Source organism: Mesorhizobium kamtschaticum, assembly GCF_056174585.1.
Genome location: NZ_CM149691.1, coordinates 3,184,509 through 3,296,305, shown reverse-complemented (window position 1 = coordinate 3,296,305; position 111,797 = coordinate 3,184,509). Strand labels below are relative to the sequence as shown.

106 protein-coding genes and 7 pseudogenes (2 of these 113 cut by a window edge) are annotated in these 111,797 nt (G+C 63.3%); 52 read left to right on the top strand and 61 right to left on the bottom strand.

Annotated elements, in window-relative coordinates; translation table 11 throughout:
- Nucleotides 1–763: pseudogene (dnaG, locus tag AC0V7N_RS16070) on the bottom strand (DNA primase) (it extends 1,174 nt beyond the left edge of the window).
- A gap of 140 nt (nt 764–903) precedes the next feature.
- On the bottom strand, nt 904–1,281 hold the full coding sequence (locus AC0V7N_RS16065; protein ID WP_475459132.1) for an RcnB family protein: 378 nt from the start codon (nt 1,279–1,281) through the stop codon (nt 904–906).
- Nucleotides 1,282–1,669: 388 nt separating this feature from the next.
- On the opposite strand from AC0V7N_RS16065, the gene AC0V7N_RS16060 reads away from it, so the two are divergent.
- Entirely contained in the window at nt 1,670–3,334 is a 1,665-nt protein-coding gene (locus AC0V7N_RS16060) for a Na/Pi cotransporter family protein (RefSeq protein ID WP_027044202.1), read from the top strand.
- 305 nt (nt 3,335–3,639) lie between these two features.
- A pseudogene (locus AC0V7N_RS16055) lies at nt 3,640–4,823 on the top strand (MFS transporter).
- Nucleotides 4,824–4,838: 15 nt separating this feature from the next.
- Here the strand turns inward: AC0V7N_RS16055 and AC0V7N_RS16050 are convergent.
- The gene (locus AC0V7N_RS16050) at nt 4,839–7,073 is read right to left on the bottom strand and encodes a heavy metal translocating P-type ATPase (RefSeq protein ID WP_475459126.1); all 2,235 of its coding nucleotides are present in this window, start codon (nt 7,071–7,073) and stop codon (nt 4,839–4,841) included.
- Nucleotides 7,074–7,182: 109 nt separating this feature from the next.
- Between AC0V7N_RS16050 and AC0V7N_RS16045 the strand changes: the two genes are divergently transcribed.
- A complete protein-coding gene (locus AC0V7N_RS16045; RefSeq protein WP_475459123.1) occupies nt 7,183–7,599 on the top strand; it encodes a MerR family transcriptional regulator in 417 nt (138 codons plus the stop codon).
- A gap of 32 nt (nt 7,600–7,631) precedes the next feature.
- Here the strand turns inward: AC0V7N_RS16045 and AC0V7N_RS16040 are convergent, their stop codons facing one another.
- The 3 genes and pseudogenes from AC0V7N_RS16040 to AC0V7N_RS16030 form a co-directional block, all read right to left on the bottom strand.
- Nucleotides 7,632–8,261: a LysE family translocator gene (locus AC0V7N_RS16040; protein ID WP_475459121.1), complete on the bottom strand. Its 630-nt coding sequence runs from the start codon at nt 8,259–8,261 to the stop codon at nt 7,632–7,634.
- Nucleotides 8,262–8,406: 145 nt separating this feature from the next.
- Nucleotides 8,407–8,965 (bottom strand): annotated as a pseudogene (locus AC0V7N_RS16035) (GNAT family N-acetyltransferase).
- Between the two features lie 52 nt (nt 8,966–9,017).
- Nucleotides 9,018–9,728 carry a DNA helicase gene (locus AC0V7N_RS16030; protein WP_475460351.1) on the bottom strand — a complete coding sequence of 237 codons (711 nt, stop codon included), beginning with the start codon at nt 9,726–9,728 and terminating at the stop codon, nt 9,018–9,020.
- 385 nt (nt 9,729–10,113) lie between these two features.
- On the opposite strand from AC0V7N_RS16030, the gene AC0V7N_RS16025 reads away from it, so the two are divergent.
- Complete coding sequence (locus tag AC0V7N_RS16025) at nt 10,114–11,106, top strand: hypothetical protein (protein WP_496627955.1); 993 nt, start codon at nt 10,114–10,116, stop codon at nt 11,104–11,106.
- A gap of 51 nt (nt 11,107–11,157) precedes the next feature.
- Here the strand turns inward: AC0V7N_RS16025 and AC0V7N_RS16020 are convergent, their stop codons facing one another.
- The gene (locus AC0V7N_RS16020; protein WP_475459119.1) at nt 11,158–11,949 is read right to left on the bottom strand and encodes an alpha/beta fold hydrolase; all 792 of its coding nucleotides are present in this window, start codon (nt 11,947–11,949) and stop codon (nt 11,158–11,160) included.
- Between the two features lie 100 nt (nt 11,950–12,049).
- On the opposite strand from AC0V7N_RS16020, the gene AC0V7N_RS16015 reads away from it, so the two are divergent.
- On the top strand, nt 12,050–13,015 hold the full coding sequence (locus AC0V7N_RS16015) for a LysR substrate-binding domain-containing protein (RefSeq protein WP_496627954.1): 966 nt from the start codon (nt 12,050–12,052) through the stop codon (nt 13,013–13,015).
- A 39-nt stretch (nt 13,016–13,054) separates the two neighbouring features.
- Here the strand turns inward: AC0V7N_RS16015 and AC0V7N_RS16010 are convergent, their stop codons facing one another.
- Nucleotides 13,055–13,624, bottom strand: a complete 570-nt coding sequence (locus AC0V7N_RS16010; RefSeq protein ID WP_475459116.1) for a DUF4336 domain-containing protein — start codon at nt 13,622–13,624, stop codon at nt 13,055–13,057.
- A 197-nt stretch (nt 13,625–13,821) separates the two neighbouring features.
- Here AC0V7N_RS16010 and AC0V7N_RS16005 point away from each other — a divergent pair, with 197 nt between their 5' ends.
- Nucleotides 13,822–14,418: a TetR/AcrR family transcriptional regulator gene (locus tag AC0V7N_RS16005; protein WP_475459114.1), complete on the top strand. Its 597-nt coding sequence runs from the start codon at nt 13,822–13,824 to the stop codon at nt 14,416–14,418.
- 36 nt (nt 14,419–14,454) lie between these two features.
- On the opposite strand, the gene AC0V7N_RS16000 is transcribed toward AC0V7N_RS16005, so the two are convergent.
- Complete coding sequence (locus AC0V7N_RS16000; RefSeq protein WP_475459111.1) at nt 14,455–14,904, bottom strand: GatB/YqeY domain-containing protein; 450 nt, start codon at nt 14,902–14,904, stop codon at nt 14,455–14,457.
- 267 nt (nt 14,905–15,171) lie between these two features.
- Here AC0V7N_RS16000 and carA point away from each other — a divergent pair, with 267 nt between their 5' ends.
- Nucleotides 15,172–16,377 carry a glutamine-hydrolyzing carbamoyl-phosphate synthase small subunit gene (carA, locus tag AC0V7N_RS15995; protein ID WP_475459109.1) on the top strand — a complete coding sequence of 402 codons (1,206 nt, stop codon included), beginning with the start codon at nt 15,172–15,174 and terminating at the stop codon, nt 16,375–16,377.
- A gap of 2 nt (nt 16,378–16,379) precedes the next feature.
- Here carA and AC0V7N_RS15990 read toward each other — a convergent pair whose 3' ends face one another.
- From AC0V7N_RS15990 to ypfJ, 3 genes are all read right to left on the bottom strand, one after another.
- A complete protein-coding gene (locus AC0V7N_RS15990) occupies nt 16,380–17,300 on the bottom strand; it encodes an aldo/keto reductase (protein WP_475459106.1) in 921 nt (306 codons plus the stop codon).
- A complete protein-coding gene (locus AC0V7N_RS15985) occupies nt 17,297–18,562 on the bottom strand; it encodes a TCR/Tet family MFS transporter (RefSeq protein WP_475459104.1) in 1,266 nt (421 codons plus the stop codon). Before AC0V7N_RS15985 ends, AC0V7N_RS15990 begins: the two co-directional genes overlap by 4 nt.
- A 153-nt stretch (nt 18,563–18,715) precedes the next feature.
- Complete coding sequence (gene ypfJ / locus AC0V7N_RS15980; RefSeq protein ID WP_475459102.1) at nt 18,716–19,642, bottom strand: KPN_02809 family neutral zinc metallopeptidase; 927 nt, start codon at nt 19,640–19,642, stop codon at nt 18,716–18,718.
- Between the two features lie 186 nt (nt 19,643–19,828).
- Between ypfJ and AC0V7N_RS15975 the strand changes: the two genes are divergently transcribed.
- Nucleotides 19,829–21,904, top strand: a complete 2,076-nt coding sequence (locus tag AC0V7N_RS15975; RefSeq protein ID WP_475459100.1) for a hypothetical protein — start codon at nt 19,829–19,831, stop codon at nt 21,902–21,904.
- Nucleotides 21,905–21,978: 74 nt separating this feature from the next.
- Here AC0V7N_RS15975 and AC0V7N_RS15970 read toward each other — a convergent pair whose 3' ends face one another.
- The 3 genes from AC0V7N_RS15970 to AC0V7N_RS15960 form a co-directional block, all read right to left on the bottom strand.
- Nucleotides 21,979–22,167, bottom strand: a complete 189-nt coding sequence (locus tag AC0V7N_RS15970) for a hypothetical protein (RefSeq protein ID WP_019860505.1) — start codon at nt 22,165–22,167, stop codon at nt 21,979–21,981.
- Nucleotides 22,168–22,354: 187 nt separating this feature from the next.
- A complete protein-coding gene (locus AC0V7N_RS15965) occupies nt 22,355–22,903 on the bottom strand; it encodes a hypothetical protein (protein WP_496627953.1) in 549 nt (182 codons plus the stop codon).
- A gap of 922 nt (nt 22,904–23,825) precedes the next feature.
- Complete coding sequence (locus tag AC0V7N_RS15960) at nt 23,826–24,212, bottom strand: DoxX family protein (RefSeq protein WP_475459097.1); 387 nt, start codon at nt 24,210–24,212, stop codon at nt 23,826–23,828.
- A 293-nt stretch (nt 24,213–24,505) separates the two neighbouring features.
- Here AC0V7N_RS15960 and AC0V7N_RS15955 point away from each other — a divergent pair, with 293 nt between their 5' ends.
- A complete protein-coding gene (locus AC0V7N_RS15955) occupies nt 24,506–24,805 on the top strand; it encodes a GlsB/YeaQ/YmgE family stress response membrane protein (RefSeq protein ID WP_258582052.1) in 300 nt (99 codons plus the stop codon).
- A gap of 96 nt (nt 24,806–24,901) precedes the next feature.
- Here the strand turns inward: AC0V7N_RS15955 and mntR are convergent, their stop codons facing one another.
- Entirely contained in the window at nt 24,902–25,354 is a 453-nt protein-coding gene (mntR, locus tag AC0V7N_RS15950) for a manganese-binding transcriptional regulator MntR (RefSeq protein ID WP_172225675.1), read from the bottom strand.
- Between the two features lie 232 nt (nt 25,355–25,586).
- Between mntR and AC0V7N_RS15945 the strand changes: the two are divergent.
- From AC0V7N_RS15945 to AC0V7N_RS15935, 3 genes and pseudogenes are all read left to right on the top strand, one after another.
- Nucleotides 25,587–26,950, top strand: a pseudogene (locus AC0V7N_RS15945) (Nramp family divalent metal transporter).
- Between the two features lie 54 nt (nt 26,951–27,004).
- Nucleotides 27,005–27,847: a protein-L-isoaspartate O-methyltransferase family protein gene (locus tag AC0V7N_RS15940; RefSeq protein ID WP_475459094.1), complete on the top strand. Its 843-nt coding sequence runs from the start codon at nt 27,005–27,007 to the stop codon at nt 27,845–27,847.
- A gap of 93 nt (nt 27,848–27,940) precedes the next feature.
- A complete protein-coding gene (locus AC0V7N_RS15935; protein ID WP_475459092.1) occupies nt 27,941–28,591 on the top strand; it encodes a dihydrofolate reductase family protein in 651 nt (216 codons plus the stop codon).
- A 233-nt stretch (nt 28,592–28,824) separates the two neighbouring features.
- Here AC0V7N_RS15935 and AC0V7N_RS15930 read toward each other — a convergent pair.
- Nucleotides 28,825–29,732: pseudogene (locus AC0V7N_RS15930) on the bottom strand (LysR family transcriptional regulator).
- A gap of 54 nt (nt 29,733–29,786) precedes the next feature.
- On the opposite strand from AC0V7N_RS15930, the gene AC0V7N_RS15925 reads away from it, so the two are divergent.
- Together AC0V7N_RS15925 and AC0V7N_RS15920 are read left to right on the top strand one after the other, a co-directional pair.
- Nucleotides 29,787–30,386, top strand: a complete 600-nt coding sequence (locus AC0V7N_RS15925) for a LysE family translocator (protein WP_475459088.1) — start codon at nt 29,787–29,789, stop codon at nt 30,384–30,386.
- Between the two features lie 401 nt (nt 30,387–30,787).
- Complete coding sequence (locus tag AC0V7N_RS15920) at nt 30,788–31,726, top strand: IS110 family RNA-guided transposase (RefSeq protein WP_475456790.1); 939 nt, start codon at nt 30,788–30,790, stop codon at nt 31,724–31,726.
- 60 nt (nt 31,727–31,786) lie between these two features.
- On the opposite strand, the gene AC0V7N_RS15915 is transcribed toward AC0V7N_RS15920, so the two are convergent.
- Nucleotides 31,787–32,581: an SDR family NAD(P)-dependent oxidoreductase gene (locus tag AC0V7N_RS15915; protein ID WP_496627952.1), complete on the bottom strand. Its 795-nt coding sequence runs from the start codon at nt 32,579–32,581 to the stop codon at nt 31,787–31,789.
- Between the two features lie 185 nt (nt 32,582–32,766).
- On the opposite strand from AC0V7N_RS15915, the gene AC0V7N_RS15910 reads away from it, so the two are divergent.
- Complete coding sequence (locus AC0V7N_RS15910; protein ID WP_475459084.1) at nt 32,767–33,231, top strand: MarR family winged helix-turn-helix transcriptional regulator; 465 nt, start codon at nt 32,767–32,769, stop codon at nt 33,229–33,231.
- A gap of 33 nt (nt 33,232–33,264) precedes the next feature.
- Here AC0V7N_RS15910 and AC0V7N_RS15905 read toward each other — a convergent pair whose 3' ends face one another.
- Nucleotides 33,265–34,443, bottom strand: a complete 1,179-nt coding sequence (locus AC0V7N_RS15905; RefSeq protein WP_475459081.1) for an MFS transporter — start codon at nt 34,441–34,443, stop codon at nt 33,265–33,267.
- A 206-nt stretch (nt 34,444–34,649) separates the two neighbouring features.
- Here AC0V7N_RS15905 and AC0V7N_RS15900 point away from each other — a divergent pair, with 206 nt between their 5' ends.
- The 4 genes from AC0V7N_RS15900 to carB all read left to right on the top strand — a co-directional run bounded on the left by AC0V7N_RS15900 (nt 34,650) and on the right by carB (nt 40,755).
- Nucleotides 34,650–35,006: an ArsR/SmtB family transcription factor gene (locus AC0V7N_RS15900; protein ID WP_475459078.1), complete on the top strand. Its 357-nt coding sequence runs from the start codon at nt 34,650–34,652 to the stop codon at nt 35,004–35,006.
- Nucleotides 35,007–35,063: 57 nt separating this feature from the next.
- Nucleotides 35,064–35,822 carry a metallophosphoesterase family protein gene (locus AC0V7N_RS15895; protein ID WP_496627951.1) on the top strand — a complete coding sequence of 253 codons (759 nt, stop codon included), beginning with the start codon at nt 35,064–35,066 and terminating at the stop codon, nt 35,820–35,822.
- Between the two features lie 178 nt (nt 35,823–36,000).
- Nucleotides 36,001–36,996 (top strand): SH3 domain-containing protein, encoded by a 996-nt coding sequence (locus AC0V7N_RS15890; RefSeq protein WP_475459073.1) that lies wholly within the window; start codon nt 36,001–36,003, stop codon nt 36,994–36,996.
- A 255-nt stretch (nt 36,997–37,251) separates the two neighbouring features.
- Nucleotides 37,252–40,755, top strand: a complete 3,504-nt coding sequence (carB, locus tag AC0V7N_RS15885) for a carbamoyl-phosphate synthase large subunit (RefSeq protein ID WP_496627950.1) — start codon at nt 37,252–37,254, stop codon at nt 40,753–40,755.
- Between the two features lie 83 nt (nt 40,756–40,838).
- Here carB and AC0V7N_RS15880 read toward each other — a convergent pair whose 3' ends face one another.
- From AC0V7N_RS15880 to AC0V7N_RS15855, 6 genes are all read right to left on the bottom strand, one after another.
- Complete coding sequence (locus AC0V7N_RS15880) at nt 40,839–42,707, bottom strand: hypothetical protein (RefSeq protein ID WP_475459070.1); 1,869 nt, start codon at nt 42,705–42,707, stop codon at nt 40,839–40,841.
- Nucleotides 42,704–43,219: an ABC-three component system middle component 2 gene (locus AC0V7N_RS15875; RefSeq protein WP_475459068.1), complete on the bottom strand. Its 516-nt coding sequence runs from the start codon at nt 43,217–43,219 to the stop codon at nt 42,704–42,706. Before AC0V7N_RS15875 ends, AC0V7N_RS15880 begins: the two co-directional genes overlap by 4 nt.
- On the bottom strand, nt 43,207–43,947 hold the full coding sequence (locus AC0V7N_RS15870; protein WP_496627949.1) for an ABC-three component system protein: 741 nt from the start codon (nt 43,945–43,947) through the stop codon (nt 43,207–43,209). Before AC0V7N_RS15870 ends, AC0V7N_RS15875 begins: the two co-directional genes overlap by 13 nt.
- Nucleotides 43,948–44,355: 408 nt before the next feature.
- A complete protein-coding gene (locus AC0V7N_RS15865) occupies nt 44,356–44,748 on the bottom strand; it encodes a Rid family hydrolase (protein WP_475459063.1) in 393 nt (130 codons plus the stop codon).
- Nucleotides 44,749–45,025: 277 nt separating this feature from the next.
- Nucleotides 45,026–45,490, bottom strand: a complete 465-nt coding sequence (locus AC0V7N_RS15860) for a cupin domain-containing protein (protein ID WP_475459061.1) — start codon at nt 45,488–45,490, stop codon at nt 45,026–45,028.
- A gap of 340 nt (nt 45,491–45,830) precedes the next feature.
- Nucleotides 45,831–46,568 (bottom strand): DUF899 family protein, encoded by a 738-nt coding sequence (locus AC0V7N_RS15855; RefSeq protein ID WP_475459059.1) that lies wholly within the window; start codon nt 46,566–46,568, stop codon nt 45,831–45,833.
- A gap of 178 nt (nt 46,569–46,746) precedes the next feature.
- Between AC0V7N_RS15855 and AC0V7N_RS15850 the strand changes: the two genes are divergently transcribed.
- The gene (locus AC0V7N_RS15850) at nt 46,747–47,085 is read left to right on the top strand and encodes a hypothetical protein (RefSeq protein WP_475459057.1); all 339 of its coding nucleotides are present in this window, start codon (nt 46,747–46,749) and stop codon (nt 47,083–47,085) included.
- A gap of 161 nt (nt 47,086–47,246) precedes the next feature.
- On the opposite strand, the gene AC0V7N_RS15845 is transcribed toward AC0V7N_RS15850, so the two are convergent.
- Together AC0V7N_RS15845 and AC0V7N_RS15840 are read right to left on the bottom strand one after the other, a co-directional pair.
- Complete coding sequence (locus tag AC0V7N_RS15845) at nt 47,247–47,735, bottom strand: GNAT family N-acetyltransferase (protein ID WP_475459055.1); 489 nt, start codon at nt 47,733–47,735, stop codon at nt 47,247–47,249.
- A gap of 5 nt (nt 47,736–47,740) precedes the next feature.
- Nucleotides 47,741–48,679, bottom strand: coding sequence for a transglycosylase SLT domain-containing protein (locus AC0V7N_RS15840; protein WP_475459053.1), 939 nt, complete (start codon nt 48,677–48,679; stop codon nt 47,741–47,743).
- Between the two features lie 180 nt (nt 48,680–48,859).
- On the opposite strand from AC0V7N_RS15840, the gene AC0V7N_RS15835 reads away from it, so the two are divergent.
- Nucleotides 48,860–49,429 (top strand): methylated-DNA--[protein]-cysteine S-methyltransferase, encoded by a 570-nt coding sequence (locus AC0V7N_RS15835; protein WP_475459051.1) that lies wholly within the window; start codon nt 48,860–48,862, stop codon nt 49,427–49,429.
- 36 nt (nt 49,430–49,465) lie between these two features.
- Here the strand turns inward: AC0V7N_RS15835 and AC0V7N_RS15830 are convergent, their stop codons facing one another.
- Nucleotides 49,466–49,792 (bottom strand): hypothetical protein, encoded by a 327-nt coding sequence (locus tag AC0V7N_RS15830; RefSeq protein WP_475459048.1) that lies wholly within the window; start codon nt 49,790–49,792, stop codon nt 49,466–49,468.
- A 276-nt stretch (nt 49,793–50,068) separates the two neighbouring features.
- On the opposite strand from AC0V7N_RS15830, the gene AC0V7N_RS15825 reads away from it, so the two are divergent.
- The gene (locus AC0V7N_RS15825) at nt 50,069–50,281 is read left to right on the top strand and encodes a cold-shock protein (RefSeq protein WP_010910991.1); all 213 of its coding nucleotides are present in this window, start codon (nt 50,069–50,071) and stop codon (nt 50,279–50,281) included.
- 250 nt (nt 50,282–50,531) lie between these two features.
- Complete coding sequence (locus AC0V7N_RS15820) at nt 50,532–50,732, top strand: hypothetical protein (protein ID WP_475459046.1); 201 nt, start codon at nt 50,532–50,534, stop codon at nt 50,730–50,732.
- 153 nt (nt 50,733–50,885) lie between these two features.
- On the opposite strand, the gene AC0V7N_RS15815 is transcribed toward AC0V7N_RS15820, so the two are convergent.
- From AC0V7N_RS15815 to AC0V7N_RS15805, 3 genes and pseudogenes are all read right to left on the bottom strand, one after another.
- Nucleotides 50,886–51,494 carry a glutathione S-transferase N-terminal domain-containing protein gene (locus tag AC0V7N_RS15815; protein WP_496627947.1) on the bottom strand — a complete coding sequence of 203 codons (609 nt, stop codon included), beginning with the start codon at nt 51,492–51,494 and terminating at the stop codon, nt 50,886–50,888.
- 112 nt (nt 51,495–51,606) lie between these two features.
- A pseudogene (locus AC0V7N_RS15810) lies at nt 51,607–52,447 on the bottom strand (EAL domain-containing protein); the annotation flags it as partial.
- Nucleotides 52,444–53,334 carry an EAL domain-containing protein gene (locus AC0V7N_RS15805; RefSeq protein WP_475459038.1) on the bottom strand — a complete coding sequence of 297 codons (891 nt, stop codon included), beginning with the start codon at nt 53,332–53,334 and terminating at the stop codon, nt 52,444–52,446. The pseudogene AC0V7N_RS15810 and the gene AC0V7N_RS15805, both read right to left, overlap by 4 nt.
- A 208-nt stretch (nt 53,335–53,542) precedes the next feature.
- Between AC0V7N_RS15805 and AC0V7N_RS15800 the strand changes: the two genes are divergently transcribed.
- Nucleotides 53,543–54,745, top strand: a complete 1,203-nt coding sequence (locus AC0V7N_RS15800; protein WP_475459036.1) for a pyridoxal phosphate-dependent aminotransferase — start codon at nt 53,543–53,545, stop codon at nt 54,743–54,745.
- A gap of 70 nt (nt 54,746–54,815) precedes the next feature.
- Here the strand turns inward: AC0V7N_RS15800 and AC0V7N_RS15795 are convergent, their stop codons facing one another.
- Nucleotides 54,816–56,333, bottom strand: a complete 1,518-nt coding sequence (locus tag AC0V7N_RS15795; protein ID WP_475459033.1) for an MFS transporter — start codon at nt 56,331–56,333, stop codon at nt 54,816–54,818.
- Nucleotides 56,334–56,506: 173 nt separating this feature from the next.
- On the opposite strand from AC0V7N_RS15795, the gene AC0V7N_RS15790 reads away from it, so the two are divergent.
- Nucleotides 56,507–57,112: a TetR family transcriptional regulator gene (locus tag AC0V7N_RS15790; protein WP_496627946.1), complete on the top strand. Its 606-nt coding sequence runs from the start codon at nt 56,507–56,509 to the stop codon at nt 57,110–57,112.
- Between the two features lie 3 nt (nt 57,113–57,115).
- Here AC0V7N_RS15790 and AC0V7N_RS15785 read toward each other — a convergent pair whose 3' ends face one another.
- The gene (locus AC0V7N_RS15785; RefSeq protein WP_475459028.1) at nt 57,116–57,511 is read right to left on the bottom strand and encodes a (R)-mandelonitrile lyase; all 396 of its coding nucleotides are present in this window, start codon (nt 57,509–57,511) and stop codon (nt 57,116–57,118) included.
- 249 nt (nt 57,512–57,760) lie between these two features.
- Here AC0V7N_RS15785 and AC0V7N_RS15780 point away from each other — a divergent pair, with 249 nt between their 5' ends.
- The 3 genes from AC0V7N_RS15780 to AC0V7N_RS15770 all read left to right on the top strand — a co-directional run bounded on the left by AC0V7N_RS15780 (nt 57,761) and on the right by AC0V7N_RS15770 (nt 62,769).
- Nucleotides 57,761–59,290, top strand: coding sequence for an EAL domain-containing protein (locus tag AC0V7N_RS15780; protein ID WP_496627945.1), 1,530 nt, complete (start codon nt 57,761–57,763; stop codon nt 59,288–59,290).
- A 200-nt stretch (nt 59,291–59,490) separates the two neighbouring features.
- A complete protein-coding gene (locus AC0V7N_RS15775; protein ID WP_475459022.1) occupies nt 59,491–61,542 on the top strand; it encodes an elongation factor G in 2,052 nt (683 codons plus the stop codon).
- Nucleotides 61,543–62,268: 726 nt separating this feature from the next.
- Nucleotides 62,269–62,769: a methyltransferase family protein gene (locus AC0V7N_RS15770; protein WP_475459019.1), complete on the top strand. Its 501-nt coding sequence runs from the start codon at nt 62,269–62,271 to the stop codon at nt 62,767–62,769.
- 35 nt (nt 62,770–62,804) lie between these two features.
- Here the strand turns inward: AC0V7N_RS15770 and AC0V7N_RS15765 are convergent, their stop codons facing one another.
- Nucleotides 62,805–63,701 carry a LysR family transcriptional regulator gene (locus AC0V7N_RS15765; protein ID WP_172225574.1) on the bottom strand — a complete coding sequence of 299 codons (897 nt, stop codon included), beginning with the start codon at nt 63,699–63,701 and terminating at the stop codon, nt 62,805–62,807.
- A 91-nt stretch (nt 63,702–63,792) separates the two neighbouring features.
- A complete protein-coding gene (gene trxB / locus AC0V7N_RS15760) occupies nt 63,793–64,767 on the bottom strand; it encodes a thioredoxin-disulfide reductase (RefSeq protein WP_475459016.1) in 975 nt (324 codons plus the stop codon).
- A 252-nt stretch (nt 64,768–65,019) separates the two neighbouring features.
- Between trxB and AC0V7N_RS15755 the strand changes: the two genes are divergently transcribed.
- Nucleotides 65,020–65,499 carry an Lrp/AsnC family transcriptional regulator gene (locus AC0V7N_RS15755; protein WP_019860544.1) on the top strand — a complete coding sequence of 160 codons (480 nt, stop codon included), beginning with the start codon at nt 65,020–65,022 and terminating at the stop codon, nt 65,497–65,499.
- 214 nt (nt 65,500–65,713) lie between these two features.
- Complete coding sequence (locus AC0V7N_RS15750; RefSeq protein WP_475459012.1) at nt 65,714–66,508, top strand: glycosyltransferase family 2 protein; 795 nt, start codon at nt 65,714–65,716, stop codon at nt 66,506–66,508.
- Nucleotides 66,509–66,523: 15 nt separating this feature from the next.
- Here AC0V7N_RS15750 and gmhB read toward each other — a convergent pair whose 3' ends face one another.
- The 4 genes from gmhB to AC0V7N_RS15730 form a co-directional block, all read right to left on the bottom strand.
- Nucleotides 66,524–67,177: a D-glycero-beta-D-manno-heptose 1,7-bisphosphate 7-phosphatase gene (gene gmhB, locus AC0V7N_RS15745; RefSeq protein WP_475459010.1), complete on the bottom strand. Its 654-nt coding sequence runs from the start codon at nt 67,175–67,177 to the stop codon at nt 66,524–66,526.
- On the bottom strand, nt 67,170–67,742 hold the full coding sequence (locus AC0V7N_RS15740; RefSeq protein ID WP_475459008.1) for a D-sedoheptulose-7-phosphate isomerase: 573 nt from the start codon (nt 67,740–67,742) through the stop codon (nt 67,170–67,172). The genes gmhB and AC0V7N_RS15740 overlap by 8 nt, the downstream gene beginning before the upstream one ends.
- A 7-nt stretch (nt 67,743–67,749) precedes the next feature.
- Nucleotides 67,750–69,240 carry a D-glycero-beta-D-manno-heptose-7-phosphate kinase gene (gene rfaE1, locus AC0V7N_RS15735; RefSeq protein WP_475459005.1) on the bottom strand — a complete coding sequence of 497 codons (1,491 nt, stop codon included), beginning with the start codon at nt 69,238–69,240 and terminating at the stop codon, nt 67,750–67,752.
- A 140-nt stretch (nt 69,241–69,380) separates the two neighbouring features.
- Nucleotides 69,381–70,013, bottom strand: a complete 633-nt coding sequence (locus AC0V7N_RS15730; RefSeq protein WP_475459003.1) for a LysE family translocator — start codon at nt 70,011–70,013, stop codon at nt 69,381–69,383.
- 409 nt (nt 70,014–70,422) lie between these two features.
- Between AC0V7N_RS15730 and rfaD the strand changes: the two genes are divergently transcribed.
- The 4 genes from rfaD to waaC are packed head-to-tail and all read left to right on the top strand — an operon-like array spanning nt 70,423 to nt 73,338.
- On the top strand, nt 70,423–71,373 hold the full coding sequence (gene rfaD / locus AC0V7N_RS15725; protein ID WP_475459000.1) for an ADP-glyceromanno-heptose 6-epimerase: 951 nt from the start codon (nt 70,423–70,425) through the stop codon (nt 71,371–71,373).
- A complete protein-coding gene (gene waaF / locus AC0V7N_RS15720) occupies nt 71,346–72,077 on the top strand; it encodes a lipopolysaccharide heptosyltransferase II (RefSeq protein WP_496627944.1) in 732 nt (243 codons plus the stop codon). The genes rfaD and waaF overlap by 28 nt, the downstream gene beginning before the upstream one ends.
- On the top strand, nt 72,056–72,352 hold the full coding sequence (locus tag AC0V7N_RS15715) for a glycosyltransferase family 9 protein (RefSeq protein ID WP_496628013.1): 297 nt from the start codon (nt 72,056–72,058) through the stop codon (nt 72,350–72,352). Before waaF ends, AC0V7N_RS15715 begins: the two co-directional genes overlap by 22 nt.
- Entirely contained in the window at nt 72,349–73,338 is a 990-nt protein-coding gene (gene waaC / locus AC0V7N_RS15710) for a lipopolysaccharide heptosyltransferase I (protein ID WP_475458995.1), read from the top strand. The genes AC0V7N_RS15715 and waaC overlap by 4 nt, the downstream gene beginning before the upstream one ends.
- A gap of 462 nt (nt 73,339–73,800) precedes the next feature.
- Here the strand turns inward: waaC and greA are convergent, their stop codons facing one another.
- A complete protein-coding gene (gene greA / locus AC0V7N_RS15705; protein ID WP_023767588.1) occupies nt 73,801–74,274 on the bottom strand; it encodes a transcription elongation factor GreA in 474 nt (157 codons plus the stop codon).
- A 253-nt stretch (nt 74,275–74,527) separates the two neighbouring features.
- Nucleotides 74,528–75,064 (bottom strand): tetratricopeptide repeat protein, encoded by a 537-nt coding sequence (locus AC0V7N_RS15700; protein WP_475458992.1) that lies wholly within the window; start codon nt 75,062–75,064, stop codon nt 74,528–74,530.
- Between the two features lie 172 nt (nt 75,065–75,236).
- On the opposite strand from AC0V7N_RS15700, the gene AC0V7N_RS15695 reads away from it, so the two are divergent.
- The 3 genes from AC0V7N_RS15695 to AC0V7N_RS15685 all read left to right on the top strand — a co-directional run bounded on the left by AC0V7N_RS15695 (nt 75,237) and on the right by AC0V7N_RS15685 (nt 77,952).
- On the top strand, nt 75,237–75,662 hold the full coding sequence (locus AC0V7N_RS15695) for a DUF3775 domain-containing protein (protein ID WP_027058602.1): 426 nt from the start codon (nt 75,237–75,239) through the stop codon (nt 75,660–75,662).
- Between the two features lie 698 nt (nt 75,663–76,360).
- Nucleotides 76,361–76,948, top strand: coding sequence for an extensin-like domain-containing protein (locus AC0V7N_RS15690; RefSeq protein ID WP_475458989.1), 588 nt, complete (start codon nt 76,361–76,363; stop codon nt 76,946–76,948).
- 197 nt (nt 76,949–77,145) lie between these two features.
- Entirely contained in the window at nt 77,146–77,952 is an 807-nt protein-coding gene (locus AC0V7N_RS15685) for an extensin-like domain-containing protein (protein ID WP_475458986.1), read from the top strand.
- Nucleotides 77,953–77,959: 7 nt separating this feature from the next.
- Here AC0V7N_RS15685 and AC0V7N_RS15680 read toward each other — a convergent pair whose 3' ends face one another.
- Nucleotides 77,960–78,679, bottom strand: coding sequence for a gamma-glutamylcyclotransferase (locus AC0V7N_RS15680; protein WP_475458984.1), 720 nt, complete (start codon nt 78,677–78,679; stop codon nt 77,960–77,962).
- Nucleotides 78,680–78,789: 110 nt separating this feature from the next.
- On the opposite strand from AC0V7N_RS15680, the gene AC0V7N_RS15675 reads away from it, so the two are divergent.
- Together AC0V7N_RS15675 and AC0V7N_RS15670 are read left to right on the top strand one after the other, a co-directional pair.
- A complete protein-coding gene (locus AC0V7N_RS15675) occupies nt 78,790–79,497 on the top strand; it encodes an LssY C-terminal domain-containing protein (protein ID WP_475458981.1) in 708 nt (235 codons plus the stop codon).
- Nucleotides 79,498–79,659: 162 nt separating this feature from the next.
- A complete protein-coding gene (locus AC0V7N_RS15670) occupies nt 79,660–80,970 on the top strand; it encodes a hemolysin family protein (protein ID WP_475458979.1) in 1,311 nt (436 codons plus the stop codon).
- An 18-nt stretch (nt 80,971–80,988) separates the two neighbouring features.
- On the opposite strand, the gene AC0V7N_RS15665 is transcribed toward AC0V7N_RS15670, so the two are convergent.
- The 4 genes from AC0V7N_RS15665 to AC0V7N_RS15650 form a co-directional block, all read right to left on the bottom strand.
- Nucleotides 80,989–82,308, bottom strand: a complete 1,320-nt coding sequence (locus AC0V7N_RS15665) for an HlyD family type I secretion periplasmic adaptor subunit (protein WP_475458976.1) — start codon at nt 82,306–82,308, stop codon at nt 80,989–80,991.
- A gap of 3 nt (nt 82,309–82,311) precedes the next feature.
- Nucleotides 82,312–84,066 carry a type I secretion system permease/ATPase gene (locus AC0V7N_RS15660; RefSeq protein ID WP_475458974.1) on the bottom strand — a complete coding sequence of 585 codons (1,755 nt, stop codon included), beginning with the start codon at nt 84,064–84,066 and terminating at the stop codon, nt 82,312–82,314.
- 35 nt (nt 84,067–84,101) lie between these two features.
- A complete protein-coding gene (gene eglC / locus AC0V7N_RS15655; protein ID WP_475460349.1) occupies nt 84,102–85,592 on the bottom strand; it encodes an endo-1,3-1,4-beta-glycanase EglC in 1,491 nt (496 codons plus the stop codon).
- A gap of 350 nt (nt 85,593–85,942) precedes the next feature.
- Nucleotides 85,943–86,857, bottom strand: a complete 915-nt coding sequence (locus AC0V7N_RS15650) for a DMT family transporter (RefSeq protein ID WP_475458971.1) — start codon at nt 86,855–86,857, stop codon at nt 85,943–85,945.
- A 197-nt stretch (nt 86,858–87,054) separates the two neighbouring features.
- Between AC0V7N_RS15650 and AC0V7N_RS15645 the strand changes: the two genes are divergently transcribed.
- The 3 genes and pseudogenes from AC0V7N_RS15645 (at nt 87,055) to AC0V7N_RS15635 (ending at nt 89,544) form a co-directional block, all read left to right on the top strand.
- A complete protein-coding gene (locus tag AC0V7N_RS15645) occupies nt 87,055–87,459 on the top strand; it encodes a YciI family protein (protein WP_475458969.1) in 405 nt (134 codons plus the stop codon).
- Nucleotides 87,456–88,696, top strand: a pseudogene (locus AC0V7N_RS15640) (RNA polymerase sigma factor). The gene AC0V7N_RS15645 and the pseudogene AC0V7N_RS15640 overlap by 4 nt, the downstream one beginning before the upstream one ends.
- A gap of 83 nt (nt 88,697–88,779) precedes the next feature.
- Entirely contained in the window at nt 88,780–89,544 is a 765-nt protein-coding gene (locus AC0V7N_RS15635) for a hypothetical protein (RefSeq protein ID WP_475458964.1), read from the top strand.
- Nucleotides 89,545–89,583: 39 nt separating this feature from the next.
- Here the strand turns inward: AC0V7N_RS15635 and AC0V7N_RS15630 are convergent, their stop codons facing one another.
- From AC0V7N_RS15630 to AC0V7N_RS15615, 4 genes are all read right to left on the bottom strand, one after another.
- On the bottom strand, nt 89,584–91,140 hold the full coding sequence (locus AC0V7N_RS15630) for a DHA2 family efflux MFS transporter permease subunit (RefSeq protein WP_475458962.1): 1,557 nt from the start codon (nt 91,138–91,140) through the stop codon (nt 89,584–89,586).
- A gap of 7 nt (nt 91,141–91,147) precedes the next feature.
- Nucleotides 91,148–92,251 carry an HlyD family secretion protein gene (locus AC0V7N_RS15625; protein WP_475458960.1) on the bottom strand — a complete coding sequence of 368 codons (1,104 nt, stop codon included), beginning with the start codon at nt 92,249–92,251 and terminating at the stop codon, nt 91,148–91,150.
- Nucleotides 92,248–92,802: a winged helix-turn-helix transcriptional regulator gene (locus AC0V7N_RS15620; protein WP_496627943.1), complete on the bottom strand. Its 555-nt coding sequence runs from the start codon at nt 92,800–92,802 to the stop codon at nt 92,248–92,250. Before AC0V7N_RS15620 ends, AC0V7N_RS15625 begins: the two co-directional genes overlap by 4 nt.
- A 174-nt stretch (nt 92,803–92,976) precedes the next feature.
- On the bottom strand, nt 92,977–93,957 hold the full coding sequence (locus AC0V7N_RS15615) for a quinone oxidoreductase family protein (protein ID WP_475458956.1): 981 nt from the start codon (nt 93,955–93,957) through the stop codon (nt 92,977–92,979).
- A 97-nt stretch (nt 93,958–94,054) separates the two neighbouring features.
- Here AC0V7N_RS15615 and AC0V7N_RS15610 point away from each other — a divergent pair, with 97 nt between their 5' ends.
- Both AC0V7N_RS15610 and AC0V7N_RS15605 read left to right on the top strand, forming a co-directional pair.
- Entirely contained in the window at nt 94,055–94,462 is a 408-nt protein-coding gene (locus tag AC0V7N_RS15610; RefSeq protein ID WP_475458954.1) for a winged helix-turn-helix transcriptional regulator, read from the top strand.
- Nucleotides 94,463–94,536: 74 nt separating this feature from the next.
- Nucleotides 94,537–95,346, top strand: a complete 810-nt coding sequence (locus AC0V7N_RS15605; RefSeq protein WP_475458951.1) for an MBL fold metallo-hydrolase — start codon at nt 94,537–94,539, stop codon at nt 95,344–95,346.
- Nucleotides 95,347–95,405: 59 nt separating this feature from the next.
- Here AC0V7N_RS15605 and AC0V7N_RS15600 read toward each other — a convergent pair whose 3' ends face one another.
- Complete coding sequence (locus AC0V7N_RS15600) at nt 95,406–96,011, bottom strand: NADPH-dependent FMN reductase (protein WP_475458949.1); 606 nt, start codon at nt 96,009–96,011, stop codon at nt 95,406–95,408.
- 91 nt (nt 96,012–96,102) lie between these two features.
- On the opposite strand from AC0V7N_RS15600, the gene AC0V7N_RS15595 reads away from it, so the two are divergent.
- Nucleotides 96,103–96,471: a winged helix-turn-helix transcriptional regulator gene (locus AC0V7N_RS15595; protein ID WP_475458946.1), complete on the top strand. Its 369-nt coding sequence runs from the start codon at nt 96,103–96,105 to the stop codon at nt 96,469–96,471.
- A gap of 169 nt (nt 96,472–96,640) precedes the next feature.
- On the opposite strand, the gene AC0V7N_RS15590 is transcribed toward AC0V7N_RS15595, so the two are convergent.
- From AC0V7N_RS15590 to AC0V7N_RS15580, 3 genes are all read right to left on the bottom strand, one after another.
- Nucleotides 96,641–96,844, bottom strand: coding sequence for a hypothetical protein (locus tag AC0V7N_RS15590; protein WP_475458944.1), 204 nt, complete (start codon nt 96,842–96,844; stop codon nt 96,641–96,643).
- Between the two features lie 132 nt (nt 96,845–96,976).
- Nucleotides 96,977–97,372, bottom strand: a complete 396-nt coding sequence (locus AC0V7N_RS15585; RefSeq protein WP_027044112.1) for an acyl-CoA thioesterase — start codon at nt 97,370–97,372, stop codon at nt 96,977–96,979.
- A 356-nt stretch (nt 97,373–97,728) separates the two neighbouring features.
- Nucleotides 97,729–98,670, bottom strand: coding sequence for a phosphoribosylaminoimidazolesuccinocarboxamide synthase (locus AC0V7N_RS15580; protein WP_475458941.1), 942 nt, complete (start codon nt 98,668–98,670; stop codon nt 97,729–97,731).
- Between the two features lie 205 nt (nt 98,671–98,875).
- On the opposite strand from AC0V7N_RS15580, the gene AC0V7N_RS15575 reads away from it, so the two are divergent.
- Genes AC0V7N_RS15575 through AC0V7N_RS15565 form a run of 3 tightly spaced genes read left to right on the top strand, consistent with a single transcriptional unit; the run spans nt 98,876 to nt 102,617 of the window.
- Nucleotides 98,876–100,492 (top strand): GMC family oxidoreductase, encoded by a 1,617-nt coding sequence (locus AC0V7N_RS15575; RefSeq protein ID WP_475458939.1) that lies wholly within the window; start codon nt 98,876–98,878, stop codon nt 100,490–100,492.
- Entirely contained in the window at nt 100,489–101,703 is a 1,215-nt protein-coding gene (locus AC0V7N_RS15570; protein ID WP_475458937.1) for a mandelate racemase/muconate lactonizing enzyme family protein, read from the top strand. The genes AC0V7N_RS15575 and AC0V7N_RS15570 overlap by 4 nt, the downstream gene beginning before the upstream one ends.
- Entirely contained in the window at nt 101,700–102,617 is a 918-nt protein-coding gene (locus tag AC0V7N_RS15565) for an NAD(P)-dependent oxidoreductase (protein ID WP_475458934.1), read from the top strand. Before AC0V7N_RS15570 ends, AC0V7N_RS15565 begins: the two co-directional genes overlap by 4 nt.
- Nucleotides 102,618–102,710: 93 nt before the next feature.
- Here the strand turns inward: AC0V7N_RS15565 and AC0V7N_RS15560 are convergent, their stop codons facing one another.
- Complete coding sequence (locus tag AC0V7N_RS15560; RefSeq protein ID WP_475460347.1) at nt 102,711–103,649, bottom strand: diacylglycerol/lipid kinase family protein; 939 nt, start codon at nt 103,647–103,649, stop codon at nt 102,711–102,713.
- 901 nt (nt 103,650–104,550) lie between these two features.
- On the opposite strand from AC0V7N_RS15560, the gene AC0V7N_RS15555 reads away from it, so the two are divergent.
- From AC0V7N_RS15555 to AC0V7N_RS15545, 3 genes are all read left to right on the top strand, one after another.
- Entirely contained in the window at nt 104,551–104,985 is a 435-nt protein-coding gene (locus tag AC0V7N_RS15555; protein WP_475458932.1) for a hypothetical protein, read from the top strand.
- Between the two features lie 6 nt (nt 104,986–104,991).
- Nucleotides 104,992–106,122 (top strand): hypothetical protein, encoded by a 1,131-nt coding sequence (locus AC0V7N_RS15550; RefSeq protein ID WP_475458930.1) that lies wholly within the window; start codon nt 104,992–104,994, stop codon nt 106,120–106,122.
- A 164-nt stretch (nt 106,123–106,286) separates the two neighbouring features.
- The gene (locus AC0V7N_RS15545; RefSeq protein WP_475458927.1) at nt 106,287–106,808 is read left to right on the top strand and encodes a hypothetical protein; all 522 of its coding nucleotides are present in this window, start codon (nt 106,287–106,289) and stop codon (nt 106,806–106,808) included.
- A gap of 3 nt (nt 106,809–106,811) precedes the next feature.
- Here the strand turns inward: AC0V7N_RS15545 and AC0V7N_RS15540 are convergent, their stop codons facing one another.
- The 3 genes from AC0V7N_RS15540 to AC0V7N_RS15530 form a co-directional block, all read right to left on the bottom strand.
- A complete protein-coding gene (locus AC0V7N_RS15540) occupies nt 106,812–107,435 on the bottom strand; it encodes a hypothetical protein (protein ID WP_475458925.1) in 624 nt (207 codons plus the stop codon).
- Between the two features lie 15 nt (nt 107,436–107,450).
- Entirely contained in the window at nt 107,451–109,073 is a 1,623-nt protein-coding gene (locus AC0V7N_RS15535) for an FAD-binding protein (protein WP_475458922.1), read from the bottom strand.
- 207 nt (nt 109,074–109,280) lie between these two features.
- Nucleotides 109,281–109,523 (bottom strand): DUF1344 domain-containing protein, encoded by a 243-nt coding sequence (locus AC0V7N_RS15530; protein ID WP_027030598.1) that lies wholly within the window; start codon nt 109,521–109,523, stop codon nt 109,281–109,283.
- Between the two features lie 236 nt (nt 109,524–109,759).
- Here AC0V7N_RS15530 and AC0V7N_RS15525 point away from each other — a divergent pair, with 236 nt between their 5' ends.
- Entirely contained in the window at nt 109,760–109,933 is a 174-nt protein-coding gene (locus tag AC0V7N_RS15525; protein ID WP_496627942.1) for a hypothetical protein, read from the top strand.
- Here the strand turns inward: AC0V7N_RS15525 and AC0V7N_RS15520 are convergent.
- The 3 genes from AC0V7N_RS15520 to AC0V7N_RS15510 all read right to left on the bottom strand — a co-directional run.
- The gene (locus AC0V7N_RS15520; protein WP_475460345.1) at nt 109,917–110,735 is read right to left on the bottom strand and encodes an IS3 family transposase; all 819 of its coding nucleotides are present in this window, start codon (nt 110,733–110,735) and stop codon (nt 109,917–109,919) included. The two genes, AC0V7N_RS15525 and AC0V7N_RS15520, sit on opposite strands and share 17 nt — an antisense overlap.
- A complete protein-coding gene (locus AC0V7N_RS15515; protein ID WP_475450480.1) occupies nt 110,714–111,064 on the bottom strand; it encodes a transposase in 351 nt (116 codons plus the stop codon). The genes AC0V7N_RS15520 and AC0V7N_RS15515 overlap by 22 nt, the downstream gene beginning before the upstream one ends.
- 171 nt (nt 111,065–111,235) lie before the next feature.
- A protein-coding gene (locus AC0V7N_RS15510; RefSeq protein ID WP_475451259.1) for an IS5 family transposase occupies nt 111,236–111,797 on the bottom strand; the annotation gives its coding sequence in 2 pieces (ribosomal slippage) (nt 111,236–111,688 and nt 111,691–111,797; 768 coding nt in all) (it continues 208 nt past the right edge of the window).

Here is a 111,797-nt window from a genome sequence, read left to right as displayed (position 1 = left end):
GGGCGCGGGCGAAATTGTAGAGCACATTGCCCTTGTGAAAGAGCTCGGTGTCGGGCGAGTTCATGTATTTGGCCAGCGCATCGGGAGCCAGCGCGCGTCCGCCAAAGGCAATGATCTTGCCGCGCGAATCCGGGATCGGGAACATGATGCGGTCGCGGAACCAGTCATAGGAGACCGGGATATCGTCGCCATGGCGCACCAGCCCGCACGCCTCGATATCGGCTTTCGGCACGCCCTTTGCCGCCAGATGCTCCTTCAGCGCATTGCGGCTGTCGGGCGCGAAGCCGAGCCGGAACGACTGCTGCGTCGCCGGCGTCAGCCCACGGTCCCTGAGATAGGCGCGGGCCTTCGCCCCTTCCGGTCCCTGCAGCCGTTCCTGGAAGAAGGCGGTCGCCATTTCCATGACGTCGGTCAGGCTGGCGCGTTCCTGCTCGCGCCGTTCCTCCCGCTCGTCGCGCACCGGCATCGGCACGCCGGCCATGTCGGCGATCTTCTCGACCGCCTCGGGAAAACTCAATCCTTCGAGTTCGGTGAGGAATTTGAAATGGTCGCCCGAGACCGAGCAGCCGAAACAGTGGTAACGCCCCTTCTTGTCCTCGCAATGGAAGGACGGGCTCTTCTCGCCATGGAACGGGCAACAGGCCCAATAGTCGCCTCGCGACGTATTGGTCTTCTTGCGATCCCACGCGACGCGCTGGCCGATGACCTGTGAAATCGGCACGCGGTCGCGGATCTCGTCGAGAAAGGCGGGCGGAAAGCGCATTGAGGGAACTCGTTTCCCCACCATATAAGCATGCCAGCGAAATCCGACGACCCCCAATACGGGCCATACCCGGTTTCCACAGGGCAAAAAGAAAGGCGGCCTTTGCGGGCCGCCCTGCCTTTTAGTCCAGCGCTGGATGCTTACTGCGCGGCAAGCGCGCCGAAGATGACGCCCGACAGGATGCCGACCAGCACATAGTCGTTGCCGACGCGGATCCATTCCTGGCCGCGGCCGGGACGATGCAGGCCGTAGCGGCCGTAGTCGCGCACCGGCTGATGCTGCCTCCAGCCGGAATATTTCTGACCATTGCGCCAGTTGTTCCGCTTCACGACGACCTTCTTCTCGAAGCGCTTCTGGATGACACGCTTCTTGACATCCCGGTGGGTGGGCTGCTGCCAGTCGACCTTGGTGTAATTCGACTGCGGCGCGACCGGCGCATTCATCGGCGCGGCCTGGCCGGTGAGCGACGTGGCGGCCAGCATCGAGACGGCGAGGACCGAAAGAACAATGCGTTTCATGAGAAGTCTCCTTGGTTGTCGATGCCAAAGGAGTAGCGGCCGGGGGATGAACCGAAACTGAACAGCAGCATTACAATTATGTAATGAAATCCTACGCTTATTCCTGAGATTTGAACATCATCGCAAAGTTGACAGTGGGACGGGCGGCAAGCGTCGTCGATCCGCGTTGGCGCAGTGGGACGGCAATGAACCCATTTGCACACCCGTCCATTTTCCGACACCCCCTGTCGCGCTGCGACGACCCCTTGAAATCGACAAGATTTTATTATTCGGCTAAACTATTCCAGTCATTATCGGTCACTGCCATGAACATGATTCGCATCCGCTTTTTCCCCCTTGCTCGCTGTGCTGTTCGCACCGCGCTGGCCTTGCGTTTGCAGGCAGCGAAATGAGCGGTTCCGTCGTTCTCCTGCATCTGGCCGGCGCCGTCGCGCTGATGCTGTTTGCCACCCGCATGGTGAAGACCGGCGTCGAACGCGCCTATGGTGATGTGCTGCGCCACAGGCTGCGCGCCACCATGCGCAATCCGATCATGGCCGTGCTGGCCGGCACCGGCCTCGCCATCGCGCTGCAGAGCTCCACCGCGGTCACCCTGCTGGTCGGCTCCTTCGCCGGTTCCGGCATCGTCTCGGGCGCCGCCGGCCAATTGGCCGTGCGCGGCGCCGAGATCGGCTCGGCGCTCGTGGTCAAGCTCTTGACCTTCGATCTCACGCTGCTGGTGCCGCTCTGCCTGATCACCGGCACGGTGATGTTCATGGCCACCGAGCGGCGCGACTGGCGCCAGACCGGCCGCATCCTGGTCGGCATCGGGCTTCTGATCCTGTCGCTGGAAATGATCGGCCAGGCCTCCGAGCCGCTGCGCAACAGCCAGCTCATGCCGGTCATCATCAATTACTTCTCCAGCGATTCCATCACCGCCTATCTGTTGGCGGCGCTGATCACCTGGCTGTTCCAGTCGAGCATCGCGGCGGTGCTGCTGATGGCGACACTCGCCGGCCGCGGCCTGATCAGCCCCGAGCTCGGCGTCGTCCTCATCCTCGGCGTCAATCTCGGCTCCTCGATCATCGCGCCGATGCTGACCCGCTCGGCCGGCCCCGCCGTGCGCGTCGTGCCGATCGGCAATCTCCTGATGCGCGGGCTTGGCTCGCTGATCATGCTGATCCTGTTCATGATTGTCCGTCCGCATGTCGGCTTCCTCGGCGCGACGGCGGCGGATCAGATCGTCAACGCCCACATCCTGTTCAACGTCATCATCCTGCTCGCCGGCCTGCCGCTGGCCGGCTTCGTCTACCGTGCCTCGGAAAAGATCGTGGCATTGGGCACCAAGCCGGAGCCGGCCGCCTCGCTCGACATTGTAGAGCTGTCCGCGCTCAACGAGAGCGCGCTCGACGTGCCGAGCCAGGCGCTGGGCAATGCAACGCGCGAGGTGGTGCGGGTCTGTGAAACCGTCGAGATCATGCTGAAGCGGATCATGGAACTCTACGAGAGCGCCGACGCCGACAAGATCAAGGCGCTGGCGGCCCTCGACGACCGTGTCGACCGCAAGCACGCGGCGATCAAACTCTATCTCGCCAAGCTCACCAAGAACCAGCTGACCGAGGACGAGGCCCTGCGCTGCCAGGAGCTGATCGGCGCCTGCATCAAGCTCGAGCAGGTCGGCGACATCATCGTTCGCAACATGCTGGTGCATGTGAAGAAGAAGTTCGAGCGCGGGCTGGAATTCACCGACGAGGGCTGGAGCGAATTGTGCGCCTTCCACAGCTCGGTGCTGGCCAATGCAAGGCTTGCCTTCAACGTGCTGGTCTCGCGCGACCCTGAAACGGCTCGCCAGCTGGTGCTGGAGAAGGACCAGTTGCGCGACCGCGAGAAGGAAACCAGCGCCAGCCACTTCCTGCGGCTGCGCGAAGGTACCGCCAAAAGCGTCGAAACCAGCTCGATCCACCTCGACACCATCCGTGACCTGAAGCAGATCAACTCGCTGCTGGCCTCGATGGCCTACCCGGTGCTCGAAGAGCGCGGCCTGCTGACCGGGTCGCGGTTGAAGGCGAGCTGACAAGCTGCCGATCTCCCCCCTCGTGGGGGAGATGTCCGGCAGGACAGAGGGGGGCGCCGTAGAGCGCCAACGTTGATACCCTTTTTAATTTTGTTGCCGTCGTCAGCTCCGGGCAGAAAGTTTGATAGGCTGGCGGGACAACGCCCCCCTCTGGCCTGCCGGCCATCTCCCCCACGAGGGGTGAGATTGGCGCTTCACCGCCTCGCCATCCACCATTCAAGAAAACCTAAACTCGCGACAATAATTTCTGGATTGCCCCCGCCGTCCATCCGTGGTTTGAGGCCGTTCCAGCCAAGGCTTTCCCCATGTCGCTTCCGCTCATTGCCCTGTTCATCGCTGCCTTCGCTTTCGGCACCACCGAATTCGTCATTGCCGGCGTGCTGCCACAAGTAGCTGAGGGTCTTGGCGTCTCGGTTCCCTCCGCCGGCTATCTCGTTTCCGGCTATGCCTGCGGCATCGCCATCGGCGGCCCGCTGCTGGCGCTCGCCACCAAATCCTTGCCGCGCAAGACCTTGCTGCTCGGCCTCGCCGTCGCCTTCACCATTGGCCAGGCGGCCTGTGCGCTGGCGCCCGATTTCACGTCCATGCTGTTTCTGCGCATTGCCGTTGCGGTGGCGCATGGCGCCTATTTCGGCGTTGCCATGGTGGTCGCCGTCGGCCTCGTTCCCGAAGACAAACGCGGCATGGCGGTGGCGGTCATCCTGTCCGGCCTCACCGTCTCCAACGTCATCGGCGTGCCGGCCGGCACCGCCATCGGCAACATCTGGGGCTGGCGCGCGACCTTCTGGGTGATGTGCGCGCTGGGCGTGGCTGCAACGCTCGCCATGGCTGCCCTTCTGCCGCGCACCACGGGATCATCCGCGAGGCATGTCGGCCTTGCGCGCGAAATCCGCGTCCTGGCGCGCCAGCAGGTCTGGACCTCGCTGATCCTGATGCTGATGCTGATGCTCGGCCAATTCTGCCTGTTCACCTACATCACGCCGACTTGCTGGAGGTCACCGGGCTCGACGAGAACCTGGTGCCCTGGGTGCTGCTGCTGAACGGCGTCGGCGCCACGCTTGGCGTCTTCCTTGGCGGCAAGCTGTCCGACTGGAAGCTGATGCCGTCGCTGATCACCATGCTTGGCCTACAGGCGGTGACGCTGGCGGTCATCTACGCCGTCAGTCCCTATCCCCTGCCGATGGTTGTCGCGATCGTCATCTGGGGCGGCCTCAACTTCGCCATCGGTACGCCGATACAGACCCGCATCCTGGCCTGGACGGCCGACGCCTCCAACCTCGCCTCCTCGCTGATCCCGTCCGGCTTCAACGTCGGCATCGCGCTGGCGGCGTCGCTGGGCGCCGCCATGCTCAATGCCGGCTACGGCTATCGCAGCCTGCCGGTGGTCGGTGCTATCGCGATGCTGGTCGCCGTGGTCGTGGCTGTCGTCTCCAACATCTGGGAAGGGCGCAGCAACGCCACGCCGCCCCTGACGGCACCCGCCGAGTAGCCCACGACAAAGCCCTCACCCGCGCCAGCGCAGCAGGCGCATGGCGTTCGCGGTGACCAGTACGGTGGCGCCGGTGTCGGCCAGGATCGCCGGCCACAGGCCGGTGATGCCCAAAATGGTGGTGACCAGGAACACCGCTTTCAGCCCCAGCGCCACGGTGATGTTCTGGCCGATATTGGCCATCACCGCCCGCGACAGCCGCACCATGCGGGCAACGTCCATGACGCGGCCATGCAGGATCGCCGCATCCGCCGTCTCAAGCGCCACATCGGTACCACCGCCCATGGCGATGCCGATGTCGGCGGCGGCCAGCGCCGGCGCGTCGTTGATGCCGTCGCCGACCTTGGCCACCTTGAACCCTTCGCGCTGCAATTCGCCGACGATGCGCTGCTTGTCCTGAGGCAGCAATTCCGCCCGCGCCTCGATGCCGAGCGAAGCGGCGATGGCCTCAGCTGTGCGGCGGTTGTCGCCGGTCAGCATCACCGTGCGGATGCCCTCTGCCTTGAGTGCCATGATGCCGGCCGCCGCATCCGGCCGCGGCTCGTCGCGCATGGCGATCAGCCCGGCCACCATGCCATCGGCCACCAGCACCGACACGGTCTTGCCCTGGCCGTTGAGACTGTCGACGGCAAGGCGTTGCGGTTGCGTCATCTCTGCACGCTCGCCCGCCGCCGGGCCGGAACCCAGGAAGACGGCGACGCCGCCGACGCTGCCCTCGACGCCCTTGCCGGAGATCGCCTTCGCCGCCAAGGCCGGCGGCACCGGCGCCTTGTCGGCCTTGGCCCTGTCCAGGATCGCCACCGCCAGCGGATGGCTGGAGCCCTGCTCGAGCGCCGCCGCCAGCGCCAGCACGCTGCGCTCATCGCGGCCATAGGCCACGATGTCGGTGACGACAGGTTTGCCCGCGGTCAGCGTGCCGGTCTTGTCGAAAGCCACCGCCGTGATCCGGCGAAAGCCCTCCAGCACCGCGCCGCCCTTCATCAGCAGGCCACGCCGCGCGCCGGTCGCCAGACCGGCAGCGATCGCGGCAGGCGTCGAGATGACCAGCGCGCAGGGGCAACCGATCAGCAGGATGGCCAGGCCCTTGTAGATCCATTCGTTCCAGTCGCCGCCGGCGACCAGCGGCGGCAGCAGCGCCACCAGCGCGCCGACCACCAGCACCCCGGGCGTATAGGTGCGCGAAAAGCGATCGATGAAGCGCTCGGTCGGCGCCTTGGCCTCCTGCGCCTCCTCCACCAGCCGCACGACGCGGGCGATGGTGTTGTCGGAGGCGGCCGCCGTCACCCTCACCTTGAGCACGCCATCGCTGTTGATCGTACCGGCGAAGACGGGCTCGCCAACGCTCTTGCGCTTCGGCGTGCTTTCGCCCGTCACCGGCGCCTCATCGATATCACCAGACCCTTCCACAATCTCGCCGTCGGCCGGGATGCGATCGCCCGGCCGCACCACGATGACATCGCCGACGCCGAGCTGTTCGGCGGGAACTTCAACCGTGCCGCCTGCCCGCTCGACCAGCGCTGTCTTCGGCACCAGATCGGCAAGCCCCTGGATGCTGGCCCGCGCACGGCCGGCGGCGACACCTTCCAGAAGTTCGCCGATCAGGAACAGCACCACAACGGCCGCCGCTTCTTCCGTGGCGCCGATCATCACGGCGCCAACAGCCGCGATGGTCATCAGCATCTCGATCGAGAACGGCGTGCCGGCCAGGGCCGCCATCAGCGCGCGCCGCGCGATCGGCACCAGACCGACCAGCAGTGCAGCCAGGAAGACCCAACGCTCAGCCGAAGGGAACAGATGGCCGATACCGTAAGCAGCGACAAGCGCCGCGGCACAAGCCAGCGTCAGCGCCGCGCGGCGGGTACGCCACCACGCCTGCCCTGGCTCGGCGTGGCTGTGGAGGTGAGATGACGCTGCGGACTCTCCGTCTCCATGATCATGGCCCGCGTGGTCCTGACCTTCATGATCATGCCCTTCGTGGTCATGATCGGCGTGGTCCTGCACCTTGGCTGCTGGCCCCTCGGCCTTGGCTTCCGCCCTGACGATGCCGTAGCCCAGCCGCCCCACGTGCCGCAGCACCTTGTCGTCATTGAGCGGGCCACCATGGCTGACGGTCATGCTGGCGCCGGTCACCGATACCGAGACGTCGGCGACGCCGTCGAGGCGACGCACCGCCGTATCGATCTTGGCCGCGCAGGAAGCGCAATCCATGCCGCCGATCTTGAACCGTGTCTGCTTTAGAGGAGCCGTCATCTCATCACCTGTCTGCTTCACCCGCGCGGCGCGCCGCCGCATGGGCCTTGAACCCTGATGTCAGGCACTGTAATTGCTCTAGTCACTAGAGCTTCAAGAGGCGAAATGCATGTTTTCGATCGGTGATCTCTCCCGCCGCACCGGGGTCAAGGTGCCGACCATCCGCTACTACGAGCAGATGGGCCTGGTCGCCGCGCCCGAGCGCTCGGAAGGCAACCAGCGCCGCTATTCCAGGCAGGAGCTGGAACGGCTGGCCTTCATCCGCCACGCCCGCGACCTCGGCTTCGCCGTCGAGGACATCCGCTCGCTGATCGAATTGAGCGGCCATCCCGAGCAGCCTTGCGGCCATGCCGACAAGATCGCGCAGGAGCAGCTGATCTCCGTGCGCGAAAAGATCGCCCAGCTGAAGCGGCTGGAAACCGAGCTGGAGCGCATCGCCTCCTGCTGCGACGGCAAGACGGTCGGCGACTGCTACGTCATCCGCGCATTGTCGGACCACGCGCTGTGTGCCGACGAGCACGGATGAGTAAGCCGTGAGGTGCGATAATTCCGACTGGCTCAGGCCCGCGAAAACAGCAGGCTGAGACCGGCAAAGCCGAAGAAGGCAGCCAGCACCCCTTCGATACCGCGTCGCGCCCGACGATACATGCGCACCATCGGTGGGGTCGAAAAGGCCAGGGCATAGCCGCAAAATATCGTCACGCTCAGCACCGCGCAGCCAGCCAGGATGAGAATGACATCTTGCCTGGAAGCCCCTGGGCCGAGCCCGAGCGTGACCAGGGCGATCCAGCCGAGAATGGATTTCGGATTGCTGAGATGCATCAGCAGGCCGCGCCTGTAGAGCGCAATGCCTGATACCGGGCGATCAACGAAGTGCCCAGCGTCACCATCCCTGGTCAGAGCGCCCTTGGCTGCCTTGACCGCCAGAAAGAGCAGATAGAGGCCACCCAGTATCTTCAGGACAATGAGAGCTTGCGCATAGCGCGTCAGCAAAGCGGAGATGCCGGTCGCGGCCATGAGCCCCCAGAAGACCGAGCCGGTGATGACGCCGGCGGCGAGCAGCAGGGCGGCATTGCGGCCCTGGTGCATCGCGGTTCCCATGATCCGCATGTTGCTCGGCCCGGGACTTGCCGCCGCAATGATGTAAGCGGTGTAGACGAGGAGCAGGTGATGCAGATCGACGGACACGAGGGGCCTTCGCAAGCTGGGTTGAGCCAAGGTGGGTCCTTGGTACGAAGTATTGATACTATTCCCTTCGCGGTTTCCGATAGGCGACAGACCGGGACGCGCTATGATCCAGCAAGCTTTCTTTCGAGCACATCAGGTGCAAGCCCTACAACTCGATCCGGAACCGCAAACTCTCCACTCCGCCATAGGCGGCGTCCTCGAAGAAGCGCTCGACCAGTCTGCCGCCATTGGCCAGGATCACCTTGTGCGACGCCGGATTGCCCGGCTTGGCGGTGACCTCGACATAGGGCAGGCCGACGGCCCTCGCCTCGTCCAGCATCAGCCGCAAGGCCTCGGTGGCGTAGCCGCGCCGCCGCTTCCATGGCACCACCGCATAGCCGATATGGCCAAGCACATGCGATGGCAGCATTGCCGTGCCCTTCTGCCAGCGAAAGCCGATCGAGCCCGATGCCTCGCCGTCCCAGATCCAGCGGCGGAACCCCGGCAGGCGCGGCACTTGTGTGCCGTCGGGCAAGGTGATCGGACAGCCCGCCGCTTCTGGGATCATCGAGGCTGGCCAGGAATGCCACCGGATTCTGCTCTATCGCCGCGAGCTGCTCGCGCGTCGCCTCAATCAGCCGCACATTGTCCGGCGACCAGCCGCGCTCGAGCGCCGCCTTGTAGGACGGCAGATGTTCAAGTGCTGGTTTGACGATCTCGACCACGATCCTTGCTCCATGCCAGGCCAAGCAGGCATAGCCTTGGCCACCGGAAGGCTCAAGCTGCCTGGAAGCGGACCTCGCCCTGGTTCAGGAAGCAGGCCTTGTTGAGCAGCGAAAGATCCAGCGGGTTCGGCAACCTGATGTCATTGATATCGGGAAACGGCTTGGTCGCGGGATCGTAGGACCGGTCGATCTGCGAGATGAACACCAGGATCACGCCGCTGTTGCGTGCAAAAACCTTCAGCGTGCGGACCTGATCCATCAGGGCCGGATTTTCCCGCTTCTGGTCGAGCAGCTGCAGATAATCGACGACCACTAGCGTACCGCGCGGCACCGATCCCAACCTTCTGACGATGTAATCGGCGCTGATGGCATCGGAAGTGTCGAACTCGAACAGTTCGTTGAACCGGCCCGGCTCGACCCCGATGGCATGAAACCGCTCCAGCACATCCCGTTGCGTATATTCCAGCGTGAAGAACACGCTGCGATGGCCTGATTTCATCGCTTCGACCGCGAGTTCGAGGCTCATCAGCGTCTTGCCGTGGCCGGGCCGCGCGCCGACAAGAACCAGATCACCCTGCGCCAGCTGCGCGAACAATTTGCTGGCGGGCGCCGTCTCGGAAAGCTTGGCCGCAAGCAGGCTCCAGCTGGCAAAACCTTCGCGAGCGGCAATACGGTCAAGCGCCTGGTGGAGCGGGATTTTCGCCTCGCGCGACAACAGCCTGGCTTGACGCTTCAGATGATAGACGGGCTGGGATAGCCTCATTGCAAAACCTCCTGGTGCGAGCCGTTTTCGCAACCCCTCCTTATGCCTGGTGCTCGAACAGTCGGTTCGGTGATGAGAACGCCCCGCATGAACGAATGCTTTCCCAGCGGAGGGAGGAGGCGTGGGCCACGCCAGAATCAGATGATAGCGCAATCCCCGTGGATCGAAAATCGGCCGATCGAAAATCACGCATGTCCACGGAGATATCAGCCGCAAACCTTGGACCAGCATCTGGATCTATCGGCGGTTTGCGCGCCGGCCCCGGTTCGCTTGAACTTGCAGGCGCGCTAAACAAGATGTGTTTCGCCGATCAGCGCGAGACATCTTATGATTGGCTGCGTGTGGCAACAAGGATTCGCATGGCTTCGGCAGGAGAATTGAACCGGTGCGGTTGAGATCTGTCCCTCTGGGTATTGTCGTCACCCTCAGCCTTCTCGTCATTGCCCTGACGGCGACGGTACGGTCCTTCGCCGCACCCTCGGCCATCCCGGCCTGGCTGCAGGCCCATGTCGGCGACAGTGACGGCCAGATCTCACAAGTGGTGCTGGAGCGGGCGCGCGCGCTTTACCTGAAAAAGGTGGCGCAAGGCGCCGTCAGGAACCCTTGCTATTTCGCCATGGATGCGACACGTCCCGGCGATCTCGGCAATGGCGTGCTCGGGCGCCGGTACTACGTTGTCTGCGAAGCCAGCCAGTCGTTTCGCGCTATCGCATCGGGTCACGGGGCCGGCAAGAACCTGAAAGGCACGGTCGATTTTTCAAACGGCAGGCGGTGCTCCAAGAATTTTGGCAATGCCATGGATTCGGAACTAACGGCTGGCGGGGTATACATGACCCGGGAGTCGAAAACCTCGTTCAAGGGTTTTTATCGCACCGGCGCCAAACGGGACGCGGCTTTCCTGCGCACCTTCATACAGTTCGACGGCGAAGGCGAAGCCGCCAATGCCAGGCAGCGCGTGATCGGCGGCCACGCGGCGCAGGTGCTGCGGGCCATGTGCATGCGCAAAAGCCCCAATAGCTCCTATGCCGACCATGATGGTCTGGTGCCGTTCGGCAAGCTGGTGGACTATGCCGGCGGCCGCAGCAATGGCTGCACCAGCTGGTCGCCGGCGGATGCCCAGCAGATCATCGCGATGGTCAAGGACAACCCGACGACGCTCTACATCTATCCGGAATCGCGCGACATCGCCGCCGTCGCGCAGGCGGCAAAGAGCCATTCGCCATCCGGCGCGGCACCCTACTGGAACGCGTCCTGCCTGAAGGAAATCGGCGCACCGAAATTCTGGCCGAAAAAAACCCTCGAGCCGATGATCGCCCAGTACAAGAAGGATCATCCGGCACCGCCAGCGCAGCCGCTGCCGATGTGCAAGGAGCCGTGAAGTCCGCTCGACCATACGGGGACAGCGGGCTCCACGGGATTGCGTGCCGGCTCAGCTCAGAAAATCGAGCACGGCCTTTATGAATTCGGCAGGGTACTCCACGTTCGACAGGTGAACTGCGGGCAGGACAACCAGCTTCGCGCCGGGCACCGCCGCTGCGATCAATTCACTATGGCTGGCCGCTGTCACCGTGTCATGCTCGCCGGCGATCACCAGCGTCGGCCGGTTGATCAGCGCTACAGTGCGGCGAAGATCGGCATCGCGCACCGCCGCGAACAGACCGGCAAGGCCATGCCGGTCGATCGTCATCAGCATGGCGCGGAAGTCCTCGATGACCGGTCCGTTGGCCGCCATCATCTGCGCGGGGAACCAGTTGTTGAGGAACACTTCGGCGGTTTCCGACATGTCCGGCGCCTGCCGGACAACGGCAATCCGCTCGTCGAAATAGCTTGCCGGCGAAAGATGGGACGAGGTGTTGCTCAGGATCAGCCGGTCGATCCGCTCGGGCGCGTGGATGCCGAGCCACTGCCCGACGAAACCGCCGAGCGACAGGCCGAGGAAATGCACGCGTCCGAGGCCGAGCGCATCGAGCAGCTCGATCACGTCGCGGCCAAGCCGGTCGAGCGAATAGGCGCCGACTGGCGCGCTTGACCCGCCATGGCCGCGAAAATCGTAGCGCAGAACACGGAAATGCCTGGACAGTTCGTCGACCTGCGCGTCCCACATATGCAGCGTGGTGCCGATGGAGTTCGACAGCACCAGCACCGGCTTTGCGGCATCGCCGTCGAAGCGGTAGGCGATGGGCGTGCCGTCGCCGACAGTCACGAAATTCAGCTCACTCATGATGAAATTCCTTCTGGAATGTTGAATGAGACAAAGCGTAGTCGCGGCGCGTTTTTGTTGATATTACAAAGATAAGACAATCTCTGTAGATAAAGCTGACATGGCCGAATTCACCTTGCACGATTTGCAGTGCTTCGATGCAGTGATCCGCACCGGCGGCTTTCAGCCGGCGGCGGCCCTGCTGCACCGCTCGCATCCGGCGGTGTTCGCCGCTATCGCCAAGCTCGAACGGCAACTCGACCTCGTCCTCCTGGATCGCGGCGGCTATCGCGTGCGTGGGACCGAGGCAGGGCTGTCATTCCACCGCCGCGCGCAATCGCTGCTGCGTGAGCTGGAAGGCCTGCGCGTCCATGCCGCCCAGCTCTCGATGGGCGAGGAAAGCGAAATCCATGTCGTAATCGGCGATCTCTGCCCTCGCCCGCAGGTTCTGGGCATGCTTGGCCGCTTCTTCGCCCAATGCCCGGGCACGCGCCTGCATCTGCATTTCGAGGCCGTCGGCGGCCCGTGGGAGCGCCTCTTCGATGACGAAGCCGATCTGATCCTGCACTGGGTCGACAAGGGCGATGCGCGGGTGGAATGGGTCGATCTGTGCAAGGTGCTCTTCGTTCCCGTGGTGGCGCCGGGCTTTCTGCCGGAACGCATCAAAGAGCCGGTCACGCCCGATCAGATGCAGGCACTCACCCAATGCGTCATGCGCGACAGCGCCCGCCATTCGCCACAACAAGACTATTCGCTGATCGAAGGCGCGCCGCAATGCCTGGTGGCCGACCAGGGCATGAAGAAGGAGATCATCCTGCAAGGCCTTGGCTGGGGCCACTTGCCCCGCTTCCTGATCGAGGAGGAGTTGCACGACGGACGCCTGCACTCCATTGCCGGCCGCCATCTGCCGGGCCGCACCGACGAGCTGGTGGTGGCGCGCCGCCGCGACCGGCCACACGGACCGGTCGCCAGCCGGTTATGGGATCATGTTCAGCAGGAAGCGCCTGCGTTGCGCCTCGCGCTCGAGCCTCGGAAGATTGCCTCCCAGGTTAAGAACCCACCAGCCAGCGGAAGGCGCGGCGAATGAAGGCCTGCCCCCCTTCGGTGATTGGTTCGCCATGTGCCATCAGGACCTTTTCAGCCGGCCATGCGAGCAACGCTGAATGGCCGCGCGGGCGGCGGCCCGGTCAGTAAAAGCGGCGCGGAATTTTCGTGGCACCGATGGCTCGGCGGCCACCATCAGGTCCAGCCGGGCAACCAGCGCCCGCCAGCCCTTGAACCATCCAGGGCGGAAATGCTGGATCAGATCGGTGAACAGCACTGTCCTGCTTTGGCGGTGAAAGAACACGATCTCGGTCGTGATCCTGTTGCCGCGCATGACGACCTGGTTGAGGTCGTCGGCCCAGTCCGCCACCGGCGTATCGCCGAGGTCGCCGTCGAAGCGGACATCCCTGCGGTTTTCGCGCAGGCCTGACGGCGCGTAGACCTTGGCGTCGGGATAGCCACGCTGCCAGTCACCAAGGAAAACATGGTGAAGCGAATTCGGCGGGATCAGGAAGCGCACCTGACCCAGGGTATCGACCTCGGCGCGAAGCGCGTCCGTGAGCTCGGTTGGCGACCAGATGAAGAGACCACTGCTGGACAGTCGGATGACGGCCATGCGCGTCGGATAGTGGAAGCCTGCGGCCGCCGTCACGGTCGGACCGTCCGCAATCCAGATGCCAGGGCCGAATTCTTTGAGAATACCAACCATTTTTGCACAGGCTTTCGATGGATCCGCTTGAATTCCGTCGCACCGCAGCCGACCGTTCCGGCAGCCAACCGGACTGGCTACGTTGTCGCTGATCGCGCGTATAATTTTACATATGTGTAAATTTACACTACGGTATAAAAATGACAACCCCTAAGCGCACCGAACGGTCGCGAAACCTCATCATCGACGCCGCCGACCTGGCGTTCCGGGAACTCGGCTTCGCCAACACCTCAATGGAAGAGATCGCGATCCGCGCGGGTCTGACCCGCAAGACGGTCTACAATCTGTTCAGTTCGAAAGAAGAGATTGCGCTGCGGCTCATCGCCAGCGTAGAGGCGGGCGACGCCGCCTACCGTGCCCGCATCGAGGCGAACGAAGACGTCTTCGTCCTGCTCGAAACCGTCTTTCTCGACAGCGCGCGCTGGTGCCTGGCCAATCCTTCGCTCGCCAGGCTGGCCCTCGCCCCCGCCGAGCGCCCTTCCCTGCAACCGCCACCCGACCGCCCCTCCTTCCAGCGTCTGGTGCGGGATCTGCTCGTGCTCGGCCAGCGGCAAGGTGCCATCCGCAGGGATGACGACGCCAATTTCATGGCGCTGGTCCTGCTCGGCATATATGGCCAGGCGATGCTTTCGGCGCTCTCGGGAGGAGCGTTCCGCGAGGACGAGATCAGGCACATCATCCGTATCGTCGTCGAGGGGATAGGCGAACGCTCGGCGGGCCGAAGTGGCGGCGGGTGACGGTCGCAATCTCCGGCCAGCGATAGGCAGCTATGCCTACTGCAGCAGGCCCTTGACGATGCCGCTTGCCTTGCCGAAATCCATCTGGCCGGCATATTTCTGCTTCAGCGCGGCGATCACCTTGCCCATGTCCTTCTGGCTGGCCGCACCGGTCTGAGCGATCGCTTCGCGTGCGGCAGCCGCAATGGCCGCATCGTCGAGCTGCGTCGGCAGGAAGCCGCGGATGATCTCCATCTCGCCGCGCTCCTGCGCCGCCAGTTCCGGGCGCTTGCCGTCCTCGAAGGCCTTGGCCGATTCCTCGCGCTGCTTCACCATCTTGGCCAGGATCTGCAGGATCTCCTCGTCGCTGGCGGGGTCCTTGGCCGAACCGCGATTGGCGATGTCGCGATCATGAATGGCAGCCTGGATCAACCGCAATGTCGGCAGCCGGTGCTTGTCCTGCGCCTTCATCGCGCTCTTCAGGGATTCGGCGATTTTCGCGCGCATGGTACTTTCTCCTTCGAACGGCGCGGACAATAACCGTGGCGAACTCGCAAAGCAAATCTCATCAAGCCACTGATATTGTTCAACGAAATAAAACATCGTGGTTTTGGCGCGGCATCATTGACCGCTCTGGCCCCTTCCCCTATGTACTCGGCCTTGCATAAGACAATGAATTGACGTGCGCGGGCTCGAGAGATCGTTGCCGTGCCGGAAGCTGCGCAGATGGCTCGCCGGGCCACTCGAAGCGCGCAGCCTGATAGGAGTGCCGCCATGGCCGAGATGACCGCCCCTTGGGCAACCGAAAAGCCGACCGCCCTTCTGGTGCTGGCCGACGGCACCGTCATCGAGGGTCGCGGCCTCGGCGCCACCGGCTCCGCCGTGGCCGAAGTTTGCTTCAACACCGCACTCACCGGCTACCAGGAAATCCTCACCGACCCGTCCTATGCCGGCCAGATCGTCACCTTCACCTTCCCGCATATCGGCAATATCGGCACCAATGGCGAGGACATCGAGGACCTCAACCCGGCCGCGCGGGCCGGCGCCGTCGGCGCTGTGTTCAAGGCCGATGTCACCAACCCATCCAATTACCGCGCCGCGGGTGGTCTCGACCAGTGGCTGAAGAAGCGCGGCATCGTTGCCCTGTCGGGCATCGACACCCGCGCGCTCACCGCACTGATCCGCGAAAAGGGTATGCCCAACGCCGTCATCGCGCATGCGCCCGACGGCGTCTTCGACCTTGACGATTTGAAGCAGCGCGCCGCCGCCTGGTCGGGCCTGATCGGGCTCGACCTCGCCAAGGAAGTCACCTCGGGCCAGTCCTCGGTCTGGCGCGAGACGCCCTGGGTGTGGAACGAAGGTTTTGGCGAACAGGCCGAACCGTCCATGCACGTCGTCGCCATCGACTACGGCGTCAAGCGCAACATCTTGCGCCTGCTTGCCGGCCTTGGCGCCAAGGTGACCGTGGTTCCGGCCAGCACTGGGTCGGAAGAGATCCTCGCCATGCAGCCCGACGGCATCTTCCTCTCCAATGGCCCCGGCGACCCGGAGGCCACCGGCGACTATGCCGTGCCGGTCATCCGGGATTTGCTCAAGACCGATATTCCGGTGTTCGGCATCTGCCTCGGCCACCAGATGCTGGCGCTGGCGCTCGGCGGCAGGACCGCCAAGATGCACCAGGGCCATCACGGCGCCAACCATCCGGTCAAGGATCACACCACTGGCAAGGTCGAGATCGTCTCGATGAACCACGGCTTTGCCGTCGATGCCGACTCGCTGCCCGAGGGCGTCGAGGAAACCCATGTCTCGCTGTTCGACGGCTCGAACTGCGGCATCGCGCTGACCGGCCGTCCGGTATTCTCGGTCCAGCATCACCCCGAAGCCTCGCCCGGCCCGCAGGACTCGCACTATCTGTTCCGCCGCTTCGTCAACCTGATCCGCGAAAAGCGTGGCGAGGAATTGCTGGCTGAGCGGGCCTGAACTTACGCCACCGGCCGGCCTTCGCTGGCCTCCAGTATGGCGAACCATTGCTGGCGGTCGAGCACGATGTCGAGCGCCTTGACCATGGCCGCCAGCCGTTCCGGCTTCATCGACCCGAGCACCGGGACCGGCCGGGCCGGATGCCGCAGCAGCCAGGCGATGGCGACAGTGGCAAGATCGCCGGCGCCGACTTCGGCGGCCACCGCCGCGAGCGCTGCCCGTACCCGAGCTTCTCGGGCTTCCTTGCCGGTGAACAGCGAGCCGCCGCCGAGCGGCGACCAGATCATCGGCGCATAGGCCAGACGATGCGCATGGTCGAGACTGCCGTCGGTCAGCGCCGATGTCTTGAGCACCGACATCTCGATCTGGTTGGTGGCGAGCGCAAACGGCAGCCGCGAGGCCAGCAGATCGAACTGCGACGGCGTGAAGTTGGAAACGCCGACCGCCCTCACCTTGCCTGCCTTGACCAGTCCGGCAAGCGCCGCCGCCGTCTCGTCAGCCTCCATCAGCGGGTCCGGCCGGTGCAGCAGTAACAGGTCGAGATAATCGGTGTGGAGATTGGTCAGCGAGCGGTCGACCGACGCGGTGATATGGGCAGCGCTGGTGTCATAGTGCTTCAGCCGGTTTTGCGGCCGGTTGGCCGAGGCCAGCATGATGTCGCATTTCGAGATCAGTTCGATCCCCTCGCGCTTGCCCTTCCAACGCGACAGCCCGGCGCCGAACGCCGCCTCCACCTCATAATTCCCATAGATGTCGGCATGGTCGAAACTGGTCAGGCCAAGATCGACGGCGCTGTCGATCAGCCGCGCGACTTGATCGGCATCAGGGCGAGCGTCGCCGTCGAGCAGGCGCCAGGCACCGAAGACCAGCCGAGACAGCGACACCCCGTCCTTGGTCAGCGTGATACGGCTGTCATGGCTCATACCTGTGCTCCATCTTCCGCGACGTCGGTGGTGACGGTCCTGACCGCCGCCGGCCTCGCCACCTTGGTGACGAAGACGATAACTGCCAGCAGCAGGAAACACGCGCCGACCAGATAGGGCGCGCCGCCGAAGGTCACGGGCGCGCTTGGTCCGGTGAACCAGGAAAAGATCGCCGTGTAGAGCAGCGGCGTGATGATCGAGGTGATCGAGAAGATCGAGGTCATCGCGCCCTGCAGTTCGCCTTGCGCCGAAGGCGGCACCTTGGCGGCGGCGAGGCTTCTCAGCGGCGGATCGGCCAGCGCTTCCAGGCAGCCGACGACGATCACCGCATAGACCATCCATCCCTGCGAAGCGAAAGCGTAGCCGAAGGCGCTGGCCGCCGTGAAGGTCAGGCCGATGACCGCCGTCCTCCATTCGCCGAGCCTGGGGATCACGCGCGGCAGCACGGTGCCCATGACGATCGCGCCGCACAGGCCGAAGGCGCCGAGCGAGAAGCCGATCTGCTGCTCGCTCCAGCCATAGCGGTAGTTGGAAACGAACGACCACACCGCCGGATACATCATGTGGCCAAGCGTCATCAGGAAGAAGACGAGCCCGATCCAGCCGATGCCTTCATACTGGCGCATCTGCAGCAGCGTGCCGACCGGGTTGGCGCGCTTCCACTCGAATCGGCGGCGATGCTTTTCATCGAGCGTTTCCGGCAGGAAGAACATCGCGATCAGGAAGTTCACGAAGGCGAGCCCGGCGGCGAAAAAGAACGGCACGCGCGGTCCAAACGTGCCGAGCAATCCGCCCAGCACCGGCCCGATGACGAAGCCGACGCCGAAGGCAATGCCGAGCAGGCCGAAATTCTTCGCCCGGTTCTCGTCGTTCGAGATGTCGGCAATGAAGGCGGATGTCGTCGAATAGCTGGCGCCCGAAATGCCGGCCAGCACACGGCCGATGAACAGCATCGGATAGGACCAGGCGATGGCGCAGATCAGATTGTCGATGGAGAAAGTCAGCACCGAGGCAAGCAGGATCGGCCGCCGCCCGAAACGGTCGCTCAGGCCGCCCATGATCGGCGCGAAGAAGAACTGCATGGCCGCATAGACGAAGAACAGCCAACCGCCCTCGATCGCCGCTTCACTGATGCCAACGCCGGTCAATTCCCTGAGAAAAGCCGGCAGCACCGGCATGATCATGCCAAAGCCGATAATATCCAGCAGCAGCGTGGTGAAGACGAGCGCCAGGCCCCGCCTGGCGGTTTTGGGGTCGATCATGATGGGTCAATCTCCTCCGGCCGCCCTTGGCGCAGGCGGACGCACCTTATAGGCGAACCCGCAAAAAGGAACAATGCGAGAACAGGCAGGAATGTTTGATCCTGACACCCCCTGACGGCATCTTCGTCGTCAGTTTTTGTCCGAAAAGACTCGTTAGAGCGCGCCGGTCATCGTGTTGCAATCCGCCAGCTTGCCGCTCTTGTAACCGCGCGCCAGCCAGGTCTGCCGCTGCTGCGAGGTGCCATGGTTGAAGCTTTCCGGCACGACATAGCCCTGCATCTTCTTCTGCAGCGTGTCGTCGCCGATCTGTTTGGCGGCGTTCAGCGCGCTTTCCATGTCGCCCTGCTCCAATATGCCCTTCTGCGCTGTGAAATGCGCCCACACGCCGGCGAAGCAGTCGGCCTGCAGCTCGATGCGCACCGATAGCTGGTTGGCATCGGCTTCGCTCATGCCTTGCCGCATCTGGTTGAACTTGCCCATGATGCCGGTCAGGTTCTGCACGTGATGGCCGACCTCATGCGCGATGACATAGGCGCGGGCGAATTCACCGGAAGCGCCGAACTGCTGGTCGAGCTGCTGGAAGAAGGTCATGTCGAGATAGACCTTGTGGTCGCCGGGACAATAGAAAGGTCCGGCCGACGAGGAAGCAGCACCGCAGGCAGAGCGGATTTGCCCACTGAACAGCACCAGCTTCGGGTTCTCATAGGTCAGGCCTTGCGACTTGAAGATGCCGGTCCAGGTGTCCTCGGTGTCGGCGAGCACGGTCGCGACGAACTGCTTCATCTCGTCATTGGCGGGTGCCGTGCCGCTATCCTGGCCACCGCCGCTGTTGTCGGTGATTTGGCCACTCCCGCCCGGCAGCAGGCTACCGTCGCCACCGCCCAGGATCGCTGAAGGATCAAAGCCGAAATACCATCCGGCCAGCACCACCAGGATGACGAGGATGATGCTGCCGCCGCCACCGGTCCGGCCGCCGATCGGGAGTTGGAACCCGCCGCCACCGCCGCCGATCCCGCCGCCGCCGCTGTCGCTGCGGTCGTCCTCGATATTGTCACTCTGACGACGGCCTCTCCAGAGCATGGCAACTCCCCGTGATGCGAACTTCCTCGTTGCTCCGGCTTGCCGGCTCAACCCAACAAACAATTATCCCAATGGTTGCGCCAAGTCACAGTATTTTTCGCCACCGAGGCGACGCCGGCGTGATGGCCTCAGCGCACTGGCCGAGACCGGCCAAGGCCTGTAGCATCGCCGCAAGCAAAGGGGGGCGTGAGGCTGAAGACGGTCGGTCAATTCCTGTCGTTGTTCGCGGCACTGCTCTGCCTTGGCTTGCCAAGCGCCGGCGCGGTGACACTCGATTCCAGCGTCGCCGTCACCGATCCGGCCACCTTGCAGGCACTGGAGCGCGGCGGCCTGTCGATCAGCCGGCTGCTCGGCCCTGCGCTCGGCCTCACCCGCGACGTCGACAATCATGGCCTGTTTTCCGTGCCGGCCCTGGCCACCGTGCGCGACACGGTCAAGCAGGAGATATCTGACGAGCCGAAGACCAGCCCGGACCCCTATGTCGCGGCCATGGCCAGATCGAGCGACACCAGCCAGAAATTCAATCCGAAATACATCGACGATGACGGCTCGACACTCGACCTGACCGGCGTCGTCAACCGCATGGATCGCGGCTATCTCGGCCACACCGAATGCGGCGAGATCCGGCTGATCTACCGCTTCCACTATTCGGTTGCCGAAAAGCCGGCCAAGGGCAAGGTGGCGCAGCGCATTTCCTCGCGCCTGCCGCTGACCATGAGCCTGGTGTTCAACGCCAAGCCCGGGCGGGCGCAGGCGCGCGCCTCGAAGGATTTTCCAAGCGCCACCGACGTGTCCTGCGCCGACGTCGCCCAGCGCTGGCTTGCCGCCGGCCAAAAAGACCTGCCGCCGGAACAACTCGCCGCCTGGCTGCGCTCCGACGAAGGGCCGCTGTCCGGTGCGATGCTCAATTCCTCGCAGATCATGCGGCTCGAACTCAACATGCAGGTGCTGCGCCTGTCGGCCTCGACGCGGCGCGATTTTGGCGGCCACGCCGAATATCTCCTCAAGATATTCAAATGGAATCCGGCGACCTCGAGTTTCTATGAATCGAAGATGGAGAACCAGATCGACCGGGCGACGGTGCTGGCCGACAAGCCGTCCTTCGCCAAATGGCTGCTTACCGACCGCAACATCTACGATCTCGACCATGGCCGGCTGGTCATCGACGAAAAGTTCCTCGCCAAGAGCGCCGTTTCGGTCGCACCCGGCGGGTTGAGCCGCTCGCAGAACAACATCGCCTACGGGCTGGTCGACGACGCCGATATCGACAAGGCGCTGAAAGACTACGTCGCCAGGGGCAACACGCTCGCCACCATCAAATCAGTCGCCGGCTTCGATCTGCGGCTGAACGAAATGAGCTGCACCGGCTGCCATCAGACGCACGGCATTGCCGGCTTCCACTACACCGGCGCCGATCCGGCCAGCGAACCGCGCCGCAACGCCGTCTTCGTGCCGGGCTCGGCGGTGTTCTTCGCCGACCTGCCGCGCCGCCGTGCTATCGTCGAGCAATTCGCAGCCGGCGGCCATCCCGATTTCACCAGAGGTTTCGCCGCCCGTCCGGACCAGAAATATGCCGAAGCGCTCAAGGGCACCGACCTCTACAATGGCTGGGGCTCGATCTGCTATCGCGGTGACGACGCGAGCTTCAAGGACTGGACCTGTGGCGCCGGCCTGCGCTGCGCCGGTGTCCACGAAAGCGCCATCCATCCGGGCTTCGGCACCTGCGTCAGTGAGAAGGGCACCGCGGTCGGCGACCCCGTCGAGTTCGGCGAGATCAAGATGTCGACATGGGGCAACGACCAGTATTGCCGCCTGTCACCGACCACCGCCAAGGCCTGTGCCATCGACCCGGCACGGGACAAGAAACCATTGGTCAAGCTCGCCGGCTATGGCGCGGCGCGCCAGCGCTACGACAACCCCGAACAGAAGACCGGCGGCTTTCCCGGCGGCATGCTGCGCAAGGCGACCTGCGACAAGCTTCCCGATGAGGCGACCTGCGGCCGCCTGGCCAAGACCGGCTTCAACGATTGCATCGCCTCGGGCAAGGACCACAAATTCTGCACGAAGGAATTCACCAAGACCGCCGGCCTGCGCGCCTGCGACAAGGCGCATCCGTGCCGCGAGGACTATATCTGCACCGCCGGCTACGATGACTTGCCCCAGGCCAAGCCCGGCGAAGGCACCTGCATCCCGCCCTATTTCATCTTCCAGTTCCGCGTCGACGGTCATCCCAGAAGCTGGGTGCAGGACGTCCGCGAGTGAGCATGCCTGATCGTTGCATCCAGGCGCATCCCTGCAGACGGCTTGCGCCGATAAGCGCTGATATCGGCCTGGCCTCAGCTTTTCTGCTTGGCGCCGGCGCTCTTGCCGTCCGAGCTTTTTGAGCGCTCCTCGAAGCGTGCGGCACCCTTCTTCAGGGGATGACCGGTCTCGGCCTCGGTCTTCCGCTCGTCCTTCGCCGCCGCCTGCTTCAATCCCTTGGCCGCCTGCTTGCCCTTTGCGGTCGGTGCCTGTTCGACGCCCATTGCTTCCTCCCTTGGCGCGATAATCGCGCGATGTCAGAAGCAACGTGCGTAAGGTGCGGCGGTTCCGGCGGCCTCTCCGAAAACGGCTGAGCGCCTTAGAGCGATTCCAGGAAAAGTGTGAAAAACGCCGCTCCAACCAAATCTAAGCCGGAGCGGCCGCTCATAAACAGGAAGTTCTGAGAGCGCCTTAATAGGCCTTCTTGGCCATCGTGTGCTTTTTGGCGTGCTTCTTATGCTTCTTGACGTGTTTCTTGACGTGCTTCGTCGCCATAGCATCCGAGCCTGACGAAGTGGTCGTTGCGGTCGTCGCTGCGGGGGCCTGGCTCATAGCGGCGTTGGCGTTTCTGGCGCCGAGGACCGGCATCGAGACAGCGAACGCGAACGCAAGACCGAGGGCGGTGAGAAGGGACCTCTTCATGGTTTCATTTCCTTTTTTGCAGTCGGTTTTGAGCGTCACTGAACCGGATTGATCGGTGTCGCTCCTGACAGCTTCAACGCATTCGCTAGCATCCGTATTCCCTGTGCCTGTTTCTTGTTGGTGGAACCGGCTTCCCTTTCTTTGAAGCGCCCCTGGCAGCGGTGACCTGTGGCGGGCCGAAAGGCTCGCCATCCAGGCGTTTGAACGCAACGATACAAGCCGGCCTTCCGAAGGATCAAGCCGTGGTCTGCAGGGCAGCTCAGCCGGGAAGGCACGATCGGCGGCTTTCCCGGCATCGCGCTTGGCGCCTTTCTGCAACTATTCAGGGCGGGAGGAGCAAATCGTCGACCGGAATAAGACAGTGATACAAAGTCTTGAACTCCAGCCACCGACGCTTCTTATGAAATCGCGTATTTCGCTGAGAAACACGGGATCAGCCTGAAGGCAGCTGAGAGATCATCCGCACCGTCGACGGGCCGTCCAAGAGGATGTGTGATGCCGCCGCCGTCGCGTTCGTAGCAGTGGCTGCAAGGGCCAAGAAATAAGATCCTCCGATCGCAATGGGCGAGGACGATTCGACGTCCGGCAGGTCGCCGTCAGCTATGTGCTGCACCTGGTTGAGCATCCCTCGAGATTTTTTCAGAACGTCGTCGCTTGAACCACTTGCCCCAACTGCGAAAGATATCCGCAATTCAGATAGGTCCGCTGGAACAGGAATGCTCCGCAGAACGTTTATCTGCATCAAGTCACAGGCATTAGGCCCAGCCCAGGGCAAGCGCGGCGAACGGCGAACATGGCCGGGAGCGCTCATTGGAGGCGCATATGGATATCACCACGATTCTGGTCATCGTTCTTATTGTTTTGGTGCTAGGCGGCGGCGGTTTTTACGGCCGCGGGCGCTGGTACTAAACTGTGAGGATCGTCATAGAGTCGATCGGAGCCTCTTGGTCCCGCTTTCCGACATAGTGCCGAGAAATAGATACCTGGAGGCATGAGCCATTGAACACTCGGCGCAATAGCGTTTCGGAGGCTCGTTGGCTTCTTGCCGTACCCTTTTGCTTGTCATTCCGGTCCTTTTGGCGGGCTTCGTTCTTGCCTGAATCAACCCGTGGTCGGCGCTCGTGCTCCATGTTGGCGACCCGCTGAAAGATTGGCGAGTGGAGCAGTGTCCTGGCGGGATGCATTTACGTTTGGTGGCGGAGGCCCATGATTTTGCAAGGCATGGCGCTCGTCATCTCGCTCAGCCCCGGTTGTCGACACTCCAGGCTCCAGGTCCCGCGAAAAACAGGTAGAAGAAGGCAAAGCAGAACAGGATCGCCGCATCACCCATATTGTTCGCGGGGAAAAAGCCCTTTTGGGCGTGAACCATGAAATAGGCGATCGCCATCATCCCGCAGAGAACGAACGAAACGGGCCGGGTTAAAAAGCCGACCAGGATCAGCAAGCCGCCGAGCAATTCAAGAATGCCCGTTACAATCATCAGCGTTTCCATGCCGGGCTGTGCCGGCATCGTCGATGGTGGAAAGTTGAAAAGCTTTTGGCTGCCGTGTTCAAGGAACAGAAGCCCCACAACGAACCTGAGCACTCCCAACGCCTGAGGCGAATATCTGGAAAGACCTTGGAGCATCGGAAACTCCGTCGTGCTGATTTCTATCGAGTTTAACCGCGACGCTCCGCGAAGGTTCCGGTGGCATCCAAGAGAACTCGCTAACTCGTGCTTGACGATGAGGTTTTGATCGCCATGGACTTGGAGCTTGCGCTCACAGATGCTGGCTTCATGGTCGCGGTTGGGCGCTGCCCGACGGTCGCGTCGCCGACGCGCTTTGGCTTTCGTGGGGATGGAGGATCGGTTATGGAATTAGTGCGCTAATTTACGGGCACCAATCGCACAGCAAAGAAAGGGAGCCCGGGAGGATCACCATGCATCTGTCGAACGAGAGCATCATTGTCATATTGGTAGTCGGCCTTGTTGCCGGATGGTTGGCCGGGAAGATCGTGCGGGGAGCTGGCTTTGGCCTAATTGGGGACATAGCAATCGGGATCATCGGCGCGTTCATCGGTGACTGGCTACTGCCTCGCTTAGGCATCCATCTTGGGAGCGGAACGATCAGCTTGATCGTCAACGCCACCGTCGGTGCGATCGTACTTCTCCTCATCATCCGGTTGGTTGCCGGTGGCGGTCGCTTCGGCGGCGGATGGAGTGGTCGTCGGTGGCGCTAGCCCGGGGTTGCGAACCCATCGTCTCGAACGACGGGCGCAATCGCGTTTTCGCACAACCTCGGTCGAACTCGGTCATCAGGACGATTGGGTCTGACCCTAGCGCGGCGCCGTCATCGCCTTGCGAAAAGCGTCCAACGTCTCGGCGCTGACATGGTGCTCGATGCCCTCGGCATCGATGCGCGCCGTCTCCGGACTGACGCCGAGCGAGCGCAAGAAAGCCTCCACCGTCTGATGGCGGATGCGGCTTTCCTCCGCGACCTTGCGGCCGGCCTCGGTCAGGAACACGCCGCGATAGGGTTTCCTCGACACCAGCCCGTCGGCGCACAGCCTGGTCAGCATCTTGGCCACTGTCGGCTGGGCGACGCCGAGCCGAGCGGCGATGTCGACCTGGCGCGCCTCGTTGCCGTCCTCGATCAGGTCGGCGATCAGCTCGACATAATCCTCGACCAGCGCGCTGCGGCGCGCCTGGCGCTGCTGCCGGAACCCTTCCGAATGGACATCGGCGTCGGGCAGTGGCTCACGCGGGACCGGTCTGTTCTTCAGCGCCAATGCGCGCTCCTCCTCGGGAGTTTAGCCGTTGCTGCTTTATAGCACGGGCTCTGATTCTTCAGGCCGTTTATTTGCATTCCCCCACAGGTGCAACCGGCGTTTCCGGTCGCCGCTTCGCAAACCCCGCTGAACGTTCGATAAAAAGCATAAACAATGAAATATAGCCTATTGCATAATGTTGAGCCATGGCATAGCTTACGGACATCTCCCAGAAGTCGCGGAAAGCCTTTCCATGTCAGAAGCAGAAGCCACAGCCCCCCGCTCCTCATGGCGGTTCGCCAGGCAGGACGAGGACGATCAGCCCAGCCTGCGCGAAGTCAATTCCACCATCGCGGTGCCGAGTTCGGGCGTCTGGTTCCGCCGGCTGTTCGCCTTCATGGGGCCGGGCTACATGGTCTCGGTCGGCTATATGGACCCGGCAACTGGGCGACCGACCTCGCTGGTGGCGCCCAGTTCGGCTACACGCTTTTGTTCATCATCATGCTGTCCAACCTGATGGCGATCCTGCTGCAGGCGCTGGCCGCGCGGCTCGGCATCGCCACCGGCCGCGATCTCGCCCAGGCCTGCCGCGCCTATTATCCGCGCCCCGTCAATTTCGTGCTGTGGATCGCCTGCGAACTCGCCATCATCGCCTGTGACCTCGCCGAAGTCATCGGCACGGCGATCGCATTGCAGCTTCTGTTCGGTATTCCGCTGATCGGCGGCGCCATGCTCACCGCGCTCGACGCCTTCCTCGTGCTGCTGTTGATGAACAAGGGTTTTCGCTATCTCGAAGCCTTCGTCATCGCGCTTTTGATCATCATCTTCAGCTGCTTTGCCATCCAGATCTTCGTCGCCGCCCCGCCGGCCGGCACGATCCTGCACGCCATGTTCGTGCCGTCCTCCGAAATCGTCACCAATCCGGCAATGCTCTACATCGCCATCGGCATCATCGGCGCCACGGTCATGCCGCACAATCTCTACCTGCACTCCTCGATCGTGCAGACCCGCGCCTATGAGCGCACCGAAAAGGGCAAGCGCGACGCCATCAAATGGGCGACGACGGACTCCACCATCGCCCTGATGCTGGCCTTGTTCGTCAACGCCGCCATCCTGATCGTCTCGGCCGTCGCCTTCCACAACACCGGCCATCAGGACGTCGCCGAGATCGGCCAAGCGTTCGATCTGCTGTCGCCGCTCTTGGGCCTGAGCATCGCCTCCATCCTGTTCGCCGTGGCGCTGCTGGCGTCGGGCCTGAACTCGACGGTGACGGCCACACTGGCCGGCCAGATCATCATGGAAGGGTTCCTGCGCCTGCGCATCCCCAACTGGGCGCGCCGCCTTTTGACGCGCGGCCTTGCCATCATCCCGGTGGTGGTCGTCACTGCGCTCTATGGCGAGAAAGGCACCGGCCAGTTGCTGGTGTTCAGCCAGGTGATCCTGTCGATGCAGCTGCCCTTCGCGGTGGTGCCGTTGGTGCAGTTCGTCTCCGACAAGAAGAAGATGGGCAATCTCGCCATTCCGCGTGGTGTGGCCGCACTCGCCTGGGTGGTCGCGGCGATCATCCTCGTGCTCAACTTCAAGCTGCTCTACGACACGATGTTCGGGGTCGGCTGAGGTTTCGCCGGATCGCAAGACAAACCGCCAAATCGCGCTATCTTCTCTCGCGTCATGAGTAACATTGAAGACATCAGGAAATTCTACGCCCGGCTGATGGCGGCCAATGCCGCCTCATCCGATCCGCGCCTGGAGGAGGTGTTCGCCAGCGTGCCGCGCGAAGCCTTTCTCGGCCCCGGACCGTGGACGATCGTCGCCGGCAACGGCAAGGTCACCACGCCGAGCGCCGACCCGGCCCATATCTACCAGAACGTGCTGGTAGCGCTCGATGCCGACAAGGGCATCAACAATGGCGAGCCTTTCCTGCATGCCATGTGGATCGGAAAACTGGCGCCGAGGCCCGGCGAGATCGTCACGCATATCGGCGCCGGCACCGGCTACTACACCGCCTTGCTGGCCAGGCTGGTTTCGCCTGATGGCACCGTCACCGCCTTCGAGCTGGACAGGAACCTGGCCGAGCTGGCGCGCAAAAATCTCGAAGCCTATGGCAATGCGACTGTCGTCCATGGCGATGCCGTGACCACGCCCTTGCCGCAATCTGATATCATCTATGTCAACGCCGGCGTCGTCGCCCCACCGGCCGGATGGCTGAAGGCGCTGCGCCCCGGCGGCCGCATGATCTTCCCCTGGCGCCCGGCCGAGCGCGTCCCGCTGGCGGTGATGGTGACCCGCACCGAAAAGGGCTTTGCCTGCGATCCCTTCATGCGTGCCTGGTTCATCCCATGCTTCGGTGCCTCGGTTGCCGATCTTGCGGCGAAAATCCCGACGCGCGAGCAGGCGACACGCAGCCGCTCGATCTGGCTGAAGAGCGACAAGGCGCCGGACCGCACCGCCACCGCCATCTTCGGCGATGTCTGGTTCTCGTCACGCAACATCCAGACCAGCGGCAAACACTGAAAATTTGTCCGGCTGCAGTCGAAATCCAGCTCTGTCGTTCGTCGTTACGCTGGATCCGGCTGTGACGGCGCGGATCAGCCAAGGAGAGGAAAAATGAGAAAGATCATCGCCGCCACCTTCGTCAGCCTCGACGGCGTCATGCAGGCACCGGGCGGGCCGGAAGAGGATCCGGTCGGCGGCTTCAAATTCGGCGGCTGGACCTTCCATTACTTCGACGAGATAGCGGGCGCGGCAATGGAGGAACTGTTCTCCAAACCCTTCGACCTGCTGCTCGGCCGCAAAACCTACGACATCTTCGCCGCGTACTGGCCCTATCAGAAAGATCCGATCGCCGACGCCTTCAACCCCGCGACCAAATATGTGGCGACGCATCGGCCTGACACCCTCACTTGGCAGAACGCGCAATCGCTTGGGCCTGATATCGTCGCGACATTGCGCCGCCTCGGCCAAGAGGATGGACCTGACCTGCTCATCCAGGGATCGGGCAATCTGATCCAGACCTTGCTCGCCAACGGGCTGATCGACGAGATCCGGCTGATGATCTTCCCGCTGTTGCTGGGCAAGGGCAAGCGGCTGTTCGGCGACAGCGCGATGCCGGCCGCCTTCAAGCTTGCCAAGTCGCAGACATCCAGCACCGGCGTCATCATGGCGACCTACGAACGATCAGGCGAGATCAAGGTCGGCTCGTTTGTCACGGGCGAGCCGTCCGACGCCGAGATAGAGCGGCGTAAGAACTGGAAGTAAGATCGTAGAAACACTGCGCCAAGCTGGAGCACCCCTCATCCGACCTCGCTTCGCGAGGCCACCTTCTCCCACAGGGGGAGAAGGCGGAGCCCGGCGCAAGCGGCTCAGCCAATCTCCAACGTCGATGATTGGCAGGGACATGCGCGCAATCTTGCCTTCTCCCCTTGTGGGAGAAGGTGGATCGGCGCGTTCGCGCCGAGACGGATGAGGGGTGTTCCAGGGAAGTGCGACGCTCACGCCGCCTGCAGCCGCCTCGCCAACCCGTCGCGAATATGCCGCGCGAATTCCTGCGCTGCCGGCCCGACGCCATGCTTCGGCAGATGCAAATTGATGGCAAAATTCGGCAGTGGCGGCAGGCCGGGCTCGAACGGCAAGATGTCGAGATCGGCTGGCACCGTGGAGGCCAGCCATGTGGTGACGGCGAGATCGGACCGCACCGTCGCCGTCGTCGCATCGATATTGCCGTTTTCGAACACCGTGCGCCATTCCAGCCCATGCTCGTTGAGCGCCGAAAGCACCACCGGCCGGAAAGCGCAGGTGTCGGCGACGATCGACACCGGCAGCGGTCGCTTGGCGCGGGCGACGCCGCCCTTGGCGCCGACCCAGACCAGCCGGTCGATGGCCAGGCATTCGCCTGATGTCGGCCCGACCCGCTCCTCGATCACCGCAAGGTCGATGGTGCCGGCCGCAAGTGCCGAGGCCAGTTCGGCGACGAGGCGCAGACCAGCGATATTTCGACCTGCGGATAGGTCTCGGCATAGGCCTTCAGCACCGGCGCCAGCAAGGTGCCGACGAGGTCGTAGGGCACGCCGAGCCGCACCTGGCCGGCGACAGCACTTCCCGCCATCTCGGCCCAGATCTCGTCATTGAGGCTGAGCAGGCGCCTGGCCTTGTCGAACAGCCGCTCGCCCGAACGCGTCAGGCGCAGGCCGCGCCGGTCGCGCTCGAACAGGCTGCAGCCGAGCGTGTCTTCCAGCCGCTTGACCTGCTGGCTGACGGCGCCTTGCGTCAGATGCAGCGCATTGGCCGCCGCTGTCATGCTGGCCTTTTCGGCGACGATGACGAAGGTGCGCAGCAGCGCCATATCAAGATTGCGGATCATCTCTGCATTATAGATGCTAATGCCAGATATCACAAACATTGCATTTACTGATGCCAGCTCAAGCCTACCATGGGGCCTCAAAAAGGACGCCCCATGCTCCAGCCCATCCTGCCGCTCATCCTGTTTGCCTTCGTGGCCACCGCCACGCCGGGTATCGCCACGACCTTGTCGACTGCCTCGGGGGCGCAGTTCGGCTTTCGCCGGTCGGTTCCGCTGATGATCGGCAGCGCCGCCGGCCTCGCCACGGTGACGGGTGCCGCCGCCGCCGGGCTCGCCGGCCTGCTGCTTGCCGTGCCTTCGCTGCAACTGGCGATGAAGGTGATCGGCTCGCTCTATCTTCTGTGGCTGGCGATCAAGATCGGCCGCGCCGGGCCGCCCAATCTCGACGTGACGATGGCCAGGCCGAACAGCTTCCTTGGCGGCGCCGGCATCCAGTGGGTGAACCCCAAGGGCTGGGCGATGGGGCTGGGTGCGGCAGCCTCGTTTGCCGCATTGGCCGACGGGCCGGGACAGCTTGCCTTGCTGCTCGGCTCGACCTTCGGCCTCACCGCCGCCATCTCGCTGTCCATCTGGTGCGTCGCCGGCATGGTGCTGGCACGGCTGCTGAAGACCGAATGGCAATGGCGCGCGCTTAACATCGTGCTGGCGCTGGTGCTGGCCGCGTCGATCATCCCGATGTGGCGGTCGGCGTGAGGCGCGACGGTGCAGAACTTGGGTTCCTCGCCCCCGCCAAAGCGGGGGGTCCGAAGGACGGGCGAGACCCGTGGCTCGCCCCGGCTAGGTGGCCGCGAAGCGGTCGGAGAGGGGGCTGGCGCCAGCGGCTGAAAAGGATTTCTTGAAGCCCCTTCCCGGACAGGATTGCGCCAATCCCCCACTCCGTCTCGGCTTTGCCGAGACACCTTGTATCTACACGAGAGAGATTTCGTGGGATTGAAGCGATTGAGCCAAGGCCCGGGCGGCCGCCCGGACCTTGGCTTGGCGAAGTCGCCCGTACCACCTGAGGTTACAGCCGCGGGAGAGCTTGGGATCTTCGCCTTCGTCACGCACGACCGAACAGTCGCTTGGTTCCAACCGTACGCACAAGGCAGGTTACCGTGAACAAGATCATTTGTGGAGTTGATGTTTCTAAGGATTGGCTGGACGCGCATATCAGGCCGAGTGGGGCGATAGAGCGCTTCGCCAACGATGCGACGGGGATCGCAGCTCTTTGCCTGTTTTGCCGCAGCCATGGCGCAGCTCTTGCGGTGATGGAGGCGTCGGGCGGCTACGAGCGGCTGGGCTTCATGCTTTTGTGGGCGCACGGCATGGAGTGCGCTCTGGTCAATGCTAGAAGCGTGCGCCGCTTCGCCGAGGCGATGGGCCATCTGGAGAAGACCGACCGGATCGACGCTGCCGTCATCGCCCATTACGGCGCAGTCAAGAAGATGGTTCCCACGCCACCGCCCAGCACTGCTCAGCAGCGCCTTGCTGCGCTGGTTGGGCGGCTTTGCCAAATTGTCGGCGATGCCACCATCAACAAGCAGCGTAGAAGTGCCGCACGCGATGCCGAGGCATGCGCCAGCATCGAGGCCATGCTGGCCTTCCTCAAACGCGAGGAGCGGCGCCTGGCAGGCGAGATCGCCTCCATGATCGATGACGATCCGCTGTGGGCCAGGCTGGGATCGGCATTCCGTTCGCTCAAGGGTGTCGCCGGGCGCACCGTCGCCCGCCTGATGGCCGAACTGCCCGAGATCGGCCTCATCTCCAACAAGGCCATCGCCAAGCTGGCAGGCCTCGCCCCCATCGCCAATGACAGCGGCAGGCGCGCCGGCAACAGGCATGTGCGCGGCGGACGCGCCGGGCCGCGTGGCATCCTCTTCATCGTCGCGGCCATCGTGGCCAAGTTCGATCCCCATCTCAAAGCGTTCACTCAACGGTTGCAACAGGCGGGAAAGCCCAAAATGCTCATCCGCATCGCGCTCGCCAGAAAACTTCTCGTCATCCTCAATGCAAAAGCACGCGACGCGAGAAGCGAGTTCGCAAATGCAACTTGATACCCCAGATAGTCGCTCTCCCCCACATTCGTGGGGGCGAGGAACCGCGCCCTTGCTAGCTCAAGCCGCGTAGCGCGCCGCCGGCTTGTCGGCGTGCAGGCTGCCATAAAAGGCTTGGCGCGCACCAAGGAATGTGTCCAGCTTGGCCGCGTCGACAAGCGCCGGGACAGTGACGGCTTCGCCCCTGGCCAGGCCGACAAGGGCCGCATCGACCATGTCGTCGGCGGTCATGATGATCTCCTTCGGAAGCTGGTCGATATCACTGCCGGCAAGTTCCCAGAAATCAGTCCGGGTCGCGCCCGGCAGCACCACTTGCACCGTCACGCCGGTACCCGCGACCTCACGATGCAGGGCTTCGGTGAAGTTGACGACATAGGCCTTGGTGCCGCTGTAGATGCCGCCGAACGATGTGTCGTAGGCGAGCACCGAGGCGATGTTGACGATGGCGCCGCGGTTGCGCGCCAGAAGTCCCGGCAGCACGGCACGGGTCAGGCGCGTCAAGGCGATGACATTCACCTTGATCATGCGTTCGGCCGCGTCGGCGTCAGCCGTTGCCACCACCTGCTGGCCGCCAAGCCCGGCATTGTTGACCAGCAGCGTCACGCTGTCGTCGGCTGATATCACCCGCTCGACGCGGCGCACATCGTCGTCGTCGGACAAATCGGCTGCGATGAAGCTGACCTTGCGGCCGTAGGCATCGCGCAGCTTCTCAGCCACTTCCTCGAGCCTGTCGGCGCGCCGCGCCACCAGTACGAGGTAATAGCCCTGCCCCGCCAACCGGTCCGCATAGACCGCGCCGATGCCCGACGAGGCGCCGGTGACGACCGCCGTGCCCTTGTTTGCCTGTCCACTCATTGTCCTGTTCCTTCTGTTGTTACCCGGCGAGACAGGCCGATGTCCTTCGTCCCGCCGCCTAATTTCTAATTAGTGGCATATGCCACTTTCAGGGAAGTAGGTATATGCCACTATCTTGTCAACGGAGGTGACAGAAACTATTTCTGCGGCAGGCCGGCAGACGCTTTTGCCGGCGAGGAGTCGTGATGACCAAGACTGCGATGCCGGGATTTAGCCCTTGCAACAATGCAACGTTGCGGCGTGCTGCGCGCAAGCTCGGCCGCTTCTATGACGATGTGATCTCGCCTTCGGGCCTGAAGGGCACGCAATACGGCCTGCTGTACCAGATTCACGTCAGCAACGAGCCGGCGATGGGCACCATAGCCGAGGCGATGGTCATGGATCTCTCGGCGCTCGGCCACACGCTGAAGCCGCTGATCCGCGACGGCTATGTCGAAGCCTTCACCGACAAGGACGATCGCCGCGTCAAGCGGGTGCGGCTGACACCCCAAGGCCTCGCCAAGCTCGACGAAGCAACCAAATTGTGGAGCATTGCCCAGCAGCGCTTCGAGGCCATGGTCGGCAAGCAACGGGCTGCCGATCTGCGTGTCATGCTGGATGAAGTCGCCGCACTGGACTATGAGTCGCCGGCGGCCGCTCTTCCAGGCTGAAGGAGCGGCCGCCAGTCAGATCTGCAGGAAGTTCTATTCTGCTGGCATCGCGACCGGCCGTGCCGCCCAGCGGCCGGCCAGCACAATGCCGAGCCCGATGATCGGGAAGGCCGCCGCGACCAGGCCGAGGTCGGCTGGCGCGCCGTAGCGCAGCACACCACCACCAACCACCGCGCCCAGCGCCACACCGAGATAGAGCGCCGAGCCGTTGAGCGACAGCACGATCGGGGCGGCATCCGGCGCCAGCTTGATGATGCGGCTCGCCTGCGCCGGCGGGAACGCCCAGCCGACAATGCCCCACGGCACCATCATCGCCATCAGCGCCGGGCCGGCAATGTGCTGCGGCAGGAAAGTCGGGATGACGGACAGCATCACCAGCATGGCCGCGCTCAGCGCCAGCGACCAGCCGACGGTGCGGGTGGCGCCGAAACGGTCGGCCGCCTGGCCGCCGGCGATGTTGCCGATGACGGCGCCGACGCCGAAGGCGAGCAGCATGCCGGGCAGCGCGATCTGGCTGAGCCCGCCGCCCTCGATGGCCAGGGGCGCGACATAGGCAAAGACGGTGAAGGCGCCGGTCAGCGCCAGCAATGTCGTCAGAAGGATCGGCATCACGCCGGGCCGCATGGCCGCGGCCAGCCTGCGCTTCAGCGGCAGCTTGGTGCCGACGATGCCGCGCGGCAGCCGGTACCACAGGATGGCGCCGGCGAGTGCGCCAAGCCCGGCAATGGCATAGAAGGTGCCGCGCCAGCCGGCGAAGGCCGCGACCAGCGCGCCGAGCGGCGCGCCGACAGCCACAGCCACCGTGGTGCCGCCGACGACGACGGCGATGGCACGCGCCCGGTGATGGTCATCGACCAGCGCCACCGCCGTGCCCTGCGCGGTCGCCGCGAACAGGCCCGACGACAGCGCCATGATGATGCGCGCGATCAAAAGCACTTCGAAGGAGGAGCTCAAGGCGGCGGCGATGTTGCCGATGACGAAGAACACCAGCGTCCACAGGATGACGCGGCGCCGGTCCCATTCGCCGGTCAGTGTCGCCAGGATCGGCGTGCCGACCGCATAGGCGAGCGCAAAGGCGGTGATCAGCGTGCCGGCGAGCGGAATGGAGATGCCGGCATCCCTGGCGATGTCGGGCAGAAGGCTGGAGATGACGAAGCCCTCGGTCGAAATCGCAAACGATCCGAGCGCAAGCCAGAAGAGCCGCTTGTCCATGGCAAATGTCCTTAGTTCAAAAGTTATTGAACAATTGGACATAACAGGGCATGATGTCAATGAAGCCGGGGCAAAATAGCTGAACCTTCCTGACAGCCCTGTGTCAGCACGGTCGTTCGGTACGGATCGAAATGGAGAAACAGTGTGTACGGGCAGGCGAGGACGGATGCGTTGAAATCGGCCCGAACTGCGCTTAGGTTCCAGCCATGACGTTACCTCATCCCAATACGGACCAGATCAGCCTGCCCATCGTGCTCGGCGTGCTCGGCGACCCGACGCGGCTTGCCATCGTGCGCTATCTTGCCAGCAAGGAAGGCGTGCCGCTGAACTGCAGCCAGTTCCTCGATCTCGGCTCCAAGACCAATCTCAGCTACCACCTGGCCAAACTGCGCGAGGCCGGCGTCACCCGCGCTGAAGTGGTCGGCACCAACCGCATGATCACGCTGCGCCGCGCCGACCTCGACGCCCGCTTCCCCGGCCTGCTCGACAGCGTCATCGCCGCGGCCGGCGACGATCCCGCTCTGCCGGCGGTCGGGGGGCATGATATCGAAGCGCTGGCCTGAATTACGGCGCTCGTTTACAGCCGAGGCGAGGAATTGCCCTCACAACCGGAGCTTCCGATGCGCATCGCCGTCCTCGCCGATATCCATGGCAACGTCCTGGCGCTCGACGCCGTGCTCGAGGACTTGGCGCGGCGCGACGGCGCTGACCTCACCGTCAATCTCGGCGACAGCGTTTCCGGCCCGCTCTGGCCGCGCGAGACGTTTGAGCGGCTGGAAGCGCTGAACCTGCCGACGGTGCGCGGCAACCACGACCGCCGCGTCGCCGCCGATCCGGCCGACGAGACCATGTGGGCTTCGGACGTCTATGCACAGGAGCGGCTGACCGAGGCGCAGCGCGCGGTGCTCTTCGCCCAGCCGCTGACGCTGGAGATCGCGCCCGGCATTGTCGCCTTCCATGCCCGCCCCGACCATGACGAGAAATACCTCGCCGACGCCATCGTCGACGGCCAGTTGGTGCGCGCGCCGCTGGCGGCGATCCGGCGGCGGCTGAAAGCGCTCGACCCGGCCTGCCGCATCGCGCTGTGCGGCCACAGCCACCGCGCCGAGCTGGTCCGCATCCCTGGCGGCCCCGTCATCTTCAATCCGGGCAGCATCGGCTGCCCCGCCTATGACGACTCCACCCCGCCGGCGCATGTCTCCGAACAGGGCTCGCCGCATGCGCGCTACGGCATCGTCACCTTGGGCGGCGAAGGCCAGCCCGACCGCTTCGAGAGCATCGCCGTCGACTACGACCATGAGGCAGCGGCGCGGCAAGCCGAACAGGCGGGACGGCCGGAATGGGCGCATGCGCTCAGAACCGGATTCATGCCGGACTGAGCGAAGCTCATGTCCAGACTGAACGCTCTTGCGTTCATGCAGGGCTGAAAAAGGCGTGAACATCTCGCTTGTAGACATGGCGCCGCGCCGTCGCTTATAAAACCGGCTTCGCGTGCGGCAGCGTTTTTGGGTTCTGGCGGTGCCTTTGGTAATGCAATTGATCGCCGACAGCCAAGTGATGAGGCGCCGAATTACGTTGCGGGCAGCGCTCTACGCACTGATCGCCGCTCCGTCGCTGCTGACTGCGCTTGCGGCCGTTGTCCCTGCCCACGCCGAAGACACACCCTTCATCTCCATCGTCTCCGGCCTGGCGCCCGACGACCTGCTCAATGTCCGCGCCAAGCCCTCGCCGATCGGCAAGACCGAGGCGCGCATCGCCAATGGTGCGAGCGTCACCAACCTCGGCTGCAACGACATTGACGGGCATCAATGGTGCAAGATTGTATCGGGCAATCCGAAAGCCACCGGCTGGACCCCGGCGCGCTACCTCGTTCCCGTCAATCCGGCGCCCGTGTCAGACACCGACCAGCCGGCGGGAGCTCAGGCCGCGACGCCTGCCGAGTCCAGCCAACCGCCGCCCGACCTGACGGCACGGCTCGGCGACGCGGCCTCCCATCCCGTCACACCAGAAACGTCAATGAAATCCACCGCCGCGACCGCCATGCAGGATGCTTACGGCCTGGCGCTGGTGGCGACTGCAGCCTCGCCGGCCGGAGAAACCCTGGCTCCCGCCGAGCCACAGCCTCAGAATGCCGCCACGGCTTCCAACGGCGATGCCGCCACGGACAATGGCTCGGCTGGGTCGATCCCCGTTCCCACGCCGCGCCCTAACGGTGCCGCGCCCGCCCTCGATACACAGACCGTCGCCGAACTGCCGCCGCAGCCGGCTTCCCTTGCCCCGGGCGGTGGCCTCGAGATCCCCTGCTCCCGCTATTTCGGCCAGCCGATGGAGCGCTGCGCGGCGACCGTCGTGCACAAGGGCGCCGACAAGGCCGACATCATCGTGATCTGGCCCGACGGCGGCAGCCGCGTCATCTCCTTCGACGCCCGCCTGCCGGCCGGCTCGAACGGACACAGCGAATTCCGCTACACACGCGAGGGCAGCCTGAACCTGATCCGCATCGGCGTCTCCGAACGCTTCGAGATCACGGATACGGTGGCGTTTGGGGAGTAGGAGGCAGGGGAGTAAGGCAGTACGGCAATAGGGCAATATGCTTTAAGGGCGCTCGAGCCTCCCCTACTGCCCTACTGCCCTACTGCCCTACTGCCCTACTGCCCTACTGCCCTACTCCCTCATTTTCGGGGTTACATCCGCCAAAACTCTTCCCTATAAGGCCCACCTAGCCTGATACCAGAATCGCGAGCACAACCGGCCGGGTCTTCCCGTCCCGGTTTTTTGTGCAAGCCGCCCGCCAAACGGAACTTCGCCATGCCAAGACGCACTGACATCAAGTCGATCCTGATCATCGGGGCCGGCCCCATCGTCATTGGCCAGGCCTGCGAGTTCGACTATTCCGGCACCCAGGCCTGCAAGGCGCTGAAGGAAGAGGGCTTCCGCGTCATCCTGGTCAATTCCAACCCGGCCACCATCATGACCGATCCGGAACTGGCCGACGCCACCTATATCGAGCCGATCACGCCCGAAGTCGTCGCCAAGATCATCGCCAAGGAGCGGCCCGACGCGTTGCTGCCGACCATGGGCGGCCAGACCGCGCTGAACACGGCTTTGTCGCTGCGCCGCATGGGCGTGCTCGAGCGCTACAATGTCGAGATGATCGGCGCCGACGCGCATGCGATCGACAAGGCCGAGGACCGCGCTTTGTTCCGCGAGGCGATGAAGAAGATCAGCCTGGAAACGCCGAAGTCGATGCTGGCCAACGCCACCGACGTCAAGAACACCGACCGCAAGACGCATGAAGCCGAGCGCGCTGCCGTCAAGGCCGAAGCGCCGGCCGATCTCGACGCCGCGCTCGACGCGCTGGAAACCCGCTGGAACCTCGGCGAAGGCGACCGCAAGCAGCGCTATATCAGCCATGGCATGGCGATCGCCGCGCAGGCGCTCGACCATGTCGGCCTGCCCGCCATCATCCGCCCCTCCTTCACCATGGGCGGCACCGGCGGCGGCATCGCCTACAACCGCGCCGAATTCTACGACATCGTCCAGTCCGGCCTCGACGCCTCGCCGACCACCGAAGTGCTGATCGAGGAAAGCGTGCTCGGCTGGAAGGAATATGAGATGGAGGTCGTCCGCGATAAGGCGGACAATTGCATCATCGTCTGCTCGATCGAGAACATCGACCCGATGGGCGTGCACACCGGTGACTCGATCACCGTCGCCCCTGCTCTGACGCTCACCGACAAAGAGTATCAGATGATGCGCAACGCCTCGATCGCGGTGTTGCGCGAGATCGGCGTCGAGACCGGTGGCTCCAACGTGCAGTTCGCCGTCAACCCGGCGGATGGCCGCCTCGTCGTCATCGAGATGAACCCGCGCGTCTCGCGCTCGTCGGCTTTGGCTTCAAAAGCGACCGGCTTCCCCATCGCCAAGATCGCGGCCAAACTTGCCGTCGGCTACACGCTGGACGAGCTGGAGAACGACATCACCGGCGGCGCCACGCCCGCTTCGTTCGAGCCGTCGATCGATTACGTCGTCACCAAAATCCCGCGCTTTGCCTTCGAGAAATTCCCCGGCGCCGAGCCGGTGCTGACCACCGCCATGAAGTCGGTCGGCGAAGTCATGGCCATCGGCCGCACGTTCCAGGAATCGCTGCAGAAGGCCCTGCGTGGTCTCGAAACCGGCCTCACCGGCCTCGACGAGATCGAGATCCCTGGCCTCGGCCATGGCGCCGTCGCGGCCAACCACGCCGACGACCGCAACGCCATCCGTGCGGCACTGGGCACGCCGACGCCTGACCGGCTGCGCATGGTGGCGCAGGCGATCCGCATGGGTACCTCGCTGGAAGACGTGCATTCCATGTGCAAGATCGACCCGTGGTTCCTCGAACAGATCGCCGGCATCGTTGCCATGGAAGCCCGCATCCGCGAGCACGGCATTCCGCAGGACGCCGTCAATCTGCGCATGCTGAAGGCGATGGGTTTCTCGGACGCCCGCCTGGCGTCGCTCACCAAGACCGATGCCGAAGTGATTTCCAGGATCCGCGACAAGCTCGACGTGCATCCCGTCTACAAGCGCATCGACACCTGTGCGGCCGAGTTCGCCTCGCCCACCGCCTACATGTACTCGACCTATGAAGTTCCGTTTGCCGGCGCACTGGCCAACGAGGCGCAGGTCTCGTCGCGGAAAAAAGTCGTCATCCTCGGCGGCGGGCCGAACCGCATCGGCCAGGGCATCGAGTTCGACTATTGCTGCTGCCATGCCGCCTTCGCGCTGCGCGATGCCGGCTATGAAGCGATCATGATCAACTGCAACCCGGAGACCGTGTCGACCGACTACGACACTTCGGACCGGCTCTATTTCGAGCCGCTGACGGCCGAAGACGTGCTGGAGATCCTGCGCGCCGAACAGGCGTCGGGCGAACTGGTCGGCGTCATCGTTCAGTTCGGCGGCCAGACGCCGCTGAAGCTGGCGGATGCGCTGGAGAAGGCCGGCATCCCGATCCTCGGCACCTCGCCCGACATGATCGATCTCGCCGAAGACCGCGACCGCTTCCAGAAGCTGTTGCACAAGCTCAACCTCAGCCAGCCGAAGAACGGCATCGCCTATTCGGTCGAGCAGGCCCGCCTCGTCGCCGGCGAGCTCGGTTTCCCGCTGGTGGTGCGCCCCTCCTATGTGCTCGGCGGCCGCGCCATGCAGATCATCCATGACGAGGGCATGCTGCAATCCTATCTGCTCGACACCGTGCCCGGCCTGGTGCCGGAGGACATCAAGCAGAAATACCCCAACGACAAGACCGGCCAGATCAACACGCTGCTGGGCAAGAACCCGCTGCTGTTCGACACCTATCTGTCAGGCGCCATCGAGGTCGATGTCGACTGCCTCTGCGACGGCAAGGCGACCTTCGTTTCCGGCATTCTCGAACACATCGAGGAGGCCGGCATCCATTCGGGCGACAGCGCCTGCTCGCTGCCGGTGCATTCGCTGCCTTCGGAGCTCGTCGACGAGTTGGAGCGCCAGACGGCGGCACTGGCCCGCGCGCTCAATGTCGGTGGCTTGATGAATGTGCAGTACGCGATCAAGGACGGCACGGTCTATGTGCTGGAGGTCAACCCGCGCGCGTCACGCACCGTGCCCTTCGTCGCCAAGACCATTGGCCGTCCCATCGCCAAGATCGCCGCGCGCATCATGGCCGGCGAGACGCTGGAAGACGCCTTCGCCCATTACGGCGCCATGCCCGACCCCCGCAATCCCGGCCACATCGCGGTCAAGGAAGCCGTCTTCCCCTTCGCCCGCTTCCCCGGCGTCGACATTCTGCTCGGCCCGGAAATGCGCTCGACCGGCGAAGTCATGGGCCTCGACCGCGATTTCGCGCTCGCCTTCGCCAAGAGCCAGCTCGGCGCCGGCGTCGACCTGCCGCGCTCCGGCACGCTGTTCGTCTCGGTGCGCGACGAGGACAAGAAGGGCATATTGCCGGCGGTCAAGCGCCTCGCCGGCCTCGGCTTCAAGGTGCTGGCGACATCAGGCACGCAGCGCTTCCTCGCCGAAAACGGCGTCGACGCGCAAAAGATCAACAAGGTGCTCGAAGGCCGCCCCCACATCGAAGACGCCATCCGCAACCGCCAGGTCCAGATCGTCTTCAACACGACGGATGGCCAGAAGGCGGTGTCGGACTCGAAATCGCTGCGCAGGGCAACGCTGATGCAGAAGGTGCCGTATTATACGACGCTGTCGGGAGCCGCCGCAGTGGCCGAGGCGATTGCTGCGCTGAAGGCGGGGAGCCTGGAGGTCAGGCCGCTGCAGGAGTATTTTGCTTAGGCGATTAGCTGATCTCCCCACTTGTGGGGGCACTGTCCCGCCGACGTCGTCACCGCACGGTGTCCACCAAACGTATTGCGTACTCATTCCCGCCTTGGAAATAGGCCTGCACGTTCTTTGCCGCCGCGCCCACTAAAGATTTCGATATGGGCCAACTCAGAGATCGAGGCCGGCGGATCCGAATTTTCAACAATAATGAATTGGGCGATATCCTTGAGGCTGGCAAGGTGCTTGTAAAAGAGTTCCGCAAGCCCTGTCTTAGCCAATGCTTGCTCATCATCAGACAGCTCGCCGTGCCGAGTCCCGAATGGTGGCCGGTAGGTCAACAGCGGCGTGTCGAGAATCAAAAAGCCAGGATGGGGCAACTTATGCTCGTTGCAGAAGAGGATGACTGCTACGTTGAAAGCTGCATGCAAAATCGCACGAACGCCTTTGCCGTTGGCCGCTCGCCCCTTTCCGGCAATAGTAATGTCGTTGTTTTCGATACTGAACGTCGCGTCTTGCGCTCCGGGGAAGCCCCAAGCCTCAAGTACCTGCCGAACGGTCTTGCCAAAGGCATGTGCGACTGTTCCGTCGATGCCGGTCACGAGTTTCTCGTCACTCGATGTACCCGATTCGCCGTCGATCTGTGTGCGGCGCACGACCAACCGGTCGCGGCGGCTGTAAAGGTCTGCGATATGATCAAGCTTTGCCTTTTGGGCAGCTAGTGCTTCGTACCCGCTTCGCGCTGACGACTCCTGCGGCCGAGCCGCCTCGATTCTTGCTTCAATCGCCTTGATGTCGTCTTCGAGTCCGGTCGCGCGCCGACGCAGTCCTTCGGCTTCAGACTCAAGAGAGACAATCGTCTGACGAAGTTCGCGCTGCTCCACTTGTATCTTGGCAATTTCCGCCGCAGCAGCGCGGTGCGCTTGCTGGATATCCTCTGCCGCATGATTGTGACGTTGTGCGCCGGGCGGCGCCCCACATACCGGGCAATCGCGATCCGCCATCGCCAAAAGGATAAAGCCGCCCTCTTCCAATGCTTCCAACCGAGCAATGTCGGAGCGATACACCTCGCTAAGCCGGCCAAAACGCTGCACCGTAATGTCGAGTTCAGCGACACGATATGCAACGTCGCGTTGGGTATCGGCATATCCCCGACGCTCTTTCACCAAGTTGTCGAGTGTGATCTGAGCTTTCCGCAGATTCTCTTCTAGAGCTTTGACAGAGGTATCGATCTTGTCCAGCTGGTCATCAAGTTCCTTGCGGTCAGGAGCCTCTTCGCCAAGCTCTTCGTCGAGCTGGGCGATCATCTCGTCGACAAGTTCGACCTTCGCGTTCTTGGCGACATCTCTGACCTTGTCACTTTGGACTGTCACCGCTGCAGCATCATCCACCCCAGTGAGGAGGAGCCGAAATAGATTGCGCTCGAAGGTGCGGCTGGTGTTTTGACCCGAATAGAGCACAGGGCTGCGCTCGGCAATGATGTCTTCTTCGGATACTATTACATACGGTGCAATCAACCGAATCGAGAGATTGTCTTTTTCTGCATTGGCATTTTTGACGATCACCTTGCCCGCCAGACCGATAACTTCAAGCAGGAAATGGGATATCGTGTCTATGCGCGTTGCATCGGCTTGGGCCCGTAGGACAGTACCATCCTTTGGTTCGCCTCCGAACCGCAAGCCGTCATAGACTTTAAAGGCGCCACCATTCGTTGGCCGATATAGTGTCAGATCGCGGCCATCGGCTAAAGTGAACCCAAGCCAAGCGGCATCGTAACCGTTCACTTCCTCCGTCCGGGGCAATGTCTTGGTAGCACCAAGCATGAAGGAGAAGGCCTTGGTCGTAAAGGATTTGCCTGTGTTCGAGGCGCCGTAGATGATATTGAGCCCGCTTCTGAATTCTAATATTGCCAGGCCAACCGAAGGACCCGTAAACGCCAGATGCTTGAAGGTGATTGCGCCGGTCATGAAGTTCTACCAGACGGGATCTGGTCAGCTTGGAAGTCGGCCGTCCAACGCCCGATCTTGGTCTCGATCAGTTTCTTAATTTCTGTGGTCGCCATGCCTTCAAACTGTCGGGCCATCCAGCGAGCGCGGTGCTTGAGAGCAATGGCATAATCTGAGCGCAACATATCAAGATAGCTGGGGGCGTCCTCACTGGCCGCGAACAAAATCCCGGCGTCGCTATCTATCACATCGACCAAGTGTACCTGCTGCATCATGCGCAGGCTCCGCTCGACCAACTGCCGCCGTACAAACAGTTCGCCTGTCCGGTTTGGGAGATCGGGATGCAAGCTCGCCGGGACATCAGTCCCGTCTAGATCAGCGGTGTGTACGACCAGATGGTCGAACCACGTCATTTCAATCAGGTCACACCGTCGCGGATAGAACGCGTCAAGTAGGACCACAGCACGGATGCCGGTTTCAAGAGCGCTGTTGAACGGATGAGGTGCCCGCTCCGGATGTTTCAACGCTTCCAAGGCAGGAGACCCTCGTTGGCAAAATGATGGCATGTGCCTTGTCGAACCGGCACTCTAGCATGCCGCCCTAACACACCCGACGGCGAAACTGTTGCGGCTTGGTTCATAACACCTCGCACGCGGTCTAGTCCCTTGTCATAAGTGCCCGAGTAGACCTCCACCACCCCATGGTAAAGCTCGTCCTTGAACGTCACCAGATATTCCGGCGGCGTGGAATCGCGATAGTAGCGATCAAACTCGGCTGCTTCAAAGTAGCGGGTACGTTGAAGTCTAAGGTGATCACCCCAGTCCCTATCCATCAGGACTGCGTCAGGATCGGCAAAGGTCGTACCAGCCATCTGGCCATACAGGTCGACAAGCTGGCGCAGATATTCGCTCTCGTGTCCTTGGACATCGTCAGGCGCAACACCGACGGGCGCCGGCCCTGGATCGTCACTAAACCAATGCACCAGCACAGGCTTCGCCCATGGATCGTCAACCAACCTCCCGGCATCCAATGAGTGCACCTGTGCGAAATCGAACGCGTCTATCATTGAGCGGATTTCGTCCGTTAGAGGTACATTTTTATTGTCGACCAGCCGGCCAGCAATGTCCTTGTTCCAGCGATCAAGGAAAGCCTGGCGAAACCTTTCCGGGTGCGCGATGAGGGTTTGGACGTTTTCGTACAACACCCCGAGGCGCAACGAACGTATATGCCCGCGGGAGCGTGTACTCTCCGTCTGCGGCATGCATGAAGATTTTGCCGAGTTCGACCAGCGCCGACGTTTCCGACAGTCTGTCTTTGAGTTGCTTGCACTGGAAATTATCCCACGGACCCTCATGCCGCTGGGCCGTGACATAACCCACAACATCGCGCCCCATGTCGCCAGCGCCCGACCAGCGTTCGTGTGAGTAGTAGTCCTTGGTCCGATTAGCCAGCCAGTCGTTGACGAATGCCTCGAGGCGCTCGTCGGTCAAAGAAGTCAATTGAAGGGCGAAGTTTGGGCGCAAGATGGGTATCGAGAATCTAGGAATCTGACTCAGATGTTGTATTGTTCCGTGAAGATAGCAAGCGCCTTGTGACTTGCGGCAATACTTGGTGAATTATGGACCCGGACGCTTGTTTTGGTTGCGAATGGTGCCGCCGCAGCCTTCCCTCACGCCACGGCCACACATTCGATCTCGATATCAAACTCCATCGGCCATGACGCCACCGGCACGAAACTGCGCGCCGGCGGATTGGTGGAAAAATACTTGGCATAGACCCGGTTGATGGCGTTGTAGAAGCCGGAATTGACGGCGTAGATGCGCACCATCACCACATTGTCCAGCGAGGTGCCCGCCGCTTCCAGGCAGTGTTTCAGCGCCTTCAGCGACGCCTCGGTCTGCACCTCGATATCGCCGCGGACCATCTCGCCGGTCACCATGTCGACCGGCGGCGTCGCCGAGATGAACACGAAGCCGTTGGCCTTCACCGCCGTCGAGCAGGGCAGACCGAGAGAGCGAACCTTGGCCGACATGACCGGTACTTCGATGACTTCTTTTTTCATGATGATGCTCCCTGGGGTTGGCAGGGAGCTTATCCTGCCGGCTGGTGAACGCCAGCGGGGAGGCATGGTCCAGCGGCCGCAGACAATCGCATAGGGCGCTCCCCCTCTCCGTCTCGGCTTCGCCGAGCCACCTCTCCCCCATTTCATGGGGGCGAGGAAACGCCAATCACCGAGGTCGCGACACCGAAAGGCTTGGGTTCCTCGCCCCCACAGAGTGGGGGAGAGGTGGCCGCGAAGCGGACGGAGAGGGGGCTGGCGCCGCCCTGTCCGATTGGCTTCACCCCTGCCCCGGATACGGCATGCCGTCCTTGTGCAGAAACCGGCCATCCGAGCTCGGGCTCATCATGTCGATGTCGGAACAGGTGATGACATCGTCCGGATTGCGCGAGCCGACTTCCAGGTATCGGGCCGTGACCGACGACCGGTTGATCATGTGATGGCCGTTGCCGCTGTTCTTGGCGAAGGTGGCGCAGTCGCCGGCCTTGAGCAGCGTCTCGCCGCCATCCTCGACCAGCGTCAACTCGCCCTCCAGCACATAGACGAGCTCGTCCTCATGGCTGTGCCAGTGGCGCTGGCTCGACCAGCCGCCGGGCGGGAGCGTCATCAGGTTGACGCCGAAATCGCGGAGGCCGCCGGCGTCGCCGAGGCGCTGGCGCGTGCGGGTGGCGCAAGGCGCGTCGAAGGGCGCGGGATAGCCGGAGCCCTTGCGGACGGGCACGGTTGACAGGTTGATCTTGGGCATGGGTGCTCCCTCGATTTGATGGTGGCAGTCTAATGCAGGGAAGGCGGAGGCACAGAGCCACCTTGCGGCGGCGGGTTTGCCAACCGTCGATGGAGCGGTGAAGGCCCACGTCGCGCTCTACGGCGCCCCCCTCTGTCCTGCCGGACATCTCCCCCACTTGGGGGGAGATCGGCCGTCATCGCGGCTTTCGCCAATTTTCAACGTTGCAAGGAGAATGCCGGCGCCGCAACAGCCAATCTCCCCCCTCGTGGGGGAGATGTCCGGCAGGACAGAGGGGGGCGCCGTAGAGCACCTATTTGGACCGTTCGCATTCTCTGATCGGGTCATCCATGCGCCGCCCTCAATGGCAACACCCATACTGCAGCTGCTCGCGCCAATCCGGCCGCCCCTCCGGCGTAAAATCCATCAGGTTCCACAGGATCTCGCAGGTGCCGATGGCGCGCGGATCCTGGCCGGGTTCGGGTGGCGCGAAGCCGAGTTCGGACGACCAGAAATGGCGGATGCCGTCACCATCGCAGTGAAACACCGACAGCAGCGGCATCTGCGCGCCGTCGGCATCCTCGGCATTGTAGTCGCGCTTGAAGCTGTTCTGGGCCGACGACACCAGCCGCATGTGCTTCCAGCCACGATCCCGGCTGAGCGTGACCAGGTTTTCGAGCCCGGTCTTGGCCACCACCACAAAATTGAAGCCGGCCGCTTCGAGATGGCCGACGGCGCCGTCGAACTGGTCGAGCAGCGCCGTGCAGGACGGGCATGGCTGGTCCGGCCGGGCGAGCCTGGCCGTGCCGCCGCTCGCCGCCACATCGCGCATCTCCTGCGGATGGCGTGGAAACATCATCTGGTAGAGGATGAGCGAATCCTTGCCCGGCGCGAACAGCTCCGACAGTTTTGTCTTCGCCGGCTTGCGGTCGGCATCGAGCGCATCGAAGACATAGTCCTGGCGGATCAGCCCGCCCGGCGGCAGCGCGCGCCGCGCCTCGGCCACGGCCTCCATGGCGCGGCGCAGCTCGATTTCCTTCTTCAAGAGTTTTTCGCGGGCGGTGCGATATTTCGCGGATTCGTTGGGAAAGGTGATCATGATCGGGCTCCTTCAAATCGCGCCGGCGTCCCGGCGCTGTTGTTCTGCGACCCAAGGACGTTTGGCGAAGACCCGTCGCCGACATTTTTTTGAAGGACGCACGGCGATTGTTTGCGGGGAACCTCGGCGGCTTCCCGGCATTTTCACGGCAAGGTAAAGCAAGCCATGGGGAGACAAAATGAACGAAGCCGACGAGATCGACCTGCGCTGCCCGCAAGTGGTGGCCGACAATGCCGCCAAAGGCTTGCGGCTGCGCCAGCAGTTCGGCCGTGGCGGCACCGAGATTGGCGTGGCGCGGGCAACGGAACTGAAGAACCGCGAGAAGCTCGCGCCCTCCACCATCCGCCGCATGGTCAGCTACTTCGCCCGCCATGAGGTCGACAAGCGCGGGAAAAACTACGGCAATGAGGACAACCCGTCGGCCGGCCACATCGCCTGGCTGCTGTGGGGCGGCGATGAAGGCCGCGCCTGGGCGCTCGAGCTCAAGCAGAAGATCGGCAACGCACCGGACATCTGAGCGCGGACAGCCCTTCGCTATGGCTCCCTGCCCTTCGGGCGTTCAAACCCTTTGAAACGTCCACTGGACGTTTCAATCCGCCCGAAGGCAGACCGGGTTTTCACCGTTCGTCGCTTCAATCGACAAATCGTTGTCGATTGATCGACTTCGCCGACCGCTCCTCACCCAGCCCAATCGACCTCGAACATGCCGAGCCGTTGGTAGAGCCTGACAGCGGCAGGATTCTCGACGGTATTGGTCTTCAGGTCGACACGGTCAGCGCCGCGTTCACGAAAACTGGCGAAGGCATGCCACATCAGCGCCTCGCCGATGCCCTTGCCGCGCGCCTCGGGATGAACGGCGAGATCCCTAACGAAGGCGGAAGTCCAGCACAGTGCAGCGGCCGCCAGCCGGCCCTTGGCATCGATGACCAGGAAACACAGCGCCGGGTCGAATTCGGGATCACCGGAAATGCGCGGCCACCATTCGTCGAACGGGCCATCGGTGCCGTCGTCGAACACGTCGCTAAGCAGCGCGTGCAAAGGCGGCGCGTCACCGGGCTCGAGAGAGCGCATGGCAAAACCATCCGGCCAGTGCGGTGCAACCAGCGTCTCGTCGAGGATCTTGCGCAGCCGGATGTCGTTCAGGGCCGGCGGGCGCGGTTCGGGCATCGCGCTCAGGCGTCGGGCTGCAGGCGGTGCCGCTTGCGGTCGGTGCCGAGGCCGGTTGCCTCGAGCAGGCCCTTGCGCTTGGCGTCGAAATAATAGCCGGTCTGGTAGAGCCAGTCGGCTTTCTTGGCGTTGCCGTCGGCCACCAGCCAGGCGCCGCGCAGATATTTGACCGCGTATTTGAGGTTGGTTTCGGCGTCGAACAGGCCCTTGGCCGGCCCGTCATAGCCCATGCCGCGCGCCGTCGCGTGCTTGATCTGCATCAGTCCCCAATGGCCATTGTTGTAGGCCTTCGGATTGAAGGTGCTCTCGCGGTTGACGACATGGCGCACCAGATCCACCGGCACCTGGTAGAGGGCAGCGTATTTGACGATCAGCCGGTCGACGTCACCGCGCATGCCTGCGTGCTCTTCCGGAGCGGCAGGGCTGAGCGGCGCGGACGGAAACTGCACCAGGGCGGCCGGGTTCTGCGGCACGACATAGGCCACCTGCTGCACGCCTGGCAGTTTCTGGCCGCTGCCGGCAACCGCCGGCACGATAAGCCCGGCGGTGGTGTATGTCTCGGCAGCCTTGACCGGCTGGCCGGCCTTGCTCGGCGGCGGCGCCTGCCAGGCATTGGCGGTCATCACGGCGGGCACGGCCGGTGCCGTCGGCGTCGCCCCGGCAAAGGCCGCGGTCGCGGCAACCGGCTGGGCGGCGGCGTCGAGCGGCGCGGCAGCCGGACCAGGTGTCAGTTCGGCCGTCTGGACGGGGGCGATGCCCGAGGATTGCGGCAGCACCGAAACCGTCTCCGGCAGCGGTATGGTGAAGCCGGCATCGCTGCCGGCAACGGTCGCGGATTCGGTCAGGGCAGGTGCTGCCTTCATCTGCGAGGTCGAGGTGCAGCCGCTGATGCCGGCCGCCGCCATGATCACGCCGATCGCGATAAGGGTATGTTTTGCTGGCAAGCCGCGCACGGGTCCGGTTCGTCGGGTGTTAAGAAATCCCTTACACCAGCGATTCAGGACCGGCAATCGGGGCCATCAGGTGGTTTTCGGGTGGCGGGACACGGGCCGAACTGCCATATTGTTCCTGATATGTACCGGAACAAATCCCGGTTTTAGCCACTTTGCGGAAAGGAACGCATCATGGAAACGACAGCTTCGATCACAGCCGGCCACGCAGTGTTAGAAACAGTGATCGGTTTCATGGGCATCGCCTGGAGCGAAAAGGGCCTGATCCGGCTCTGCCTGCCCGAACGCAGCCGCGAAGCGATAGAACGTCGGCTGATGCGCCATGCCGGCGTTTCCGCGTCCACGGCACAGCCGCCATGGGTGGTCGACCTCATCGCTTCGATCAAGGCTTATGCCGCCGGCGAGGACGTCGACTTCACCGGCGTACCGGTCGATCTCGACGGCATCGACGATTTCCGCCTCGCCATCTACGACGCGGCACGCAAACTCGGCTATGGGCAAACCACCACCTATGGCGAACTCGCCAAGCGCGCCGGCCAACCCGGCCTGCCGCGCGAAACCGGTGCTGCCCTTGGCGCCAATCCGGTGCCGCTGGTCATTCCCTGCCACCGCATCCTCGCGGCCGGCGGCAAGATCGGCGGCTTCTCGGCGCCCGGCGGCTCCGTCACCAAGGAGAAGATGCTGGCCATGGAAGGCGTGCGCGTCGGCCCGCCGCCACCGGCTCAGGTGTCCTTCGGGTTCTGAAGGCGCCGAGGCGCGGCCAGGCTTGCCGCGCGCCCGTCAATGCCGATGCAGGAAACGGCGGCGAAAATGCTCGTTATCCGGCCGCTTGCAGTTGTAGACCGGGCAGGATTTGGTGTCGGCGCTCGGCACATAGGCGCGCGCCCTCACCTCGCCCATGGTGCAGAATTGCTGGCTCTGCACATAGCGGTCGTAGAGCGGCAGCCCCGGCACGCGCGTCGACTGGTAGCGCAGGATGACCGCGCCCTGGCGCGCGATCGTCGACTGCACCTTGCCGCAGCTCATATGAGTCGGGTCGTAGCGCGAGATCGCCTGCGCCTCGGCGGCCACCAGCGTCAGGCAGGCGGCAAGCACTATGGTTTTCATGGTCTCCTCCCCTGATCCGCCGCCCCAGGGACAGCGATCCGCAGCAACGGTTTCACCAGATTGGGGCGCCGGTTGGGCGGTCTCCGCATCACGGTTTTCTCACGCAGTCTTGTTTTTGCTGCGAAACCAGCCTATATCAGCCCCATTGATATTTCGGCCGATCGATCCGGGCCTCGCGATCTTCGCGTTTGCTGACGTCTATCTCCAAAATCTCGATGCACACCGGCTGGACATTGGTCTGGTCAAACTAAAGCAAATGTTGAAGGACTATCTAAAATGGCAACTGGAACGGTCAAGTGGTTCAACGCCACCAAGGGCTTCGGCTTCATCCAGCCTGACGCGGGCGGCGCGGACGTTTTCGTTCACATCTCCGCAGTCGAGCGCGCTGGACTGTCGACCCTGGTCGAAGGCCAGAAGATCAACTTCGAGATCGAGCAGGACCGCCGCACTGGCAAGTCGTCCGCTGGATCTCTGAGCAAGGCAGCCTGATTTTGCGAATGGCGCGCGCCGGGCGAGAGCCCGGGGCGTGCGGCAAGTCACGGATGTACTGACGGTCGCGCGAGAAGCGCGCCCGGGAGCGGAAAGACCCGACACGCTGGAACAGCAGATAGCTGCCAGCCCGGACCGGACGCTCCCGATCAGGCTACCGAGGATGGGAAGGCGGGATTTATCCCGCCTTTTTGTTTGTCTGGGGTTGAGCCATTTCGCTTCGCAACGCCGATCATGTTATTTTCAATTCATGACCAAGCTCGAACAGATCGAAAGATCCATCGCAGCCCTAAGCCCCAAAGAGCTGAAGGCCTTTGCCAAATGGTTCGAGGCGTTCCAGGCAAACGTATGGGACAAGCAGATCGAGGCCGATGCAAAGGCAGGTCGACTGGACGGGTTTGCCGAAAAGGCGTTGGCCGAGGTTCGAGCCGGAAACTTTCGACGTCTTTAGCCGCAGCGCCGAGACCTTTTCAAGAATTCGCTCTGGCGAGTCAGATAGCGTGGTTTTCGAGAACCGGAGCGGAGCGTACATTTAAGTACGTGAGCACCGGAAGCGCAGCAAACCGCGCTAGGTGGCCGCCGGAGTAGAATTATTGAGAAGGTCTCAACCCACCCACCCGATCGGCACATGCCCCGGCTCCGCTTCCACCCGGCCAAGCCAGGCCGCGACCGCCGGATAGGGGTCGAGCTGGAAGCCGCCCTGCTCGGCCGTATGCGTATAGACATAGAGCGCGATGTCGGCGACGCTGAAAGCGCTGCCGGCGAAGAAGGCATTGTTCTCCAGATATGCATTCATCACGCCGAGTGCCTTGTTGCCGCGTTCCAGTGTCACCGCCAGCCGCTCCGGCGTCGCATCCCCGGCGCGTTCAGGAAACGTCAGCAGCGCCTTGCGCACGGCGATATAGGGCTCGTGGCTGTACTGCTCGAAGAACAGCCATTGATAGGCGAGCCCGCGCTCATATCTGTCCGCCGGCAGGAAGCGCGTGCCTTCGGCAAGATAGAGCAGGATGGCGTTGGATTCGGCCAGCCGGCGGCCGTCGTCGAGTTCGAGCAGCGGCACCATGGCGTTCGGGTTCTTGGCGACAAAGTCGGCCTTCCGCGTGTCGCCGGTATGCGAACTCACCTCGATCGTGGTGAAGGCGAGGCCAAGCTTGGCCATCAGCAGACGCGGCTTGTAGCAATTGCCACTGTCGATCATGCTGTAAAGTATCATGGACGGTCCTCGGAGCGCTGCCTTCTGCAGGCAATTATCGCAGCGGCGGCGTCCTCAACCAATGATTTGTTTTGGCGCGACCATCAGCGCCGCTGATGCAAAGTCCGGGCAAGAGGGGCACGACCTTGTTGTCGAAGCCCAGGAGCGCGTCGATCACCAGCGGCTCCTCGTTGAAGATGGTGCCGGCCAGCGCCGGCCGGGCCAGAAGAAAGCCCTGCAGCAGATCGACGCCGGCTTCGAGCGCGACGCGCAGATGGACGGGTTGCTCGATGCCTTCGACCAGCACCCTGGCGCCGCGGTCGTGCAAGCTGGACACCAGCGGGCGGAAGAACCGTTCGGCGGCGGCGTGGCGGCAGAACTCCGCGAACCAGCCGCCATCGATCTTGACGATATCAGGCTTGAGCAGGCTCACCCGCTCCTCGGTCGAATGGCCGGTGCCGAAATCGTCGATGGCGATGCGGATGCCGTCGCGCCGCATTTCGCGCACCAGCCGGGCGAGAAGCGCGTCGTCCGCCGCCTGTTCGGTGATCTCGCAGACCAGCATGCGGGGGGCGAGGCCGAGCTCGCCAAGATGCCGGCTCATCAGCCGGATCTCGGCCAGCGCCCGCCGGGAATGGTCGTTGATCATCGGATTGTAGTTGAAGAACAGGTCGAGCCCGTCGACGCCGATGTTGTGGAAATTCCTTAAGTGCAGCACCCGGCACATGGTCTCGACAAACAGCCGGTCCGCCGCGGCAACGCTTTCGAAGAACGCTCGCGCGCGCCCCGGCGCGGCCGGCACGGTGCGGCTCGATCAGGCCCTCGACCGCCACCGCGTGCAGCGAACGCCCAAGCGGCGCGAAGATCGGCTGGTAGGCGCTGCGCAGGCGGTATTCGCCATGGACGCCATACTCGATGCCGATCTCGTCGGCGAAGATCGCATCGCTGACATTGCGCCGCCGCTCGAGCCTCATGGCGTGACCCGGCGCCCGAAGGCTTTTGCCGGCCGTGCCGCATAGGGCGAGGCCGGAGCCGCCGGTGCGGCAGTCGCGGGGGCGGCTTCCGGCGCGGTTTTGCCGAAAACGCGAAAGCTGGTCGGCGCCAGTTCCGGCCGCGCCAGCACGAAGCCCTGGACCATCGAAGCGCCGGACTTCTCGGCGAGCTCCAGTTGCCATCCCTCCTCGATGCCCTCGAACACCGTGAGGATGCCTTGGTCCTCGAAGCTTTTCACCATGGTGGTCAACAGCGCGAAGCCGGCGCCGGATTCCATCAGCTGCGTGATCCAGTAGGCGTCGAACTTGACGATGTCGGGCTTCAACTCCTTGATGCGGTTGATGTCGGAATCGTCAGAGCCATAATCATCGACCGCGATGCGGAAGCCATTGCCCCTGAGCGCGGCGACAAAGCCATGCAAGGCCTCCTGCGATGCCGACTTCTGCTCGGTCACCTCGCACACGACGCGGCCGGGATCGATGCCGGCCTCGTGCAGCACCAGCCGCATTTCGCGCAAGGCGTTGTCGGCGACCGACCGCTCGGTGAACACCGACGGGTCGAAATTGACGAAGATCGACGCCTCCTGCGGCAGGCAGGCGCCGGCATTGAGCAGATGCAGCGTCCTGGTCAGCGCCTCGACATGCAGGCGGTCTGCGGCCGGACAGGTCGAGAAGAAGGCTATCGGCGATTGCGGCTCGCCGTCGCGGAACGGCCGGATCAGCCCTTCGAAGGCGGCAACCGACAGCTTGCCCTCCTTGAAGGCGAAGATCGGCTGGAAGGCACTTTGCAGCGTGTAGATACCCCAGACACCGGTAGAGGTGCCGTCATCATGACGGATGATATGGGCAAGCCCGATGCTGCGCGACACGGTTCCTCGCTCCGCAATTGGATTGCGATCCTGTCATGCAAGCCTCTACCGCCCGTTAATGAATTTAGTGTTGCCGATCACCGCTCCAATCACAGCCACTTGACGGCTGGATCAGCCAACAATGCTTGCACTGAGCGAAATCATGCGACATGAGAAGCGCCGCGGCCGCTCCTGGCCGCGCCGATCCATTCAGGAGAGATATCTGGTCATGGCCTTTCTTGCCGACACCCTTTCCCGCGTAAAGCCTTCCGCCACCATCGCGGTGACGCAGAAAGCCCGCGAGCTGAAAAATGCCGGCCGTGACATTATCGGCCTCGGCGCCGGCGAGCCGGATTTCGACACGCCCGACAACATCAAGAATGCGGCGATCGAGGCGATCCGCCGTGGCGAGACCAAGTACCCGCCGGTTTCGGGCATCGTGCCGCTGCGCGAAGCGATCGCGAAGAAATTCAAGCGCGAGAACAATCTCGACTACAAGCCCGAGCAGACTATCGTCGGCACCGGCGGCAAGCAGATCCTGTTCAACGCTTTCATGGCGACGCTGAACCCCGGCGACGAGGTCATCATCCCGCGCCCCTACTGGGTCAGCTACCCCGAAATGGTGGCGATCTGCGGCGGCACGTCGGTGTTCGCCGACACCTCGATCGAGAATGGTTTCAAACTGACGGCCGCGGTGCTGGAAAAGGCGATCACGCCGAAGACCAAATGGCTGCTGATGAACTCGCCGTCGAACCCGTCGGGCGCCGCCTACACGGAAGCGGAGCTGCGCGCGCTGGCTGATGTGTTGCTCAAGCATCCGCATGTCTGGACGCTGACCGACGACATGTACGAGCACCTGACCTATGGCGACTTCGTCTTCAAGACCATCGCCGAGGTCGAGCCGAAGCTCTACGAGCGCACGCTGACCATGAACGGCGTCTCGAAAGCCTATGCCATGACCGGTTGGCGCATCGGCTATGCCGCCGGCCCGGTCCAGCTGATCAAGGCGATGGACATGATCCAGGGTCAGCAGACCTCGGGCGCCTGCACCATCGCGCAATGGGCTTCCGTCGAGGCGCTCAACGGCCCGCAGGACTTCATCGCAAAGAACAAGGCGATCTTTCAAGGGCGGCGCGATCTGGTCGTCTCGATGCTCAACCAGGCGCGCGGCATCACGTGCCCGTCGCCGGAAGGCGCCTTCTATGTCTATCCGTCCTGCGCCCAGCTGATCGGCAAGAAGACCAAGGCCGGCAAGGTGATCGACACCGACGAGGCCTTCTGCTCCGAATTGCTCGAGGCCGAAGGTGTGGCGGTGGTGTTCGGCTCGGCCTTCGGCCTCGGCCCGAACTTCCGCATCTCCTACGCGACCTCGGAGACGTTGCTGGAGGAAGCCTGCACGCGCATCCAGCGTTTTACGGCATCGCTGACCTGATCGGATCGATCTGACGAAAGAAGAAACCCGGCGTCATCATCGCCGGGTTTTTTGTTGGAGGCGAAGTGCCTCACGCCTGCTGCTTTGCTTCCCTGGCCGAACGCGCCTCGGCGGGCGCCAGGACGGCGATCAACAGGGCTGCGGTGAGGAACGCGCCGATCGCGGCCGTCAGCATCGCCGCGTGGAAGCCCCCGGCATAGGCTGCGGCGAACAGCTGATGCACGCCGCTCTCGCCCATGGCGGCATCGGTTGAGAAATCGTGCCGCGATATGGCGGCGCGGGCCACCGCTTGGGCATTGGCAACGCCGGCATCGCTGAGATATCCGGTGAGCAGGCTGGTCGCCCGCATGCTCATGAGGGCGCCAAGCAGGGCGATGCCGATAGCAAGGCCACTCTGGCGGGTGGCATTGATGACCGCCGACACCATGCCCGAGCGCTCGCGTGGAGCATAGGACATCGCGGCGGCACTTCCGGTGGGGATCGCCAGCGAATTGCCGAGGCCGCCAATCGCGAACAGAACGCAAAGCACCCAATAGGGTGTTGACGGTCCGGCCCAGCACATGCCGAGCATCGAGAGGCCGATCAGGACATAGCCCGCCGTCATCAGCGCCGAATGGCCGTACCGGGCACTGAGCCTGCCGACAAAAGGCGACACCACCATCTGAACGATGAAGGCCGGCGCCATGCGCAGGCCGGTCTGCGTCGGCGACCAGCCTTGCACCTGCTGCAGGAACATCGAGAAGAAGAAGACGCTGGTGTAGGAGGTGAAGCCGAGTGCGAACGAGGCCACGTTGGCGACGGCAAAGCGCACGTCGCGGAACAGGCCGAGCGGCAGCATCGGCCGTGGCGTGCGCGCCTCGAAGCCAAGGAACACCGCCAGGCCAACGACACCGGCAATGATGGCCGCGATGGTCCCGGGATCGCTCCAGCCGCTCTCGCCGGCCGAGATCAGGCCGAAGGTCAGCGCGCCGAGCCACAGGATCGAGAGCGCCAGGCCGACAAGGTCGAGATGGGCATGTTCGGGATGCGCCGTCTCATCGATCGAAACAGCGCCGAGCACGATCGTAACCAGGCCGAGCGGCAGGTTGATCAGGAAGATGCTTTGCCAGCCTACCGTCTGCACCAGTATGCCGCCCAGCACGGGACCGACCAGCAGCGAAATGGCCGCGAACGAGGCCCAGCCGCCGATGACGCCGGCGCGCTCGCGCGGATCCGGGAAGGCCTGCGTCAGGATCGACAGCGCACCCGGAATAAGCAGCGAGCCGGCAATGCCTTGCACCACCCGGCCGGCCAGCAGCGCGGGCAAATTGGGCGCAACGGCGCAGATCAGCGACCCGGCGACGAAGATGCCGACGCCGGCCAGCCACGAGCGCTTGCGGCCATAGCGGTCGCCGATCAGTCCCGACGACAGCATGAAGGCCGACAGGCACAGCGTGTAGGCATCGACCACCCATTGCAGGCCGCCGAAATCGGTGTGCAGCGCCCGCTGGATGGTCGGCAGCGCGACATTGACGATGCTGACATCGAGCAAAGCGACGAAGGAACCGAGATAGACGGCGGCGGCGAGAGGCAGGCGACTCTTCGGCATGGCATATCCAGACATCAGGTTTCACGGCCATCTACGCCACTGACCGACGGTCAGTCAATTCAGGTAAGCCACTTTGGAATCATTATAAAATGGCTTGTCTCCGCCGCCAGATGCAGGATAATGGCAACCGATAAGCCAGCGCTGCGAAAGACCCGAATGGTGAGTGGAATCATATGCCTGTCATTGCCAGAAAGGCACTGAAACCACGCACCAAGCCGGCCGAGGTGCGTCGCGAAGACATCCTGCGGGCTGCGACTTCGCTGTTCGTTGCCAAGGGCGTTGGAACCACGACGATCGACGAGATCGCCAGCCGGGCCGAAGTGGCCAAGGGCACCTTCTATCTCTATTTCACATCCAAGGAGGATGTCGTCGCAGCGCTGCGCGAACGCTTCGTCAGCGGATTTCGCGCCCGCATCTTGAGCGCCATCGACGCCTGTTCGCCCGATGACTGGACCGGGCGCCTGAAGGGCTTCGTCAGCGCCGGCATCAACGCCTATCTCGACGACCATCAGCTGCACGACGTCGTCTTCCACGACCACCGGCCCGATCAGCGGCAGATGAAAGGCGACAATCCGTTGCTGGGCGATCTCTCGAGGCTGCTGGCGGCCGGCATGAAAGCCGGCGCCTGGTCGGTCGACCATCCCGACCTCACCGCGATCGTCCTGTTCAACGGGCTGCACGGCGCGGTCGATCATGCGATCGAACGCGGCGTGCGCGACGGCAGCGAACTCGCAGCAAGACTCTCGGCGCTGTTCCTGAGGATGTTGCGGCCCGAATAGGACTCAGCTGGCGTATTGCTCGCCGGAAACCGCTTCCAACCAGTCAGCATGGACACCGTCGAGCGCCTCCTGCATGGCGATATGCGTCATTGCCGTCTTCGGTCCGGCACCATGCCAGTGCTTCTCGCCGGGGGCGAACCAGATGACGTCGCCGGCCCTGATCTGCTGGACCGGGCCATCCAATGTCTGCGCAAGCCCGGCGCCGGAGGTGACATAGAGCGTCTGTCCGAGCGGATGCGTGTGCCAATGGGTGCGCGCGCCGGGCTCGAAACTGACCAGCGTGGCCCTGAGCCGCGCCGGCGCCTCCGCCTCTATGATCGGCGTCTGCAGAACCCGGCCGGTGAAGTATTTTTCCGGTGCTATGATGGTCGGCACGCTGCCGCAAGCAATGATCTTCATCGTCTGATCCTGAAACCGGGTTTGAAGCGACCGGCGGCAAACGCCGCTGCTTATCGGGGCAAAAGGCATTCTCGGCCGATATCATGCCAGGCGCAACCGGCCGTTTCGGCTGCCGAGACGAAGACCCGGTTTTTTCTCCTTAACCATGAACCCTCCCCGCATGGCGCAACGAGGCGAAACAACGGCGAATTCAATGTCTTCTTAACGGCTGCCATCTAGCCCTGTGCTTGCATTTCAGGGGGCGATGAGATGAGCATACTGGCGACGATCAAGGACCATAGCGGCCGGGTCTATCGCGGCATCCAGGCCCTGCTTGTGCTCAGCATCGGCGCGGCCGCACTCGGCGCTTTCGACATTTCGCGCAACCTGCCCTCGGACGGCGCCTTCGCCGTCTCGATCCTGGCCACCAGCCTTGCCTTGCTGGCGCTGATGTATATGCGCAGCAGCGTCGTCCATCGCCTGCGCTCGGCGGCGGCCGCCGAGGCGGAAAAACATCATTTCCTGACCAGGGACGTCATGACCGGGGCGATGACAAGGCGCTATTTCCTCGAAGCGCTGCGCGACAGCCTGGGCACCATGCGCGACCGACGCGAGGCGACTTTGCTTTTGATCGACGTCGATCACTTCAAGCAGCTCAACGACACGTTCGGGCATCAGTTCGGCGACCTCGCTCTGGTGCACCTGGTCAAGACCTCGGAACGCATCTTTGCCGGCGGCATGGTCGGGCGGCTCGGCGGCGACGAATTCGGCGTCATCATTCCGCATGGCGATCTCGCAGCCATCAACAAGGATGTCAGGCAATTGCTCGACACGATGCGGGCCGGCAAATCGCATGAAGGCAAGACCATTCCGCTCTCCATCTCGGTCGGCGTGGCGCTGGCGCCGGGCCATGCCTCCAACACGGCGGAACTGATGCTGGTTGCCGACCTGGCGCTCTATGAAAGCAAGGCGGCGGGCCGTGGCCGCGTCACCGTCTTCGACGAGGAGATGCTGTCCGACAAGCGCTACCGGCGCCTGGTCGAGCGGGAACTGCGCGCCGCGGTCTATCTCGGCGAGCTCGAGCTGCACTACCAGCCGATCGTCAACCCGGACGGGTCCACTTGTGCTTTCGAGGGCCTGATCCGCTGGCGCCATCCGGTGCGCGGGCTGATCTCGCCGGCCGAGTTCATTCCCATCGCCGAACGCTCGACGCTGATCGACATGCTGGGCGAATGGGTGTTCAAGCGGGCTTGCGCCGATGTCCGCCATTTCCCCGGGCGCCGCATCTCGATCAACGTCTCCGGCGAGCAGCTCAAGCGCGACGAGATCGTCACCATGTGCGACCGCGTGCTGAAGGAAACCGGCCGTTCAGCGGCGCAGTTCATCATCGAGATCACCGAGACGGTGGCGACCGCCGCCACGCCGGAAATCCTGCGGCGCCTCGAAGCGTTGCGCGGCCTCGGCTTCCACATCGCGCTCGACGATTTCGGCACCGGCCATTGCGGCTTCAACTATCTGAAAACCTTGCCCATCGACAGCATCAAGATCGACCGCTCCTACATCCGCAGCCTTGCCCATGACCAGGTGGCGCAGATCTTCGTTTCGGCGCTGGCGCAGATAGCGCGCATCCAGGACGTCACCATCGTGGCGGAAGGCGTCGAGACACAGGAAGAGTTCGCGCTGGCCAAGGCCGCCGGCTGCAACCGTTTCCAGGGCTATTTCTTCGGCAAGCCGGCGCCGCGCGACAAGGTGGGCCCCTGGCGCGCCATCAATGCCGAACCGATGGCGCTGAGCGCCTGAGGACGCCGCAAGGCACCGGATTTCTATTTCCCTTGCCCTGCCGGCAAACAAGTGGGACGATGCTTTTGGGCAGGTGGCGACATGAAAAGAACCCCGCCCGCGACGGTCGAACAGGCCGGCCGCCGCTCAGGACCGATTGACCACGCCTGAACCATGCATGCCAGTCGGTCCCTAGGGAAACGCCTGAGTGGAGGTCAGCCATGGGTACTCGCGCCGGAGGACGACGCACGGGACCGAAATGCATTGCCATAGTCGGTCCCTTTGCAAGCGGTAAGACGACACTTCTCGAAGCCATATTGGCCCGTACGGGCGCCATTCCCCGACAAAATCCCGTTTCATCGGGCAGCACCGTTTCAGACCATTCGCCGGAAGCGCGCGCCCACGCCATGAGCGTCGAGGCGACCATCGCCACCACCGAATTCATGGGCGAGCAGATCACCTTCGTCGATTGTCCCGGCTCGATCGAATTCTCCTTCGAGGCCGAACCGGTGCTGGCCGCTTGCGATCTCGCGGTGGTCGTGGCCGAGGCCGACGAAAAGAAGATCCCTGCTTTGCAGCTCATCATGCGCAAGCTCGACGATCTCGGCGTGCCGCGCATCCTGTTCCTCAACAAGGTCGACAAGGCGATCGCAGGCGTGCGCGACACGCTGAAGATGCTGCAGCCTGCAAGCTCCGTGCCGCTCCTGCTGCGCCAGATTCCGCTGCGCAAGGACGGCGTCGTCATCGGCTCGATCGATCTGGCGCTGGAGCGCGCCTACATCTACCGCGAATATGCCGAGAGCGAGGTGGCTCAGATACCGGGTGACGACAAGGCGCGCGAACTGGAAGCGCGCTTCTCCATGCTGGAGACCCTGGCCGACCATGACGACCAGCTGATGGAACAGCTGCTCGAGGAGATCGAGCCGCCGAAGGACGCGATCTTCGACGACCTCGCCGCCGATCTGCGCGATGGCGCCGTGACGCCGGTGCTGATCGGCACGGCGGAAAAAGGCAATGGCGTGCTGCGGCTCTTGAAGGCGATCCGCCACGACGCACCCGACATCGAGGCGACCCGCAAGCGGCTTGGCGCGGCCGATGGCAGCGCTACGGTGGTCCAGGTGATGAAGACCATCCACACGCCGCATGGCGGCAAGCTGTCGGTGTCGCGCATCCTGTCCGGCCAGGTCGCCGACGGCTCGGAACTCTGGCTGCCTGGCGGCGACACGGCGAAGGTTTCCGGCATCTACAAGATGCTCGGCAAGGACCAGTTCAAGCTCACCGCGGCCAGGGCCGGCGACACCGTGGCGCTGGGCAAGCTGGACGAGGTCAAGACCGGCCAGACGCTGACTTCGGCCAAGAGCGGCACCAAACAGCTGTTCGCATTCGAGCCGCCGCAGCCGGTCTTCGCTTTCGCGCTGCGGCCAAAGGAACGCAAGGATGAGGTCAAGATGTCGGCCGCCATCCAGCGGCTGGCCGAGGAAGATCCCTCGCTCAGCCTGCGCCACAACCAGGACTCGGCCGAGACGGTGCTGTCCGGCCATGGCGAGATGCATCTGCGCGTCGTGCGCGAGCGCCTGGAGGGCAAGAACCAGATCCCGGTCGAAGGCCACGCCCCGGCCGTGCCCTATCGCGAGACGATCCGCAAACCGGCGCAGCAACGCGGCCGCCACAAGAAGCAGTCGGGCGGCCATGGCCAGTTCGGCGATGTGGTGATCGAGATCAAGCCGCTGCCGCGCGGCTCCGGCTTCCAGTTCACCGACACCATCACCGGCGGCGTCGTACCGAAGACGTACATCCAGTCGGTCGAGACCGGCGTGCGCGATTACCTGAAGACGGGCCCGCTCGGCTTCCCGGTCGTCGACGTCGCCGTCAACCTGTCGGACGGCTCCTACCATGCGGTCGATTCCTCCGACATGGCCTTCCAGATGGCGGCGAAGCTGGCGATGAAGGAAGGCATGGCCGCCTGCTCGCCGGTGCTGCTGGAGCCGGTGATGAAGGTCGAGATCGTCACGCCGTCCGACGCGACTTCGAAGATCATCGCGCTGATCCCGCAACGGCGTGGCCAGATCCTCGGCTATGACGCGCGGCCCGACTGGCCGGGCTGGGATGTCGTCGAGGCGACCATGCCGCAGGCCGAGATCGGCGACCTGATCATCGAGCTGCGCTCGGCGACCGCGGGCGTCGCCAGCTATCGCGCCGCCTTCGACCACATGGCCGAACTTAGCGGCCGTCTCGCAGACGAAGCGATGAACGCCAACGGCAAGGCCGCGTAATTTCCATCCCCACATAACGCCCCCTCGAACTTCGAGGGGGCAAAAACCAAAAACGACGCCCGGGGAGCCGGACGTCGTTTTGTATGCGGACCGTTTTCTTGGGAGGGGAAACGGCAGGTCCGCCGCATGTGCAGAAGCCGCGCTTTCGGCGGAAAAAGGTTCGGACGCGGTAGCCGCCTGAGCCCGGGCCGTCCGAGTGATGCCCCCATCTCCCGTCCGAACCACACCGCGTCCTATGCTTTACATAGCAGCGGAAGGCATCGTTGTCATGTTACCAGAGGTTACATGACACTGTTACGCGGCAATTCTCGTGAAATTCTCAGCCGGCCAGGCAGGGTCCGGGCAACAAAAAAGCCGGATCAACGAAGATCCGGCTGAGTTTGATTGGAAGTGCCCGTTAAGGCTAACCTCCAGAGGGGAACACTCGAGGGCGCTAATGGGAGGAGAACGCGCCCAGGAGATGATCTATATATCTGCTCTTCATGCCCAAGAAACAAGCATCTATTTTGCAACACACGCATGCAAAAAGATGCAGGCTGTGGTCTAACCCATTCCGGGAGCCAATAGGACCAGCAAAAATCGCCGAAATCGGGCACGCGGCTGGGTCATTGTCACTACAGAATCGCGAATTGCGACCGGTTTTCGTCCCGAAATGTCAAAACGGCGCAATGATGCGGAAGCAGGCAGCAGGCGTTCATTTCTGAGGCAATGAGGGGGAAGCAGCCAATGCGGACGTTTTCGGCGATTGCCGGCAGCGCTATTTTCCTGATTGTAGCACCGGGCGTGGTTGCCGGGATGATCCCCTGGCTGCTCAGCGATCGCTGGGGCTTGCCGTGGTCCACCGTGCCGGGCTTCGTCCTTGCCGGCAGCGCCCTCATCGTCGCAGCAGTCGCCGTGCTGCTGCATGCCTTCGCCCGCTTCGCGCTCGAGGGGTTGGGCACGCCCGCCCCCGTCGCGCCGACCGAGAAGCTCGTGATCGGCGGCATCTACCGCCACGTCCGCAATCCCATGTATGTCGCCGTGCTGTCGATCATCATCGGCCAGGCGCTGCTGTTCTCGAACTGGACGCTTGTCGCCTATGCCGTCATCGGCGCTGTTGTCATGGGCTCCTTCGTCAGGCTCTACGAAGAGCCGACGCTCGCCAGCCGCTACGGCGCCGACTATGACACCTACCGCCGCAACGTCCCCGGCTGGCTGCCGCGCCTGACGCCCTGGCGAGGCGACTAGGTCGCCCCACCAGCCCTGCCGATCGTTGCCTTGGGCTAAAAGGACCAGCTACGCGCCTTGGCGATAATGAAGTCGCGAAACACGTGCAGCTTGGCCTGGTTCTTCATCGCGTCGGGATAGGCGAAATAGGTGTCAAAGGACGGCACTTCGGTTTCCGGCAAAAGCTGCACCAGGCCGGAATCCTTCGAGATCACATAGTCCGGCAGCATGGCGATGCCGGCGCCGCCCTGCACGGCGCGCTTGATCGACAATATGTCGTTGATCTGCAGCGACGGCACGCGCTGGCCGCCCTCGAAATCGCCGACCGTCTCCAGCCAGTTCAACTCCGACAGATGCGACGGCACGGGCAGGCCGAAGGTGACGATGCGATGGTTTCTCAACTCCGAGACCGAGGCCGGCTTGCCGTGCTTGGCGACATAGGAGGGTGCCGCGTAGAGGTGGAAATGCACGGTGAACAGGCGGCGCTGGATCAGGTCCGGCTGCTGCGGCTGGCGCAGCCGGATGGCGCAATCGGCCTGGCGCATGGTGAGGTCGAGTTCCTCATTGGCGAGGATCAGCTGCAGGCTGATTTCCGGATAGAGCTCGATGAACTCCTGCACCCGCTCGGTCAGCCAGCCGGCGCCGAGACCGACGGTCGTCGTCACGCGAAGCACGCCGGAGGGCCGGTCCTTGGTCTCGGTCAGGCGCGACTTGATGGTCTCGAGTTTCATCAGCACGTCATGCGCCGTGCGGAACAGCATCTCGCCCTGTTCGGTCAGCACCAGGCCGCGCGCATGGCGGTTGAACAGCGGCACGCCGACATCGTGCTCGAGCGCACTGACCTGCCGCGAGATCGCCGATTGCGACAGATGCAATGTCTCGGCCGCATGCGTAAACGACCCCGCTTCCGCCGCAGCGTGAAACACGCGTAGCTTGTCCCAGTCCAACGCCATGGTTCCCCTCGTTCTGTTTGGCGTCTGAATGAAAAATCAGGCTTTTACACGGCGTTTCTAAGCCGTTTTTTTAACAGTTTTACAGCGGCCCCTATTCCGCTGCTTCGCGATGCACTTCGATGCCGGCCAGATACTTTTCCGCTTCGAGCGCGGCCATGCAGCCGAGCCCCGCCGCCGTCACCGCCTGGCGGTAGATATCGTCGGTCACGTCGCCTGCGGCAAAGACGCCGGGCACGTCGGTGCGGGTCGAATCCGGCGCCGTCCACAGGTAGCCATTCGGCTTCTGCTTCAGCTTGCCGGCGAACAGCTCGACCGCCGGCGCATGGCCGATCGCCACGAACACGCCATCGACCTTGAGATGCGTCTCGGCGCCGGTCACCGCGTGCTTGAGCTTCAGCCCTTCGACCGACGGCGGCAGCGGTGCCTTGCCGGGGCGGCCGGTGATCTCGTCGACGATCGTGTCCCAGATGACGCGGACATTGTCCTTCTTCAAGAGCCGCTCGCGCAGGATGCGCTCGGCACGGAAGTCGCTGCGCCGGTGGATGACCGTTACGCTCTTGGCAAGGTTCGACAAATAGAGCGCTTCCTCCACCGCCGAATTGCCGCCGCCGACCACCGCGACATCCTTGCCGCGATAGAAGAAGCCGTCGCAGGTGGCGCAGGCCGAGACGCCGAAGCCCATGAAATCCTGCTCGGTTGGAATGCCCAGCCACTTGGCCTGCGCGCCGGTCGCGATGATCAGTGCGTCGGCGGTGTAGGTGGTGCCGGAATCGCCCTTGGCGCGGAACGGCCGCACGTTGAGATCGACCTCGGTGATGATGTCGTTGATGATGTCGGTGCCGACATGCTCGGCCTGCTTGAGCATCTGTTCCATCAGCCACGGTCCCTGGATGGGGTCGGCGAAGCCGGGATAGTTTTCGACATCGGTGGTGATCATCAGCTGGCCACCCTGCTGCAGGCCGGCGACCAGCATCGGCTTCAGCATGGCGCGTGCGGCATAGACCGCCGCCGTATAGCCGGCCGGGCCGGAACCGATGATAAGAACAGGCGCGTGCTTGGTGGTCATTTAGAGCCTCTGCGGGGCAGACAACGGGGTGCCTTGGAGAAAGACGTGGAATTCGCGCTTAATGTAAGGGTTGCCAACCACGCCAGCAAGACGAACGGGCCGTCGTCCCCGGAAAGCTTCGGCCCAAGCGGTTATTCGCACGATCGCCGCTTTCGTTACCGTTCAAAAAATCGCGTTGATGAGGGCTGGCGCCAACACAAAAGTCGTTTAATTACAAAATCGCGAAAGATCTTGCGCCGAGCTGAGACCGCCATGCCGCTGAAAGCCGACCTCGACGCCATCGACTGGAAGATCCTGCGCGAGTTGCAGGCGGACGGGCGCATGACCAATGTCGAGCTGTCGAACCGCGTCGGCATTTCGGCCCCGCCCTGCCTGCGCCGGGTCAAGCGGCTGGAGGAAGCCGGCATCATTCGCGGTTATCGCGCGCTGCTCAACGCGCCCGCGCTCGGCCTCGATGTCGTCGCCTTCTGCCTGGTCGGCCTGCATCACCAGGCCGATGCCGAGCTGCGCACCTTCGCCGAACGCACGCGCGGCTGGCCGATCGTGCGCGATGCCTGGATGGTTTCGGGCGAATCCGATTTCCTGCTGCACTGCGTGGCAAGCGACCTCGGCGCCTTCCAGACCTTCGTCATCGAGGAACTGACCTCGACGCCGAATGTCGACACGGTGCGCACCGCGCTCACCATCCGCCGGGTCAAGGATGAAGGCCTGGTTTCCTTCGAGCGCCCCTGAGGGCCGCGAATTCCTGGCCTTCGCCACACCGGCGCCGCGTTGGTATTCGAAAGACGCTGATGTACAAGGCTGGACGGCTCTGCCGGACTTCGCCGCCTGCTTGGTTTCTTAAGCAATTCCTGAAAAAGTGTGTAACGGTTTTCCATCGGGAATTGCTTGAAAACTGGCGCAAGCAGCGTTTGTTCCGGGGGCGGCCCGCCATGGGAAGGGGACCATGACTCGATTTGCAAGCCCGGTCTCGGCGCTTATCATCTGCGTGAACGAGGCCGATATGATCGGCCCGTGCCTGGAAAGCATCGACTTCTGCGCCGAGATCATCATTGTCGATTCCGGCTCGACGGACGGCACCATCGAATGCGTGCAGAGCTATATCGCCAAGGGCTACCCGATAACCCTCATGCACAATGACTGGCAGGGGTTTCCGCGTCAGCGGCAATTCTCGCTCGACCATGCCACCCAACCCTGGTGTCTTTCGATCGACCCGGACGAGCGCGTCGACGACCAGCTGCGGCAGTCGATCGTCGCCATCACGCAGGCCGCCGACGACAAGATCAGCGGATGGTACATCCGCCGCCGCGATTGGCTGAAGGGCTACGGTTATGCGCATCGCTGGGTGCTGCACAACAGGCTGATGCGGCTCTTCCGTAGGGAAGGCGCCACCATGGATCTCACCGCGCGGGTGCACGAAGCCTTCCACGTGCCGGGCGAGACCGGCACGATCGAAGAGGGCGTCCTGCTGCATCGCCGCGAAATATCGGTCGAGGAGGACCTTGCCCGCGCCAACGCCTATTCCGGCCTCAAGGCCGTCACCCTGGTCGAGAAAGGCAAGAAGCCGGGCCTGGTGCGGCTGGTGCTGTCGCCGTTCGGCAACTTCCTGAAATTCTACCTGGCCAAGCGCTACTTCCTGTGCGGCCGGCATGGCTTCGTCTACTCGATGTCGGTGATGATCTATTCCTTCGCCACCGAGGCCAAACTCTACGAAGCCTCGGAACGCAACGATCCCTTGTGAGCCGTCAGGCCTGGATCAGGACCTGTTGTCCCGGCCGAACGCTTCGATGGCTGCAAGCAGGCCACCGAGGTCGCTGCTGTCCCGAAGGGATCTGATGGCGAAGCCGGGTTGGATCGCCGCCTCGCCGTCGACCAGCCAGCCCTGTGCCAGACCGGCGCGCCGTCCCGCCTGCATGTCGGCGAGCTTGTCGCCGACGATCAGGGAGTGCCGGAGATCGAGAGCAAGGCGTTTGCCCGCCTCGATCAGCATGCCCGGATTGGGCTTGCGCATCGGATGATCGGCAACAGCGAGCGGCCCGACACCGGCCTCGTGGTAGGCGCAGGCAAGCACCATGTCTACGAACACGCCCTGATCGTCCAACAGCTCGAGCACGCGGCTATTCACCTTGGCGAAAACGCTCCAGTCGAAATAACCGCGCGCAATGCCGGACTGGTTGGTGACCACGACGACCGGAATCCCGGCCCTGTTGGCGGCCGCGATCGCCGGTAGCATCTGCGGCCTGAGTTCGATCTCGGCCGGATCGCTGGGATAGTCGGTATCGACATTGATGGTGCCGTCGCGGTCGAGGAACAGCGCCGGCAGATGCGCCGGAAAAACCCGGTTGCCGATCCGCTCGACCCACACACCCGGCTCGGTCAGCGGGTGCGGTGCCTCCGTTCTGTCAGCCATTGCTGAGGCGCGCTTCGACCACTTCGCAGAGATGATGGTAGAGGCACAGATGCCCCTGCTGGATGATCGGCGTCGAGGTCGAGGGCACGTTGAGCAGGATGTCGCACAGGGGCTTCAGCTTGCCGCCGGTGTCGCCGGTCAGGCCGATCACCGTCATGTCCATCATCCGCGCCTGTTCGGCGGCGGCGAGAATGCTCGGCGAATTGCCGCTGGTCGAAATCGCCAGCAGCACGCCGCCGGCCGATCCATGTGCCTCGACCTGACGCGAGAACACCGTGTCGAAGCCGTAGTCGTTGCCCCAGGCCGTCAGCACCGCGGCATTGGCCGGCAGCGCGATGACATTGTAGGCCTTGCGTTCCTTGAGGAAGCGGCCGACCAGTTCGCCGGCGATATGAATGGCGTCGCTGGCCGAGCCACCATTGCCGGCGATCAGGAAGGCCTTGCCCGACGAAAGCGCCGTCACCACGGCACTCACCGCCTGCTCCATCTCGCTGGTCAGGTCACGCTCGACCATCGCCGTGATCGCGGCCGCCGAGCGGACCAGATAGTCGTTCAGTTCAGACATCAAAACCTCAGTTTGTAGAGCCGGCGCGCAATTTGCCGATGGTGCCGGTGGTGCTTTTGCCGGCAACGAGATCGACCAGCACGACGCGCCCGCCGGCCTTCTGCACGATTTCGGCGCCGACCACGGTGTCGATCGTGTAATCCGCACCCTTGACCAGTATGTCGGGCAGAAGCGCCTCGATCAGCGCCAGCGGCGTGTCCTCCTCGAAGACAACGACGGCGTCGACCGAGGCCAGGGCAGCAAGCACGCAGGCGCGGTCATGCTGGTCGTTGACCGGGCGGCCCGGCCCTTTCAGCCGCCGCACCGAGGCATCGCTGTTCAAGCCAAGCACCAGCCGGTCGCACTGGCTGCGCGCCGCGTGCAGCAGGCTGACATGGCCGGCGTGGAGGATGTCGAAACAGCCATTGGTGAAGCCGACGCTGAGGCCCTCTTCCTTCCAGGCCGCCACCATGCGCGCGGCCGACGCGGCATCGAGGATGGCGTCCTTGTGGGCGGTCGGTCCATGCGAGCGAAACAGCGCGCCGGTAAGCTCTTCCACCGTCAGCCGCGCGGTGCCGCGCTTGCCCACCACGACGCCGCCGGCGGCATTGGCGATCGAGGCCGCCGCCACGGGGTCCGCACCTGACGCCAGCGCCAGCGCAAACGTCGCGATCACCGTGTCGCCGGCGCCCGAGACATCGAACACTTCGCGCGCCTGGGTGGCGATGTGGCGCGCCTCATCCGGGCCGACGACGCTCATGCCCTTTTCGCTCCGGGTGGCGACGACGAAGTCGAAGCCGTGGGCTGATATCAACTCCCGGGCGGCCGCGACGATCTCGTCATCGGCGAACACCGCGTGGCCGACGGCCTCGCCAAGCTCCTTGCGGTTGGGCGTGATGGCGGTCGCGCCGGCATAGCGCGCATAGTCGCGGCCCTTCGGATCGACCAGCACCGGTTTTCCTGCCTCGCGGCAGATGGCGATCAGCTCGGCGGCGACGCCGTCGAGCAGGATGCCCTTGCCGTAATCGGACAGGATGACGATGTCGGCGCCCGCAAGTGCGGCACGGAAATGCCGGATCAGACCCGCCCGCTCCGCCTCGTCGAGCGGCTTGATCTCTTCCTCGTCGAAACGCAGCACCTGCTGGTTGAGCGCGCTGAAGCGGCTCTTCGACGAGGTCATACGGCCACGCTGCTGCGAAAGCCCCATCGTCTCGGCACCGAGCTCGCCAAGCATCCGCACCAGGCTGTCGCCGGCGGTGTCGGTGCCGATCACCGACACCGGAATGGCGCGCGCGCCAAGCGAAACGATGTTGGCCACGACATTGCCGGCGCCGCCCATCGCCGAGCTTTCGCCGCGTCCATGCAGCACCGGGATCGGCGCCTCCGGCGAAATCCGCTCGATGACGCCGTTGACGAAGCGGTCGAGGATGAGGTCGCCGACAACCAGCACGGCAACATCGCCAAAGCGCGCAATGGCGCGGTGCAGGGGTTCGGGAGAAGGCGGATTGTGCTTGATCATGTCACTGGCAACGCGAGGGTAAGGCAAATCTCAATCGTGCTGAAAATTGTCAATTTACGGGCCGGATCGTTCATGCCTGCCGATATACCGCAAATCCACGCAGCGCAACGTCAGGGCATGACCCGCGACTGTCCGAAGCGTCAGCTTTTCTGCAGGGCAACGTGAACGCCAAGCCCGACCAGCACCGCCCCGCCGGCCCGCTGCATCAGCCGCTGCGCGCGGCTCGAACGCCGCAGCCGGCCGATCACGAGACCGGCGAGGAAGACGCACGCAATGTCGGCCGAGGAGAACATCAGGTTGACGATGGTGCCCAGCACGACGAATTGCAGCCAGACCGGAAGCGCCGCCGAGGCGTCGATGAACTGCGGCAGGAACGCCATGAAGAAGATCGCGGTCTTGGGATTGAGCACCTCGACGGTGATGCTCTCGAAAAACGCGCGGCGCGCCGATTTCCGCTCGATCGCCGGCAGTGCCACATCGCCTTCCACGCGCTTGCGAAACAGCGAGACGCCGAGCCAGATCAGATAGAGCGCGCCGATCAGCTTGACCGCCATGTAGAGCGGCGGCACGGCATGGAACAGCACCGACAGGCCGGCAGCGGCGGCAAAGACATGCACATAGCCGCCGAGATGGATGCCAAGTGCTGCCGTCAGTCCCGACCAGCGCCCGCGCGCCATCGTCTGCGCCGCGGCATAAAGCATGGCCGGACCAGGGATATAGGCGAAGATCGCCGTGGTGGCGAAAAACGCAATGAGTAGTTCGGTCGACGGCATTTTTTTCCCTCAGTAATGGCGTTTCTGACAGGCTGTTGGCGATAGCACAGATATGGGTATCTTCGAATTCGTCCTAGCACCCTTTCGACGTGTTTGCGCTGCCCCTCACCTGCCTGCCGGCATCCTCTCCCGTATAGAGACGGGGAGAGGGACGCTCTGTCCGACGGTTTCGCCAATTGTATGCATTGAAGAAAGCGCCGGCGCCGCGGCCAGCCTCTTCTCCCCGTCACTATACGGGGAGAAATGCCCGGCAGGGCAATGAGGGGCGGCGCCCACTTCGACCATTGCCGGTCAGCGTCACACGTAGAATTATGGTCATCCAAAACGATTGCCCTGGAACACCTGCTTTGTCGACAGCCCGGCTGGCCTCCCTTATAAGGACCGGAATCGCAAGCAACCAGAGGCCTTCATGATCATCGTCACGGGCGGCGCCGGCATGATCGGCTCCAACATCGTCGCCGCACTCAATGCCGAAGGGCATGACGACATTCTGGTCGTCGACGATCTTACCGACGGCCACAAGATCGCCAATCTCGCCGATCTCAGCATTGCCGACTATCTCGACAAGGATGAACTCCTGTCCCGCATCGAGGCCGGGTCGCTTGGCCGCATCGAGGCCGTGTTCCACCAAGGCGCCTGCTCGACCACCACGGAGTGGAACGGCAAGTTCATGATGGAGGTGAATTTTGCTTATTCGAAGCGGCTGCTGCATGCCTGCCAGGCGCTGCGCCTGCCCTTCCTCTACGCCTCCTCGGCCTCCGTGTATGGTGGCGGTTCCGAGTTTCGCGAGGAGCCGGCGCTCGAGCGGCCGCTCAACGTCTATGCCTATTCGAAGAAACTGTTCGACGACTATGTCAGGCGCACCGTCTTCGACACCGATCATTCGCAGGTCGCTGGCCTGCGTTATTTCAACGTCTACGGCCCGCGCGAGGCGCATAAGGGTGCCATGGCCTCGGTCGCCTTCCATTTGTTCAACCAGGTCGAGCGCGGCGAAAACCCGAAACTGTTCGGCGCCTATGACGGCTTCGGCCCCGGCGAACAAAGCCGCGACTTCATTCATGTCGGCGACGTCGCCGACGTCAATCTGTGGCTGTGGAAGCGGGGCTCGAGCGGCATTTTCAACTGCGGCACCGGCCGCGCCCAGCCGTTCCGCGCCATCGCCGAAACCGTCATCGATACGCTGGGCAAGGGCGGGATCGAATTCATCCCCTTTCCCGACCACCTCAAGGGCAGCTACCAGAGCTTCACGCAAGCTGATATGTCCCGTTTGCGCGCGGCCGGTTACAATGGCCAATTCCGGACAGTGGAAACCGGTGTCAGAGACTATGTCGAATGGCTGAAAGCCCAACGATCCTCGTGATCGGCCCACGCTGGGTGGGCGACATGGTGATGGCGCAGTGCCTGTTTTCGGCGCTGAAGGAACTGCATCCCAACGCCGCGATCGACGTGCTGGCGCCGGCCTGGGCGGCACCGCTGGTCAAGCGCATGCCCGAGATCCGTCAGCAGATCGACTTTCCGCTGAAGCCCGGCGCGCTCGAATTCACCCATCGCCGCCGCTTCGGCCGCCTGCTGCGCGGCCGCTACGACATGGCCTATGTCCTGCCGGGCAGTTGGAAATCGGCGCTGATCCCGTTCTTTGCCCGCATTCCGCGCCGTTTCGGCCATCTGCGCGAGATGCGCTATGGCCTTTTGACCGACATCGTGCCGCTGCCGGACGCCGTGAAACGGCGCACCGCGCAGGCCTATTTCAGCCTCGCCAAGGGTGGCAGCTTCCGTGCGCCTCATCTGACCGTGGATGCCGGCAACCAGGCTGCTTTGCTCGATCGTTTCGGGCTGGCGCCGCAAAAATTCGTAGCCCTGATGCCTGGGGCCGAGTTCGGCCCGGCCAAGCGCTGGCCGAGCGAAAGCTATGCCGGCCTTGCCCGCGAGTTCATGAGCAAGGGCCTGAAGGTCGCGCTGTTCGGTTCGAAGAACGACCGCGACGTGACGGCGGAGATCGCAGCCCTTGCCCGGGCGTCGTCGACCTCGCCGGCCAGACGCGGCTGGAGGACGCCATCGACCTGATCGCGGCGGCAAGGCTGGCGGTCTCCAACGACAGCGGCCTGATGCATGTCGCGGCAGGGGTCGGCACGCCGATCGTCGCCGTCTATGGCTCGACCTCGCCTGAGAACACGCCACCGCTGGCGGAACGGCGCGAGCTGGTCTGGCTTCATCTTTCCTGTTCGCCTTGCCACCAGAAGGTCTGCCCGCTCGGCCATCTCAACTGCCTGAAGACATTGGAAGTCGGGCAGGTCGCGGCGGCGGCGGACCGGTTGCTGGAACTCCCGGCCGCGGCATGAAGGTCCTCATCGTCAAGACATCGTCGATGGGCGATGTCATCCATACCTTTCCGGCTGTCGAGGACGCCAGCCAGAACCGGCCGGACGTGTCCTTCGACTGGTGTGTCGAGGAGGCGTTCGCCGGCATTGTGGCGCTGCATCCGGCGATCGCTGGGATTCACACGGTCGCCATCCGGCGCTGGCGCAAGGCGCTGTTTAGTGGCGGCACCTGGCGCGAGGCGGCCGCGCTGCGCCGCACCTTGCGCGAATGCCGCTATGACCTGGTCATCGATGCACAGGGCCTGCTGAAATCGGCGTTGGTGGCGCGGCAGGCGGGCGCGCCGATCGCCGGCTTCGACCGGTCGAGCGCGCGCGAGCCCTCGGCGACGCTGTTTTATGACGTCACCTACGGCGTGCCACGCGACCTGCACGCCATCGAGCGGACAAGGCGGCTGTTCGGACTGGCGCTTGGCTACCAGCCCGATCTGTCGATGCTCGCTTCCGGCATCGTGCCGCCGCCCGGCGGTCTCGCCGGCATCACCGGAAAAACCGCCTTCCTGTTGCACGGCACCAGCCGCGAGGACAAGAAATGGCCTGTCGAAGACTGGATCGGAACCGCCCGCCTGCTGGTCGAGCGCGGCATGACGCCGGTCACCACTTGGTCGAACGAGCGCGAGAAGACCGTGGCCGAAGCGATCGGCAAAGCAGTGCCATCGACGATCGTCATACCAAAATCTTCGCTGGCCGACATTGCCGCCATCCTTGGCCGCTCGACCCTGGTCATCGGCGCCGATACCGGCCTGACCCACCTCGCCAGCGCCTTCGGCCTGCCGACGGTCGCCGTGTTCCTGGCGACGGAGCCGGGTTTGACCGGCCCCCGCGGGCCCTATGCGTCGACGCTGCTGGCCGCGACAGGTGGACGGGTGACGCCGGTGGAGGTGGTAGCGGAAGTGGAGAGGCTATTGGAGCGCCAGACACTTGGCCAGGCTAATGCTGCTAAGAGTTGATTTTCTCAATCAATTCAATTGGGAAGGTCAGCGCCGCCCCTCATTGCCCTGCCGGGCATTTCTCCCCGTAAACGGCAGGGCAATCGCATATGGAATTTCTGAGTCTTTGCAGCCACTTAGTGGCTGGGAGACACTTTTGCCGACGTTCGATCGCGGTATCGAACCCGAATCGGAGCAAGAACGGATCAGAATCAAATCGCGAACCGTCCGCGTCGACGATTTTCTTGGTATCCAGCCAAGTATCTGGAAAACCAAGAAAATCGCCATATGCGATTGCCCTGCCGTAAACGGGGAGAAAGAAGCTGGCCCGCAACGCCGGCGCCCTTCTTGCAACGTTGAAAATTGGCGAAACCATCGATGAGCGCGTCCTTCTCCCCGTTCACGGGGAGAAGATGGCGGCAGCCAGATGAGGGGCAGCGCGGCGTTTGAGCAAAAGAGCCCAGTGCCCTCGCCTTTTGGCGCCTAGATGAACTGCACCTGGACGATCTCGTAACCCCTGGCACCGCCGGGCGCGTTGACCTCGATGGCGTCGCCGACTTCCTTGCCGATCAGCGCCCGCGCGATCGGCGAGGAGATCGAGATGCGGCCGGACTTCACGTCGGCTTCCTGGTCGCCGACGATCTGGTAGGTCTTCTTTTCCTCGGTATCCTCGTCGACCAGCACCACGGTGGCGCCGAACTTGACCTTTTCGCCGCTGAGCTTGGTGACGTCGATCACTTCAGCGCGCGCGATATAGTCTTCGAGCTCGTTGACGCGGCCCTCATTGAGGCTCTGCGCCTCTTTCGCGGCATGATATTCGGCATTTTCGGACAGGTCGCCATGCGAGCGCGCTTCGGAGATCGCCTCGATGATGCGCGGCCGCTCTTCCTGCTGGCGCCAACGCAGTTCTTCCTTCAATGACGCGAACCCCTCGCCTGTCATCGGGACCTTGTTCATGATGCCTGACCTTTCCTGCCGCCACCCCCGCGTTTCGGGGAAAGCCTTGTCGATGGGTACAAAAAGAAAACGGTCCGGCAGCCTCGGGCTAACGGAACCGTTTCACCGCAATTTCCCAAGATATAGCAATCTTTCCGGGTTTTTCACGTCCAAAAATCGGTTTTGCAAAAATCATCCCCGCTTTCAGCGAGGCAAGGGCAGCAAAAAGCGGCCGCGATCGCTCGCGGCCGCTTCGGAAAGCCCTGGAGCCTGATCAGCTCCGCATGAAATGGTCGATCTGCTCGGACAGCATGCCGTATTCGCGCGATCCCTTGCCGGTGCGCTTCTCGATTTCCATCAGCTGCTGCTGGGCGCCGGCCAGATCGCCGATCTGCAGATGCGCCTCACCGAGATACTCGCGCACCAGCGTGTAGTTCGGGTCGATGCGCAGCGCTTCCTCGTAATAGCCGAGGCCGACGGTGACCCGGCCGGAATGGCGGTGCGAATAGCCGAGATAGTTGAGGATGCGCGGATCCTGCTTGTTGGCAGCGAGGCTCAGCACGGCGATCGCCTCGTCATAGCGCCCGGCCATCGCCAGCGCATGACCGGCATCATAAATGCTGTCGTCGTCCAGCATGCCTTCCTGGGGCGCGACGCACTTTTTCTTCTTCTTGTCCCAGACTTCGCCCTTTTTGCACTGGGTGACGGTCGCATCGCTGCCACCGCTACTGCCCGCCGCGTACACCGGGACGGCGAAGAACTGCAGCGCGACAAGGGCAGTCGCCGCCTGGATCAGGATTCTTTTATGCATCGAAGCCTCCTTGAGGGGTGAGAATGCAACACTAACGCCAAGTGCCTCGCGTTTCATCCCGGAAAAAGCAGGGCCGGAAAAAGCAGGGCCGGAAAAAGCAGGGGTGGAGAACATCAGGTGACGGATGCGGCAAATCCGCTATCATCCGGCAAACGACGGACGGAGAGGGCCCGTGCAGCGGCGACTTGAAAAGGACTGGGACCTCACGATCGGCCCCGACACCGTGCGCCTGTTCATCCTCAAGGCCAAGGCGCTGAGTGCCGCCGTCAACGAGGACTATGCCGACGGCGCCGAACACGAGGTCGAACTCGACGGCGAGTCCCATGTCAACCACCACCATGACGGCCTCGCCGAGGAAAGCTCTGAAAACCTGACAGAGGAAGAACTGCGCGAGCTGATCAACGACCTCAATGTCGATGAAGCCGCCGAACTGGTGGCGCTGGCATGGGTCGGCCGCGGCGACTACGATGCGTCCGAGTGGGCGGATGCGCTGGCCGCGGCGCGCGAACGCGCCAACAAGCGCACGGCGAAATATCTGCTTGGCATGCCGCTGCTTGCCGACTGGCTGGAGGAAGGCCTTGAAGCGATCGGCGCGTAACGGCGTGGTTACCGTTCGTGATGGGCTGAAGGCAACCTCCGGGCGCGCGCGCCGTTGACGGCGATGGGGTCGTCTGTCTTTTCCCGAATATACAGGATTGCACTGGCTACGGCCGTCACCGCTTTGCTGGTGGCGCCGGCCGACGCCAAACATCGTCACAAGCATCACAGGCCACTGACACCGAGGGTGGAGCAGCCGTTGACACCGCGGGTCGACCAGCCGTTGAAGCCGCATGGCCGCCATAAGGCGAAATCGCGAGTGGAGCAGCAGTCCACCCCGAAACCGGCTCAGCAGAAAACGCAAAATGCCCCGCCATCGTCTCTAACGCCACCGCCTCCAACATCATCCCCAAAGCTGCCATCGCCTGCCGATGCGCCGGTGCCTGAACCACGTCCCGCAGCCGCTGCAAAGACGGAAGAGCAGAAGACCGACATTCCCAAGACCGACGGCCCCAAAACAGACGGCCCCAGACAGACGCAACGTCCGACCAGTTCAATGAAGAAAAGTCACGTCAGAAAAAGCAGGCGCGGCCCGAACCGTCGGCCCCAGAGCCGCCAGCCGATACGGAAAGCGAGCCGGAGCCGCCAGCCGACGTACCGACCCCGACGCCAAAGCCCGACATTGAGGAACCTGAGGCTCAGCCGCCGGCCGTTGCCCCACAGCCGCCTGAAAAGCCGGCCGATGCCGGCGACAAGAAGATGCTGCCAGATCCGCGCTCGGCCGACCGGCCTGCGGACAAGATGCCTGCGGCGGAAGTCGCTTGCCGCGAGCGGCTGAAGGGTCTCGGCGTCGAATTCGAGGAGCACAAGGCGGAAAGCAATCCCGAAATCGGCTGCTCCATCCCCTATCCCCTCGTCATTAAGACGCTCAACAAGTCGATCGCCATCGGTCCTGCCACCGAGCTCAACTGCTCGATGGCCGAGGCGGCCGCCCGCTTCACCGCCGATATCATCCAGCCAGCCGCCAAGGCGGAGTTCGGCACGGAGTTGAAGTCCATCAGCCAGGCCTCGGCTTTCGTCTGCCGGCCGCGCCATGGCACCAGGAAACTGTCGGAGCATGCATTCGGCAACGCGCTCGACATCGGCAGCTTCACACTCTCCGACGGAAAGAAGATCGAGATCGGTCCGTCGCCGCCGGAAAAGGACGCCAAATTCCTCAACGCAGTGCGCAAGGCCGCCTGTGGGCCCTTCAAGACCGTGCTTGGGCCGGGTGCCGACGCCGATCACGCTTTGCATTTCCATCTCGATCTCGAGCCGCGCAAACATGGCGGCACATTTTGCCAGTGAGCACGCTGTAAAGGCACATGCCGCATTTCCGCCGCAGGCGTGAACGCGGACGCTGAGCTTTCCTTTACCCTTGATCGTTAAAATGCCGGATATCCGAACCAAGATCCCGAAAAGTGGGAACCGGTTTTCGGAAAAGATCATGGTCAGGCAAAAGTTCGAACCTGATCACGGATCAGGTTCGAACTAGGATTCCGCCAATGGCCGGCAAATTTCGCGCCGTGTTCTTCGCCACCGTGCGCCATTCGAAACCCGCGATGCTGCTGGCCGCCGGCCTCACTCTCGCGGCGGTTTCGGCTTGCAACACCGGCAGCGTGCTGTCGCTGCAGCCGGCCGTCGATGTCGGCGCGCAAACGGCGGCCGTGCCGCAATATACGGGCATGCAGAGACTTGTCCCGTCCAATCCCTACATGACGCAGGCCGCCTATCCGCGCATGGATGAGCCGATGTCGCCGGTCGAGCAGATACCGGCCAGCGAAACCGATTGCCGTCAGCAGCTGAAGCGCCTCGATGTCGCCTACACCGACCTGGCGCCGATCCATGAAGGCCAGTGCGGCATCGACTATCCCGTAAAAGTCACTGCCATCGGCAGCATCCAGATGAAACCTGCCGCGACGCTGACCTGCGACATGGCCGCCACCTTCGCCGCCTGGACGAAGAACGAGCTCGTTCCCTCAGCGCGCTGGCGCTACTTCTCCGGCGTCAAGACCATTCACCAGGGCTCCAGCTATTCCTGCCGCAACATCGCCGGCGAAGGTGTTTTGTCCGAGCATGGCAAGGGCAACGCGCTGGACGTCATGAGCATCGAGCTCAACAATGGCGACGACATCGACGTGCGCAAGCCCGGCCTGTTTGCCTTCCGCACGCGCGGCTTCCTCAACAATGTGCGCGCCGATGGCTGCCAGTATTTCACCACCGTGCTCGGCCCCGGCTACAATTACGACCACCGCAACCATTTCCACTTCGACATCAAGAACCGCAAGAACGGTTATCGCGCCTGCCGGTAGCAATTGATCAGGTAGGTCCTGCGCCAGCGGTGGAAGCGATGATTTGCCGTGCCACCATGTCCTGGATGCGCCAGAGGTTCCGGTCGTGGATACCGCTTTCCTCCAGCTTGCTGACAGTCCGGAACAGATACTGCGCCGACGAGCCCCAGTGTCCGGCAGCTCGCGCGAGCGTATCCGCGACCTGCTCCGGCGGCAGCCGTCCTGCATAGGCCCTGCCATCTGGCGCGGCGACGAAAGCCAGGGCGCGCAGCGGCCCCTCCTTGGTCTTGACCTTGATCCAGCAAGGCACGTTGGTTGGCGGGTTGGCATCGATCTCGCGGCGCATAAGCTGGCCGAGTTGCCCAAAATGGTCTTCCGCAGGCAGTCGATAGACAATTCCATTGCAGCTGCCGCCGCGATCGAGCGCCAGCATCAAGGCCGGCAATTCGCGGGTGCCACGCCAGCGGGTCAGTTTCAGACAGAACGAGCGGTGCCATCCTGGCGCAGTGGCCGGGCGCTGCTCGACAGGAACGAATTCAGGATTCCAGATCAGCGAGCCATAGGCAAATACCCACAGCGCTTCAGGCCGGTATTGCGACAACAGTTGCTCGACAAGGCCGTCAAACTCCGCGTCCGTGTGCTCGGCTGCTCCAGGCTCAGGGCCAGGATCAGGTTCGATACGCTCGACCCTCGCGACAAGGTCGGCGGTCAACGCCATCGGTCCGCGGCCTGCCGGCTTTCGCTTCATTCCTGCCCCCACACAAAAACGATGGCTGACGATAAACCGGCTGCGCATCGCTGGCCATTGATTTCCAGGGTCCGTCAGGCAACAGATACCGCACGAATCGAGCCTCCTTCATGAGCCAACGAAGCCTTCGGCGACGCATTGCAATCTGGGTAGCGGCCCTGCTGGGTGCCTGGTTCGCGCTTGCCTATCTCGCCGCGCCGGAATTCTGGACGTTCCGGGAGCGCGGCTTTCGCGACCAGCGCTTCGAAATGGTGACGCACACGCCGCAAGGCATTCCGGGCGACCCGATCAATGTCGGTCTTGTCGGCACTGAAAAGGAAGTGGTCCATGCCTTCGCCGTCGCCGGCTGGGACACCGCCGATGCCGTCACCCTGAGAACCGCCATCGATATCGGCGAAAGTGTCCTGTTTTCCCGCCCCTATCCCGATGCGCCGATGAGCCGCCTGCTGTTCGACGGTCGCCCCCAGGATCTCGCTTTCGAAAAGCCGGTCGGCGACAGTGCCGACCGGCGCCACCACGTCCGCTTCTGGCAGACGGATACGGTCGGCGACGACGGCCGCCCGCTCTGGCTGGGTGCCGCCAGCTTCGATCGCGGCGTCGGCCTCAGCCACGACACGGGCGCAATCACCCATCACATCGGTCCCGACATCGATGCCGAACGCGACTTCCTGATCGGCGACCTGAGCGCAGCCGATCTGCTGGCATCAACCAGCGACATGGGGGGCATCGGCGCCACCAAGACCGGCCGCAATGGCGGCGGCGACCCCTATTTCACTGACGGCAAGGCGATTATCGGCGTGCTGAAGCAGTTGCAGTGAATGAAATGGGCCTTGCGACAAGGCCGTTGTCGCAAACGGTCGAAAGAGGCATCGTCTGTGCGATGCCGCGTGGCCGTGTCGCTTCATCAGCCAGCACTGTCATCTTCTAAAAATGCTGGCGGACTATTTTCGAGCGGCCCGCCGCAATGCTATTGAGCCCTCATGCTATACGTTGAAATTGCTATCGTGGTCGTCCTCATCTGCGTGAACGGCCTTTTGTCGATGTCCGAACTCGCTATCGTTTCATCGCGCCCGGCACGGCTCAAGGCAATGATCGACCGCGGCGTCAACGGCGCCGGCCGTGCGCTGGACCTTGGCTCTAACCCCGGCAAGTTCCTGTCCTCGGTGCAGATCGGCATCACGCTGGTCGGCGTGCTTTCCGGCGCCTTCTCCGGCGCCACGCTGGGTGACCGGCTGTCGGTGTACCTGGCCTCGATAGGCATGCGCGAAAGCGTCGCCGACCCGCTCGGCGTCGGCATTGTCGTTGCCATCATCACCTATTTCTCGCTGATCGTCGGCGAACTGGTGCCCAAGCAGATCGCGCTGCGCGACCCCGAGCGCGTTGCTGCCCGCGCCGCTCCGGCCATGACCATCCTGGCGACTGTCTCGGCGCCCTTGGTGTTCCTGCTCGACATTTCCGGCCGCGCCATATTGTGGCTGCTTGGCCAGCGCGGTGAAAGCGAGGAGAAGGTCACCGACGAGGAGATCAAGATGCTGGTCGCCGAGGCCGAGCATCACGGCACCATCGAATCCGACGAGCGGCGCATGATCGCCGGCGTCATGCGGCTTGGCGACCGCGCCGTGCGGGCGGTGATGACGCCGCGCACCGAGGTCGACTGGATCAATCTGCAGTCCGACGACACGACGATCCGCAAGCTTTTGATGGAAACCCAGCATTCGCGCCTGCCGGCCGGCGACGGCGGCGTCGACGTCATGGTCGGTGTCGTCCAGACGCGCGACGTGCTGGCCGCGATCCTTGCCGGCCGCACGCTCGACCCGCGCAAGCATGTGCGCGCCGCGCCCATCGTCTACGACCAGGCCGACGCGCTCGACGTGCTGCACAAGCTCAAGGAATCCGACGTGCCGATGGCGCTGGTGCATGATGAATACGGCCATTTCGAAGGCATCGTCACGCCGGCCGACATTCTCGAAGCCATCACCGGCGTGTTTCGGGCTGACCTCGATGCCGGCGACGAGGAAAACGCCGTCAAGCGCGAAGACGGCTCATGGCTGCTTGCCGGCTATATGCAGGCCGACGAGATGGCCGAGATTCTGGGCATCGACCTGCCCGAAAACCGCGACTACGAGACCGTCGCCGGCTATGTGCTGTCGCACATGCACCATCTGCCGGCGACCGGCGAATGCGTCGACGCGCAAGGATGGCGCTTCGAGGTGGTCGATCTCGACGGCCGCCGCATCGACAAGCTGATCGCCACCCGCCTGCCCGGTAGCCAGCGCGAAGCGGTGCGCTGATCGTTCGATCCCCAATGTCTACCGCTCCGTGAAGGCGCGAGCGAAAGAATCGAGCATCGGCCGTGCCAGATACTCGAAGAATGTCCGGTCGCCAGTGCTGATGAACGCCTCGACAGGTGTTCCGGGATAAAGCTGCTCGGGCCTCACGCCGGACGGCAACTCGGCGGCAATCTTCAGCCTGGCGCGGAAATAGGGCTCATGCGTAGCCTGGTCGATGAGCCGGTCCGCGGAAATTTGGGTCACGGTGGCTGAAACCTCTGGGGTAAGCCGCATGTTCAAGGCCGACAATCGCAGTTTCGCCGGCTGGCCGACACGGACCTGATCGATGTCTTTTGGCCGCAGCCTTGCATCGACGATCAGGCCCGGTGCCGTGGGGAGTATCTCCATGATCTTTTCGCCGGGGGCAACCACGCTGCCCTTGGAATTGTAGGTCGACGAGACGACTATGCCCGCCGCCGGCGCCTTGATCGTCGTTCGCCGCAGCACCGCCTCCGACGCCCTGATCTGTTCCTCGATGTCGGCCAGGTTGGCGCGAACCTCATCCAACTTGGTCAGTGCCTCCTCCACACGCTGCGTGGTGAGGTGCTCTGTCTGCTCCTGGGCCTCGACGATCTGGGTGTTGGCCGCTGCAAGATTGGCCTCCATCGCCCCGGCCTGCCCGACGAGGTCCGCTTCGCTGCGCAAAAGCTGGGAGTATTCGGTACGATTGGTGAGGCCCTTGTCCAGCAGGCTGGTCTTAATGCCGAGCTCCTTCTTCACCAGTTCCACCTGTTGCTGAATGGCCTGTTTCTGGGCCTGCAATCCCACGACCGACTGTCGATGCATGGCGACCCGTTGGACGAGGATCGATTGTTCCGATCGAAACCGGGCGAGCCTGGCGTTGAATTCCTTCTGCTGTTCTCGAACCAGCGTCTCGAAATCGTGCTGGAACGGCGCCGGCGCCGCTTCGGGGATTGGCGCCAGCCGGTCCAATCCGTCACGTTCCGCCTCCAGCCGCGCCGCGCTCGCCCTGAGTGCGATCGACTGTCTCGTCAACCGGTTAAGCTCGGCCCGCGCGGCTGTTGGATCCAGCACGATCAGATCCTGGGACTGTTGCACGCGATCGCCTTCATGGACCAGCAATTCCTGGATGATGCCGCCCTCGGGATGCTGGATCAGGATGTTTCCACCGGTCGCCGAGATCGTGCCTTGCGTGATCACCGCTCCTGACAAGGGCGCGCTGACGGACCAATAGCCAAAGCAACCCACCCAGAGCGCTATTGCCGCGTATCCGGCGGATGCCACACGCCTTATATCGGTGGGCGGACTGCCTTCCCGGGCGAGGCTCTGGACTGCCATGGTCTATGATCCGAAGCGGGTGTTGTGCGTGCGAAGCGTCGCGGCGAAAGACCCTGTCACCACCGGATACTGCCGGGGAATGCCCTTGCCGGCGCCCGTGCTGGCCCCAGACTGCCGCAACACCTCGCCGCTGGGACCGAAGGCTTCGATCACGCCGCCGCGCAAAAGCATCACGCGGTCACAGGAGGCAGCAATCGAAGGGCGGTGCGTGATGACGATTGTCGTGACGCCGGCCGCTTTCACGGCGGCAAGCACCGCTTCGAGCGCTGCTTCGCCCGCGCCATCGAGATGGGTGTTGGGCTCATCCAGGACGAGAATCTTGGGAGCGCCATAGAAGGCGCGCGCCAGCCCGATCCTCTGGCGCTCGCCGCCCGACAAATTTCTGTCCGACGGACCTATCAATGTCTGGTAGCCGTCCCGCTGCGCCAGGATCAGGTCATGCGCCTCGGCCCGCCTTGCTGCCTCGATGATCGAGGCGTCATCTGCATCGGGGTTGAAGCGGGCGACGTTCTGCGCGATCGATCCTGGAAAGAGCTCCACCTCCTGCGCGAGGTAGCCGATATGCCTTCCAAGTTGGCTTTCGTCCCAGGTCCTCAGGTCGGCGCCGTCGATCCTCACCGCGCCGCCGGTCGGCCGGGCAGCGCCCACAAGCAACCGCGCCAGCGTCGATTTACCGGCGCCGCTTGGGCCAACGATGGCCAACGCTTCGCCGGCGCCAATTTGGAAGTTCAGTCGCTTGAGGATGGGTTCGGTGCCGGGCTGGGCATTCGGCGCCATGAAGAAAACGTCCTGCACGGAGATCGCGCCAGTCGGATCGGGCAGGATCAGTTTCCGCGCTTCAGCCGGACGCGCCGCAAGCGCCGTCTCCAGCCGGCTCCACGCTCTCCGGGCGTCGGCGATCTGCCGCCAGGCACCGATCAACTGGTCGAGCGGCTGCAGCGCGCGCGACGACACCAGCGAGGAGGCGAAGATCATGCCTGCCGTCATCTGCCCTTCGAGCACCAGCCACGCGCCGGCGCCGAGGATCGCCAGTTGCAGCATCATGCGTAGCGCCCGCGAGGCACCGCTGAAGATCGCATTGGCACTCGAGGAGCGGTCATGGAAGGCGAGCGCTGCCCCTACGTGCCGTCCCCAGACCCGCGCGGCGTTCTCCACCATGCCCATGGCGCGCAGTGTCTCCGCATTGCGCGCAAAGGCCTGTTCTGCCTGGCTGGCTAAAGCCGAACGCTCCGCGGACAAGGCGTCGTTCCTGCCGATGGCAAGCTGGTTGGCCACGACCAGGAGAAGCAGAAGCGCCGCACCGGCGACCGTCACCCAAAACAGCACCGGATGGATCAGATACAGCAGGGCGAGAAAGACAGGGGCGAAGGGCAGATCGAACAACACAGCCACGCCGCGCGACCTGATGAAGGCGCAGACCGAGGCGAGATCGCGCAGCGGCGACAGGCCGCCGGCATATTTTGCGCCAAGCGAAACGGCGAATGTGCCGGCACCCAGCTTCCGGTCGAGGGTCGCCGCGACGCGCTGCGTGTAAACGGCGCGGATCGCGTCCAGCAGCCCGAGAACCGCGAGCGCGAGAACCGCGATGGCCGAAAGATAGACAAGCGTCTCGACGCTGGAGGACGGCAGCACGCGGTCATAGACCTGCAGCAGATAGAGCGGGATCACCAACAGCAGGATGTTGATCAACAGCGAGAAGACGCCGACATCGGCGATGGCGCGCATGAAGACCGGGCGCAGGTCGGACGGTCCGGTCATTTCCGCATTCCCCGACGCTGCATGATCCCGGGACCTTACGCGTGGCCCCCAAATTCGGAACCGCCGTGCAGCGTGCTGCTGGCGATACTGTGCGTGCCAGTGCTGGCTGTAGTGCTGCTGCTGGCGATGTTCAGGGCATTTGCCGGAGCACTGTCCAGCGTATAGGCGCGGACGTAATCGATCTTCATCTCGGCCGGCGTGGCCAAATGATCCGGAGGGGTGCCGGCCAAGCCGCCGACCGCGAGATCGACCAGCATATACATCGGCTTGTTCATGTCGGACGGCGTCGCCGCTTCTGCGACCTGCACACCGTCATAGGTCCAGACCAGCTTGTCCGGCGTCCAGAGCAGGCCATAGGTGTGGAAACCGGCGGGGTCCGAGACACTCACTGTCGACGTGACCTTGGTGTGCGTTCCGGTCTCATTGGAGTGCGCTGTCATGATCAACGAGTTCGGGGCTTGGCCGGTCGTCTCCACGACATCGAGTTCCGGTGGCCACGAACCGTCTTCCGGGAGCAGCCAGAAGGCCGGCCAGGCGCCGGCGTGCTCTGGCAGGTCGGCCCGCATTTCGAAATAGCCATAGGTCTGCGAGAAGGTGTCGTGGGTCGTCAGGATGCCTGAGGTGTATTCATAATTGTTGATCAGCGGCTTGATGTCCGCTGGCGCCTGCGCCGCGGTGATGGTGAGCACGCCGTTGTTCACGCTGAACGGGTGGACGGAACTCGTCGGTGCGTAATTGGCGTCGATATACCATTGCAGCTCGTTGTTGCTGGTCAAGGTGCTGCCGTTCGGCGCTCCCCACGAGAAGTTGGTATCCCACGTGCCGCCCTGGCTGTTGTGAAGATTCAGCGTGTTGAAATCGTCGCTGAAGGACAGGCTCATTGCGGACTTGTCGATCGGCAATTCGAACTGGCTGGGCTGCATCTTGTCGATGGTCGTGTCCTTGAACTCGAGGATCTCGCCGGATCCGAGGTTCAACAGCACGTTCGATCCCGCCTGGATCATGCTTGAGTGGATGGCGTCGAACGACGTGAACCCATAGCCATTCAGGCGGACGGTGTCAGTGGCGGCAAAATTCGCTATTAGATCGCTTCCATTGCCTTTCGAGACGATGAAAGTGTCGTAACCGCCGCCGCCGTCGATCAGCACATCGTTTCCCGCGCCGCCGTCCAGCGTCTGGTGCCCGGCCTGGGCGGTGATGATGTTGTCCAACCCGTTTCCGAAAGCATAGTTGTTGGCGTTTGTGACGACGAGGTTCTCGACATTGTCGGGGAGCTTGTAGCTCATCCATGTGCTGATCGTGTCGATGCCTGCCCCAGCGGCCTCGGCCACCTTGTTGCTCGCCGCATAGAGGTAATAGATGTCATCGCCTGCGCCACCATGCATGGTGACGCCGGATGCTCCGTAGAACGAGTCGTTTCCGGAGCTGCCGTACAAGTCCGGCCCGGACCCTGCCGCTGAGAACCAATGGGTGGAAGCGCCGCTGTAGGGAAGAGGAACGCCTAAGGCGTTGACGAAGAAGCTCATCGGATAAATCCTTCTCCTGATGCCTCGCCTGCCTGGATCGTTCGATTCCAGGTGGCCGCATCCGGACCAAAATTGCCATGCAAGATAGCGTTCCAGGAGCTTGCCACATCGTTCACCATTACATCGAACATTCAGTGACGTTTTCCGGACCGGAAGCACAACAACCCGACTAATGGTCTACAGACCGTAATTCGATTGACAAAATATTTAGTAGAATTTTACAATAGGCAGATCTACTTACGATCACGTTTGATTCAGGCTACGCACAAGCGCTCCCTGCTTTTGATAAGATCGTGCAATTTCTGCGGTGAGAACTACGCGTCGACGTGTCCGTGGAGGGCGCTTCCCCCTCAAATCGCGGCTTCGATCGGCTCGGCAAGCTTGGGATTCGAGCGCGCGGCGATCAGGCAGCTGGCCACGATGAGGCCGGCGCCGGCCAACGTGGTCCAGGTCACCGCCTCGTCGAAGAAGAACCAGCCGAGCGCGATCGCCCAGATGAAGGCCGAATATTCCGTCGGGATCAGATATTGCGCTTCGGCACGCGCATAGGCCCAGCTCATCAGGAACTGGCCGGCGAGCGACAGTGCCGTTACGCCTGCGAGCGGAAGCCAAAGATTGCTGGGCAGCGCAACGGCGAGCCAGGGCGCGGCAAGACCGAGGGTGACCGCAACGCCAAGGTTCTGGAACAGCATGATCTCGACTGGCTTGGCCAACAGCGCCTGTTGCCGGGCGAGGATCAGATTGTAGGCATAGAAAACCGTCGACGCGAGCACAGCGGCCGTGCCGAGCAGGGCATCCCTGGCGTAGCTTGTGTGGCCGAACTGTCCGGCCACGATGATGACAACGCCGGCAATGCCGGCGAGCGAGGCCCAGATCGCCTTGCGCTGAATCCTTTCGCCGAGCAGCAGCACGGCCAGCAAGAGTGCAAACAGCGGCGCGACGAAACTGAGCCCGATCGCCTCCGCCAGCGGCAACCTCGCAAGCCCCCAGAAAAAGCACAGCAATACAAAGCTGACGACCACCGCGCGCAGCACATGCAGCCTCAGCACCGCGGGCGTTGGAAGCGAGCGCGGCCCTGCCAGCCAGCCCGCGCCGGCGACCACGGTGGCCAGCATGCTGCGCCACAGCACCGTGTTATAAACGCCGACCGCGATGACCAGCACCTTCATCGCCGCATCCATGCCGGACAGCAGGAAGATGCCGAACACGCAGACGAGCACCGGGATCGTGGGGGAGATTGCGCCGGCCAGGCTGGATGATTTCACGGATTTGCTCGAGTGAGGAATTGCAGCCTGACATATCAGGGCAAACTGGCAGGGCCAGATGGCAGCCTCGCCCATATGGCGGTCCAACGCCTCTAGTCTTGGCGCGACCAGGGATTTGAACTTTTTTGCCACTCGTGTCGATTTCGCCATCCTCCATTCGTCGTATCATCGAACCAACGCAACGAAGGAGAACGACCATGCGGTTCATGATGCTGATGATCCCCGCCGGCTACGCAGAGGCGGCGCCCGATGTCATGCCCGATGCCAAGGCGGTGGAGGGGATGATGAAATACAATGAGGAGCTGAAGAAGGCCGGTGTGCTGCTGGCACTCGACGGGCTGCATCCGCCGTCATCGGGCGCGCGGGTCAGCTACAAGGGCGGCAAGCCAGCCGTCACCGACGGACCGTTCGCCGAGGTCAAGGAGGTGCTGGGCGGCTATTGGGTGATCGACGTGCGCTCGCGGGAAGAGGCCATCGAATGGGCCCGCCGCTGCCCCGCCGGGGAGAATGATGTGATCGAGGTCCGCCGCGTCTTCGAGATCAGCGAGTTCCCCGAGGACGTCCAGAAGGTGGCGGAAGGCTTTGGCGAGCTGAAGGGTTGACGGCCACAGCCACCATCGAAGCGGTCTGGCGGATCGAGCAGCCGAAGCTCACCGCCAGGCTTGCCCGCTATCTCAGGGATGTCGGGCTAGCCGAGGAGATCGCGCAAGATGTCTTCCTGCTGGCGCTGGAGCGCTGGCCCCGCGACGGCATCCCGCGCAACCCTGCCGCCTGGTTGACCGAGGTCGCCAGGAACAGGGCGCTCGACCGCTTGCGCCGCACCACCATGATCGACGGCAAGCATCGCGAACTTGCCATCGACCTCGCCGAGCTGGAGCGCGAGATGCCCGACATCGAGGCCGCGCTCGACGAGGATATCGACGATGACCTTTTGCGGCTGATCTTCACCGCTTGCCATCCCGTCCTGCCGGCCGAGCAGCGCGCCGCCCTTGCCTTGCGGCTGCTGGGCGGGTTGTCGACGCCGGAGATCGCCCGCGCCTTCCTGGTGCCGAAGCCACGGTCGCCCAGCGCATCGTGCGCGCCAAGCGGACGCTGCGCGATGCCGCCATCCCATTCGAGACGCCGCGCGGGCAAGAGCGACGCGAACGCCTCGCCGCCGTGCTGGAGGTGGTCTATCTCACCTTCAACGAGGGCTATGTGGCGACCACGGGGCCGGACTGGCTGCGCGCCGATCTCTGTGGCGAAGCGCTGCGCCTCGGCCGCTCGTTGGTGGCGCTGATGCCTGATGAGCCCGAGGTGCAGGGACTGGTGTCGCTGATGGAACTCAACGCCTCGCGCTTCCCTGCCCGCACCAGCAAAGCGGGCGAACCGATCCTGCTGCTCGACCAGGACCGCAGCCGGTGGAACTGGTCGCTCATCCGGCGCGGCCTCGACGGCCTGAACCGCGCCATGACCCTGACGCCGACACCCGGCCCCTATCTCCTGCAGGCGATGATCGCCGCCTGCCATAGCCGCGCGGCAACAGCCGCCGACACCGACTGGATTGCAATCGCCGCATACTACCAGGCGCTCGCCTTGGCGGCCCCCTCGCCCATCGTCGAAATCAACCGGGCAGTGGCCGTCGGCATGGCCTTCGGCCCGGCACAGGGTCTCGCCATTGCCGATGCGCTGAGAGACGAACCACGCCTGAAGGACTCGCACCTCTTGCCCACGGTGCGCGGCGATCTCCTGGAGAAACTCGGACGTCCGGCGGAAGCCCGCGCCGCGTTCCGCCAGGCCGCCGGATTGACCGGCAATGACAGGGAGCGGGCTTTGCTACTCGCCCGCGCGGGCGACTAAGCCACCCACCCGCCCCGGCACCTACCGCGTACCGGTACGCTGACGCGGACGCCTGTGCTGTGCGACCTGGACTTGTTGGGCCGATGGCCAGCCTGTATCGTTCATCAATGTCTTGGCGGCGGCTCTCGCCTGCAAAGTCGTGCGGCCATGGGAGGCGAGCCTTGAGTTCAGTCCAGGCACAAGACGTCAACCAGATCATTGCCTATGGCAGCGGCAAGACCGCATTGAAATACATCGCCTTCTCGGCGCTTGTTCTCATTGTCGGGCTCGTTGTCGCCTTCGGCAGGAATAACTGGCTGTTGGGTGTTCCCTTGGCGGCTGTGGCCGCCATCGTGATTGTCTGGCAAATCAACGGATTGCTGACCGCCGAGCCACTGTTGTTGCTATCGCCGGCTGGATTGCGCCTCAACCTCGACGGCTATGTCTTTCTCGACGTCCCCTGGCGGGAGGTGGAGGGCATTTCCTGGCTCGACATTACCTTCGAGGTTGTGAAGAGGCGATGGGGCACGTCTTGGTATCGCTGGGGCAAAGACCAGTACCGGGATGTCACCGCGCTGCAGGTTTCCGAGGCGTTCATGGATGAAACGATCATGCCTCTGTGGAGGGCTGTCTACCGAAACAGCAGGGGGGCAAAGCGGTTCGGCATCGGTCTGGTGACCTTCACATTCGCCCCGAACCTCACGGCCTCGCGTCTGGGCAACATTTTTCCAGCCCAGGATGGCAAACGGTTCGTCGCGCTGCCCCACGAAGTGCTCTCCACCAACCGCGAGCGGCTTCGCGCCGAAGTCGAGGCCCGCTGGCAGGCTTTCGGCAAAAGGACGGACACCGGCGCCGCCGCATCGAGATGAATCGCTGAAGAGCCGATACCCGGAAAACCCGGGCGCGCCTCAATGTGCGCCGGGAGGCAGGGGCTTCGGCGCGACGTTGCGCAGGAACGGAACGAGCGCCGTCGCGATGACGAAAGCGACCATGATCACCAGGAACGCATCGGCATAGGCCATGGTCGAAGCCTCGCGATAGGCCAGTTGCCACAGCTGCTTCAGCGCGGCGGTATGACCGTCCGCAATGGCGCCGGGCAACTGTCCGTAGCGCTGGCCGACAGTATCGACGAGCCGCATCGCGGCCTCGTTCTGTGGCGTCAGAAGCGAGGCGATGGTCAGGAAATGGAAGTTGGTGCGGTCGTTCAGGATCGCGCCGCAAATGGCGATGCCGACGGCGCCGCCGAGATTGCGCATCGTGTTGAACAGGCCGCTGGCATATTTCAGCCGTTCGGGCGGCAGGCTGCCAAGGCCGAGATTGACGCTTGGCGCGACAGCGAAAACCTGGGGGAAGCCGCGGAACAGTTGCGGGATCAGAAGCTCGGCAGCCCCCCACTGGCTGGTGATGGCGCTAAAGCTCCACATCGACGCACCGAAGGAGGCCAGCCCGAACATCATCAGCCAGCGTGTGTCGAAGCGCTTGGCGAGGAAGATGTAGACGGGCACGCCGACCATCGAAGCGACACCGGTGGAAAACACCGCCATCCCGGTCTGGAAAGCGTCGTAGCCACGGACATAGCCGAGGAACAGCGGCGTCAGATAGATCGTGGCGAAGATGCCGATGCCGGTGACGAAGGACAGGAAGCAACCAATGGCGAAATTGCGGTTGCCGAAGGCACGAAAGTCGACCACCGGCTGCGCATAGGTCAGGCTGCGGATGACGAACAGAACCATGGTAACGCTGGCAACGATGGCGCCGTTGCGGATCGTTGCATCGTCGAACCAGTTCCAGCGCGTGCCCTCCTCCAGAACGTACTCCGCCGTGCCGAGACTGACGGCCATCAGAACCATGCCGATATAGTCGGCGCCCTTCAGCAGCGACGGATCGGCTTTGTCGATCTTGACCAAAAGCGCGACGAGGATGGTGATGATGGTGCCTGGAATGACGTTGACATAGAACAGCCAGTGCCAGCTCAGGGTGTCGGTGATCCAGCCGCCGATGACGGGGCCGAGCGTCGGCGCGATCGAGGCGATGCTGCCGACCACCGCCGCCGCATAGACCCGCCTCGGCCCCTGGAAATAGTGGAACGACGAGGTAAAGACCGTCGGGATCATCGACGCGCCGAGCAGCCCCTGCAGCGCGCGGAAGACGATCATGCTTTCGATGCTCCAGGCGAAGCCGCACAGCATGCTGGCCAGCGTGAAGCCGGCCGCTGAGATGGTGAACAGCCAGCGTGTCGAGAACACCCGGGTGAGCCAGCCCGACAGCGGGATGACGATGATTTCGGCGACCAGATAGGAGGTCTGCACCCAGCCGATCTGGTCCTGCGCCGCCGACAGGCCGCCGCCAATATCCTGCAGCGAGGAGGCGACGATCTGGATGTCGAGCAGCGCGATGAACATCCCCACGCACATCACCATGAACGGCAGGATGCTGACGAAGAAGGATTGCGGGCGCTCTGGCATGGCGTCCTCAGCGCGACGCGGTATCGACGGTCACGACGGTGGACAGACCAGGCCGCAGCGCGACCTTCCGCGCCTGCTCCGGGTCGATGGTGATGCGGACGGGAACGCGCTGGACGATCTTGGTGAAATTGCCGGTGGCGTTCTGCGCCGGGATGACGCTGAAGATCGCGCCGGTCGCCGGGCCCAGGCTGGTGACATGGCCCTTGAGCGGCTGGTCGGGCGCGATGTCGGTATAGACCGTCGCCGCCTGGCCATCGGCCATGCTGCGCAGCTGGTCCTCCTTGAAATTGGCGTCGACCCACAGCCCGCTCTCCGGGACGATCGTCAGGAGGTAGCTGCCCGGCGAGACATAGGTGCCGACCTGCGCCAGCCGGTTGCCGACGAGGCCGTCGATGGGAGCGCGGATCTGCGTGAAGCCGAGATCGAGCTCAGCCGTGTCGAGATCGGCCTTGGCGGCCAAAACGGCGGCGGTCGCTTCCGATATCTGCGTGTTGAGGACATCGAGCTGTTGCTTGGCCGCTGCAAGCCCCGCGCGAGAGGCGGCGACCGATGCCTTGGCCTGACCATCGGCGGCAAGGCTTCTCTGCGCGTCCTGCTGCGTGCCGGCCTTGGTGCTGGCCAGCACCGCATAGCGTTGAGCATCCTGGGTGGTGAAAGTAGCGGCGGCGCTCTTGGCGACGAGATCGGCCTCGGCCTGCTCGATCAGCGAATTCTGCAGCGAGACCTGGGCGCGGAGATTGTCGAGCGCCGACTGCTGCTGCTGGACGGAAGCCTGCGCACGCTCCACCGCCGCCTTGAACGGCCGGTCGTCGATGCGGATGATCAGCTGGCCGGCGGCGACATGCTGGTTGTCCTCGACGAGGATCTGGTCGATGTGCCCCGCGACGCGTGGCGCCAGCGGCGTGACATTGCCGCCGACATAGGCATCGTCAGTCGAGACGAGGAAACGGCCGGCCTGCCACCACTGAAAGCCGTACCAGCCGGCGACACCGATGGCGATCGCGGCGCCCAGCATGACGAACGGCCTGCGGCGCTTTTTGGCGGGCGCGGGAACCTGGACGACCGATGGCTGCACGGGCTGCAACTCGGCAGCGGAGAGAACCTTGTTCATTGGCGGCGTGCCTCATCCGACCTGTGTTCAATCACCGTGTTGTCGGTGAGCGGCAGGCCGGAGCCCTCGCTGCTGAAGCGATAGCGCTGCCGCATGCGGTCGGTTGCCTTGGGTGCGGTGGCCATGATGAACTCATCGCTGTCGAGTTCCTTGCCACTCCGGCGATCGACCAGAACTGGTTCGGCCCAGCGCCCGTCAGCCTTGTCCACCACCACCAGGCTCGGGCCTTCGGGGGCGAGATGCTTGTTGCCCCAGGCGAGCAGGGAAAGCAGCACCGGGCGGAAATCGCGCGCCTTGGCGGTCAGCAGATATTCATGGCGAAGCGGCCGTTCGCAGTAGGCGCGCTTTTCGAACAGGCCACGCTCGACCAGGCTGTTCAGCCGCCGCGTCAGAATGTTGGGCGCGATCTCCAGGCTCTTCTGAAACTGGTCGAAACGCGTCAGTCCCTGGAATGCGTCCCGCAGGAGCAGGATGCTCCACCACTCGCCGACATCGTCGAGGCTGCGCGCGATGGGGCACGGGCGTGTTTCGAAGCTTGTTTTTGCAACCATGACCGGAGTCTCTTTCAAAATGAAAGTGACTCATAGCCAAGTTAGTAGCATTATGCAAGTCACTCGAGTGTGATCGGAACGGGGTGGTTTTCTTTCTTCGTTGGGGATCGTGGATGAAGCCCCATCCGGCCCATTGGGTGAAACAGGTCCTAGCGGTACGCCGCTGGTCGCCCGTCAAGCCACCAGCACGAGCTTCCCCGTTGAGCGGCGCTCGTCCAGCAGCCGGTGCGCTTCGCCGGCCTGGTCGAGTGGGAACCGTCCGCCGATCGCGACCCGCAGCCGGCCGCTCGCCGCCAGCTCGAACAGTTCCGACAGGCTCGCCCGCAACACTTCCGGCGGCAGCAGCGGCAGCAGCGCGAAACCTCTCAGCGACTGGTTGCGGCCGATCATCGCCTCCAGATCGGAAGCCGCGAGCCCATACCGGCCGAGCGCCGCAAAGACCAACTCGCCGCCAGGCGTCAAAGCCTGCAGCGACAGCGCCGTCAGCGCGCCGCCGACCGTGTCGTAGATGATGTCAGCGCCCTGCCCGTCGGTGGCGTCGCGGACATGTGTGGGCCAATCCGATTGTGTGTAATCGACAGCCGCATCAGCGCCGAGTGACAAAGCAAGATCGAGCTTGGTCTTGCCGCCGGCAGCCGCGATGACCCGACTTGCGCCCTTCAGCTTCGCAAGCTGGATAAGCAGCGATCCGACACCACCGGTGGCAGCCGGCACCAACACCGTCCTGCCCTCGGGCGGGCTCTGGCGCAGCAGATGCAGCGCCGTCAGCCCCTGCACCATCAGCGCCGTCGCTTCTTCGAACGAGACTTCATCCGGCAGCGGCACGGCGAGATCGGCCGAAATCGGCACCTGCTCGGCATAACCGCCGTGAGGACGCTGTGAGGCAAACAGCGGCGCGGCGACACGGGTCCCCAGCAGCGCCGCATCCACCCCTGGGCCAACGGCCTCGACGACTCCAGCCACTTCCACGCCGGGAAACATCGGCAATTGCGGCGTTACGGCGTAACGGTCCGCGCGCATCAGCACCTCGAAGAAGTTGATCCCGGCGGCGTGCACCCGGATCAGCACCTCGCCGGCCTGCGGCACCGGCTCCGGCAGGTCGACGACCTCCAGCACCTCGGGACCACCGAAGCAGCTGAATTGAATGGCTTTCATGGCAAACTCCAATCACACTGGCATCGGCCGTGCTTTGCCACTATCTGCGAGGCGGCGACTACACACTCATTTCTCCCCTGCTGACCAGGAGGTGACCATGGCCGGCCCGGTCAAAAAAATGCCGATCAAGAGACTGCCGCTACTGCCGGCGGAGCGCGCGCTGAAGGTGATCGCCGGGCGCTGGAAGGCGGTCATCCTCTACCACCTCTTCGATGGTCCCCGCCGGCTGTCGGCGCTGAAGGCGATGATGCCTGGCATCACCCAGAAAGTGCTGATCCAGCAGCTGCGCGAAATGGAGGAGCACGGCCTCGTCAGCCGCGAGATCTTCGCCGAAGTCCCCGCGCGTGTCGAATATTCTACGACCAGCCTCGGCCTCAGCCTCGAGCCGATCCTGCTGGCGCTCTGCCAATGGGGCCAGCACCACGCCGATGAGCTGGACGACAAGCACCGCCTCGCCGACTGCATCATCCGGCCACGACAGGCACAGCACGCACAATTGGCTTAGATCGAATTGACCGGGCGGTTGCGGACACTGGCTACTCATCGCAGACCGTCGATATCTACAGAACGGAATGGCAAATGCACCGCATAGCTTCGGGCGAATTTCATTGGACCTACACTCTTGGTGACTTGCGCATCACCGCCTTGCGCGATGGCTATGTCGACATGCCGATCGGACGGCTTCGGCAAAACGGCGACAAGCTATTTGGCGATGACTTGCCGGAACAGGTCCCATTGTTTGGCGGTCAGCTCAGGCTCTCCGTAAACGCCTTCGCGATTGACGATGGGAATGAGATAACGCTGATCGATACCGGCGCCTCGAATGCCTGGCACCCCACCATGGGCCGCCTTCCCCAGGCGCTGGACGAGGCCGGCATCGATGTCGAAAAAGTCCGCGCCGTCTGCTTCACCCATACGCATCTCGACCACATCCATGGCCTTGTGCTTGCTGATGGCCGGGACGCTTTCCCGCGGCTGGCGCGCCTGCTCGTTCCCAGGGAGGAACTCGGCCTTTTCCGCGCCGTAGCGCGGCTTGAGCGATTTCACGACATGGCGGAACCATTCGAAGCCGGAGACCGTCTCGGGGCACATGTCGACATTATCGGCGCTCATGGCCATGAAGTGGGTCATAGCTGCTTTCGCGTTTCGAGCGGCGGCGAACGCATTTTGATCTGGGGCGACACCGTTCACGTCCCATCACTCCAGTTCGATCGGCCCGAGGTGACGTGGGAATTCGATACGGATCAGGATCAGGCGCACGAGAGCCGGTTGCGGCTGCTGGCGCTTGCGGCGGACGACAATCATTTCGTTGCCGGCGCGCATCTGGATTCGCCCGGCATTGGCCGTGTCGTCCGATCCGGTGGCAGCTTTCGATTTGAGCCGCTGTAATTAAAAAGGGCGGCGCATGCGCCGCCCCATATCCCTTGGGAGGATAATTCGACCGGCGATCAGGCCGCCTGAACTTCCTCGGCCAACACATCGGCCTGACGCGCCTTCTTCAGCGCCTTGGCCCACCAGGCGACGTCGTTGACCAGCGCCGTGGCGGCCTGGTTCAGGTGCTCGAGGTCTTCCAGCTTCTTCTCGCCCTGACGCACGGCGAGGAAATCGCCCCAGGCGATGTGGACAGCCGACTTGACCGGCGCCATCTGCAGTTCGACGGCATGGAGGCGAAGCTGCTCGACAGCGCGGGCGCCGCCGACGCTGCCATAGCCGACGAAACCGGCCGGCTTCTTGTTCCATTCGTTGGCGGCGTAGTCGATGGCGTTCTTCAGCACGGCCGTCGGGCCGTGATTGTATTCGGCGGCGGTGAAGATGAAGCCGTCATATTCGGCGACCTTCTTCTGCCAGCGCTGCGCCACTTCGTTGGTCGACGGCACCCAGGCGGAAGATGCAACCTCGTCGAAGAAGGGCAGCGGGAAGTCTCTGAGGTCGACGACCTCGACCTCGATGTCGGCATGCGACTTGGCGATCTTGGCGATCCATTGGGTCGGCACATCGGCGAAGCGCGCGGCGCGCGTCGAACCGACGATGATGGCGATTTTCGGCTTTGACATGGGGGCTCTCCATTCCAGTAAAAAGCTGGTATCGTTTAGATACCGGCGCTATATGAGATACTGTCAACTGCCGACGCAAGGAGGCACCGTTTTGTTACTGAGGCACCCGCATAACACCGAAGACTGCCGCGCGATTTCAGAAATCCTGCAGCGTGTCGGCGACAAATGGACCGTGCTCGTGGTCGGCAAGCTTGGCAGCGGACCGCTGCGTTTCAACGAGCTGCGCGCGGCTGTCGGCGGCATTTCGCAGAAGATGCTCACCACCACCTTGCGCGGGCTGGAACGCGATGGCTTCGTCACCCGCACCGTGTTTCCGACCATTCCGCCGCGCGTCGATTATGAACTGACCGAACTCGGTCACGAACTGTTGATACCGGTCAGCGCGCTTGGCGAATGGGCGCGCAGGAACACGCAGCGCGTCCAGGCGGCACGCGAAAAATTCGACGGCGCGCATGGCTGAAACCCTTGCACGGCAAGGGCTCCGTCGTTTCGCTGTGAGCGAAATTGCCTGGCGGCAAGCGACCTCATGGTTCTCTGAATGCAGCCTGGCAACTTTGTCGTATGGCGCTTTGGGTTGACTGACTCACGCGCTGCTTTGACCACGACACTCGCAGACCAAAGGCAACCGTTCAGCTTCTCGGCGCCAAGACCTCGCACGGCGCCGGGCTGCAGGGCGCGCATGTCGCGGCCGGCTTCCGGGCACCCTTGTCGCCATGCAGGCAAGAGGTGTGCGGAAGGTCGTTTTTGACTTCGGCATAGGCGGTTACGCCGAGCAGGCAGACGACAGCGACAAGGGCTGCCACGAGCCAGCCGTTCAGCATGTGTTGACGCATTGTCTCCCCTCCAACGCCGGCACAATCGGGCGTGAAGGCAACCACTGGATGTCGCGAAACGCATCGCTCGCATCAGCGGTGTAACAATTGCCCCATATTGGGAGAACGGGGGAACGGCGGAACGGGCTTTCGTCAACCCTCGGCCGGAACGGCCTTCGGCTTGCCCTCGCCGTCCAGCGCCACCATGACGAAATCGGCGTGCGTCACCTTTTCCATCAGGTCGGACAGATAGCGCTGCGCCCAGGCCTCGACCTTGAGCGTCATCGAGGTGCGGCCGACGCGCTCGACATGGGTGTAGATGCACAGCGTATCGCCGATCTTCATCGGCTTGGCGAAGGACATCTCCTTGACCGCCGCCGTCACCACGCGCCCCCTGGCGCGCTCGGCGGCACGGATGCCGCAGGCAAGGTCCATCTGCGCCATCACCCAGCCGCCGAAAATGTCGCCGGCGGCATTGGCGTCCGAAGGCATGGCCAGCGTGCGCAGCGTCAGGTCTCCGATCGGCCGTCCTTCCGCGTACTGCACCATGCGAGAAAATCCTTGTGAAGTGATGGTCATCGACCCCGTATCGCCGCTACAGGAACAGGTCAACGCGCCACAGCTACTTTTTCCTCGCCTCCATAGGCCATAGGCTAACCTTGGCATTCGCCCGGTTGTGCCCGATTTTCAGCGGCTTCGGGTTTTTGGAGCGGGCTTCCCCCACTCCGTCGCTGCTTCGCAGCGCCACCTCTCCCCCCTCCGGAGGGAGAGGAAGGGAGCCAGCCGGCATAAGCTCGCGCCTTTCCTCTCCCCCGTCGATCGGGGGAGAGGTGGCGAGCGAAGCTCGACGGAGTGGGGGTCGACTGCGCGGCGTAAGATCAGGTGCTAGCTGAGAGGCACACCTCTCAAAAATAACCTGCAAGGTTAGCTCGGATGCGGTCCAGCACCGTGCCACCGGACAGGTCGGGCATAAACGCCTTGCCGGTGATCGCCTCGTAAGCCTGCGCATAGACACTGGAGGCCTGTTCGACGATCTCGTCCGGTATCGTTGGGATCGGGTCCTTGTAGGGATCGCAGCGTGCCGCCACCCACGAACGGATGAAATCCTTGTCGAAGCTGTCCGGCCGCGTGCCGCTTGTGAGGGCCTGCTCGTAGCTCGCCGCGATCCAGTACCGGCTGCTGTCCGGCGTATGGATTTCGTCGGCCAGGATGATCGTGCCGTTCTTGTCGGTGCCGAATTCGTATTTCGTGTCGGCGAGGATCAGGCCGCGCTCGGCGGCGCGCGCCTGGCCGCGGGCAAACAGCTTCAAGGCGTAGCTCGAAACGGTGTCCCACTGCGCCTGCGTGAGCAGTCCCTGTTCGAGGATCTCGGCCCTGGACAGCGGCTCGTCATGGGCGCCATCCGCTGCCTTGCTCGTCGGCGTGATCACGGGCTCGGCCAGCTTCTCATTGTCGCGCAGCCCGTCCGGCAGGCGCATGCCATACATCTCCCTCTCACCGCGCTTGTAGCGGGTCAGGATCGAGGTGCTGGTGGCTCCCGCCATATAGCCGCGCACCACGATCTCGACCGGCAGGATGTCGAGCCTTGTGCCGACGACGACATTGGGGTCGGGATATTCGAGCACATGGTTCGGGCAGATATCGGCGGTTTCCTCGAACCAGTACCGTGCCGTCTGGGTCAGGATCTCGCCCTTGTACGGGATCGAAGTCAGGATGATGTCGAAGGCGCTCAGACGGTCGGTGGCGATGATGATGCGCCGCCCGTCGGCCAGGTCGTAATTTTCGCGGACCTTGCCCTTGTAGTGGCCCGGCAGCTCAGGAATGAAGGCATCCGACAGGGTACGCATATGATTTCCCGACTTCCTAGGATTGGCTGATGCCATCGCATAAGCTGTCGACCCCATGCATATCAAGCGCGATTGTCGGTATTCCCCGCAACTCGACCTGACATCCCAGTCGCATTTTTCACAACGCATGCCGGAAGGCGCGGCGACTTAGCAAGGCTGCCGCGTCTAGGCTGCGGCCAGATTTCCGGAGCCGCCAATACCCATCATGCAGACTTATGACTTCATCATCGTCGGCTCCGGCTCGGCCGGCTCGGTGCTTGCCGACAAACTGTCGGCCTCGGGTCGTTTTTCCGTGCTGGTGCTGGAAGCCGGCGGCACCGACCGGCGCTTCTACGTGCAGATGCCGCTCGGCTACGGCAAGACGTTCTTCGACCCGGCGGTGAACTGGAACTACAAGGCCGAGCCGGATCCGGGTCTCGGCGGCAATGCCGACCACTGGCCGCGCGGCAAGCTGCTTGGCGGCTCGAGCTCGATCAACGCCATGGTCTGGATCAGGGGCGCGCGTGAGGATTTCGACGCCTGGGCGGCTGCCGGCAATCCCGGCTGGAGCTATGATGATCTTTTGCCCGCCTTCAAGGCACTCGAGGACAATGAGGCCGGCGCCGACAAATGGCGCGGCACCGGTGGCCCGCTGCATGTCACCGACTGTTCAAACGCCGTCCATGCGCTGACCAAGCGTTATCTTGCCGCCGGCCAGCAGGCCGGCCTGCCGCTCAATCCGGATTTCAACGGCGCTGCCCAGGAAGGCGTCGGCATTTACCAGATCTCGACCAAAAACGGCCGCCGCATGTCGGCGGCGCGCGCTTTCCTGCGTCCGGCGATGAAACGCGCCAATGTCCGCGTCGAGACAAATGCGCTGGCGACCCGGGTGGTGTTCGAAGGCAAGCGCGCCGTCGGCGTCGAGTATCTGCAGAACGGCGAGACGAAGACGGCGCGTGCCGGCCGCGAGGTCATCCTGTCGGGTGGTTCGATCAACTCGCCGCAATTGCTGCAATTGTCCGGCATCGGCCCGTCGGCGCTGCTTGGCGGTCTCGGCATCCCTGTCGTCCATGCCAACGAGAATGTCGGCGCCAACCTGCAGGACCATGTCGGCATCAACTACACCTTCAAGGGTAAGGTGCCGACGCTCAACCAGACCCTGCGTCCCTGGTGGGGCAAGCTGCTGGTTGGCATGCAATACATCCTGACGCGGTCGGGCCCGCTCTCGCTGTCGATGAACAATGCCGGCGGCTTTTTCCGTACCGACCCCACGGCGACGCGCCCCAACATGCAGCTCTATTTCCAGGCCTTCTCGACCGTGATCCCGAAGAGTGGCGAGCGGCCGATCCTGACCCCCGACCCGTGGCCAGGCTTCTCCATCGGCCTGTCCAACTGCCGCCCGTCGAGCCGCGGCGAAATCATGATCCGCTCCAGCAACCCGCGCGATTATCCAAAAATCGTCGCCAACGCCTATTCGACCAATACCGATGTCGAGGAGATGCTGGCGGCGGTGAAATTCGTGCGCAAGATCGCCTCGATGCCGGCGATGGCGGAAATCATCAGGGAAGAGGTCCTGCCCGGCCCGTCGATCAAGTCGGACGCCGATCTGATCACCGATTTCAGGAAACGCTCCGGCACCGTCTATCACCCGGTCTCGACCTGCCGCATGGGGCCTGATCCCCAGCGCTCCGTCGTCGATCCGCGCCTCAAGGTGCACGGGCTTGACGGCTTGCGCGTCATCGACGCTTCGATCTTTCCCGACAACATCACCGGCAACACCAACGCCGCCTCGATCATGACCGGGTGGAAGGGCGCCGAACTGGTTCTGGAGGACCAAAAATGAAGATCACCGACGTCAAGACCTGGGTTGTCGGCAACCCGCCGCCCGGCATCGGCGGCAAGTATTTCATCTTCGTCAAGCTGACCACCGATGGCGGCGTGGCCGGCTATGGCGAGGCCTACAACGCCACCTTCTCCGCCCACATCACGGCCAAGCTGGTCGAGGACATGGCCGAGCGCTATCTGATCGGCCACGATCCGCACGACATCGAGAACTTCTTCCGTCGCGCCTATTCCTCCGGCTTCACCCAGCGCCCCGACGTGACCGGCATGGGCTGTTTCTCGGCGCTCGAAATGGCCTGCTGGGACATTGTCGGCAAGGAAGCCAACAAGCCGGTCTACAAATTGCTCGGCGGTCAGGTGCACGAGACGCTGCGCTCCTATACCTATCTCTATCCGCACACCGGCAGTGTCCATTCCGAGGACGCGCCGGACGGCAGGAACGTCTACAACGATCCCGAATTGGCGGCGGCCTGCGCGCTCGAATATGTCGAGCAGGGTTTCAATGCGGTCAAGCTCGACCCGGCCGGTCCCTACACCGCCTTTGACGGCCACCAGCCGCGCCTCGTCGACATCGATGTCGCCACCCGCATGATCAAGGCGATCCGCGAGGCGGTCGGCACCCGCGCCGACATATTGTTCGGCACGCACGGCCAGTTCACCGCGTCGGGCGCACTGCGCATGGCTCGCGCCATCGAGCCCTATGATCCCTTGTGGTTCGAGGAGCCGGTGCCGCCCGACATGCCCGAAGTGATGGCGCAGGTGGCGCGAGGCACATCGATCCCGATCGCCACCGGCGAGCGGCTGACGACCAAGTTCGAATTCGCCCGCGTCATCGAAAACCGTGCCGCGACCATCCTGCAGCCCGATCTCGGCCGCTCCGGCGGCATCCTCGAAACCAAGAAGATCGCCGCGATGGCCGAGGCCTACCACATCCAGATCGCGCCGCATTGCTATTGCGGGCCGATCGTCGGTGCCGCCAACATCCAGTTGGCGGTGACGCTGCCCAATTTCCTGATCCTGGAATCGCTGAAGCAGTGGGACGGCTTCCACGCCACGCTGCTCAAGAAGAAGATCGAGTGGCAGGACGGCAACGTCATCCCGTCGAAGGAGCCAGGGCTGGGCGTCGAACTCAACGAGGCGGTCTGTGACGCGCATCCCTATACCGGCAAGGACCTGCATTTGCAGATGATGCAGACGCCGCTGATGCCGTGAGCGAAAGCTACGCCTTCATCGGCCTCGGCCATCTCGGCGGCAACCTTGCCGCCAGCCTGGTCCGCAACGGCTTTGCGGTCACTGTGTTCGACCGCGACCCCACTGCGGTCGAGCGCGTCGTTGCACTCGGCGCCACCGCCGCCAATAGCCCTGTCGAGGCGGCCGCGCGCGCGGACAATGCGATCTCTTGCCTGCCCTCGCCCAAGGTGAGCGAGGCAGTGCTGGCCGGCCCGGGCGGGTTGCTTGAAGGCCTGCCCAAGGGCGGCACCTGGATCGAGATGTCGACCAATGGCCGCGACGAGATCGTGCGGCTTGCCGCCCTCGCTTCGGCAAAGGGCGTCGAGACATTGGAATGCCCGGTCACCGGCGGCGTGCATCTGGCGGCAGCGGGAAAAATCACCGCGCTGGTCGGCGGCGATGCCGCGCTCTACGAACGCCATCGCGCGGCCATCGAAGCAATGTGCGCACGCTCCTTCCTGATGGGTCCGATCGGCTCGGCGGCGGTGATCAAGGTGATCACCAACATGCTGGCCTTCATCCATCTCGTCGCCGCCGGCGAGGCGCTGATGCTGGCCAAGCAGGGTGGGCTCGACCTCGCCCAATCCTATCACGCCATCGTTGCCTCCTCAGGCAACAGCTTCGTCCACGAGACCGAAAGCCAGCTCGTCCTCAACGGCTCCTACGATATCGGCTTCACCATGGACCTGGCGTTGAAGGACCTCGGCTTCGCGCTGGGCATGGGCAAGGATTTCGGCGTGCCGCTCGATCTCGCCACGCGAGTCAACGCGATTTTTGAGCAAGGCAAGGAAGCCTATGGCGGTGGCGCCTGGTCGACCCAGATCGTCAAGCTGCTTGAGGATGCCGCCGGTACCGACCTGCGCGCGCCCGGTTTTCCGGCCAAGCTGGAAATCTGACCCGCGACCAGAAAACCAAGCAATTTCATATGCTTGAATAGATAGCCGGATTCAGTTTCGAAAAGACTTGAATCAATCTGGCAACGCCTTGATTCAATATCTGAGCGTCAGCGCACCGGGCAGGATCTCGAAGGTCGCCGGTATGCGGCCGGGCGACTCGCCATCTATGTCGACCAGCGCGCCGTTCTTTTCCACATCACCCAGCGGTTCGACAACCACTTTCTTGCCGCGCAATATGGTGATGGCCGGATGGTTGCGGTGCCGTCCGCCATAGAGCAAGCGGATGTCCCAGATCAGCTTCAGCTTGCCCGCCGCGCGCAGGATGACGATGTCGAATTCTCCGTCGGTTAGTTCGGCATCGGGCGCGATCATCATGCCGCCGCCGAAGAATTTGCCGTTGGCCACCGCCACCAGCGCCATGCGCGCCTCGACCGGTGTGCCATCGTCGACTGTGATCCGTACGTCCTGAAAGCGATAGCGGATGAACTCGACGACGGTGCGCCACAGGAACAGCACCTTGGCCGACATCTTGCCCTTGCGCTTGTCGGCATTGACCGCGCGGTCCGTCGCACCTGAGAGGCCAAGGCTGGCGATGTTGATGAAGTGACGGCTGGCCAAAGCGCCATGGTCGTCGATGTAGCAGATGCGTCCGGCATCGACCTTGCGCCCCTTCGCCTCGGCGATCCGCTTCAGCGTCGCATCCACGTCTTTCGGCAGGCCGAGCCCGCGCGCGAAATCGATGCCGGTGCCGCAGGGCAGCAGGCCAAGCTCGGTCGTCTTGCCGCTCTCCTCGGACGCCTGTAGCAGCCCATCGGCCACCTCGCTCGCCGTGCCGTCGCCGCCGGCGGCGATCACCAGGTCGAAACCGCTGGCGGCAAGGTCGATTGCCAGGCGTTCGGCATCGCCCTCGGCTTGCGTCTCGCGCAGCTCGAAATCGCCGAAGTGCTTTTTCAGCGAGGCGGCGACTTCAGGCCAATGCCGTTTCAGACGGCCGCCACCGGCAATCGGATTGAGAACCACCCCGACTTTCAAATACTCGCCCTCCCCGGCGCCGCGCATGCAACGTTCGATCCTTTGCCGGCATTGAAACCCCTGCCCGGCGGCGGAGCAAGGGGCGCTTGCGGATCGTGCGCGAAAAAGGCGGGCAGGCTGTCTAAGGCAACCGGCGCCGGAATTTCGGGACACTTGGCAAACAGTCCCCGATAATCCCGCTATCCACAGGCCCAGGGCCATTCCCCAAGACCCTTACCCGGCGTAAGTTCAACCCATCTCAGGCGGCTACCGATCATCAAGCCGAAAGGCGAAGTGAAAGGCGGATTTCCTGAGGCCCGTACGGCCCGAAGCGAGAGCAGGCTTGCCTGTTCGAGGGACGGAAGCCGAGACCTACGGGGCCGCGGAAAGCGTGCCAACGCCGACGGCGGACCGATGCTGCCATGAAGGACGGCAAAAACCTTCGATGGCCGCAGGGCAAAGCCCGCAAGGGTGGAGACCGGCGAGGTCCCGAACGGACGCTGCTCTCGGGTGGCGGACTGGCAGGACCGTCAAAATCAAGGCCGGCATGGCGCGACGACTTTACGGAAGTTGCTGCCGCGACCGTGTCCTGATCTGACAGGGAGGCGCTGGGAGAAATCCCGGCGCCGACTGTCTTTTGTCCTCCTCAGGGTTCTTTCCCGGCAAAGTTGCGGGCACCGCTTCACCAGGCGCTAAAATCGGTTAGTATCGAGCACATAGAGTCCGTTCGATACGCGCTCAGAGACTGTTTCGAAAGTTGCTCTGGCGAGTCATATGGTGGTGGTTTCGAGAACCGGAGCGCAGCGCACATGAGTCCGTGAGCTCAGTTCTACTGCGACGCAGTAGAACGGGAAGCGCAGAAAACGCCATCAGATGGCCGCCGGAGTGACTTTCCAAGCAGTCTCTTGAAGGGGGGTACTTCATGACGCTGATCCAGAAGCTTGCCGTTGCCTATGCTTTCCTGTTCTTCGCCGTCGTCGCCATCGGCTACATTCCGGCGTTCAACGATGCCAACGGCAATCTGTTCGGCCTGTTCTCCTTGCAATGGTACGACGACCTGCTGCACGCCTTCTCCGGCCTCTGGGCGCTGGCCGCCGCCTTCATCTCGCATCGCCTGGCGGTGTTCTATTTCAAGCTGTTCGGCTCGGTCTATCTGTTCGACGGCGTGCTCGGGCTGGTCACCGGCTCCGGCTGCCTCGATGCCGGCATCTTCATCAACGGTTTCCGCTCCCTCAACGACATCGAATTCCCCGCCCGCTTCTTCGCCAACCTGCCGCACCTCGTCATCGGCGGCTTCGCCGTCTATGTCGGCTTCTGGCTGTCGAAGCGCATCTACGACCACTTCGCCACGGCCTGACCGGCCATGTTCCTGTTCCGTTGGCTGAAGCACCTCATCAAGACGATCCTCTGGCTGATCGTCATCATCATCCTCATCCCGGTCGTCGGGCTGGGCTACGGCTTCCTGACCACGCCGTCGCTCGACAAGACGCCGCTGCCCGGCATTGCCGACGGCGCGCCGCCCAAGGCGCTGGCCGACAAGGTCCGCGCCGAAATCCCAGGCTACCAGCGGCCGGAGGAATCGACCTTCCTCACCTATCCGGAATGGGCGATCGTCTATGCCGCGCGCGAATATGCCGGCTTCGTCGCCAAGAACCAGCCGAGCGGTTTTCCCTATTGGTCCTATGTCGGCCGCTTCTGGCAGGATTACGCCACGGTGATCCGCGCCAGTTCCCCTTACAAGTTCAACTATGCCAACCACCAGATGCTGGTCATCATCGGCACCAGCCACTCGATCGAGCACATCCTGCAATGGGCCTACGAGAACACGGCCGGCCGCATCACCGAGGCGACATCGGCCAAGCGCACCGCCGCCGACATTTATCAAGCCAAGGTGGCGGCCGACTACGCCGCCTTTCTCGACCAGGTGCCGTGGTACCAGTTCCCCTATGCCGAGAAACGCGCCGGCCTGTTTGCCGTGCAGCCCGCGCCAGGTGACAGCTCCGTCCGCACCAGCGAACGCAAGCTCGCCTTCGGTCTCGCCGACACCATCAAGCAGGGCTATGCCGACCTGATCAAAAAGGCGCTTGCCGCCACCTCCGATCCGGCCTTGCTCGACATCCATGTCTGGGCCAAGGGTCCGGTCGGCGAAGCCACCCGCAATGAGCCCGACACCTTGCTGGAACGCGACTACGGCGCTGAGGGCACCATCTTCGTCACCAAGCGCTATCAGGTCTTCACCGACATGATCCCACGGCTGATCGACAAGGGCGTCTCCTTCGTCGAGATCGGCGGCAATGATGAGATCATGGTCACCATGCTCTCGACCGACTCGATCGCCGTACCCGAAGGCATGCGCATCCTGTTCAGCTATCCGCTGCCGGCCGACCCATCGACGCGCCGCACCGGCATGGTCGTTGCCGTGCGCAAGCTGCATCTGGTGCTGCCGTCGCTGATGAAGGCCGGCGCAAAGCTCGAACACGTCTACGATTATTGAGGCCTTTCGGCCACGCCCGGCCAAGATCGGATGCCACGCCACGCTCATTCCACAATCGCGGCCAAATCCCGCCTTGTTCGCGCGCGATGGAGTGGTGCATGTTGCCTGAAGGCGCGACATGCACCTGAATGGGCTGCCGGGGGGCATCTCGAAGGGACAAGACCGTGATCAAGACCGCCCTTGTCGCCATGACCATTGTCGGCTGCGACTGCGACGCCAAGCTGTGCGAATATATCGGCGAGACGCCGGCCAAGTGGTCGACCATCGCCGAGTGCGAAGCCGCGATGAAGAGCCAGATCCTGCACCAGCGCAATTTCAACTATCCGCTGGTGTCCGGCATCTGCCGCACCAAGGGCTCGTCGTCGTCCTCGCACCTGGCCGCGATCGCATCCGGCCCGGAACTGAAGCCTGCCAGCAGGACCGTCCGGACGGAAAGCCCGTTGCCGCCGGAACTGAGCCATCGGCCGAGCGTCTCGGTCGGCACGCCGACGACGGCCGTCGAGGCGGACGCTGCCCGGCCCGTCGCCTATGAACAGGTGGTCGATGGCGGCACCGGCGTGCTCTATCGCACCAAGAACGGCTATGCCGTGGTCAAGACCGATCTTGGCCGCGCGGCCTCGGCGACCGCCGACGCGGCCAAACGCTCGGTGAACTGGCTGGCCGGCCTGGTGCCGACGGGGCTGTAGCACCTACATCTTGACCTTCAGGTTCTCCCAAAACTTGTCGATCAGCGGCTGTTCGGTGCCCAGGTCCTCGCTGCCGACGCGCGTGATGAACAGCAGGCCCTGATCGGCGAGGCCGTAGCCGACGATCTCGAAATATGCGGTGTCGGTGCGCGTCTTCACCTCGGCGCGGATGCCGGTCAGTTCCTTGCCGTCGGCGAGCTTGCGTGTCGTCGGCTGCTGCGTCACTTCGGCACCGGCCTGCACCGATTCCCGGGTCATCTCCTGCAGCATCAGCTGGTTGAGCGACACCGGGTTCATCTTGCCATATTCCTGCACGACGACGATCGTGCCGAGCGCCGATGCCATCAGATATTGCGTGATGTTTTCGCCGAGATCGGTCTTGGTCACCGAAGTGCCGCTCGGATGGACGAAGGAGAAACTGCCGCCGGAAAAGGTGGCGAAGTCGTTGCGCTCGAGCGTCACCTTGCTCTGCTTGCCGCCGGGCAACGTCACCGTTGTGCTCTCGCCGGGATCGATGTCGACGGCCACACCATCGATCGTCAATTTGAACGCCTTGAGGTCCTCGGCTCCGGCCGGTCCAGCGCACAGCGCGATAAGAGTGAGGGTTGCCGCCGATACCATCCGCATTGATTGTTCTCCTGCTTACGCAACCCCGCTCAGCGCCTTGATGGCACGGTAGAAGGTCGAGGAAAACAGTTCCGTCGGGTCATATTGCCGCTTCGATGCCAGGAAAGCCGGCAGCTCGGGATAGGACGCCAGCAACTCCCTGGCCGTGTAGTGCAGCTGGTAGGGCAGGAAGAAACGCCCGCCATGCTTGATCGTCACGTCGATCAGCGCCCGCGTCAGCACCCGCATCCTCGCATTGCCGTCGGCATCGGTCGGCTGATTGATGTAGAGCACCAGCGAATAGGCCGGCTCCGGCGCGTAGGTCAGCGCCACATCCTCTTTGTGGACGATGCGCACCGAGGCATTGAGCACCGGCAGCGACTGGTTGCGCAGGATCTCGCGCGCCTCGGTGATGAATGGATTATACGCACCGCGTGGAATAAAATATTCGTGCAGGATATCGGTTTCGTCCATCAGGTCGTTGAACAGATACGGCACCGAATCGTGCATCGGGTTGTTGCGGGTGACGAGACAGGCCTCGCCTTGCGCCATAGCTGCCGTGCGCGCCACCGTGCAGTTCTCGAATTTCGGCTCCAGCGTCTTTTCGGTGAACCACTTCAGCTCCTGGAACACGCTGCCCCATTTCGCCAGGTTGATGATCACCCGCTTCAGCCCGACCGAACCCGGTTCGCCGATGGCCGGCTGGTCGGCCGGCGGTTGCTCGGCCACCTTGTCGTAGCGGTAGACGATCATGTCCTCGAGGAAATTGCCCGGCGCCGTCGACAGGTGGCCGTAGAACAGGCCGATATCCCGGTTCGGCTCCAGCACCTCGGCAAAGAACTTTGGGAAATCGTCGGATTTGATGATTTCGCGCGAGGTGCGGTAGACGGCGTTGTCGACGATGTCGAGCGTCGCCTCCAGCACCACGCCGAACAGGCCGTAGCCGCCGACGACGTGGCGGAACAGCTCGGTGTTTTCGGCTGGCGAGCAGGTCGTCACCGACCCATCGGCCAGCATCACCCGCATCGAGCGGATCGAGCCGGCCACCGAACCCGCCTGATGGTCCATGCCATGCGCGTTGACCGACAGCGAGCCGCCGACGGAGAAGATGTCGGTCGACTGCATCGCCTTCACCGCGAAACGTGGATGCAGCATGTTCTGGATGTCGTGCCAGCGCGCGCCGGGCTGCAGCGTCATGGTCTTGACCGCCGCGTCGACGCTGACCTTGTTGAACTTCTTGAGGTCGAGCACCAGCGCATTGTCGTCGAAGGCATGCCCGCCCATCGAATGGCGGATGGCGGCCAGCGACACTTTCAGCCCGTTGGCGCGGGCGAAGGCCAGCGCCCTGGCGATATGGTCTTCCTCGCTGACTTCGATCACACCATAGACCGGCGTCCGCGACAGGGCGCTGGCATCGTTGATGTCGCCGCCTTTGGCCAACCAGGGCAGCGAAGGATCGAAGACGGGGACGTTCTCCAGCGGTTTCAGCGGCAGGGCGATGCCGTCAATATCGGCGATGCGGCCGGCATTCTTCGGCCCCGACGGACCGCGCGCCAGCCGTGCCATGGTGGTGCCGCCCCACAGCACCGCGCCGCCGACCACGGCCGCACCGAGCACCAGCCGGCGCGACAGGCGGAAGCCTTTCTGTTCGTCAGCCATGCAGATTCCCCGTTGGCCAAGGGATAGCGCGGCTCTTTGGCAAAAACCATAGGAGCGCTGTCGGGGCGGCGTTCCGTCACCCTGACCGCCTGGCGGTGAGAGACCAGGAGCATGAAAATGGCCGATCCCCGAAGGAACCGGCCAAGACTGGAGCAGCGTCTGAAAAGTCCGGTCAGCAGGTCCGCCGACGCATGACGCTGGCGACCTCTACGATGCCTTCTTGATCGACGTCACCATGCCGGTCTTGTCATCGACGGTCACAGCCACCTTGGCGCCGACCTTCAGTTTGCCGACATTCGCTTCCGGCGACAGCTGGTAGATCTTGCCGTCGTCGAGCGTGATCGACTTGGTCGTCGGATCGACCGCCTGGATGGTGCCCTGAACGGACGCGGCATAGGCCGTGCCGAGGAAGGCGAGCAGAGCGGCGGTGGTTACGAGGGTTCTTTTCATCGGATGCACTCCGTGCTGTTTCGGTTTTCCGGGCCGCCGCCTTGGGCAACGACAGCACCGAACGAGCCGACACTGGGCCGGAAAGCCTGCTGGCCGCAAATCACGTTGAGTGAATTTTCGCAAATGAAATCATAGGCTTAATTCTGACACATTGCTTGCGGGTCAACAGGGCTGGTGTCATCTCGCGCCGATCGCGTCAGCGAATTCCGCCATGAAAAGAGTCGGTTAGATGCCACATGACTGTCATCATGCCACTGCCGTATTTGCTGTCCGGCGGGATCACAAAAATGTTCCGGGAAATCGACAAGGACACGTTTTGTTTCGACGTCGGCCAGAGCAATTCCAGGAAAAGTGTGATCGGTTTATGGAGTGCGCCCCTCGGAGCGGACAGGATCAAGCGGCGGTTTTGACCATCTTCCGGGCGTGTTGGTCTTCGAACTGTTGCGGGCTGAGATAGCCGAGCGCTGAGTGCAATCGGCGGGTGTTGTAAACCTCATCAATGAAGCGGGGAAGGTCCTCAGCGACGTCGGTGAAGGTTTCATAGGCCATCGGATAGATGGCTTCGACCTTCATCGTCTTCATGAAGCTTTCCGCTTTGGCATTATCGTAGGGATTGCCGCGCCGACCCATCGATCCAATAAGATCGTGCTCGGCGAGAAGATTGCGATAGAGGAGCGCGGCATATTGCGCGCCTCGATCCGAGTGATGGACGCAGCCCGGCGGCGGCTTTCGCCGTTCGATTGCCGCCTTCAATGCTGCAACGGTCAAGCGCGCGTCGATCGACCGGCCGATGGCGTAACCAACGACCTTGCGGGACCAGGCATCCAAGATGACCGCGACGTAGACGAAGCCTGCCGCAATCGCCACGTAGGTTATGTCGCTTACCCAAAGCCGGTTCGGGCCATGGAGTGTCACGTCCTTCGCCAGGTTCGGGAAGATCGGCAATTCATGATTGCTGTCCGTGGTGGCGATGAAGCGTCGCCTGATCCTGGGCTGCAGATCATGCTCGCGCATCAATCGTCTGACCTTCTTGTGGTTCACGACAATGCCGCTCTGCCGCAGCGCCGCCTGCATGCGGCGATAGCCGTAGGCTTCGAAGCTGTCGGAGATCTCACCCATCGTCTCGACGAGCGCTGTGTCATCCACGGCGGTTTCGGGCTGATCGTAGTAGGTTGATCGCGCGATCCCCATCAGCCGGCATCCTTCAGCGATGCAGACACCGCGGGGCCGGTGATCACGGATGTAGGTCCGCTTCTGGGACGTGGTGCGCTTTTCAGAGCCCCCTTTAGAAACTCGATTTCCAAGGCTTGCCGGCCTACCAGCCGCTCCAGCGCGGCGATCCGAGCTTCATAGGTCTGCATCGTCTCGGCCGCCGCTACATCCTCGTCGAAGGCGCCGGCCTCGTATTTCTGGACCCAGATACGGATCAGGTTACGCGCTAGTTCGTGCCGCCTGGCCAGACCATGAAGCGTCTCGCCGGAGAGGAACTCTTGCACTACCTGACGTTTGAACTCGATGCTGTGCGCGCGATGTGCAGTCATGGCTTCCATCCTTCGAAAGCCCGGCTTCCAAGTCAATTCTGCTTAGTCAATCTGTCCGCTCCGAGGGGCGCACTCCATTTCTCGGGAAAAGCGCAGAGCGCTTTCCCTTGGGAATTGCGTGAAAACAAAGGCCTAGAGCAGTTCACCGTTTCCGTGAAACGGTGAACTGCTCTAGGCCATAGACTCATTAAATCGGCACCAGATACGAAAAGAAGCGAGTTTGACGCTTGCAAGGAAGTTATCGTCGCGCTTGTCGTATCGTGTGGCAACGGCTCGGAAGTGCTTGAGTTTGTTGAAGAAGCGTTCGACGAGGTTTCGAAAGCGATATAGCCACGGGCTGAATGCGGGGATATTTTTGCGGTTCGGCATCGGCTTGATGTTAGCCCAAGCGCCGCGTTGCTTGAGGCTGGCGCGCAATTCGTCTGCGTCATAGGCGCGGTCAGCAAGCAGAATTTGGCCGTCGCCCAAACCGCCCAACATCTCCCGGGCGCTGCGGCCGTCATGGGCTTGTCCCTCGGTCAGCTTGAGGGCGATCGGTAGTCCCTCGGCGTCAACGAGCGCATGGATCTTGGTCGTCAGGCCGCCCCGCGAGCGACCCACGCAACGGGATCGGCCATCTTTTTTTGGGCGTTTGCACCATGCTGATGGACGCGGATCGAGGACGAGTCGATCATTTGGATGTCCCCATCGTAAGCCTTTGAAACGGCATCCAGAAGCCGGTCCCAGACACCCG

Excerpts from the sequence above, each read along its gene's own strand:
- AC0V7N_RS16065 (WP_475459132.1), bottom strand. The coding sequence starts at position 1,281 with ATGAAACGCATTGTTCTTTCGGTCCTCGCCGTCTCGATGCTGGCCGCC.
- AC0V7N_RS16060 (WP_027044202.1), top strand. The coding sequence starts at position 1,670 with ATGAGCGGTTCCGTCGTTCTCCTGCATCTGGCCGGCGCCGTCGCGCTG.
- AC0V7N_RS16050 (WP_475459126.1), bottom strand. The coding sequence starts at position 7,073 with ATGACGGCTCCTCTAAAGCAGACACGGTTCAAGATCGGCGGCATGGAT.
- AC0V7N_RS16045 (WP_475459123.1), top strand. The coding sequence starts at position 7,183 with ATGTTTTCGATCGGTGATCTCTCCCGCCGCACCGGGGTCAAGGTGCCG.
- AC0V7N_RS16030 (WP_475460351.1), bottom strand. The coding sequence starts at position 9,728 with ATGAGGCTATCCCAGCCCGTCTATCATCTGAAGCGTCAAGCCAGGCTG.
- AC0V7N_RS16020 (WP_475459119.1), bottom strand. The coding sequence starts at position 11,949 with ATGAGTGAGCTGAATTTCGTGACTGTCGGCGACGGCACGCCCATCGCC.
- AC0V7N_RS16015 (WP_496627954.1), top strand. The coding sequence starts at position 12,050 with ATGGCCGAATTCACCTTGCACGATTTGCAGTGCTTCGATGCAGTGATC.
- AC0V7N_RS16005 (WP_475459114.1), top strand. The coding sequence starts at position 13,822 with ATGACAACCCCTAAGCGCACCGAACGGTCGCGAAACCTCATCATCGAC.
- AC0V7N_RS16000 (WP_475459111.1), bottom strand. The coding sequence starts at position 14,904 with ATGCGCGCGAAAATCGCCGAATCCCTGAAGAGCGCGATGAAGGCGCAG.
- carA (WP_475459109.1), top strand. The coding sequence starts at position 15,172 with ATGGCCGAGATGACCGCCCCTTGGGCAACCGAAAAGCCGACCGCCCTT.
- AC0V7N_RS15990 (WP_475459106.1), bottom strand. The coding sequence starts at position 17,300 with ATGAGCCATGACAGCCGTATCACGCTGACCAAGGACGGGGTGTCGCTG.
- AC0V7N_RS15985 (WP_475459104.1), bottom strand. The coding sequence starts at position 18,562 with ATGATCGACCCCAAAACCGCCAGGCGGGGCCTGGCGCTCGTCTTCACC.
- ypfJ (WP_475459102.1), bottom strand. The coding sequence starts at position 19,642 with ATGCTCTGGAGAGGCCGTCGTCAGAGTGACAATATCGAGGACGACCGC.
- AC0V7N_RS15970 (WP_019860505.1), bottom strand. The coding sequence starts at position 22,167 with ATGGGCGTCGAACAGGCACCGACCGCAAAGGGCAAGCAGGCGGCCAAG.
- AC0V7N_RS15960 (WP_475459097.1), bottom strand. The coding sequence starts at position 24,212 with ATGCTCCAAGGTCTTTCCAGATATTCGCCTCAGGCGTTGGGAGTGCTC.
- AC0V7N_RS15955 (WP_258582052.1), top strand. The coding sequence starts at position 24,506 with ATGCATCTGTCGAACGAGAGCATCATTGTCATATTGGTAGTCGGCCTT.
- AC0V7N_RS15940 (WP_475459094.1), top strand. The coding sequence starts at position 27,005 with ATGAGTAACATTGAAGACATCAGGAAATTCTACGCCCGGCTGATGGCG.
- AC0V7N_RS15935 (WP_475459092.1), top strand. The coding sequence starts at position 27,941 with ATGAGAAAGATCATCGCCGCCACCTTCGTCAGCCTCGACGGCGTCATG.
- AC0V7N_RS15925 (WP_475459088.1), top strand. The coding sequence starts at position 29,787 with ATGCTCCAGCCCATCCTGCCGCTCATCCTGTTTGCCTTCGTGGCCACC.
- AC0V7N_RS15915 (WP_496627952.1), bottom strand. The coding sequence starts at position 32,581 with ATGAGTGGACAGGCAAACAAGGGCACGGCGGTCGTCACCGGCGCCTCG.
- AC0V7N_RS15910 (WP_475459084.1), top strand. The coding sequence starts at position 32,767 with ATGACCAAGACTGCGATGCCGGGATTTAGCCCTTGCAACAATGCAACG.
- AC0V7N_RS15905 (WP_475459081.1), bottom strand. The coding sequence starts at position 34,443 with ATGGACAAGCGGCTCTTCTGGCTTGCGCTCGGATCGTTTGCGATTTCG.
- AC0V7N_RS15900 (WP_475459078.1), top strand. The coding sequence starts at position 34,650 with ATGACGTTACCTCATCCCAATACGGACCAGATCAGCCTGCCCATCGTG.
- AC0V7N_RS15895 (WP_496627951.1), top strand. The coding sequence starts at position 35,064 with ATGCGCATCGCCGTCCTCGCCGATATCCATGGCAACGTCCTGGCGCTC.
- AC0V7N_RS15890 (WP_475459073.1), top strand. The coding sequence starts at position 36,001 with ATGAGGCGCCGAATTACGTTGCGGGCAGCGCTCTACGCACTGATCGCC.
- carB (WP_496627950.1), top strand. The coding sequence starts at position 37,252 with ATGCCAAGACGCACTGACATCAAGTCGATCCTGATCATCGGGGCCGGC.
- AC0V7N_RS15880 (WP_475459070.1), bottom strand. The coding sequence starts at position 42,707 with ATGACCGGCGCAATCACCTTCAAGCATCTGGCGTTTACGGGTCCTTCG.
- AC0V7N_RS15870 (WP_496627949.1), bottom strand. The coding sequence starts at position 43,947 with ATGCCGCAGACGGAGAGTACACGCTCCCGCGGGCATATACGTTCGTTG.
- AC0V7N_RS15865 (WP_475459063.1), bottom strand. The coding sequence starts at position 44,748 with ATGAAAAAAGAAGTCATCGAAGTACCGGTCATGTCGGCCAAGGTTCGC.
- AC0V7N_RS15860 (WP_475459061.1), bottom strand. The coding sequence starts at position 45,490 with ATGCCCAAGATCAACCTGTCAACCGTGCCCGTCCGCAAGGGCTCCGGC.
- AC0V7N_RS15855 (WP_475459059.1), bottom strand. The coding sequence starts at position 46,568 with ATGATCACCTTTCCCAACGAATCCGCGAAATATCGCACCGCCCGCGAA.
- AC0V7N_RS15850 (WP_475459057.1), top strand. The coding sequence starts at position 46,747 with ATGAACGAAGCCGACGAGATCGACCTGCGCTGCCCGCAAGTGGTGGCC.
- AC0V7N_RS15845 (WP_475459055.1), bottom strand. The coding sequence starts at position 47,735 with ATGCCCGAACCGCGCCCGCCGGCCCTGAACGACATCCGGCTGCGCAAG.
- AC0V7N_RS15835 (WP_475459051.1), top strand. The coding sequence starts at position 48,860 with ATGGAAACGACAGCTTCGATCACAGCCGGCCACGCAGTGTTAGAAACA.
- AC0V7N_RS15830 (WP_475459048.1), bottom strand. The coding sequence starts at position 49,792 with ATGAAAACCATAGTGCTTGCCGCCTGCCTGACGCTGGTGGCCGCCGAG.
- AC0V7N_RS15825 (WP_010910991.1), top strand. The coding sequence starts at position 50,069 with ATGGCAACTGGAACGGTCAAGTGGTTCAACGCCACCAAGGGCTTCGGC.
- AC0V7N_RS15820 (WP_475459046.1), top strand. The coding sequence starts at position 50,532 with ATGACCAAGCTCGAACAGATCGAAAGATCCATCGCAGCCCTAAGCCCC.
- AC0V7N_RS15815 (WP_496627947.1), bottom strand. The coding sequence starts at position 51,494 with ATGATACTTTACAGCATGATCGACAGTGGCAATTGCTACAAGCCGCGT.
- AC0V7N_RS15800 (WP_475459036.1), top strand. The coding sequence starts at position 53,543 with ATGGCCTTTCTTGCCGACACCCTTTCCCGCGTAAAGCCTTCCGCCACC.
- AC0V7N_RS15795 (WP_475459033.1), bottom strand. The coding sequence starts at position 56,333 with ATGCCGAAGAGTCGCCTGCCTCTCGCCGCCGCCGTCTATCTCGGTTCC.
- AC0V7N_RS15790 (WP_496627946.1), top strand. The coding sequence starts at position 56,507 with ATGCCTGTCATTGCCAGAAAGGCACTGAAACCACGCACCAAGCCGGCC.
- AC0V7N_RS15785 (WP_475459028.1), bottom strand. The coding sequence starts at position 57,511 with ATGAAGATCATTGCTTGCGGCAGCGTGCCGACCATCATAGCACCGGAA.
- AC0V7N_RS15780 (WP_496627945.1), top strand. The coding sequence starts at position 57,761 with ATGAGCATACTGGCGACGATCAAGGACCATAGCGGCCGGGTCTATCGC.
- AC0V7N_RS15775 (WP_475459022.1), top strand. The coding sequence starts at position 59,491 with ATGGGTACTCGCGCCGGAGGACGACGCACGGGACCGAAATGCATTGCC.
- AC0V7N_RS15770 (WP_475459019.1), top strand. The coding sequence starts at position 62,269 with ATGCGGACGTTTTCGGCGATTGCCGGCAGCGCTATTTTCCTGATTGTA.
- AC0V7N_RS15765 (WP_172225574.1), bottom strand. The coding sequence starts at position 63,701 with ATGGCGTTGGACTGGGACAAGCTACGCGTGTTTCACGCTGCGGCGGAA.
- trxB (WP_475459016.1), bottom strand. The coding sequence starts at position 64,767 with ATGACCACCAAGCACGCGCCTGTTCTTATCATCGGTTCCGGCCCGGCC.
- AC0V7N_RS15755 (WP_019860544.1), top strand. The coding sequence starts at position 65,020 with ATGCCGCTGAAAGCCGACCTCGACGCCATCGACTGGAAGATCCTGCGC.
- AC0V7N_RS15750 (WP_475459012.1), top strand. The coding sequence starts at position 65,714 with ATGACTCGATTTGCAAGCCCGGTCTCGGCGCTTATCATCTGCGTGAAC.
- gmhB (WP_475459010.1), bottom strand. The coding sequence starts at position 67,177 with ATGGCTGACAGAACGGAGGCACCGCACCCGCTGACCGAGCCGGGTGTG.
- AC0V7N_RS15740 (WP_475459008.1), bottom strand. The coding sequence starts at position 67,742 with ATGTCTGAACTGAACGACTATCTGGTCCGCTCGGCGGCCGCGATCACG.
- rfaE1 (WP_475459005.1), bottom strand. The coding sequence starts at position 69,240 with ATGATCAAGCACAATCCGCCTTCTCCCGAACCCCTGCACCGCGCCATT.
- AC0V7N_RS15730 (WP_475459003.1), bottom strand. The coding sequence starts at position 70,013 with ATGCCGTCGACCGAACTACTCATTGCGTTTTTCGCCACCACGGCGATC.
- rfaD (WP_475459000.1), top strand. The coding sequence starts at position 70,423 with ATGATCATCGTCACGGGCGGCGCCGGCATGATCGGCTCCAACATCGTC.
- waaF (WP_496627944.1), top strand. The coding sequence starts at position 71,346 with ATGGCTGAAAGCCCAACGATCCTCGTGATCGGCCCACGCTGGGTGGGC.
- waaC (WP_475458995.1), top strand. The coding sequence starts at position 72,349 with ATGAAGGTCCTCATCGTCAAGACATCGTCGATGGGCGATGTCATCCAT.
- greA (WP_023767588.1), bottom strand. The coding sequence starts at position 74,274 with ATGAACAAGGTCCCGATGACAGGCGAGGGGTTCGCGTCATTGAAGGAA.
- AC0V7N_RS15700 (WP_475458992.1), bottom strand. The coding sequence starts at position 75,064 with ATGCATAAAAGAATCCTGATCCAGGCGGCGACTGCCCTTGTCGCGCTG.
- AC0V7N_RS15690 (WP_475458989.1), top strand. The coding sequence starts at position 76,361 with ATGCTGCCAGATCCGCGCTCGGCCGACCGGCCTGCGGACAAGATGCCT.
- AC0V7N_RS15685 (WP_475458986.1), top strand. The coding sequence starts at position 77,146 with ATGGCCGGCAAATTTCGCGCCGTGTTCTTCGCCACCGTGCGCCATTCG.
- AC0V7N_RS15680 (WP_475458984.1), bottom strand. The coding sequence starts at position 78,679 with ATGAAGCGAAAGCCGGCAGGCCGCGGACCGATGGCGTTGACCGCCGAC.
- AC0V7N_RS15675 (WP_475458981.1), top strand. The coding sequence starts at position 78,790 with ATGAGCCAACGAAGCCTTCGGCGACGCATTGCAATCTGGGTAGCGGCC.
- AC0V7N_RS15670 (WP_475458979.1), top strand. The coding sequence starts at position 79,660 with ATGCTATACGTTGAAATTGCTATCGTGGTCGTCCTCATCTGCGTGAAC.
- AC0V7N_RS15665 (WP_475458976.1), bottom strand. The coding sequence starts at position 82,308 with ATGGCAGTCCAGAGCCTCGCCCGGGAAGGCAGTCCGCCCACCGATATA.
- AC0V7N_RS15660 (WP_475458974.1), bottom strand. The coding sequence starts at position 84,066 with ATGACCGGACCGTCCGACCTGCGCCCGGTCTTCATGCGCGCCATCGCC.
- eglC (WP_475460349.1), bottom strand. The coding sequence starts at position 85,592 with ATGAGCTTCTTCGTCAACGCCTTAGGCGTTCCTCTTCCCTACAGCGGC.
- AC0V7N_RS15645 (WP_475458969.1), top strand. The coding sequence starts at position 87,055 with ATGCGGTTCATGATGCTGATGATCCCCGCCGGCTACGCAGAGGCGGCG.
- AC0V7N_RS15635 (WP_475458964.1), top strand. The coding sequence starts at position 88,780 with ATGGCCAGCCTGTATCGTTCATCAATGTCTTGGCGGCGGCTCTCGCCT.
- AC0V7N_RS15630 (WP_475458962.1), bottom strand. The coding sequence starts at position 91,140 with ATGCCAGAGCGCCCGCAATCCTTCTTCGTCAGCATCCTGCCGTTCATG.
- AC0V7N_RS15625 (WP_475458960.1), bottom strand. The coding sequence starts at position 92,251 with ATGAACAAGGTTCTCTCCGCTGCCGAGTTGCAGCCCGTGCAGCCATCG.
- AC0V7N_RS15620 (WP_496627943.1), bottom strand. The coding sequence starts at position 92,802 with ATGGTTGCAAAAACAAGCTTCGAAACACGCCCGTGCCCCATCGCGCGC.
- AC0V7N_RS15615 (WP_475458956.1), bottom strand. The coding sequence starts at position 93,957 with ATGAAAGCCATTCAATTCAGCTGCTTCGGTGGTCCCGAGGTGCTGGAG.
- AC0V7N_RS15610 (WP_475458954.1), top strand. The coding sequence starts at position 94,055 with ATGGCCGGCCCGGTCAAAAAAATGCCGATCAAGAGACTGCCGCTACTG.
- AC0V7N_RS15605 (WP_475458951.1), top strand. The coding sequence starts at position 94,537 with ATGCACCGCATAGCTTCGGGCGAATTTCATTGGACCTACACTCTTGGT.
- AC0V7N_RS15600 (WP_475458949.1), bottom strand. The coding sequence starts at position 96,011 with ATGTCAAAGCCGAAAATCGCCATCATCGTCGGTTCGACGCGCGCCGCG.
- AC0V7N_RS15590 (WP_475458944.1), bottom strand. The coding sequence starts at position 96,844 with ATGCGTCAACACATGCTGAACGGCTGGCTCGTGGCAGCCCTTGTCGCT.
- AC0V7N_RS15585 (WP_027044112.1), bottom strand. The coding sequence starts at position 97,372 with ATGGTGCAGTACGCGGAAGGACGGCCGATCGGAGACCTGACGCTGCGC.
- AC0V7N_RS15580 (WP_475458941.1), bottom strand. The coding sequence starts at position 98,670 with ATGCGTACCCTGTCGGATGCCTTCATTCCTGAGCTGCCGGGCCACTAC.
- AC0V7N_RS15575 (WP_475458939.1), top strand. The coding sequence starts at position 98,876 with ATGCAGACTTATGACTTCATCATCGTCGGCTCCGGCTCGGCCGGCTCG.
- AC0V7N_RS15570 (WP_475458937.1), top strand. The coding sequence starts at position 100,489 with ATGAAGATCACCGACGTCAAGACCTGGGTTGTCGGCAACCCGCCGCCC.
- AC0V7N_RS15555 (WP_475458932.1), top strand. The coding sequence starts at position 104,551 with ATGACGCTGATCCAGAAGCTTGCCGTTGCCTATGCTTTCCTGTTCTTC.
- AC0V7N_RS15550 (WP_475458930.1), top strand. The coding sequence starts at position 104,992 with ATGTTCCTGTTCCGTTGGCTGAAGCACCTCATCAAGACGATCCTCTGG.
- AC0V7N_RS15540 (WP_475458925.1), bottom strand. The coding sequence starts at position 107,435 with ATGCGGATGGTATCGGCGGCAACCCTCACTCTTATCGCGCTGTGCGCT.
- AC0V7N_RS15535 (WP_475458922.1), bottom strand. The coding sequence starts at position 109,073 with ATGGCTGACGAACAGAAAGGCTTCCGCCTGTCGCGCCGGCTGGTGCTC.
- AC0V7N_RS15530 (WP_027030598.1), bottom strand. The coding sequence starts at position 109,523 with ATGAAAAGAACCCTCGTAACCACCGCCGCTCTGCTCGCCTTCCTCGGC.
- AC0V7N_RS15525 (WP_496627942.1), top strand. The coding sequence starts at position 109,760 with ATGACTGTCATCATGCCACTGCCGTATTTGCTGTCCGGCGGGATCACA.
- AC0V7N_RS15515 (WP_475450480.1), bottom strand. The coding sequence starts at position 111,064 with ATGACTGCACATCGCGCGCACAGCATCGAGTTCAAACGTCAGGTAGTG.